Here is a 115,048-nt window from a genome sequence, read left to right as displayed (position 1 = left end):
CTGGTCCGGGTCAAGGTCGTCGAGGTGGTCTGGCAGCTGGTCCAGGGGGATGTGCACGGCGTTTGGAATGTGTCCTGCTTCCCATTCGTAGTCCTCGCGCACGTCCAGGATCCGGGCGCCGCCGCCAATCGTGTCCACAGAAACGTTTTCCATCTCGCTCACACTTCCTCACAGTCTCTGTACCGGGTCTGACAAGGCACGCTGCGGGGGCGTCCGTGCCGTTTGTCCCAGCCTATAGTGGGATGCACCGCCAGAGAACAAAGCCGCCCGCGCACCGGAGGTAACAATGCCCAATGGTCCAGCCACCCCGCCCCGGCCCACACCGCATTCAGGGGAGGGCATCGGTTCCCTCAGCGCCCTGGGCTTGCGTGACGCCCTGGCACGCGGCGAGGTTTCTGCCCGGGAGGCCACGGAGTATTTCCTGGGGCGCATCGAGGCGCTGAATCCGGAACTTGGATCCTTCATTGCCGTTACGGCCGATGCGGCACTCGCCGAAGCACGCCAGGCCGACGAAGCGCAGGCCGCCGGAAAACCGCCGCGGATACTGCACGGCATGCCACTGGCGCACAAGGACCTCACCGACGTCGCCGGCGTCCCCACAACCATGGGCAGCGCCGCCGTTCCGCAGGTTCCCGCCGGGGCGGATGGCCCCCTGCCGGCCGTACTGCGGGCTGCCGGAGCCATCAGCCTGGGCAAAACCCAGGTTCCGGAGTTCGGCCTCAGCAGTTACAGCGAGAACCTCGTTGCCCCACCGGCACGGAATCCCCTGGACCCCTCGCTTAGCCCTGGGGGCTCTTCGGGCGGCAGTGCAGCCGCCGTCGCCGCGGGCATGCTGCCTTTCGCTCCGGGTACCGACGGCGGTGGCTCAGTGCGCATTCCGGCCGCCGCCACCGGGTTGGTCGGCCTCAAGCCGAACCGCGGCAGGGTGCCCTCCGGCGGCGGCCAGCGGGACCTGGGCCAGTTTGTGGTTGCCGGGCCACTGGCACGAACGGCCGCAGACGCTGCCCTGCTGCTCGATGCGATGGTTGCCGAGCCGAACTATCACGCCACCAGCGCCCCGCCCGCGTCCGGCTCCTTCCTGGAAGCTGCACTGCGGGCCGAGGGCAGGTTCCGGATAGGCGTCAGCACCCGTTCCCCCTTTGAATCGCGCCTGGACATTGGACTGGACCCTGAGGCAGCACTGGCACTGGAAGCCGGGATCGTGGCGCTTACCGGGGCTGGACATGACGTGACGGAAGCCGACGTCCGCTACGACGAGCGCTACCCGGACGCCTTCGAACTGGTGTGGACCGCACCGCTGGCCAACATCCCGCTGCCGCCGGAGGGCGAGCAGTTCCTTACCCCGCTGACAGCTGCCATGCGCCGCCGCTCACTCCAGCGCTCCGCTGCGGACCTGGCCGGGGCCGTAGAGGTGCTGCGCGCCTTCGAAGAGGAGACCATTTCCCGGTTCTCGGCCTGGGACATGATCCTCACCCCTACGGTGGCCATGACTCCGCGGCCCATCGGCTGGTACTGGACCGGGGACGCCGCGGAAGACTATGCCCTGCAGTGCCGCTACTCTCCGTTCACGTCAATGGTGAACGTCTGCGGACTCCCCGCCGTCACCATTCCGGCCCATGTGACCGCCGAGGGCCTGTCGATGGGCGTGCAGCTCATCGGACGCCCGGGGGCGGAGGCGGACCTGCTGGCGGTGGCAGCCCAGCTGGGTCCATAGCATTCAGAGCCTTAATCGGGAGCCTTTTTGTCCAGCATGTGGACAGAAGTGCCGTTTTGACGGTGATAATCAGCACATACACTTGCATGGAAGCCGGTAGAACACCCCGATTTTCGCTTTCGACGTCGAATCCGTCACAGCGGCGCTTTGGGACTATTGAACGATGAGTCCAAGCCCCACCACAACCAGCCCCGCGCCTGGCGCGCGGAAGGCATTTTTCGGCCATCCCCGGATGCTCGCGAATCTCTTCAGCGTTGAGCTCTGGGAACGCTTCTCCTTCTACGGCATGCAGGGCATCCTGCTCTACTACATGTACTACTCCGTCACTGACGGCGGACTCGGCATGTCCGAGGGAGTGGCGGCAGGCCTCGTTGGCGCCTACGGCGGCGGCGTATACCTCTCCTCCATCGTCGGCGCCTGGGTGGCGGACCGCATCCTGGGATCCGAACGGACCCTCTTCTACTCGGCCATCCTCGTGATGGTCGGCCACATCTCCCTGTCCCTGGTTCCCGGTTACGCCGGCCTGGCAATCGGACTGGTGCTCATCGCCGTTGGCTCCGGCGGCCTGAAGGCCAACGCCACCGCCCTGGTGGGAAGCCTGTACGACGAAAAGGACGAACGCCGCGACGCCGGCTTCTCCATCTTCTACATGGGCATCAACATCGGCGGCCTGATGGGCCCCATCCTCACCGGCCTGCTCTGGGATTCCTTCGGCTTCCACTTCGGCTTCGGCCTCGCCGCTGCCGGCATGGCCATCGGCCTGGCCCAGTACGCAGCCACCCGCAAGTACCTTCCGGAGTCCGCACACCTGGTAGCCAATCCGCTTCCCAGGAGCCACTTCGTCCGTGTTGGCGCGATCGCCGCAGCGGTAATCGCCGTCGTCCTGGCGGCAGTTGCCTTCGGCCTGATCAACAGCGAAAACCTGGTGGGCCTGATGGCCATTCTCGCGCTGGGAGCGGCGATCGCGTACTTCGTGGTCATCCTGTCCAGCAAGCGGGTAAGCCAGGTTGAACGCCGCCGCGTATTCTCCTTCATGCCGCTGTTCGTTGCCAGCACCGCCTTCTGGGCCCTGTTCCAGCAGCAGTTCACCGTTGTTGCGCTCTACGCAGACACTTCCCTGAACCGGGAGATCTTCGGCTGGGAAATGCCGCCGAGCTTCGTCCAGTCCATCAATCCGATCTTCATCATCATCTTCGCCGCCGTCTTCGCGAGCATGTGGACCAAGATGGGCTCCCGCCAGCCGGGCACTCCGCTGAAGTTTGGAATCGGCCTGGCCGTGATGGGCCTGGCGTTCCTCGCCTTCATCCCGTTCTCCGGCGGCGGACCTGCCAGTACGCCGCTGCTGGCCCTGGCCGGCATCCTGCTGCTGTTCACCTTCGCTGAGCTGTCGCTGTCCCCGACTGGCCTCTCCGCCGCGACCAAGCTGGCACCGTCCGCGTTCCCAACGCAGATGGTTGCGCTGTTCTACCTGTCGGTATCCCTGGGCAGCACGCTCTCCGGCTGGCTGGCGCAGTTCTACAGCCAGGACACCGAAGTCAGCTACTTCTCCTTCCTGGGCATCACCGCAATCGTGCTGGGCGTCGCCCTGGCAGCCGCGGCACCCGCCATCAAGAAACTCATGGGCGGCGTGCGGTAACCCGTTCCTTTAGATCGCCTAACAAAAAGTGCCCGTTTGGATTGCAAACGGGCACTTATTGCGTATGCGCCGCCTGCTGAACTCTTTCGATCCGCTTGGACACTCTGAGGATTTTGGTCCCGTACGGTCGATTATTTGTCCGCTCATGCCAAGCTCTGGCATGCATCTGTCTCCACGTCGCGCGTCGCATTAGACAATGTAAGCGCCCTCACAGTTAGTATCATTCAATCAGCCGGTGCTGAACCGCACCCGTTTGCCGGGCTCCGATCAACGACGTCGGGCCGGGGACCGGATGCCAGCGTCCGGCACAACGACACCCTGCCCGGCCGGCGCCGTCCGCCGCCGGGCAGCGCACTGAAAGGGCAACGATGAAGCGTTCAAAGACAGGGGCACTGGGGGCCCTGCTGCTGGGTGCATCCCTCGCGGCGACCGGCTGCGGCTCGGATTCCGCTGCAAGCGGCGATTCGGACATGGTGAGGATCGGCATCACGCAGATCGTGGAGCACGATGCCCTGACCTCCGCCAAGGAAGGATTCAAGCGGGCGCTGGCCGAGAACGGCTACACCGAAGGCGAGAACATCTCCTACGACGAGCAGAATGCGGCCGGCGAGCAGGCCACAGCCACGTCGATCGCTTCCAAGTTCGCCTCTGACGACCTGGACCTGGTGCTGGCAATCGCCACTCCGACGGCGCAGGCTGCAGCGCAGGCAATCACCGACATCCCCATCCTCATCACCGCGGTCACCGAACCGGAAGAAGCCGGCCTGGTTGATTCATGGGACGCCCCCGGCGCCAACCTGACCGGCACCAGCGACCTGAACCCGGTCGCGGACCAGCTGGCACTGATCAAGGAACTGGCTCCGGACGCCAAGACCGTCGGCATCGTCTACAGCTCCGGCGAGGTCAACTCCGAGGTGCAGATCGAACTCGCGCAGGAAGCCGCAAAGGACCTCGGAGTCGAGCTGAAGCTGGCTGCCGTGAGCAACACCGCCGAGGTGCAGCAGGCCGCCGAGTCCCTCGACGTCGACGCCTTCTACATCCCCACCGACAACAACGTCGTGGCCGCCCTGGACTCCGTCGTCCAGATCGCCGAGACCAAGAAGATCCCGCTGGTCACCGGCGACGCAGGTGCCGTGAAGTCCGGCGGCATCGCCACCCTGGGCATCGACTACGAACTGCTCGGCTACCAGACCGGCCTGATGGCGATCAAGATCCTCGAAGAGGACGCGGATCCGGCCACCATGCCGATCGAAACCCTCTCCGAGACCCAGCTGGTCATCAACAAGACCGCCGCAGCAAACATGGGCATCGAAATCCCCGAGTCCCTGCTCGAAAAGGCCGACGAGGTCATCGAGTAACACCTGCTGCCGACCGTCCCACCCCGCTGTAAGGAAAAGAAATTCCATGATCACTGCTGTTGAACTGGGGCTTATCTACGCCGTCATGGCCCTGGGCGTTTACCTCACCTTCCGGATCCTGGACTTTCCGGACCTTACCGTGGACGGAAGCTTCACCACCGGCGCAGCCGTGGCGGCCATCTCCATCATCAACGGGGTTCCACCCCTGGCCGCCACGGCCGCCGCATTCGGCGCCGGACTTGTCGCAGGCTGCGTCACCGGCCTGCTGCACACGAAGGGCAAGATCAACGGGCTGCTGGCGGGCATCCTGACCATGATCGCGCTCTACTCCATCAACCTGCGGATCATGGGCACCTCCAACCTGTCCCTGCTCCGCGAAGACACGCTCATCACCCCGCTGCGGGAGAACGGGCTGCTGGGCGGCGCCGTCGCCATCGCCCTGTTTGCCCTGCTGGCCGTAGGCGTGAAGCTGTTCCTGGACTGGTTCCTGCACACCGACCTGGGCCTGGCCATGCAGGCCACCGGCGATAACCAGGAGATGGTCTCCAGCTTCGGTGTCAGCACCGACCGCATGAAGATCCTGGGCCTGGCCCTCTCCAACGGATTCGTGGCCCTCTGCGGCGCCGTGGTGGCCCAGTACCAGGGCTTCGCGGACATCGGCATGGGCATCGGCCTGATCCTGGTGGGCCTCGCTTCCGTCATCATCGGCCAGGCGATCTTCGGTTCCCGCCTGATCGTCGTTTCCACGCTGGCTGTGATCCTGGGCGCCGTGGTCTACCGGATCGTCATCGCCCTGGCCCTGGACCTCGGCTTCGAGCCCAACGACATGAAGCTCATTTCCGCGGTGCTGGTGGTCCTGGCCCTGATTCTGCCCCAGTGGAGCCTCTTCCGCAGGCTGCCGACCTTCAGCAGCCTGCGCAAGTCCAACGTCACCACGGCCAGCTAGCGAGGAAAGCACAACCATGCTGAAAATCGACAACGTACAGAAGACCTTCTTCGCCGGCACCGTCAATGAACGCGTTGCCCTGGCGAAAATCGACCTGGAGCTGGCGGCCGGGGAATTCATCACCGTAATCGGCTCCAACGGCGCCGGTAAATCCACGCTGCTGAACATGGTCTCCGGCAAGCTGCGCCCGGACACCGGATCGGTGCTCATCGACGGCAAGGACGTCACCAGGCTGGCCGACTACCAGCGGGCCCGCTTCATTGGCCGGGTCTTCCAGGACCCGATGGCAGGTTCCGCGCCGCAGCTAAGCATCGAACAGAACATGTCCATCGCCTACGAACGCGGCAAGCGCCGCAGCCTGGGCTGGGGGGTGTCCGCCAAGAAGCGGGAGCTGTTCCGTGAGGAGCTCAAGTCGCTGGAACTCGGGCTGGAGAACCGGCTCAAGGCGAAGGTGGGCCTGCTCTCCGGCGGCCAGCGCCAGGCGCTGTCCCTGCTCATGGCAACGTTCAGCGAGCCGAAGATCCTGCTGCTGGACGAGCACACCGCGGCTCTGGACCCGCAGCGTGCCGCCCTGGTCTCCCGCCTGACCGGTGAGATCGTGGCCCGCCACCACCTCACCACGCTGATGGTCACGCACAATATGCAGCAGGCACTGGACCTGGGCACCCGGCTGATCATGATGCACGAGGGGCGGATCATCCTGGATCTGGACAGCACGCAGAAGGCGTCCATGACCGTCCCGGACCTGCTGCATGAGTTCGAGAAGATCAAGGGCGGCCTGGACGACCGCACGCTGCTCCAGTAGCCCCGTCTGAACCGTTCGCGCTCCGCAATTCCCGTCGAGATGGCAGAAACTGCTCGTTAGAGGCTTCTAACGAGCAGTTTCTGCCATCTCGTTGGGGTGCGGGAGACGCGGCGACGGCGGCACGAAAGTAAGGCGCCTGCCGGAACAACCGAATCTTTGGCATGCTTGGGTCTATGTCTAACCGTGCCGGCACACCTGCCCAACCATCCGACCTCGTTGACCTGACGGAACTGCTCGACGCTTATTACGACGTCGCTCCGGACCTCGCTGATCCCGGCCAGCGCGTTGCGTTCGGCACCTCGGGCCACCGCGGCAGCTCCCTAAAGGGATCCTTCAACGAACCGCACATCGCCGCCATTACCCAGGCAATCGTTGAGTACCGCACCGGTGCCGGCATCACGGGCCCGCTGTTCATGGGCAAGGACACCCACGCCCTCTCGGAGCCGGCGCAGAACACCGCGCTGGAGGTCCTGGCCGGCAACGGCGTGAACGTCCTGATCGATGCGCGGACCGGTTTCACGCCCACCCCGGCCCTGAGCCACGCGATCCTGACCCACAACGCCACCCGCACGGACCAGGCGGACGGCATTGTCATCACCCCGTCCCACAACCCGCCGGCCGACGGCGGGTTCAAGTACAACCCGCCCTCCGGCGGACCCGCCGATTCAGGAACCACGTCCTGGATCGCCAACCGCGCCAACGAACTCCTTGAGAACGGCCTCCGCGGCGTGCAGCGCGTGCCGCTGGGCGAGGCCCGGCTGGCAGAGTCGGTGGGTGCCTACGACTTCCTGCAGCATTATGTGGGCGACCTCGGCTCGGTGCTGAACATGGATGCCATCAAGGGTTCCGGCCTGCACATCGGCGCGGATCCCATGGGCGGCGCGTCCGTTGACTACTGGGGCGCCATCGGCGAGCAGTACGGCCTCAACCTGACCGTGGTGAATCCCGGCGTGGATCCACAGTTCGGCTTCATGACCCTGGACTGGGACGAGAAGATCCGCATGGACTGCTCCTCCCCCGACGCGATGGCATCCCTTATCGCCCAGGCGGGCCGGTATGACATCGCAACGGGGAACGACGCCGATGCCGACCGGCACGGAATCATCACCCCGGACGCCGGGCTCATGAACCCCAACCACTACCTCGCCGCCGCGGTGGAGTACCTCTACGCCAACCGCTCCGGCTGGCGCAGCGACGCCATGGTGGGCAAGACCCTGGTCTCCTCCTCCATGATCGACCGGGTTACCGACAGCCTGAACCGCCGGCTGATGGAAGTCCCGGTGGGCTTCAAGTGGTTCGTTCCGGGCCTGCTCTCCGGCGAAGTTGCCTTCGGCGGCGAGGAATCCGCAGGTGCCTCCTTCCTCCGGCTGGACGGCTCGGTCTGGACCACGGACAAGGACGGAATCCTGCTGGCCCTGCTGGCCTCGGAGATCACCGCCACCACGTCCAAGACACCGTCGCAGCACTACCGTGAACTGACCAGCCGGTTCGGGGACCCGGTCTACGCACGGGTTGATGCCCCGGCCACCCGCGAACAGAAGGCAGCGCTGTCCAAGCTGTCGCCGTCGGACGTCACTGCCACCACACTGGCAGGCGAGGAGATCACCGCACGGCTGACCGAGGCGCCCGGCAACGGCGCCGCAGTCGGCGGGCTGAAGGTCACCACGGAGAACGCCTGGTTCGCGGCCCGGCCCTCCGGCACTGAGGACGTGTACAAGATCTACGCCGAGTCCTTCAAGGGCGTTGAGCACCTCAGCGAGGTCCAGGCTGAGGCCAAGGCCATCGTGGACTCCGTGATCGCCTAGCTCCCCCCATCGAGATCACAGAAACTGCCCGTATGAGCGTTTATACGGGCAGTTTCTGTCATCTCGATTAGTCAGAGCAGGCGGCGCAGGACGCTGGCCTTGAACCCGTTGTACGGCGGGTACGCCACGCGCAGGGTGTCCAGCAGCGTTCCCTTCGAGAAGACCGGGCGGGCCTGGCTGAACGTGTCAAAGGAGTGCTTGCCGTGGTACGCGCCCATCCCGCTGGCGCCGGCACCGCCGAAGGGCAGCTCCGGGACCGCCAGCTGCACGATCGCTGCGTTGTGGTTCACGGACCCGGCCCGCACGCCCTGCTCGAACCGGCGCTGCTGCGCTGCCGAGGACGTGAACAGGTAGGACGCCAGCGGGACAGGGCGGGCGTTGATGATTTCCATCGCCTCGTCCAGGTCCCGCACGGTAACCACCGGAAGGACCGGCCCGAAGATCTCCTCCTGCATCACGGGAGCGTCCAGGGCCACGTCAGCCAGCACGGTCGGTTCAATGTAGAGGTCTTCCCGGCTGCTGCGGCCCCCGGAAACCACGGTCCCGTCCGCCAGGTAGCCCAGGATCCGGTCAAAGTGGCCTTCGTTGATGATCCGTCCGTAGCTGGCGCTGCGGGACGGGTCCTTGCCCACCAGCTCACGGAGCGCCCTGGTGAGGGCCTGAAGCAGCATGGGAGCGGCGTCTTCCGTAACCAGGACATAGTCCGGCGCAACGCACGTCTGCCCGGCGTTGATCAGCTTGCCGTAGGCCAGTCGCCGGGCGACGGCGGTCAGGTTTCCGTCCAGCACGACGGCGGGCGACTTGCCTCCCAGCTCCAGCGTCACCGGTGTCAGGTGCTCGGCGGCAGCGCGCATGACAATCTTGCCGACCCGTTCCCCGCCGGTATAGAAGATGTGGTCGAAGTGTTCGGCGAGCAGCGCCTTGGATATCTCCTGGGCGCCCTCGATGACCGCCACGGCCTCCGGGTCCAGGTACTCCGGCAGGATTCGGGCCACCGCAGCGGAGGTGGCCGGGGCAAGCTCGCTGGGCTTGAGCACCGCGGCGTTGCCGGCGGCGAGCGCTCCGATGAGCGGGGCGAGGAGCAGCTGCACGGGGTAGTTCCACGGCGCGATGATCAGCACCACTCCCAGCGGCTGCGGTTCAACCTTGGCCGACGCCGGCTGCAGGCCCAGCGGCACCGGCACCTTGGTGGTGCGCGTCCAGTCCGTCAGGTGCTTCAGCGCGTGGGCTGCTTCGGCCCGGGTGATGGAGATTTCGGTGAGGTAGGCCTCGAGGGGGTTCTTCCCCAGGTCTTCGCGCAGCGCCGCGGCGAATTCATGTTCCCGTTCGGAGAGCATCCGCATCAGGGATTTCAGCTGCTCTTTCCGCCATGCGAGCGGCCGGGTACGGCCGCTCGCGTAAACCTTGCGGACCGCAGCAACCCGCGCTGGCACACTTGCTGCCGGGGAAGGTACCGGACTGCCGGCGCTCATGCCCGGTTCCCGGTGCCGGCCGCCGAAGAGGCTGCCGCCCCCGGGTCCGCGGGCGGCCGGCCGGTGAAGTGGTCCATCGACTGGTAGACCTTGAAGACCCTGCCTGCCACCACGTCCCACGCCGGCTGGGGCAGGAGTCCGCGCAGGGCGCTGCCCAGCGGGACGGTCCACGGCAGCTGGACCCGGGCCTTGCCGGCAAGAAGTGCCTTCCAGGCCCTGTCCACCACGTATTCAGGTTCCATCAGCGGAGTCATCAGCGGGCCGCGGGCCCCTTCGAACATGCCGGTCTTGATGTAGCTCGGAATCAGGGTGGTGACCTGGATGTGGCCCTGCCCGGCTTCCTCAAGTTCCAGGCGCAGCGAATCGCTCCAGCCAATCACCGCCCACTTGGACGCGGTGTACACGCTCATCTTAGGCACCGACAGGGTTCCGGACGCGGAGGCGACGTTCAGGATGCGGGCGGGGGTGCGCCGGTCGATCATGCCCGGCAGGAACGCGCGGGTGATGTGCATGGGTGCCAGCGTGTTCACGTCCATCACGGCGTCGATGTCCGTTCCGGTGTGCTCCCAGAAGTACTTGCCTCGAACAATGCCGGCGTTGTTGATCAGCACGTCCGGCGCACCGGTTTCCGCCAGCACCGCTTCGGCTTTTTCTGCCACCTGGGCTGTTGACGAGACGTCCAGGGTGTACGGCAGGACGTCAGCGGATCCGAGACCGCGCAGCCGCTGTGCCGCGTCCTGAAGGGCCTCGGCGTTGCGGTCCCAGAGCACCACCGCCCCGGCTCCTTCACGCACCGCTCGCTCCGCGTACAGAAGGCCCATCCCCATGGCCGCTCCGGTGATGAGTACTGTCCGTCCAGAAACTGAAATTCCCACGTTTGATCCGTCCGTCACAGGCCGCCCTCGGCCATTCTGCTTCCCCGGTAAACTTGTTGGTGCGTGCAACATAGCGTGGCACAGAAGCCCCGCCGGTAACATTCTCCACGAATCAATCCCCCTTTGTCCTTTCGGAAGGCACACGCATGAGCAGGTTCGGCACGGACTGGAAACTCCACGGAAACGGCAAGACTGTTACTCCCGGCTCATTCGTCGCTCCGGATGAAAGACTCAGCTGGCCGCGCACCATCGGCATTGGTGCCCAGCATGTGGTGGCCATGTTCGGCGCGACCTTCCTGGTTCCGCTGCTCACCGGCTTCCCGCCGGCCACCACCCTGTTCTTCTCCGGCATCGGAACCATCCTGTTCCTGATCATTACTGCCGGGAAGGTCCCCAGCTACCTCGGTTCATCCTTCGCCTTCATCGCCCCGATCGCGGCCGCAGTCAACCAGCACGGCCCCGGCGGAGCGCTGGGCGGCATCATCATGGCCGGCGCCACCCTGTTCCTGATCGGCCTTGCTGCCCAGCTGGCCGGCACCCGCTGGATCCAGGTCCTGATGCCGCCCACCGTCACCGGTGCGATCGTGGCGCTGATCGGCCTGAACCTGGCACCCACCACGCGCACAAACTACGAAGCCGGTCCCGTCACCGCTACGGTCACGGTTGTGGTGATCCTGCTGACCACGGTGCTGTTCAAGGGCCTGATCGGCCGTCTTGCCATCCTGGTTGGCGTCCTGGCCGGTTACGCCGCCGCCATGATCCAGGGCGAGGTGGACTTCTCCGCCATCAATGACGCAGCCTGGTTCGGCCTGCCTGAGTTCACGGCTCCCACGTTCCACTTCAACGTCATTGGCCTGTTCGTCCCCGTAGTACTGGTGCTTGTTGCGGAGAACATCGGCCATGTGAAATCCGTGGCGGCCATGACCGGACGTGACCTTGATCCGTACACCGGCCGGGCGCTGATGGCCGACGGCGTTGCCACCATGCTGGCCGGTGCCGGCGGCGGTTCCGGCACCACCACCTACGCGGAGAACATCGGAGTGATGGCGGCTTCCCGGGTCTACTCCACGGCCGCCTACTGGGTAGCCGGCATCACTGCGGTACTGCTGAGCCTGTTCCCGAAGTTCGGTGCCCTCATCGCCACCATCCCGCAGGGCGTGCTGGGCGGTGCCGGCGTGGTGCTCTACGGCATGATCGGCATCCTCGGTGTCCGGATCTGGGTGGACAACCGCGTGAACTTCTCCAACCCGATCAACCTCTCGGTGGCCGGTGTCGCCCTGGTGATCGGCATTGCGAACTACACCTGGAACGTTGGCGGCCTGACCTTCGAGGGAATTGCCCTGGGCACCGCGGCAACCCTGGTGATTTACCACGGCATGATGGCCATCGCCCGCTGGCGCGGCACCATGCCGGATGAGCCCCAGAAAGACGTCGGCGCCACGCCGTCAAGCCTGGGCTAGGAATCCTAGGCCCCTTCCAGGGCCGCCTGCGTGGCGCGGGCAACATAGAACTCTGCCCGCGCCATGGCGTCCTCCGGGCTCTGCGCGAGGTCAAGCAGGCTGACTGCCGCTTCGACGCCGTACTCGGCCAGGACCTTCGGGCTCAGCGTGATCGCTCCGGCCACGAGCACCACCGGGATTCCCCTCTCTGCAGCCATCCGCGCCACCTCCAGCGGTGCCTTGCCGTACCGGGACTGTTCATCGATGGAGCCCTCCCCGGAGAGCACAAGGTCAGCCCGCGCCAGGGCCGGGGCCAGGCCCACCAGCCCGGCAATGAGTTCGAAGCCCGGTTCAATCCGGGCATCCGTGAAGGCCAGGAAGGCGGACGGGAACCCGCCGGCCGCCCCGGCGCCGGGAACATCGACGTCGACGCCGGTTGCGTCCTTCAGCAGCCGCGCCCAGTTCGCCAGTGCTTCATCCAGCAGCAGCCGGGCGGAGGAATCGGCTCCCTTCTGCCCGCCGAAGACGTGGGCGGCACCGTTGTGGCCGGTCAGCGGATTGGTGACGTCCGCGGCGATCCGAATTACCGTGTCCTTGATCCGCGGGTCCAGCCCGGAAGCGTCGACGGCGGCGGCCACCGCAAGTCCCGCGCCTCCCGGCGGAACCGGGTTCCCGGCCGCGTCGAGGATCCGCAGGCCCAGGGCGCACAGGGCTCCGGAACCGCCGTCGGTCATCGCCGAACCGCCGATTCCGAGGATGATCTCCTGTGCCCCGGCGTCCAGCGCCGCGGTGATCAGCTGACCGCTGCCAAAGCTCGACGCCGCCAGGGACGTCTGCACGGACGGTTCCACGAGCATTAGCCCGGAAGATCGTGCCGTCTCCAGAACCGCCGTCGTGCCGTCCAGTGCCCAGACCGCGGTCACTTCGCGGCCAAGCGGCCCGCGGATCCGAGCCGTGCGTTCCTCGGCTCCGGAGGCGAGTGCGGCTTCGAGGGTGCCTTCGCCGCCGTCGGCGACCGGCAGCCGGGTGACATCTGCGTCCGGATAGACGGAAAGCACCGCCTGCGCCATGGCGGCAGCGGCTTCCTCGGCGGTGAGGCTGCCTTTGAACTTGTCCGGGGCTATGAGCACGCGCATGGACTACATCCTGCCAGCGAATCGCGGCTGCGGCACGTACAACCGGAGCGGCCTAAGCCGGCCCGGGCCCCTGAGGCCAGGCACCGCGCCCGGCCAGCACGGCGGAGAGCAGGTCCGCCCGGTCCGAGACGAGTCCGTCCACTCCCATGTCCAGCAGCCCTTCCATTCGCGGACGGGTATTCACGGTCCAGACGTGGACCTGGATGCCGGCACGGCGGCAGCGCCGCAGGAACGCGGGGCGCACCACGGGAATTCCGCGGTAGCTGACCGGCACCTGCACACAGTCGAAACGGCCCAGCCGGGCGACGAGGCCGCCGAGTCCCAGCGGCGAAAGCAGCAGCAGTGCGGCGTTGGCGGCTGATCCGGCGGAGGTCGCGGCAGGCTTGGAGAGCCGGCGCAGGCAGTCCAGCCGCCGGCGGTCAGAGAAGGAGGTCACCAGCACCCTCTCATGTGCCCGGTGCTTTTCGATCAGGGCGGCCAGCGCGGCGGCACCGGCGGCGTCCTTGATGTCGATGTTCAGCCGAACGTCCGGCCAGCGGAGCAGGACTTCTTCCAGCGTGGGGATGGGCTCAGTGCCCCCCACGCGGACGCTGCGGAGTTCACGCAGGCTTCGGGCGCTGATCGGACCGGCGGCATCGGTGACCCGGTCCAGGGTTTCATCATGGAACGCCATGAGCACACCGTCGCTGGTGGTGCGGACATCAGTCTCCAGATAGCCGAACCCCAGGTCCACTGCAGCCTGGAAAGCTGTCAGGGTGTTTTCAAGCCCGTCGGGACTGAACCCCCGGTGGGAGAGTCCCAGCGGAACCCCGCGGGACAGCGGCGCGGACGGCGGGACGAAGTACGGCGGGGGTGCGTTCACAAGGGTACTTTATCGCCCGTCAGCACACCGTCTTGCGCGGGTGTCCGGTCCGCGGACGGAGTCCCGGAACTAGACTGTGGCTCCACCCGGGGGCGAACCCTTCCCACCGCGCCGGCAAGCCATGGAGGTGGCCGCATGCAGCACAGCTCTGCCCGGCAGACAGCGGGCCGCTGGCTCCGCTGGCCCGCGGACGGGCTGCGGGGGAGCCTGGCCAGGTCCCCGGTGACACTGGTGTTCCTGGCGCTGTTCTGGTTCTTGGGCATCCTCACCTCCTCCATCCTGAACGGGCCGGATGATCTCCTGCTGCCCTGGGTGAGCGTGTCCGTGAATACTCTGCCGGATTACTGGCCGGCGCTGCTGCTGTCCGCCCTGTGGGCCAACGGACTGGCCGGCTACATCAGCGGAACCCTGCTCACGCTGGCCGTGGGGCTGCCTGCCGAACGCCTCCTGGGCAGCCGGCGCTTTCTCGCGGCGGCGGCGGGGACGCAGGTCATCGGTGCCCTGGCGGGCATCGCTTTTGCCGCTTCCCTGCGGGGGGTTTTGGAGAACTGGGGCCGGGAGCTCAGCACGGATTCATTCCTGGGTCCGGTGGCTCTGGTCTGCGGAACCGCCGCAGCGGCCTCGGCCGGCATGAGCACGCTCTGGCGCCGCCGGGTGCGGCTGGCCCTGTACGCCCTGCTGGTGGTCCTCGCCCTGTACTCGGGTGCGCTGCGTGACGTCATGGCCCTGGCCGCCGCGGTCACCGGAGGGATCTGGGGGCCATACCTGTTCGGACGGCGCCCGCATTGGCCGCGCAGGCTGGTTTCCAGCCGGCGCGAGGCCCGGGTGCTGGTCGGACTGCTGGTGGTGGCTACCGCCGTCGGGCCGGTGATCGCCGCCCTGAACGTGCGCGCCGTCGGGCCCCTGGCCGTCCTTGCATACCTGTTCACCAACGCGGAAACCCTGGACCCGGTGGCCTTGGCCAACATCTGCGCAGATCCGGGCATGCACGCTGAATGCCGCACCGCCCGCCTGGAGCAGAGTGCCGGGCTGGCCGGGTTCTTCCTTGCCGTCCTGCCCCAGGTGCTGCTGATCGTCTTCGCCGACGGGCTGCGGCGCGGGCGCCGGTTCGCGTGGATCAGCGCCCTCATCCTGCAGGGCCTGATGACACTGGCCGCAGCCGTCCGCACTGGGTTTTTCCTCGCAGGTCACACCGGCGGGGTCTACGGCGTCGGCGGGCCCGTACAGCCCCTGGCGCTGGTCCTTCCCATGCTGTTGCCGCTGCTGGTCTTCGTGCTGCTGGCCGCCTCCGGGAGGCTCTTCTCCGTCTCCGCGGCACCGGGCACCTACCGCCGGTTGTTCCTCACCTGCGCCACAGCCGGCGTGATCCTGGGAGCGGTGTGGGTGGGCGGCGGGCTGTTGCTGCGCAACGGTTTCACACCGCAGGCAGACATGGAGTCACTGCTGGAAGACCTGCCGCTGCGCTTCCTGCCGGTTTCCGAAATCATCTCCCGGCCTCCGGAGCTGCTGCCGCAGTCGCTTCCGGCCATCATGCTCTATGAGGGTGTTGGCGTAGTGTTCTGGATCCTTGCCTGCGTGCTGCTGTTGCGGTCCTTCCTTGAGCCGGCCTACAGCCGCTTCGCCCTGGACGAAGAACATGCCCGGACCCTGCTGATGTCCAGCGGCGGCAGCACGATGGCCTGGATGACGCTGTGGAGCGGCAACTCGTACTGGTTTTCCCCCACCGGCAATTCCTATGTGGCGTACCGAATCGGCTCCGGCGTCGCCCTGACCGTGGGTGACCCGGTGGGACCCGCTGCCGAACTGCGGCAATCGGTGGAGGGATTCGCGGCCTACTGTGCCGACACCGGAGTGACCGCGTGCTTCTATTCAGTGAACGAGGCGACCCGGGAGGCAGCCGCCGGCCTGGGGCACACGGACCTGCAGGTGGCGGAGGAAACGCTGCTGCCTCTCGGGTCCCTGGCCTTTCGGGGCAAGCGTTTCCAGGACGTAAGGACTGCCTTCAACCGGGCCGGCAAGGCCGGGATCCGTGCCGAGTGGACCACCTACCGCACGGCGCCGCTGTCCGTCCTGGACCAGATCAATGCAATTTCCGAGGAATGGGTTGCCGAGAAGCAGATGCCGGAGATGGGCTTCACGCTGGGCGGGATCGAGGAGATTGACGACGACGGCGTGCGGCTGCTGCTCGCGGTGGACCGGGACCGCACGGTGCACGGGGTGACCTCCTGGCTGCCGATCTACCGGGATGGCGAGGTTATCGGCTGGACGCTTGATTTCATGCGCCGGCGGGCTCGGGGTTTTCCGGCCGCCATGGACTTCCTCATCGCCTCCGCCGCGCTGTCCCTGCAGGATGAAGGCTTTCACCTGCTCAGCCTGTCCGGCGCGCCGCTGGCCCGGAACGAGGCTTCGTCGACCGCAGCATCGGAAGCCGAAATCACTGCCGGCGGAGGCAGCGCCCCGCGGCGGGCTGCCGATACGCCGCCTGCGCTGGAGTGGCTGATGGACCGCCTGGGGGCAACCCTGGAACCGGTCTACGGTTTCCGCTCCCTGCTGGCCTACAAGGCCAAGTTCCAGCCGGAGTACGTTCCGCTGTACATGACCTACTCGGATTCAGCGTCTCTGCCGGCAATTGCGAATGCCCTGGCGAGGGCCTATGTGCCCCACGTTTCGGTGGGACAGACCTTCACGTTGGCCCGTCGAATCGTGGGCAATCAGCGATGAACTTGGCGCTGACCTCGGGACCGGCACCTGTGCTTCTGCTGAGCCTTGGCGCGGCCGGGCTGTGCTGGCTGTGCTGGGGGCCAAGGAGGTATCTCACCGGGGTTGTCCCGTTCGCCGTGATGGGCGCGCTGGCCGGGACCGTCCTGCTGTTCGTGGCCGCGGAATTGCTGCTGTCCTGGTGGGACGCATCCTTCCCGCGCTATCTCTACTTGTATTCCGCTGGCGGCATATTGGCTGTGCTGCTGATTGTTCCGCGCTGGCGGCTCTCCCGGGGCGCCTTGGCGCGCATCCTCACGGTCCTGTCCGCCGCTGCGGTGCTGCTGGGCGCGGCGTCGGCGGCCAATGTGGCCTATGGCCAGTACCCCACAGTCGAATCCCTGGTGGTTCGCCCGGGTGAGTCCGGCGGCGAGGTTCCCATCCGCAAACCGGTTCCCGGACAGGACGCCACGCCGAGCACGGAAGCGAACTGGAGAGCGCCGTCGACCATGCCGGCGGAAGGCAGGGTGTATGAGGTCCAGATCCCCGGGTCCGTCTCCGGCTATGCCGCAGGAACCGGGCTGGTGTATCTCCCGCCGGCTTATCTCGGCACGCCCTCCGCCCAGAACCTGCCGGTGCTGATCGCGCTGCATGGACAGCCCGGCGCCCCCGCTGACTGGTTTGCCGGCGGCCAGCTGCAGCAGGTGATGGACGACTTCGCGGCGCAGCACCACGGGCTTGCCCCCCCTCGTCGTTATTCCGGACCTCTCCGGCGGTGCGAATTCAAACTGGTCCCTCTGCCTCGATTCGAAACAGGGAAGCGGAGCGACGTACCTTGCCGTGGACGTCCCCGGCTGGATCAAGGACAACCTTGCTGCCGGACTCTGCGGACCGCAGCAGTGGGCGGTAGCCGGGTACTCCTACGGCGGGACCTGCGCCCTGCAGCTCGCGGTGAACTTCCCGGACACCTTTCCCACTTTTATCGACATCGCCGGGGAGAACGAACCGACCATCCCCGGCGGCATCCAGTCCCTGGTGAATACCTACTTCGGCGGGGATGCGTCCGCTTTCGCGGCTCAGAATGCCCTGGATATCCTCCAGCATCGTTCCTTCCCCAACATGGCGGGAATCGTGGTGATCGGCAAGGACGACGGCGTCTACAACGGTGAGGGCCGGCAGGTGTACGACGCCGCGAAGGCCGCGGGCATGGACGTCCATCTGCAGGAGCTGCCGGGAGGACACTCCTGGCAGGTATGGAAAGAGGGGCTCTCGGACAACCTGGACTGGCTCGGCCACCGGCTTGGCATACTTGGACAATGAGCGACGCCCCTACCGACCGACTGACGCGTCAGCTCTCCCGGCTTTCCCGGGTGCTTGGCACGCACGGAGTGCTCCTGCTGACCCTTGCCGCCGGGCTGGTTCCCGCCCTGCTCCTGGCCCTGCTGGCAGGAGGCGTCTATGAGGCAGTGGCGGAAGAGGACGGCGTCGCCGCCCTGGACCACCCGGTACTCGCCGCAGCGAAGTCACTGCGCTCCCCCGGCCTTGATACGGCACTCACCTGGTTCACCAACCTGGGCGGCACCATCGGGCTTCCGATCCTTGCGGCGGCCGCTGTGGCCCTGCTCTGCCGGTGGCAGCGCAGCTGGACTCCTCTAATCCTCACCGCCTCCGCCGCGGCAGGCTCGCTGCTGATGACGGTTACCGGCAAGACCCTAGTGGGACGGGCCCGGCCAGCGCTTTCCGACGCCGTTCCGCCGTACGAGTACTCCGATTCATTTCCCAGCGGGCATTCGCTCAACTCCATGGTGGTAGTGGGAACAATTGCCTATCTGCTGGTGATCTACCTGGATTCGAAGCGGGCCCGGACCATCACCGTGCTGGCGGCGGGAGCGTTCATCGTGGTCATAGGCCTGAGCCGGGTATACCTGGGCCACCACTGGCTGACCGATGTGCTGGTGGCCTGGATCCTGGGGCTGGCCTGGCTGTCCATCCTCATAACGGTTCACCGGCTGCTGCGCGCACGCCGGATCCGGGACCTTTCGGCGGCCTAGGGCTCCAGGCCGCGCAGCAGGTCCTCGAGGACCTGCGCCACGCCGTCCTCGGCGAACGGCGGGGCCTGGCGGGACGCTGCCGCCCGGACGGCCGGATGGCCGGACGCCATGGCATAGCCCCGGCCGGCCCAGCCCAGCATGCCCAGGTCATTGGGCATGTCGCCGAACGCAACGACGTCGGCGGCGTCTATCTGCAGGGACCCGGCGTAGTCCGCCAGCGTCACGGCCTTGTCCAGGCCGGGAGCGGACATCTCCAGGAGCGGGACCGACGGCGCGGAATGGGTGGCGGAGACCAGGTGGGCTACCTCGGGCTTTACCCGGCGGAGGAACTCGTCCGGGTGGACATCTTCCACCTTGGCGAGGAACTTCACCACCCGGCTGCCCGGGCCGAGTGATTCGGTGAGCGGTGCCGGAGCAACGGCGCCGAGGAGGTCTGCTCCGGCGTCCTGCAGGAATCCGGGCTCCAGGTGGAAACCCTCAACGGTTTCGGCGGCGAAGCGCACCGCCGGGTAGAGGCTCCTAATGATGCCCGCTGCCTGGAACATGCCGTCCAGGGCCAGCGGCTTGGACCAGGTCACCCGTGCGGCCTCCAGGTCGTAGAGGATCGCCCCGTTGGAGCAGATCACCGTGCCGGTGTGGCCCAGCTGTTCCCTGACGGGCCCGAGCCAGCGGGGCGGCCGGCCGGTGACGAAGACAATCCGGATGCCGGCGTCGGCACATTTGCGGAACGCGTTAACGGTCCGGTCACTGATCCTGTTGTCCGGGCCGACTATGGTCCCGTCCAGGTCACTCGCTACCAGCCGCATGCCCCGCCCTTCCGTTGGCTACCAGCCTAGCCGGAAAGCAGGGTGGGCACGGCCGGCTAGCGGTCCGGACGTTCCGCCGTTCCAACGATCACCCCGCGCGCCAGGGTGTGCCCGCGCAGCGTCATTGACAGCACTCCGGGCCTGGCCTCCTGCGGCACATCCAGCCGCGGCACATCCAGTGCATGGACCGTGACGAAGTAGCGGTGCTTTCCGTGCCCCACCGGCGGCGCGGCACCGGTGTAGCCGGCTTCCCCCATTTCGTTGAAGAGCTGCAGCGTGCCCTTCGGCATGCCGGCGCGGGAGGCGTTCTCGGTGATGGATGTGTCTTCCACCGGTATGTTGACGGCGGCCCAGTGCCAGAACACGCCGGGGATCGGGGCGTCGGGGTCCACCATCGTGACGGCGAAGCTGCGGGTTGCTTCCGGCCAGCCGGACCAGCTGAGCTGCGGGGAAGCGTCCCGCCCTCCGGGCACGGCGCCGGTGGCGTACTGTGACGCCGCCAGCGGACCGCCGTCGTCAAAGCTGGTGCTGGTGACCTCGAAGGAGGGAACCGGGGGCAGGTCTTCGGTGGGGTCGTATGCTCCCATGGGCACTCTTCCTTTCGTCTGCCGGCCCCGGGCGGGGTCCCGGGGGCTAGATCAGTTCATTCCGCCGGGGCGGGTCTGCGCCCGGGCGGGACACGGTAATGGCCGCTGCCTTCGCCGCGTACGTGATAATCGCTTCCAGGTCGCCGACGCCGATCTTCCGCAGCTCCGGGCGGCGGGCCGCGCCGTCATAATGGCGGTCCATCAGCCCGGCTATCAGTGCGGACATAAACGAATCTCCCGCACCCACCGTGTCAGCAACGGCAACGGCGGGCGCCACAGCCTCGCAGCTGCCGGACTCGGCTACCGCCCAGGGACCGCGGGAACCGCGCGTGACCACCACGATGGCCGGCCCCATGGCAAGCCAGGCGCGGGCGGCATCCTCAATGCTCAGGTCCGGGTAGAGCCAGGCGAGGTCCTCGTCGGAGGCCTTCACGACGTCGGCCAGCCGGACAAATTTTTCGGCCTGCTCCCGGGCATAGGAAACGTCAGTGATGATGGTGGGCCGGCAGTTGGGGTCATACGTGATGGTGGCCTGCGGATGCGCCCGCTCAACGGTGGTGAGCACTTTGTGCGCGCCCGGGGAGAGCATGGTGGCGATGGAGCCTGTGTGCAGCAGTGTGGTGCCCTCGAGCAGTCGGGGAAGCTGTTCTTCGAGTCCGGACAGCGCCCATTCAAGGTCGAAGGTGTACCGGGCTCCACCGGCCGGATCCAGGGTTGCCGTGGCGACGCTGGTGGGCCGGTCATCCGCGGGAAGGGCTGCGAGGACCGAGTTGTGCTTCAGGTGCTGGGCAATCAGCACGCCGTAGGGGTCATTGCCGTAGCGCCCAATGAACTGCACCGGCCGGCCCAGCCGGGCCACCCCCACGGCCACGTTCAGCGGACTGCCGCCGGGATGGGAGCGGCGGGGTGCCGTGTCGCTGAGGACTTCGTCGATGAGGGCTTCGCCGATGACTGTGATCACGGACTCAACCTACCGAGCGCGGACCCGGCGGCGCTACCCGGAGGTCCTGGCGGCTGCGTCGTTGAGGGTCCGGAGCACCTCTGCCCAGGCCGGCGTGCCGGGGTTGATCAGGTCAAAGTGGTCTCCGGGAACCAGGCGCAGTTCAGCCGTTCCGCCGGCCGCATCCGCCGCTTTGACGTAGTTCTCCGCAAGTTCCAGCGGCACGGTGGTGTCCGTGGCGCCGTGCAGCACGAAAACGGGCACCGGCACCGGAACCGCCTGAACCGGATCAGCCTCCCGCCACCGCTCCGGATCCTGGTCCGGGGCAGTCCCCAGAAAATTCTCCGCGGCTCCGTCACTCAGTCCCAGCTCATGGGCGCGCCGCAGGTCCAGCACCCCTGACTGGCTGACGACGGCGTTCAGCACCACCCGCGGTGCCCTGCGTCCGGCGGCCCAGACCGCCAGCTGGCCGCCTGCGGAGTGGCCCAGGGCGATCACCGGACCCGGAAAGCCGGTACGTTCGGGCAGATCCGCCAGGGCATCGATGCCGGCTCCGATGTCCGCAAACGTCTCCGGCCAGCCGCCTCCGTTTCCGGCACGGCGGTACTCGAGGTTCAGGGCTGCCCAACCCCGTGCCGCCAGGTCCGCGGCGAGCGGGCGGCCCAGTTCGAGCGAGTAGTTGGCCCGCCAGTAACCGCCGTGGATGATCACCACGGTGCCGTGCGCCGGCTCCTTCCCGTGCGGAAGCGTCAGCTCGCCAAACTGCTCGGCATGACTGCCGTAGGTGAACCGCTGTGGCATGGGAGTTCCTCCGTCGGGCTGCGGGCTGCGGGCTGCGCCGGGGCGGGCCGCCGCCGTCCTAATCTGGTACTGAGCCTATCCGCCTCAACCGCCGCGTGCGGACGGGTTGTCAGCGGCGTGCCATAGGCTGGCAGAAACGGCGAAAGGACTATCGTGAGCGCGTGGGACACCCTGGATAACCGGCTACGCCCGGTGGTCCAGGCCAGCACGGACGAATACGCCCGGGTACGCCCGGCTCTGGAGGCCGTGACGGCGGAAATGGAAGCCAGCCTGCGGGCGGTCTTCGAGGACAGCACGGTCAAGCCGCTGTTCATCGCTTCACGCACCAAATCCGTGGAGTCCTTCCGGGACAAGGCATCCCGCACTCTGCCGCCGGAGAATCCGGACGAGGTACCTACCCTGCTGTTCCCGGATCCGCTGCGGAACCTGACGGACCTGGTGGGCGTCCGGGTGATCATGACCCTGCCGCACGAGGTTGATGAGGCAGCCAACCTCATCAAGCGGCAGCGGGCCGAGTTCGACTGCCGCGGAGACCGGGAAAAGGACATTGGCTCCATCGAGTCCGGAACCTACGGCTACTCCAGCCGGCACCTGATCCTGCGCACCATCCAGAATGAGACGGTACGGGAGTACCACCGGCTGCTGGAGCCGGCTCAGAAACCGAACGGCAGCTATCTCTTCGAGGTCCAGATCCGCACGGTGCTGGCCCATGCCTGGTCCGAGATTGAACATGACATCCGGTTCAAGGCCGGCGATCCGCGGGCCTGGAGCCCGTACTTTGACCGCCAGTTCACTGCCACGGCCGCCATGCTTGAAACGGTGGAGAACGAGTTCGCCGAGCTGCACGAACGCTATGAGACGGTCACGGGTTTCTGGGACGAGGAGGGTGAGGGGTCGGCGCCGCTGACGCCAAACCGGATCCGGCACGTCTGGATGACGCTGCTGCCCCACGTGAACCGCAAGGCCGGGGACGACTGGGGCTGGGCCGCGGAACTGCTGGCCGCCCACGGGCTGAAGACCACCATGGACCTCGCCGGACTCCTGCAGGCCGAGGCCATCACCGAGGTCCGGGCTGCCCTGGACCACCGCTACTCCCCGGGGCCTGACCGCCTGCTGGATGACCTGCTGCTCTGGCGGTTCGGAAAGAAGCACATCGACCTCACCGCAGAGCCGGAGGACGCTCCGTCCAAGCCGCGGCGTGAGTCCCTGGGCCGGCGCTACCGGCAGATGCAGCTGTACCGCGCGCGGGAAGCCTAAAGGTTCTGCTGCCGGTTTACGTTTTTGCTGCCGCTTGAAACCGGCAGCAAAAACGTAAACCGTACGATTAACTGCCGCGGGCGATTGCCGGGCCGACGTGCGAAGTGACCTTGCGGTGCACGGAGTTCCACCCGTGACCATCTGGGCCTTCGACGATACATTTTCCTGCAACGTGCACGTGACGGTGGCCGCGCATCCACGGCCGCTCCATCGACCGAAAGGAACGTCCATGGCGGCCAACCAGCCACTGACAGCCCGGAACACCATTCAGGAGTGGCTCGACCACCCCGTGGGCGGGCCCATCCTGCGCGGGTTCCTGACCCAGGCCGGAAGTGACGAGGCTTCCCTCGGCCCGGCACTTGGCCTCAGGCTCCAGCAGCTCGTGGACCTGAGCCAGGGACAGCTGCCCCAGGCAGCAGTTGACGGCATGGTTCTGCAGGCCAACGGCGGAGTCATGCCCGAACTGGAAGAAAGCGCCCTCCCCGCCGTTGCTGAACGGTTCACAGGAAAGACGGTCATCGTCACCGGTGCCGGATCCGGGATCGGCAAGGCCACGGCATCCCGTATTGTCCGCGAGGGCGGCCGCGTGATCGCCGTAGACATTGCCGACGCCAGAATCCAGAAACTTGCCGGGGAGCTCGGCGATGCCGCTGTTCCGGTGGCCGCCGATCTGACAGACCCGGCCGCCGTCGAGCGCATTCTTGCCGCCGCGGGCCCGCAGATCGACGGTCTGGCGAATGTGGCCGGCATCAATGACGATTTCAGCCCGCTCCACGAGGTCTCGGACGCCATGTGGCAGAAGGTTTTCGCCGTGAATGTGGACGGCCTGGTGCGTCTGACCCGCGCCGTGCTGCCTGGCATGCTGGAGGCCCGCAAGGGCACGATCGTGAACGTCACCTCCGAGGCCGGCCTGCGCGGTTCCGCCTCCGGCGTCGCCTACACGGCTTCCAAGCACGCGGTAGTGGGTATCACCAAGAGCGCCGCATTTATGTATGCCAAGGAAGGCATACGTGTAAACGCGGTGGCTCCGGGTGGTGTGGCGACCGGCATTCCCATGGGCGGCAAGCCCTCTGAGTACGGTGAAGCCCGCCTGGCTCCGGCCCGCGTCCTGATGCCGGGCCTTGCCTCCGCCGAAGACCTGGCGGCTTCCATCAGTTTCCTGCTCAGCGATGACTCCGTGAACATCAACGGCGCCATTATGCCCTCCGACGGCGGCTGGTCCGCGGGCTAGACCCCGCACCGCACAACGACGGCGGCCGGTTCCCTTTCCGATAAAGGGAACCGGCCGCCGTCGTTATTCGAGAGGGCAGTTACGGCCCGTTTCATGCCCCATAAGAGCCGTAACTGGCCTCTCGGCGGGGGGTTAGGAGCCGGAAACCGCCGCAGCCAGCTTGTTCAGCGAGCCCTCGAGCTCGTCCTTGCTGATCATCGGAAAGGAGACCTTCTTCAGGGTGTCCTTGTCCGTGACCTTGCTCCAGTCATACGTGAGGGTGACTTCGGTGGAGTCCGGACCCAGGGAGTCCAGCTCCCACATCCACTCCCAGCCTTTCGGTTCCGTGCCGGCCGGCGCGGTCTGCCAGGCCAGCAGCTGGTTGTGGCTGAAACCGGTGACGTGGTTCTCCGTCTTGTACTCACCCATCTTGGCGTTGGACATGTTCATGGTGAAGACGTCCCCCACCGCGGCGATGCGGTCTGTCTTCTCATCAGAAATCACCATGCCCGAGCCGTCCAGCTCATGGTGCCGTTCGGGGTTGGACAGCAGGTGGAAGATGTCCCCTGCCGAAGCGTCAATAATGCGGGAAACGGTAATGGTCGACTGCTCGTTGGACATAGTTCTCCTTCATGTAGACGGATACTGCCATCCCGCCGGGCGGTGGCCCGGAGGGAAACCTAGTCTTGCGTTGAGCGCTGCGCCTCTTCGAGTGTCCAGCCGCTGATGAAGGGCGGGTCCTGCCCCTCGTCGCGGGTGTACTGGCGGCAGCGTTCCCGCTCATCCTGCAGCCACTGCCGGAAGCCGGCCTGGGTGGACCCCAGCGACGGTACGCGGTCCAGCACGTCGATGGCCAGCTGGAACCGGTCGATCTGGTTCAGCATCGCCATATCGAACGGCGTGGTGGTGGTGCCTTCTTCCTTGTAGCCGCGCACGTGCAGGTTGGCGTGGTTCGTGCGGCGGTAGGTCAGCCGGTGGATGAGCCACGGATAGCCGTGGTAAGCGAAAATGACCGGCCGGTCCTTGGTGAACAGCGTGTCGAAGTCCCGGTCGGAGAGTCCGTGCGGGTGCTCCGTGGAGTCCTGGAGCCGCATCAGGTCCACGACGTTCAGCACGCGGATCCGCAGCTGCGGCAGCCGGTCCTTCAGCAGGGCGGCAGCAGCGATGGTTTCGAGCGTGGGGACGTCTCCGGCACAGCCCATAACGACGTCGGGGTCCGGCTGGGGGCCCGGACCGCCGCCTTCGCTGCCGGCGAAGTCCCAGACGCCGATACCTCGCTTGACGTGCAGCTTCGCCTCTTCCGGGTTCAGCCAGACCGGAGCCGGCTGTTTGCCTGAAACCACCACATTCACCCGGTCCCGGGTGCCCAGAACGTGCTGGGTGACCGCAAGGAGCGTGTTGGCGTCCGGCGGCAGGTACACCCGGATAACGTCGGCCTTCTTGTTCACCACGTGGTCGATGAAGCCTGGATCCTGGTGCGAGAACCCGTTGTGGTCCTGCTGCCAGACGTGGCTGGAGAGCAGATAGTTCAGGGACGCGATGGGCTGCCGCCAGGACAGGTCCCGGCTGACCTTCAGCCACTTGGCATGCTGGTTGAACATTGAATCGACAATGTGGACGAACGCTTCATAGCAGTTGAAGACGCCGTGCCGGCCGGTGAGCAGGTAGCCTTCCAGCCAGCCTTCGCAGAGGTGCTCACTGAGCACCTCCACCACACGGCCGCTGCGAGCCAGATGCTCATCCACCCTGTCGATCCGCTGCTGCCAGACCTTATCCGTGACGCCGTAGACCTCCTGCAGGCGGTTCGACGCCGTCTCATCAGGCCCGAAGATCCGGAAGTTCTCCGGGTTCCGCCGAATGATCTCCGCCAGGTACTTGCCCAGGTTCAGCATCGGGCTCACCCGTTCACTGCCCGGTTCGGCAATATCGACGGCGAACTCGGCGTAGGCCGGCAGCCGCAGGTCCTGCAGCAGCCGGCCGCCGTTGGCGTACGGGGTGGCGCTCATCCGCAGGTTTCCCGCCGGGGCGAGCGCGGCGACTTCGCTGCGCAGCCGCCCCTCGGCGTCGAACAGTTCCTGAGGCCGGTAGGAGCGCAGCCAGTCTTCGAGCTGGGCGCGGTGCCCGTCGTTCTCGTTCACTCCGGCCAGCGGAACCTGGTGCGCCCGCCAGGTTCCCTCCACGGGTTTGCCGTCCACCTCGCGCGGACCGGTCCAGCCCTTGGGTGAGCGGAGAACGATCATTGGCCAGCGCGCGGCATGGGAATTTTCATCGCCGGCTACCGGTGCGTCCGCCGGAGCGGCATGCTTTTCCCCGGTCCGGTACGGTGCCTGGATTGCGCGGATTTCGACCAGGCAGGCGCTCAGTGCCCCAGCCAAGTCCTCATGGGCGGCCATCACGGCGTCGGGATCGGTCACGGTGACAAAGTGCGGACGGTAGCCGTAGCCCTCCAGCAGCTTTGCCAGCTGGGATTCGGGCATCCGGGAGAGCACTGTGGGGTTGGCGATCTTGTAGCCGTTCAGGTGCAGGATCGGCAGCACCGCTCCGTCCACCGCCGGGTCCAGGAAGCTGTTCGAGTGCCAGGACGCGGCCAGCGGGCCCGTTTCTGCCTCGCCGTCGCCAATCACGGTGGCGGCGACCAGGTCCGGATTGTCGAACACCGCACCGTAGGCATGTGCCAGCGAGTATCCCAGTTCGCCGCCTTCGTGGATGGAGCCGGGAGTTTCCGGAGCCGCGTGGCTGGGCACGCCGCCGGGGTACGAGAACTGCTTGAAGAGGGTGTGCAGTCCGTCCTCGTCCTCGCCGACGTGGCTGTAGATTTCCGAATAGGTTCCCTCCAACCAGGCGTTCGCCACATTCGCCGGCCCTCCGTGCCCGGGGCCGGTGATGAACAGGAACTCCTGGCCGGTCTCATTGATCAGCCGGTTCAGGTGCGCGTAGATGAAGTTCAGGCCCGGAGTGGTTCCCCAGTGACCCAGCAGCCGCCCCTTCACGTCCCCCGGTTCAAGGGGCCGGCGCAGCAGCGGGTTGTTCCGCAGATAGATCTGCCCAACGGAAAGATAGTTGGCCGCACGCCACCAGGCGTCTACTGCCTGGAGCTGGCTTTCCGGCGGCAAGGCGGTGCCGGGCAGGCGTTCTTCAGGGGTTCGGGTCTCGGTCATCGCTGCGTTCCTCCCGGTTGGGGGTGGGTGGCGGTCTGGAGTTCCTAGGACGACGGCGCCGGGATTTCAGGTACGACGTCGGAGGGCCGTTTGTCCGGCCGGAGCCCGCGCCACACAGGATGGCGGAGCTTGCCGGTTCCGGTGCGTTCGGCGTAGGTAACCTCTCCGACCAGGACCGGGCGGACCCAGCGGGCGTCCGAGGCGTCAGCGCGGGGCACGTCGTCCAGCGGTGCTGTCTTGCGGGAAAGTTTCTTCAGCCGGGAACCCACCAGGGCGAGGTCCTTTTCGCTGAGGCCGGATCCGACCCGGCCGATGTACTGCAGTTCCGTCCCGTCCGGAACCGCCACGAGCAGCGAGCCGACCTTGTTGGCCCGGTTGCCCTGGCCCGGCCGCCAGCCCACAATCACCACTTCCTGGCTGAACTGGTTCTTGAGCTTGATCCAGCTCCGGGACCGGGTTCCCGCTGAGTAGTCGGCGGAGCGGCGCTTGGCCATGATCCCCTCGAGGCCCAGCTCCTTGCTGGCCTCAACGGCTTCGTCCATGTCCAGGTCCAGTGCAGGCGGAACCTGGACGTGCCCGCTGCCGTCCCCGGGTTCAACCGCCTGTTCCAGGATTTCGCGGCGCTGGTCATAGCTGAGTTCCAGCAGCGGGTTTCCGTCCAGCCAGAGCAGGTCAAAGACCATGAACTGCACCGGAGTCTTCGCAGCCGCGGCTTCCGCGTCCCTGGCCCGGGTGAGGTGCATCCGCGGCTGGAGCAGGCCGAAGTCCGGGCGTCCGGCCTTGTTCAGCGCAACGATTTCCCCGTCCAGCACGGCCCGTTCGCCATTCAGGAAGCTGCCGAGTTCCTGCAGTTCGGGATAGGCAACCGTCATGTCGTTGCCGTTGCGGCTGATCAGCCGGGTTCCTTCCGGGGTCACCTCCGCGATGGCCCGCACACCGTCCCATTTCATCTCGAAGGCCCACTCGGCGTCGTCGTTGATGTCTGCCCGGGAACCCAGAGTGGCCAGCATGGGCCTCAGCGACGGCATCCCGGACTCCTGAACGTCCTTCTTCACTGCGGCGGCATCCGGAAGGGTCAGCGGTTCAGGGCCGGCCTTCGCGGCAGCTTTGGCCACCTGCGCCGGGTCCTCCTTGGCTGCTGCCTGCTTCGACCGTTGAGCGGAATCGGCTGTCTTGGTTGTTTTGGCGCCCTGGTCCTTCATCAAGTGCAGCAGCCAGTTGTTCTTGCCGTCCTGTCCGCCGGTATGGATGAAGGCGAAGCGGCGCACTGCCGAACCGTCCCCTGCCAGGCCGCCGTCGGGCTGGCCGTGGACCGTCACGATCACTTCCTTGTCCGGGCGCCACTTCTCAGTCTCGTAGGTGCCGTGGTCCCAGATAGTCACCTCGCCGGCACCGTATTCCCCTTTGGGAATAGTTCCTTCGAAACCGCCGTAATCCAGCGGATGGTCCTCGGTCTGGACGGCCAGGTGATTCTTGTCCGGGGTGGCGGGAGGACCTTTGGGCACCGCCCAGGAAACCAGCACGCCGTCCCGTTCCAGCCGGAAGTCCCAGTGCAGCCGCCGGGCGTGGTGTTCCTGGATGACGAAGCTGTTCCCGTCCCCCTCCACGGCCTTCGGCGCCTCCTCCGGCACGGGCTCGGGAGTCTTCGCGGCGTCGCGCATGCTCCGGTACTTGTGCAGCCTGTCCGGCTCCGCTCCTGCGTCCAGCACGTCGGCGTCGGCTTCGCCCGTGTGCATACCGCCCAGCGGGTCCCCGATGTCCTCGATCCGGTCCAGCACCTGCCCGTAGTCCAGCTGTGCCAGGTCCGGATCCTCAAGTTCCTCCCACGTCCGCGGGGCAGCGACCATGGGCCGGAAGCGTCCCCGGAGCGAGTAGGGGCAAATGGTGGTCTTGTTGGCGTTGTTCTGGCTCCAGTCCACCAGCACCTTGCCCTTGCGCAGCGTCTTTTTCATGTCGCTGACCACCAGGTCCGGATGATCGGCTTCCAGCGCCCGGGCCAGTTCATGTGCAACGGCACTGACCTCGTCCGAGGTCTGTCCGCCGTCCAATGCAGCATAGAGATGGATGCCCTTGGAGCCGCTCGTGACCGGGCGGGCGTCCAGGCCCATGTCCGTGAGGATGCTGCGGGCCAGTCTGGCCACTTCGGCACAGTCGGCCAGTGAAGCACCTTCCCCGGGGTCCAGGTCGAGGACCAGGCGGTCCGGATTCTGCCGGACTCCGCGCGGGCCGAACTGCCACTGCGGCACGTGGATCTCCAGGGCCGCCAGCTGCGCCAGCCAGGTCAGCGTCGCCAGGTCATTGACCAGCGGATAGACGTTGGAGTGGTCCTTGTGTTCAATCGTGTACCGCTTCACCCAGCTCGGGGCGGAGTCGTCAATGTTCTTCTGGAAGAAGACCTGGCCGGGATGCTCCGGTGTTCCGACCCCGTTGACCCACCGTTTGCGCGTGGCCGGACGGTTGCGTGCGTAGGGAATGAGGGTCGGTGCGATGGCCGCGTAGTAGGACAGGACATCCGCCTTGGTGGTGCCCGTCTCCGGGTAGAGCACCTTGTCCAGCGAAGTCAGGCGCAGGCGGTGCCCGTCCACATTGACCGTTTCCCGCTGCTTCGGGTCCGTTCCCGTTGTCGCCATGCCCTCTAGTCTTACCGGGATCTCCGGGCAATTTCCAGTAGACATCAGCATGCTTACAAAATCTGGACCCGTTTTTGGGAGGGATAGTCCAAGGCCGCACGAAGCGGGTCCCGGTGTGTGTATGTTGGGGCAATGGCGGACACTCAGCGGGTCTTGGTCACCGGAGCAACGGGCTACATTGGCGGGCGCCTCGTTCCGCTGCTGCTGGCGGACGGCCGCACCGTCCGGGTACTGGTCCGGTCCCCGGAAAAGCTCAATGACGTCCCCTGGCGCGACGACGTCGAAATTGTCCAGGGAGACCTCTCCGACGCCGAGTCGGTGGCAAACGCCTTCCAGGACGTGGGCACGGTGTACTTCCTGGTCCATTCGATGGCCTCCGGAAAGGGTTTCGCAGCCCAGGAGGAGGACATCGCCAACATCGTCGCCGAGGCAGCGGAGAAAACCGGCGTTCAGCGCATCGTCTACCTGGGCGGGCTGCACCCGAACGAGGGCGAGCTTTCCCCGCACATGGCCTCACGCACCGCCGTCGGCGAGATCCTGCTCAAGGGCGCCGTTCCGGCCGTGGTGTTCCAGGCCGGCGTGGTGATCGGCTCGGGGTCCGCGTCCTTCGAGATGATCCGCCACCTCACCGAAACCCTGCCGGTCATGCCCGCTCCCAGCTGGGTGCGCCGGAAAATCGAACCGATCGCGGTGCGGGACGTCCTGCATTACCTGGTGGAGGCCGCAAACCTGCCCGAGGACCTGAACCGCACCTTCGACATCGGTTCCGGCGAGGTCCTGGAGTACGCGGACATCATGAACGGGTACGCCCGGGTTGCCGGGCTGCCCCGCCGGCGCATTTACGCCCTGCCCATCCCCGCCCCCAAGCTGGCCGGGCTCTGGGTGGCGCTGGTGACCCCGATCCCGCTGGCCATGTCCCGTCCGCTCGTTGAGTCCCTGCAGCACGACGCCGTGGCCAAGGAACGGGACATTAATGACTACATTCCGGTTCCCGACGGCGGACTGACCAACTATCACGACGCCGTGACCCGCGCGCTGGGCAAAGAAGCCCGCAACGAGGTGGAGACAACCTGGGCCAGCGCCTCGAGTGCCGCGGACCAGGCGTCCGAACCGCTGCCCTCGGACCCGGACTGGGCGGGACAGACCGTATACGTGGACCGGCGCCGCCGCCGCTCCGACGTCGACCCGGCGCACGTCTGGCAGGTCATCGAGGGGATTGGCGGCAAGAACGGCTGGTATTCCCTGCCCATGGCCTGGGCCATCCGCGGTGTACTGGACAAGACGGTGGGCGGTGCAGGCCTAACCCGGGGCCGGCGGAACCCCGCCACCCTGCTGACCGGCGACGTCGTTGACTGGTGGCGCGTCGAGTTCCTGGAGCGCGGTACGCTGCTTCGGCTCCGGGCGGAGATGCGGGTTCCGGGCAAAGCCTGGCTGGAGCTGCGGGTGGACCCCGACGGCGAGGGCAGCGTCTACAGCCAGCGGGCGATCTACTTCCCGCGCGGATTGCTGGGACGGCTGTACTGGTGGTTGATCTATCCGTTCCACGGGCTGATCTTCCCCTCCATGGCCAAGAACATCACGCGGCAGGCCGCGCGGATGGCGGAGCAGGACGCCGCCTAGCGCCACACCGAGGGCTGCTGTGTCAAGGGTTAGGACAGTTTTTGGGCCTGTCGTGAGCTAAGTGGCGGGTGGGAGCACCACCGGGCTAGATTCATTGCTGGCCCCACCCGTTGAAGCGAAAGCGAATCGTTGTCCGCGCCTGCCACCCCGCCTGCCCCCCGTGCCCGGGTTCCCGCCCGTCCGCGGCACCGGCCGGCCGGAAGGTTCCGCTATGACATCGAAGGCCTGCGCGCTCTGGCCGTCCTCGCCGTGCTGGCCCACCACCTGCTGGCCTGGCCTGCCGGCGGCTACGCCGGAGTGGACGTCTTCTTCGTTATTTCCGGGTTCCTGATCACCACCATCCTGCTGCGGGAGATCACATCCCCGCAGAAGCTCTCCCTGCCGGAGTTCTACCGGCGCCGCGTGCGCCGGCTGGTTCCGGCCGCGGCTGCGGTCCTGGCCGCGACCTCCGCGGCGGCGTTCCTCGTTTTTGGTCCCGGGCGTGCCGCGGCCATCTTGGAAGACGCCGTCTGGTCCTTCCTTTTCGTGGGCAACTGGCGCTTCGCTGCCTCCGGCACCGACTACCTCCATGCCGGAATCGCCGTCTCACCGCTGCAGCACTTCTGGTCCCTTGGTGTGGAAGAGCAGTTCTACCTGGTCTGGCCCTGGGTCCTGATGGCCGGGATCGCCGTTACCGCGGCACTGCGCCTCACCGACCGCGGAACGCGGGTGCTGCTCCTGCTCTTTCTCGGTGCACTGTGCGCGGCCAGCTTCGCGTTCGCTGTCTGGGAGACGGCAAACCGTCCCACCACCGCATACTTCTCCACGTTCTCCCGTGCCTGGGAACTAGGGACGGGAGCGATGCTCGCAGTCGCGTCGCCCTGGCTGTCCCGCCTCCCGGCCCTGGGCCGCGCTGCCGCGGCATGGGCCGGACTGACGGGCCTGGCAGCATCCATCCTCCTGCTTTCCGCTGACAGTGCGTTTCCCGGACCCGCCGCCGCCCTCCCCGTGCTCTCCACGCTGCTCGTCCTGGCCGCCGGGACAGGTGCCCGCGGACCGGGGCACAACCGCATTCTGTGGCCGCTGACGAATCCGGCCAGCCGTTACATTGGCCGGATTTCCTATTCCCTGTATCTCTGGCACTTCCCCCTGGTGGTGTTCGCGGCTGCACTCGCTCCAGAGACACCACCGGCCCTGGCGCTGGCCCTGACAGTCTGCCTGGCAGTGCTTTCCTTCCACAGGATCGAAGATCCGGTCCGCCGCTCGCGCTGGCTGCAGCCGCGCTACGCCGCCAGGGAACGCGGCCGGCGCTACCGCCGGCCGGCACTGGAGCCGCGTCCGGCCCGCTTGGCCGCGACGGCTGCTGCCGGAGGCCTGCTGTCCGCAGTCCTGATCGCCGTCACCCTGGATGCCACGCTCCGGCCGTCCGACACGCCGGCAGCAGCCAACCCGCCGTCGGCCGCCGTTCCGTCACCGGACTCCGCCTCCCGGCCGGACCCGCTGGCAGCCCACACCACAGCCCTCCGAAAGGCGCTGGACAGCACGCAGTGGCCCGCCCTGTCGCCGGATCCCGCAACCTTCACGGAAGGCGGCCGAAGCGCAAAGCCAACTGAGTGGATCGTGGACGGCTGCCTGGGCGGAAACGAGGCCCGGGAGGAAGATCCGGTGGCCAACACCGGACACTGCATCTACGGCGAAGCGGATGCACCGCAGGATCTGGTCCTGTACGGCGATTCAGTTGCCATGGCCTACCTGCCGGCCCTCCGCGCCGTACTGGACCCGGCGGAATGGCGGATCCATGTCTACACCGCCGCGGGCTGCGCACCTGCGGACGTGCCGCAGAACAGGATCGGCGGCGCTCCCTATCCGGAATGTCCCGCGTTCCGGGATTGGGCCGTCGAGCGGATCGGGCAGCTGGATCCGGACGTACTGCTCATGGCCTCCTTCCGTTATGACCCGGCGCTGGCCAGCGGTGCCACCGCTGTTGCGGCCGACGCCGAATGGCGGGAGGGCACCACCCGGATCCACGCGAAGCTGGCCGGCAGTGCGGACCGGACGGTAGTGCTCTCCGCTCCACCGGAGGCGAAGGACCCGGCGCAGTGCGCCACGCGCTTCAGCACCCCGGCTGATTGTGAAACCCGGCTCGCCGAGAACCACGGCTTTCGGCTGGACCTTGAATCCGGTGCCGCGGCACAGGGGAATCCGGACGTGGAGTGGGTCGACACCACACGGTGGTTCTGCGTGCAGGAACGGTGCCCGGCGTTCGTGGGAAATGCACCGCTCTATGCGGATGCGTACCATCTCAGCGCTGCCGGGTCCCTGGCCCTGGCCCCGCTGCTGGCCGGCGTGCTGGAGAGCGCAGCCTGACGAAACAGCCCGACGGGCGGCCTGACGTAGGATGACATTCAGCTAAGAGAGACGTAGGGGACTGAGACAGTGCAGGAAAAGAGCAGCCGCAAGCGGTGGATTGCCCTCGCCGCGGTGGCAGGGATACTGGTGATCGGCGGCGCTGCGGGCGTCGCAGCCGCCACGGGCGTGTTCGATGCCCGAACACCTTCCGGACAGCAGTCACAGCCTTCAGCCTCCCCTTCCCCGTCGAAACCGGCAGAGCCGGCTGTCCCCGTGGCCTTCACTGCCGAACCGGCAGACAGCTCGGCGGAAGTGAACCCCGTCTCCGTGCCGGTCCTTAAAGTCCAGCACGGCACGATTGAATCCGTGAGCCTGGCTCCCAAGGACGGCGGCGAAGATGTTGCCGGGGACTTCGCTGCCGGCCAAACCGAGTGGTCGGCCACCGAACCGCTGCAGTTCAACACCGAGTACACCTTCGCTTTCACCCTCGCGGACGCCAACGGCGAGACCACGCGGGAATCCCAGACCTTCCACACCGTGACGCCTGCCAACGAGGCCAACGCCTTCATGGCGCCGCTGGACAAGTCAGTGGTCGGCGTCGGGCACCCCATCGAGATCAACTTCAGCGAGCCGGTACTGAACAAGGAGGCCGTGGAGACCGCCATTACGGTCACCAGCAGCAGCGCGCAGACCGGTGCGTTCTACTGGATCTCGGACACCAAGGCCCGCTACCGTCCGGAGACGTTCTGGGAACCGAACAGCACCGTCACCGTGGACATGAAGCTTTTCGGCGTTGACTTCGGCAACTCGATGATCGGCAACTTCAACGAGACGCGCACCTTCCAGGTCCACAATTCGCGCGTCGCCGTCGTGGACAACGTCACCAAGACCATGCAGGTCTTCATCGACGGACAGCTCACCCGCACCTTCCCCGTGACGCTCGGAGATTCGGCCTGGCCTTCCCCCAGCGGATACCAGGTAGTGATGTCCCAGCACGAGAAGCTGCCCTTCCGTGCCGAAAGCATTGGCCTCAAGCCCGGGGACCCGGACTACTACGAACCGTTTGACGCCTCATGGGCCAGCCGGCTGACCAACAGCGGCGTGTTTGTGCACGAGGCGCTGCCCGGAGCCATGGGCGCACTGGGCGTCATCAACGTATCCCACGGCTGCGTCGGCATGTCCGGCGAAGGCGCCAAGTACTTTTACGACACATTCGAGCCCGGGGACCTGGTGCAGGTCCTCAACACCGGTGTGGGCCCCGCGGCCATGTGGGACGGCTACGGGGACTGGAACGTGCCCTGGGCCGAGTACTCTTCCCAGCCCAAGGGCTAGATTTGCTCCACGGGACTAGCCGCGGCGCCGGCCGAACACGAAATAGCTGATCGGGCCGACGAAGTTCACCGCGCAGGCGGCGCTCCAGGCCAGCTTCGATCCGCGGATGTCACTGCCAGGACGGCGCCAGATGTCCACCAGCGCCGCTCCGGCAAGCAGGAACTGGATGGCGGAGAGGACACCGAGGCCCTTCTTCTGGCCTGCAGTCAAGTCGTTCAGGGTCTTTTTCCTGCTCATGAAAAGCTCCTTCGGTGTCTGGACGGAGAGATTTTTAGCGGCCGATACGCAGCCGGAAGGCCTGCAGCTGCTCAATGAACACCTGCACGGCGGCGGTCAGTATGCCCAGCATAATCAGGTTGGGCGCCGCCCAGCGCAGCTTCTGCGTCCACGGCTCCACAGGGTAACCGCTCCAGTTGGGCGGCACCGATGTGACCTCGGCCGGGAAGATGTTGTCGGCGAACAGGCAGAAGACTCCCATCGCCACGAGCCCGGCGGCCAGGACCCAGGCGGCAATCCGGTACTTCCGCTGATGCCGCTCCAGCTGTGGGCTGGTGACCTGCGGGGCCTTGGGCTGTGCGGGCGGAAGCGCGTCGGAGATCTCTACGATTGCCGGGGGCTCCTCGGTACTGCGGGAGAGGCGCAGCTCTCCGCCGCCGCGCTGATAGGCCGGGTCGTACCGCGGATCAATCTCGTCTTGCCTGCTGGTCATGGCCGTTCCCCTCCGGACAAGTTGGGCGGCCCCCGTTGGCCGCACCCGTGGTGCAGCAACTGTAGCGGACCCGGGCCGCCGGGGCCCGGGTCCGCTGCGGGACTCTTTTTACGCTTCGGCCGGAACCTCGCGTGTTTCCGGCTTCGTGTCCCGGGCCAGGAAGGAAAGCAGCGCGTCATTCACTTCCTGCGCGTGGGTCCAGAGCAGCCCGTGCGGAGCCCCTTCGATCTCCACATACTGAGCGGACGGCAGAGCCTTCGCGAAACGCCGGCCCGTGGCGTCGATGGGCAGGATGTTGTCAGCTGTTCCGTGCACGATCAGCGCAGGGACATCGATCTTGGGAATGTCGGCCCGGAAGTCGGTGAGCCAGGTCGGCTGGGCAGCCAGCGACGCGATGGGGCTCGCGGAAGACGCCAGGTTCCAGCCAGCGTTGACCACTTCCTGGCTGAGCCGGTCAGTGCCCAGGAAATCGTCCGAATTGTAGAAGTTCTTGAAGAACTCGGTGAAGAAGGCATACCGGTCGGCCGTCGCGGACTCCAGCAGCCCGTCGAAGACTTCCTGGGGCACGCCTTCGGGATTGTCTTCAGCCTTGAGCAGGTATGGCTCCAGCGAGCCGAGGAAAACTGCCTTGTCCACACGGTCGGATCCGTAGGTCGAAAGGTAGCGGGCCACTTCGCCGGTGCCCATGGAGAAGCCCGCCAGCACTGCCGCGTGAAGGTCCAGCGTGTTCATCACAGCGTTCAGGTCCGCGGCGAACGTGTCATAGTCATAGCCCTCGGCGGGCTTGTCGGACCGGCCGAACCCGCGCCGGTCATAGGTAATGACCCGATATCCGGCCTGAAGCAGTGCTGCCGTCTGCTTCTCCCAGGACGCGCCGTCCAAAGGGTAGCCGTGGATGAGCACCACCGGCTGCCCCTTGCCGTGGTCTTCGTAGTAGAGCTCGATTGGACTGCTGTTCTCCGTGCTGACGCTAATACGCCCCATGGCGATGCTCCTCTCAATAAGCAGTGAGAATGATCATTCTCGAGTGTCCCACTCTAGGGGAACGATCATTCTCAAAGCAAGTAGAATTAATCCATGGACCTTGGTGAGGAACGTGCACACGTGATCGAAGTGGCCGACCGGCTCTTCTACGAGCGCGGCATCCAAGCGGTCGGCATGGCCGAACTGCGGCGTGAAGTAGACCTGCCGCTGAAGAAGCTCTACTCCCTGTTCCCGTCCAAGCAGGCAATAGTATTCGCCGTACTGGACCGGCGCCACCGAATCTGGACGGCCGGCCTCCAGGAACGGATCGACGCCGCGGCGGACCCCAGGGCCAGGCTGTTGGCCGTCTACGACTACCTCTGGGACTGGTTCGCCGAGGATTCATTCCGCGGCTGCGCCTTCATCAACGCCTTTGGGGAGCTGGGCAGCCAGTCGCCGGACATCGCCGAGCGGACCCGGGCCCATAAAGAATCATTCCAACGGGTGCTTGCCGACCTCGTGGCCGCCGCCGGCGGGCAACCGGACCTGGCGCCGCAGCTGGCACTGCTCGCCGAGGGTGCCCAGACGACGGCGGCCATCTCCGGTTCGGCGGAACCGGCCCGGCAGGCGCGCCGGGCCGCGGAGATCCTGGTCGACGCGCAGGTCCGCGCCCGTCCGGGACGGGGCTAGGGCGCCGGCAGATCCTGTTGCACCAGGCGAGTGCACTGGCGGGTCACATGGAACCGGCAACCAGGCTGAGGGCCAGGAGCACCATAAAGACTGCGATGGCTGCGTCGAGGATCTGCCAGGCCCGCGACCGCGCAAAGAGCGGCGCCAGCAGGCGGGCACCAAGCCCGAGCGCAGTGAACCACAGGGTGCTGGCGGCGACGGCGCCAGCGGCGAAGACCCACCGTCCGTCCGGACCGTGGGTGGCGGCCAGTGACCCCAGCAGCACCACCGTGTCCAGGTAGACGTGCGGGTTCAGCCAGGTCAGGCTGAGGCACGTCAGCACGGCGGCGGCAAGCGGCCCGCCGGCTCGACCGGCGGCCTCCAGCCCCGAGGGATTGAGGGCGCGCCGCAGTGAGAGAACAGCATAGGCCAGCAGAAACGCAGCTCCCGCCCAGCGAATGATGTCCAGCACCAGCGGGGCGGCCTGGGTGAGCCTTCCGATGCCTGCGGTTCCGGCCAGGATGAGGACGGCGTCGCTGAGCACGCACACGGTAATCACCGCCGGCAGGTGCTCGCGCCGCAGCCCCTGCCTCAGGACGAAGGCATTCTGCGCGCCGATGGCGACGATCAGGGCCAGCCCGCTGCCGAATCCGGCCAGCGCAGGGGCCATGCTCAAAGTGTTCATGAGACCACGCTAGGGCGAACATTCGGAGAAGACTAGCTAATGTTTATGGGCCATCTTTAGAATCTCTTAACATGGAATTCAACGCCGACCAACTGCGCGCCCTGGGCGCTGTCCTTGACCACGGAAGCTTCGACGCCGCCGCTGCGGCCCTCCACCTGACCACGTCTGCCGTCAGCCAGCGGATCAAAGCGCTGGAGACGCGGACCGGCTGCGTGCTGCTCAGGCGCACGCGCCCCATCACCGCCACCGAGCCGGGTGCGGTACTGCTGCGGCTGGCACGGCAGATCAGCGCACTGGAGCACGACGCCGTCGAGCGCCTGGGCCTGGACACCCAGCCGGGGCGCACGGCGGTGCAGCTGGTCATAAACGCGGACTCGCTTTCCACCTGGGTGCTTCCGGCGCTTGCAGAGGTAGAGGGAATTAGCTTCGAGTTCACCTTGGAGGACCAGGATTATTCGGCCGAGGGGCTGCGGAACGGAACCGCCATGGGTGCCGTAACGTCCAGTCCGGAACCGGTGCAGGGCTGTTCCGTCACCGGACTGGGAACCATGCGCTACCGGCCAGCCGCCAGCCCGCGATTCCGCAGCCGGTGGTTCGCCGGCGGCTTCGACACTGTCCAGGCTGCATCCGCCCCTATGGTGGTCTTCAACCGCAGGGATGCGCTCCAATTCCGTTTCCTTGAGTCAACTTTTGGCCCGGGGCTCCAGCCGCCCCGCCACTACGTTCCTGCATCCTGGGACTTCCTGCAGGCAGTGCGCCTTGGATACGGCTGGGGAATGCTTCCGGACCTGCAGTCGGAGGAACTGCTCGCAGACGGCTCAGCCGTGCTTCTGGATCCTGACGCACATCTGGACGTCCCGTTGTACTGGCAGCAGTGGCGCGTGGAACTACCGGCGCTCTCGCGGGTGGCGGGTGCGCTCTCCGCTGCCGCCGGAAAGGGACTTCTCTACTGAGGCCGCCCAAGCGCGGAATGGGCGTCCAGACGGTGGTACGTGCGGTCGTGGTAGACCAGCGGCGCCGACGCGGGGCCGGTGCGGATCTCCAAAACCTCCGCGGCGATCAGGGTTGAACTGCCGGCCTGGGTGCGGGAGAGGACGCGGCACAGCAGGGCCCGCGGCACTCCGCCCAGCAGCGGTTCTCCGCCGGGAAGCGTGCTCCATTCCAGATCCGGACCGAACCGCTCCGTACCCCGGGTGGCGAAGAGGGCGGCAAGTTCAGCGTTTTCCGCGCCAAGCAGGTGGACCACGATGGTGTCTGCTGTGGCGATCACTCCCGCCGAACCCTCGGTGGAAGCGAGGGAGAACGCCAGGATCGGCGGCACGGCGGAGACCGAACTCACGGAGGACGCCGTCAGGCCCACGGGCCCTTCGGTACCGGCGGCCGTGATGATCGCCACGCCCGCCGGGTGCCCGCGGAACGCGTCCTTGAATTCATCCACCACCGGAGAAGTCACTGCCGTTGAAGTCATACCTCCACGGTAAAACCTCAACATTAGTTCAGGTCAAATCAGGTATCGGGCTCCAGCAATCGGGCGCCCGGGAAATTCCGCCCCGAAGCATCATCCGGATTGATGAAACTGCATTCCGCCAAAGAGAGGCAGCCGCAGCCGATACATCCGCCCAGGCGGTCCCGGAGGGCTTCCAGCTGGCCAATCCGGTTGTCCAGTTCGGCCCGCCATGCGGCGCTGAGCCTGCGCCAGTCCTCCTGCCCGGGGATCCCGTCCTCTGGCAGCTCAGCGAAGACGGCGGCTATGTGGGAGAGCGGAATACCGGCTCGCTGGGCGGCACGGATCACAGCGACGCGGCGCAGGACAGAGCGGTCAAAACGCCGCTGGTTGCCGCCGGTACGCCGGCTGCGGATCAGACCCTGCCGTTCATAGAAATGCAGGGCGGATACCGCCACACCGCTGCGCTGGGCAACCTGCCCTACGGTGAGCTCTTCCAGGGCCCGCGATGGACCGTTCATGTGGATACTGCCGCCTCTTCCCTCGGGCCGGCCGGGATTCAGCCGCTTGCGGTGTCCATTAAACCAAGCGGCGGGACAGCGTGCCCGAACCTGAACAGGTTCTGCGGATCCCACTCTGCCTTGGCGCCGCGCAGCAGCTCATAGGCTTCGGGCTCCCACGCCCGCGCCCGGTCCAGTTCATCACCGGCGGGGCCATGGAAGTTGATCAGGCTGCCAGCCGCGTAGGGTTCGAACGCCACGGCAAGCCGCACTAGTGCTGCCTCGACCTGATCGGGCGCAGGAAGCCCGGGCACGCCCAGCACGAAGAGGTGGAATCCTGCGCGTCTTCCGGAAACAGTGTCCGGGAAGGGCGGCTCCGAGGACAGGGCGCCGCCAAGCACACGCAGTTCCAGCATGACGAGCGGGGTGTCGGAACCGGGCCCAACCTGGCGCAGCAGCTCTGCGGCTGCGGCGTCGTCCAGCTCCGTGAGCAGCATGCCGCGTTCCATGGCTGGAGACGGGTCCGCGGGATCACTGTGCACAGCGTCTACACCGAGGTAGTCCATGGGCCCGGCCGTATCACTGACGGCTGGAAGCAGCCGGAAGGGAACAAGCAGCCTGTCTCCCTCCGCTTCGTCACCGAACAAGCCGAAGCGCAGGATTACCGGGGCCGTTCCACGCAGTTCCGGCGGCAGGAAGGGCAGATCCGGCAGGTGCATGAAAGCCAGGGATGCGGACGCCTCATTCGGGAGCCCGGGAGCCCATAGCCGGAATGCATCCAGGACCTGCCCCGCCTGGTCCTCGGGAAAGACCAGCTGGCCGCCGTAGAAGTCGCTCAGCGGCACCGCGGCCATGGTCATCCTCGTAATGATTCCGAAGTTCCCTTTTCCACCGCGCACGGCGGTGAAGAGTTCCGGTTCCGTTTCCGGGTCTGCGATGCGCAGGGTTCCATCCGGGGTGACAACGTCGAAGCTGCGGACATGGTCAGACGCGAATCCAAGGGTGCGTCCCATCAGCGGCAGGCCGCCGCCGACCGTGTAGCCGACCACCCCCACGCGGGCGCTGGAGCCGTGGGCGGCAGTCAGCCCCTGCGGCACCAGTTCCTGCAGCACCGCGTCCCAGCGCACTCCCGCACCGACGGTGAAGGCACCGGCCTCCAGGTCCAGGTCCAGGTCCTGCAGGCGCGAGGTGTTGATGAGCAGGCCTTCATCCATCGGCGCCGACGCACTGTGGCCCGTGGCCTGCACCCCGAGCGGAATACCGCGCGCGGCAGCCCAGGCCACCGCGGCCTGCACATCGCCGTCATCCAGAGCGCCCAGGACTGCATCGGGTTGATGGATCTGGGCCAGGTTGAATGCCGCGGTGTCCTCCGCGTACCCCGTCTCCCCCGGCAGCGACACGACGCCGCGCACGGCCCTCCGCAGCGACTCCAGGTCAGCTTCCTCAATCATGGCAATCTCCCGATAGAACGAATTGGAAACCGGCCCCGGCACCGGCGAATTGCTCCCAAGGGTAGGACGGCGGAAGGACCGGTCCAAGGGGGACGGCAAAAGACGGCAGCAGCGGCCGGGCAACAGGTGCGCCGATGCGGCTCTGGAGATTCACAGTCTGCTTGGTGTTCACTGGGTACATGAGAGCCATCTGGAAAGGTGCCATCGCGTTTGGGCTGGTCAACGTGCCGGTCAAGGTGTACTCCGCCACCGAGGACCATGACGTGAGCCTGCATCAGGTGCATGAAAAGGACGGCGGCCGGATCCGGTACCAGCGCCGCTGTGAAATTTGCGGCGAGGTCGTTGAGTACAAGAACATCGCCAAGGCCTACGACGACGGCGAGCAGACCGTAGTACTCACGGACGAGGACCTGGCTTCCCTGCCGGTGGAGAAAAGCCGGGAAATTGAAGTTGTGGAGTTCGTCCCCAGCGACCAGGTGGATCCAATCCTATTTGACCGCACCTACTATCTGGAGCCGGATTCAAAGTCCACCAAGTCCTATGTGCTGCTGCGGCGCACCCTGGAGGACACGGACAGGACAGCAATCGTGCAGTTCTCGCTGCGGCAGAAGAGCCGGCTCGGGGCCCTTCGGGTGCGCGGCGACGTACTTACGCTGCAGACGCTGCTCTGGGAGGATGAGGTTCGCGAAGCTGCCTTCCCCTCCCTGGAAGAGTCGGTGCGCATTTCCGCGAAGGAGCTTGAAATGTCATCGGCGCTGGTTGATTCCTTCAGCTCGGATTTCAACCCGTCCGAGTTCACTGACGAGTACCAGGAACAGCTCCGCACGCTCATTGAAGCCAAGCTGGAGAAGGGTGAAGCCCTGGATACCCAGGAGACCTTCGGCGAAGAGGCCGAGGATGAGGGTGGAAAGGTCCTGGACCTGATGGAGGCGCTGCGGCGCAGCGTGGAGAAGAACCGGGGCAGCAAGTCCGCTTCCAGCAAGGCCAAGGGCAGCGGGAAAACCGCGGGCGGCGGCAAGGACGATGAAGACGATGAAAAGGACAAAGACGAACCAGCCAGGAAGCCGGCGGCAAAGTCCTCCGGCCGAAAATCCAGGAAAGGCGCGTAGATCATGGGGATTTCAAGTTACTTCCGCGACCGCAGGGGCCGGCAGACCGTCTTCCTCCCGCCAAACCTCCCCATACTGGCCTGGGCCGGTTTGGGAACGGCATCGGCGATGGCACTGACGCCGCGGTACCGGCAGGCGCTCCACCGGGCCAGTCAGGCCGCCATGATGTGGTGGGCAGCAGGGGAAACGTTCCGGGGCCGCAGCCCGTTCCGCCGGACAATCGGCGCAGCCACACTGGTGCGCGCCCTCACCCGCTAGCGTTCCGGACGGTTACTGCCGGCACCCTTCCACTTCCCCTGCCGGCCGCACCCGGGCCGCATCGGGATTCACACCTGCGTCTATACGGGCACGCCGCTGGCGCAGCAGATCCCAGCATTGGTCAAGCCGTTCACTGATGTTCCGCAGCTGCTCGGCATGGGTCTCGGCGCTTTCCCCGGGACCTGCGCTGCGGAGCGACTGTTCCTGTTCGACCAGGCGTTCGATTTGTGCATGGATTTGCTCAGAGTCCATTCCCCCACGCTAGAGCGCCTCCGGCGCCGGCACCACAGTGCAGTGCTAGTTCAGCAGTCCGCGGAGGTACCCGGAGAACCCTGCGGGCGCGCGTCCGGTCATGCGCCCGGAAGTAAGGGCACGAATCCAGTCGGTGGCGATCCAGGGGGCTCCGCCCGCCTTGATCCGTCTGGCCAGGTCCACGTCCTCACCGGTGGTGCCGGGCCTGAATCCGCCTGCTGCGCGGTATGCCTCGGCCGAGAAGCCCAGGTTGGCGCCGTGGATGTGTGGATGTCCCTCCGCGAGGATGTGCCGCGCCCGCCAGAGGGCCAGGTGGTCCGCGTCCAGGTCCCTGGCGTCCGGAACCACGGTTCCCAGCACCATGGCGTACCCGGCTGAAGCCAGTCCCGCCTGCGTCTGCAGCCAGCAGGCGGGAACCGCCGTATCCGCGTCAGTGCAGGCGATCCACTCGACTCCCAGCTCCAGTGCCGCGGCCGCGCCTTTCGCGCGGGCCGCGCCTACGTTCCCGGCGGTGGTTTCCAGCAGGTGCAGTTCGAGTCCCTGTTCCAGGGCGGCCCCGGCTGCCGCGGCGGCAGAGCCGTCGGCACATGAGTCCAGAACCACCACCAGGCTCACCCGGGCCTGCGGTTCGAGTGCCAGGCAGGCAGCACCCACTGAGGCCAGGCAGCGCGGAAGCAGCTCCTCTTCGTCCCTGGCAGGAATCACGACGCCGATGTGCGCAGGCGTCAAAGCAGTCCCTCCCGGCGCGCCACCGATTCGGCGGGTGGATGCACCAGGACGTCGATGCGGAAGTCCTCTTCCACGTGGGCGGAGAGTCTCTCCAGTCCGCTGGAGTGAAGAAAGGCGTCATGGACACCGTCTCCGGTAAGCGGCCAGCCCTCATTGGGATGCCGCCAGTGGCACAGCAGCAGGGCTCCGCCGCGGGCGAGTGAACCCGCGGCACGCTCAACGGTGTCCGCGAGCTGGGCGGGCGTGAGGAAGTAACCGATTTCAGAGATCACCACCAGGTCGAAGGTGCCGCCTGGCCAGTTCTCCGGGATGCTGCCTTCCAGCAGCTCGACGCCGGATTCAGGCTCCAGGCGCTGCTCCGCCAGCCTCAGTGCACGGGCACTGATATCCATAGCCGTCACAGTGTCTGCGCGCCGGGCAAGCTCTTCGGTCAGCACGCCAATGGAACAGCCGGGCTCGAAAACCCTGCCGAAGTGTTCCCGGGGCAGCATGGCAAGGGTCAGCGCCCGTTTCCGGGACTCGTAGAAGCTTGCCTGAAAATTCCACGGATCCGCCGAACGTTCGTAAAGCTCTTCGAAGACTCCGCGGGCGCTGCGCGGAACGGTCAGGAGAAAAGCTTCAAAGGGACGTTCAAAATGGGCCAGGACTTCCGGGCTGAGGAGGACCTCGTCTCCGGGCTGGTCGGAGAGCGGCTCCACCTGGCTGCTGTGCGCAGCCATGGCCGTCCGCTTCGCCCGCGCCGCCTCATCGTCCAGCCCGTAGACATGCAGTGCGGGAGGAATGTCTTCCGGAGTTCCCCAGTGCCAGAGCCAGATGGGGTACTCCAGCAGCGGTATCCGCGCGGAGCGCGCGAACTCGGCCGCCGCCTCGCCGGCGGAATCGTGATCGGTGTGTCCGTCACCGCGCCACGGCGCGGTGATCCACAGCGTTCCGGTCCCGGCGTCGGCGGTCTCCCGCAGGGCCTGGGCCAACGCCTCACGGCACCCGGCCAGGCCGCCGTCAGGCAGCCCCAGCAGCCGGACGCGTGCCCCGGGGGCGAGGGCCGTAACGGCGGCGCGAAGCTCCTGCTCCCGGATTTCCGCCAACTGCCCGGGCGTATGCGTGCCGGAGTCCGGATGGGATCCCTCCCCCGCTGTCGCGACGATGACGTCTACGCTGGTTCCCGCTGCTGCGAGGGCCGCGATCAGCCCTCCGGCACCCAGGGTTTCGTCATCGGGGTGGGCGGCAAGGACCAAGAGCCGGTCCGGCGGGCCGGGAAGAAGGACCGAGAGATCCGGGGCATGTCCCAGGGCCTCAAGCCAGAGTGCCTCATCCTGGCTCGCATCCCGGTGGGTGAAGCTCACCACGGCTCTTCTTCCCGTGCCAGCAGGAGGCTTCCCAGTGACGCGTGGTCACGCCCGGCGTGATGCTGGCGAACGTACACCTGCAGGTCTGCGATCCTGCGGGCGTACTCCTCCTCGGCGGTGAGCGGACCCGGCCCGAGCCCGTGGGCGGCTGCGGCTAGGACCCGTTCGACGGCGTCGGCAACGACGCCGCGCACACGCTGGGCGAGCACTGCGCCGTCCTGTCCCGCAGCCCGCCCGGCGTCGACGTCTGCGGCTGCACCGGCCAGCGTCCTCGCGGCCGCCTGCAGCGAGAGGTCCGCGGCTCCGATAAGCGCCTGGGCGATCTGGTCCGGCGTCCTCTGCCTGCTTGCCCTGAACAGCCTGCGGGCAACGGCCACGGCCCCTCCGTACCAGACAGCCGCTACGCCTATCCCGCCCCAGGCGAAACCGTCCCGTTCCAGGTACCAGTTATCTCCTCCAACCGGAACCGCCGGTACGCGGCCGAAGTCAACCGCCCTGCTGTCCACCGCTGCGAGGCCGCGGCTGACCCAGTGCCCTTCCGCCACCTCAATACCGGCATCGCGCAGGTCCACGGTGAAGGCACGCCTGTTGCCCTTGCTGGTGTGGGCGGTGACCACGGCGTAGTCGAGCTGGTCCGCAAGCGAACACCAGGGCTTGCGGCCGGAAAGCTGCCAGGCGCCGTCGTACTCCGTCGCCTGCAGCGCCATGCCGGGGCCCTCCGCGGCGTACACGCCCCAGGTTCCGGCGTCGAAGTCAGTTGCCGATCCGTTTTCCGGCAGACTCGATGCCTGGGCCAGGATCGCCTGGGCATCGAGGTGAGGCTCCACCACCCGGGCCGCCGTAAGATCAGCGGCTCCCAGTGTGGCCAGCAACTCCCACAGCGCCAGCGTCTTGCCGGATCCGGGCAGCTCTGCGGCGTCTGCGGCCGGCTTCAGGATCAGCAGGGACGTGACTGCAGAGCCATTCGTGTCCGCGGTGAGGGCCATCAGTTCGGACAGGGTCTTCGTGTGCGCGGCGTCCGCAGCCTCAGCTCCCAGCAGAACCGGGCGCCTCACGTGTGCCCTCCGGCGCGGCTGGGGGCATGCTCCACCGCGGTAAGCATGGGGTCATGGAACGACACTGGCCTGCCTCCGTCCAAAATAAGGGTGCTTCTAAATTACCTCGCACATGCCCTGGACGGGGAATAATCGGTAACAAGGTTTCAGGCGCGGTGCAAGGCACGGCCGTCAATTCGGCCGCGCCTTTACCGTCCCGTGCTGCTAGTTGGGAATGCTGCCCTCACCGGGTGATCCGGTGCTCCGGCTCACCCCGCGGGAACGCTCGGAGCCAAGAACGAACCCGAGGATGATCATGACGGCTGCCAGTCCCAGATGCAGCCAGTTGTCCGCCCAGTTGAACGGGACGAAGTTCGCGTCCGAGTTCAGCGGGATGATCAGTCCGTAGATAAACAGGAGCAGGTACAGGACACCAGCACCAATGAGGTAGGTGCGGGAGGACGAGTTGCTCCGTGCCATCCACAGGCCCGCAAAACCGAGCAGCATGTGGACGACGTTATGGAGGATTGACACTTGGAAGAGGCCCAGCAGGACAGCCTCTGAGCCGTATCCGGCGAAATAGAGTGCGCCGTAGTTCGTGGTGATTCCGGGGATGAAGCCGAGAACCCCAATGACCAGGAAAATGACGCCGAAAACCGTGGCGGCAATCTGGGCACTGGTTCTGTGAGCGGAAAGCCCTCGGCTGCTGCTTGCATAAGACATGGCCAACTCCTAATCTCCAGGGGAGAATCATGGACTCCGGCCAGACGGAGGCCCTAAAACCTACGGTTAAAACTGTGGCACAGTCACCCCCTCATGGGAAGCATGCTTACTAACCCGGCGTCCGTGGTCCCGCTGATCCGGGTACCCCCTTGACTCCGGGCCGCCGGCCAGATGGGCTGGAGGCCACCCCGAGGAAGGAAGCACATGGAATCACTCTGGCTCGATACCTCTCCCGCCATTGAAACGGACCAGTTTGTGCCCGGCGAAACCTACGACACCGTTGTGGTGGGGGCTGGCCTGACAGGCCTGGCCACTGCCGTTCTGCTGGCGCGCGGCGGGCAGCGCGTCGCAGTCCTGGAAGCACGCCGCGCGGGAGCCGTGACAACCGGCAACACTACTGCCAAGATCAGCCTGCTGCAGGGAACGGTGCTCTCCCAGATCGCCAGGCACCACAACGTATCCACGGTCTCCGCCTACGTCGCCGCCAACCGCCGGGCGCAGGAGTGGCTGCTCGCCTTCTGCGCCGGCGCCGGCGTGGACTGCGAAACCCGCGACGCCTGGACCTATGCCGTAACGTCCGACGGCGCCGCGGCCCTCGCCAAGGAGCGGGACGCTTGCCGGGCCGCGGGTCTTCCCGTTGAAAGCACCACCGAGACGGAGCTGCCTTTCCGCGTCGAGACGGCCCTGAAACTGCCGGGCCAGGCCCAGTTCCATCCGCTTCAGGCGCTGGCCGCCCTCACCGCCGAACTTCGGTCACTTTCGGGGAGCCTCATCCAGGGCATCAGAGTGAGGGAAGTCCACCACACGGACGGCGACAGGGTGCGGGTGGTGACAGAACCGGGGGACCTGGAAGCGGGACAGGCAGTGCTGTCCACCGGCATCCCGATCCTGGACCGCGGCGGTTACTTCGCCGTCGTCAAGCCCCAGCGTTCCTATGCCAGCGCCTTTCCCGTTAGCGGCGATGTCCCCCAAGGGATGTACCTTTCGGCTGATTCACCGTCCCGGTCACTGCGGACGGCGACGGTCAATGGGAACAAGTACCTGCTGGCCGGAGGCAACGGGCATCCGGTCGGGCGGTCCGCCCACACCAGGGACCGGGTAACCGGCCTGCACGAATGGACCCGGCAGCATTTCGCCGTCGACGAAGCCCGCTACGACTGGTCTGCCCAGGACTATTCCCCGGCTTCGGCACTGCCCTACGTAGGCGAACTGCCCCTCCTCGGCCGGAACATCTACGCCGCCACCGGCTTCAATAAGTGGGGCATGACCAACGGCGTCGCCGCCGCACAGTCCCTGGCCGCCCGGATCCTCGGGGCGGCGGATCCGAACGCGGAACTGTACAAGGCCAAAGTCAGCGTCCCGGATGCAGTGTCCACGGTGAAGGACAACGCGGAGGTTGGCCTGCAGATGATCAGCGGCTGGGCCGGCGGCCTGTCCCGGACTGCGGGAGGGGAGCCCCCGGAGGGACTGGGTGTGGTGGTGCGCGAGGGCGGTTCTCCAGTTGCTGTCTGCACGGTCAACGGAGTGACTACCCGCCGGTCAGCCATCTGCCCGCATCTGCATGGCGTCCTGGCCTGGAACGACGCCGAGGCTTCCTGGGACTGCCCGCTGCACGGCTCCCGCTTCTCGGCAGAGGGTGAACTTCTCGAAGGACCGGCGGTGCGGGGGCTCGACCCGGCGTAGCCGCACGCAAAAGCCCGGCGTCATCCCCATGGGGAAGACGCCGGGCTTTTTGGCCGTTTCAGGCGGAACCGCGGGCTATGCGCCTGCGGCTCGGGGCCCGCCTGACTCGGGATCATCGAGCGATGGGTCGGCCGTTGGGGCGGCCTTCAATCCCGCGCCGGTGTCTGCTGTTGGGGCAGCGTCCACGTTGCCGCGCCAGGATCCCGTCTCGGAACCCTGGGACTCAATGAAATCCTTGAACCGCTTCAGGTCGCCCTTGATGCGGTGATCGTCTGCGCCAACCACGGCGCCGACCTTTTCAGCGAACGTTTCCGGATCCCAGTCCAGCTGTACGCTGACCCGGGTTTCGGTGGCGCTGAGCCGGTGGAAGGTCACCACGCCGGCCTGGGACTTACCGTCCGTGCTCTTCCAGGCCACCCGCTCGTCGGGGTGCTGCTCGGTAATCTTGGTGTCGAAGGTCCGCTCTACGCCGCCGATTTTGGTGACCCAGCGGGACTCAGTGTCAGAAATCTGGGTGACGGACTCGACACCCTTCATGAAGTGGGGGAACGACTCAAACTGTGTCCACTGGTTGTAGGCCGTGGTCACGGGTACTGCAACGTCAATTGACTCTTCTACGGTGCTCATACTGTCCCTTCGGTCGCGGATTGCGCTGTTCCTCGCGGAACGAACCTCCGATAGTAAGGGGCCTTAGCTCCCCTCTGGTCTCACCGTAGCGAAGTGGACATCAGAGCACAAGCTGAAGGTAAGCTTACTTATATCCGGGCTTCCGCCGGACGCTTCCGGCAGGACTTCACGGTCATGGATTCGTCGATACAGGAGGAACAATGAAGGCATCACAGCAGCTGACCACCAACCTGCAGGCCGTACTGGTAGACCTGATTGAACTTCACCTGCAGGGAAAGCAGGCGCACTGGAACGTAGTGGGCAAGAACTTCCGCGACCTCCACCTCCAGCTGGACGAGATCATCGACGACGCACGTTTGTTCGCGGATGAGCTGGCCGAGCGGATGCGTGCCCTGCAGGCGGTTCCGGACGGCCGCAGCACCGCGGTTGCCGAAGGCACATCCCTTCCGCCGTTCCCGGCAGGACTCGTGGACACCAAGGACACCGTCACCCTGGTGGTTGCCCTCCTCCGCGGCACGGTGCAGACAATGCGGGACGTCCACGACCAGGTGGACGAAGAGGATCCCACGACGGCTGACATCCTCCACGGGTTCATCGGCAAGCTGGAGCAGTATGCCTGGATGGTGGACGCTGAGAACCTGGCCCCGACGGCAACCGTGGTCAGCCCGGAGGGTGCAGACAAGGCGCCCACCACCTAGGACGCGGAGTCCCGGCGCCGGCGCAGGTTGGCATCCTCCACCTCCAGGAGGAGGTCAGCCGCCCGCGCCCGGGCAGCCGCCGGGTCCCCCTGCGCCACGGCCGCCGCTATGGCCTCGTGTCCGTCCAGTGCCTCCGGCCTGGGACCGTCTTCAGGCATGAGGTTCTGCCGGCTCCGCCCTGAGAGCACCTCCGAGACCACGCCGTTCAGCGATGCAAACATTTCATTTCCACTCGCCTGCAGCAGCAGCGTGTGGAATTCAATGTCCGCTGCCAGGAAGGCTTCCGGATCGGCGGCATGCTCCCGCATCCTGAGGGCAAGCTGCAGAAGGCGCTGCCGCTGATCCGGGGAAGCCCTGCGCGCAGCTCCCGCGGCCGCAAGCGGCTCGATGGCAATCCGGAGTTCGGTGAGCGATTCGAACTGCTCGTTCCGGCCCGGGCCGGAAAGCCGCCAGCGGATGATCCGCGGATCGTAGACGTTCCAGCGGGATGGTTCCTGGACGACTATGCCGATTCGCCGCTTTGAGTACACCAGGTTCAGGGCTTCCAGGATCTGCATGCAGTCACGGATGACTGTGCGCGAGACGCCGAAACTCTCCTGCAGGCCCGTGAGGGTCAGCCGCGTGCCCGGCGCCAGGGTACCGCCGGCGATATCCCGGCCCAGTGCCTCTGTGATCCGGTTATTCAGAACTTCCGCGGCAGGACGCACCTGCTCCATAACTTCTTTGTCCTGCAAGGCACGTCCTTCACGCTGCATCTGGGGCGGGACCCGACAGGACCAGAGTAGTGCCGGAACCGGCCGGCGGCCACTCTATGGTGATACCTTTATAGTTCCTGAATCCCCAGACAACGTCGTCCCGAGGAGCTGTAAGTGAACCATGTGCCCCGACACCTAGTGATCATGGGCGCGGCCGGATCGGGCAAGACCACTGTCTCCACTACTCTTTCCGAACACCTGGGCTGGATCGCGGCCGAAGCCGATGAGTTCCACGCACCGGCCAGCATCGCGGCGATGACTGCTGGCGTTCCCCTCCGCGACGAAGACCGGTGGCCCTGGCTCGAGTCCATCCAGGCGTGGATGAGCACACAGGCGAGGAACGGGCGTTCAACAGTCATCGCCTGCTCAGCTCTCAAGCGGAGTTACCGCGATGTGCTGTCGCAGGCGGAAGGCCGGGTGCAGTTCGTCCACCTGGACGGCGCTCCGGAAGTGCTTAGTAACAGGATGGCCTCCCGGCGGGGCCACTGGATGCCGGTGTCACTGCTGCCGTCCCAGCTGTCCGCACTGGAGCCCCTGGACGCTGACGAAGACGGACTGACGGTTGATTTCCTCTGCACGCCGGGCACCATTTCCGCACAGATCCTCGAAGGGCTGATTGTCCCGGATTCCTAGCCTGGTTGCCGCCCCGGTCCGGGCAATGTCAGAGGCGGCTGGGAGTATTGGGGTACGCCGGGTAACCGGCTGATGTGGAACCGATGTGAACTGCCCGGAAGGAACGCAAGACACCATGATGGGTGGCCATCACGCCGCGAGCGGCGCAGCGGCATGGGTAGCCGTAGCCTCAACTGCCCCCTACGCCATTGGCCTCTATCCGGTCAGTCCGCTCGGCGTCGTCAGCGGTGCACTGCTGACTGCCGGTGCCGCACTGCTCCCGGACCTGGACCACCACAGCGGCACCATCGCCAATTCACTGCCTCCCCTGACGCGGATCCTGGCCCGGATCACTGAACAAATCAGCGGCGGTCACCGGCGCGGCACGCATTCCATGCTGGGACTTGCCGTATTCGTAGCCCTTGCCGGCGCCCTGGGCGGGCTCACCGCAGAAGTGGAAGGGTTCGGCACCGTGGAGGTTGGGGCTGGACTCCTGTCCATCCTGCTGATGGGATTTGCCCTGAAGGCACTGAAGATCGCCGGCGGTGCCGGGCGCAGCTGGCTGCTGGCCATCCTGCTTTCCGTCTTCATCGCCCTCTTTGCTCCGGAAAACAACGGCTGGCTGCCCCTCGCCGTTGGGCTTGGTGTAGCCGTGCACATTGCGGGCGACCTGCTGACCCATCAGGGCGTCATGATCCTGTGGCCGCTGCGCATCAAGCGGCCCCGGAGGATCGCATCAATGCCGCTGGTTTCCAAGGTCTGGAAAACCAGCGGCTGCCTCTCCGTGCCGATCATCGGCCGGGCGGGTTCCTGGCGGGAGTGGGCCATCATGGTGCCCGTTTCCGTCTATGCGGTCTACGGCGTCATCGAAGCAGCGTTCAATGCCCTGCGCGGCTGGCTGGCCTAGCCCGGCTTCGCAGGGGATCAGCCCCTGCCCTTGCCGGGCTTGCGGCGGGGTGTCCCGCCAGCACCGGGCTTCCCGTGACCGGGCCGGCCTAAGCCCTTCCCCCCTGATGCCTTGGTTCCGGCGGCGTTCGGCGGGGATTTCCTTGCCTTCTTCCCTGTCTTCTTTCCTGCAGGCTCCTGCTGCGAAGAAGGCTGCCGCGAGCTGTTGGCGGTCCGTCCGCGGACAATGCCGATGAACTCATCCACATCCGGATCCTCCGTGTCCTGCAGCCAGGCAACAGCTATCCGTGACCCGGCAACACCGTGGACGGGCCGCGTCAGGACATCCCGGCGGGAATGGATCCGGGCAACGGACATCGGAAGTATCAGCAGCCCGGCACCGGAGGCCGCAACTTCCAGTGCCATGGCCGTTGAACCAAGCTCATCGGCGTCCAGGATGTTCTCACCGGCGAGGTCTGCCACATCCGCCTCGTCAAACGCAGCCAGCGGGTGGTCCTTGGGAGCAGCAACCACGGGCTGCTCACGGTAGAGAGGTATCGCATGCAGGTCGGAGGGCCGTTCGAAGCCTTCCTCGGGGATCCGGAGGAACACCAGGTCTGAATCCCGCCGGCGAAGCGCAGCGAGTATCCGGTCCTCCTCGATCTGCGCCGCGACCAGTGCCCGGCCCCGCCGTTCATTCCAGCGCGAGATCCACTTTCCCGGCGTGACACCCGGAACATAGGCGATTCTCAGCGGTGAAGGGACCGTACCGTGCGTACGCGGGAACTCTAGGGACACCTGTTCACCCTAGCCCAACACTTCTCCCGCAGCCCTGCGGATACCCTTTAACCATGACCCCCCAAAAATCTTCCCAGTCCATGAAGCCTGCGACGGCTGCCAAGAAGCTGGGCATCTACCTTCCGGCTGCTCCCCAGGAATTCCAGGACAACACCGTGACCCGGGCACAGCTGGACGAGATGCAGTCCACGCCGCCTGAGTGGCTCGCGGAGCTGCGCCGCAACGGCCCCCATCCGAGGCCCGTTGTCGCCCAGAAACTGAACATCTCGATCGGCGGACTCACGCGCGGCGGAATCACCGACCCGCTGACCACCGGGCAGATCAACGAGCTGCTTGCTTCACCGCCTGAGTGGCTGGTTGCCGAAAGGGCCAGCTTCGCCGCCGTCCGCGCCGAGAACCAGCGCCTCAAGGAGGAAGCGGACAAGAAGCCGCGCGGCTAATGCCGCAACCGGCCTGCGCCGCGCACGAACAACGCCTTTCTGCCGCACTGCGGCGGGAAGGCGTTGTTTGTTTCACCGCCCTTGAACCGGGCACAAAAAAATCACCCCGGCCAACTGACCGGGGTGATTTCTTGTTTGTGCGCGAGGGGGGATTTGAACCCCCACGCCCTTTCGGACACTGGCACCTGAAGCCAGCGCGTCTGCCGTTCCGCCACTCGCGCAAAGTGATTTCCCGTGTCCTCGGATACCAAGTGCCTCACAGCTGTCTGTGAGGTTGGCATCCCGATTTCCCGGGAACAGCAGAATCAAGCATACCGGCAATTTACCGAAACACCTAAACGGCCCTCCTGCGTCCGTCGGACGGCCCTGATTCAAGACTGGAAAGCCCGTGTTACCGGGACGGGAATCCCCTGGAGGCTGTCCTCCGCCGGCGGGCCTGGCAGCTGCAGTACTCGGGAAACTCGGCAGGGACTGGTCACGGGACACCACTGGGGCGTTAAGGCAATTGCAGGTGGTCCCCAGTAGTATCGGAATGGACATACCCTTCCCTGCCCGCGCAACGCCCGTTGTCCGTGCAGGAGAAGGCAGTGCAGGAACGGCCAGGGAAGTTCCACTTAAAGGGAAGGAGCCGGAGATGGGCATACTCGACAACGTCGAGCGCGGCATTGAACGAATGGTCCGCGGCGCTTTTTCAAGCGGATCCTCCGGCCGCGTGGAGCCCCTTGAACTGGCCATAGCCCTGCGCCGCGAACTCGACGAGAAGTCCATGACCCTGGGCCAGGGGCGGACCCTGGCTCCAAATGTCTTTACTGCGCGCCTCTCCGACGAAGATTTTGCCCGCGCCCAGGAATGGGGCGCACCGCTGGCCGAGGAACTGTGCGACGTCGTCATAAAGCACGCTCGCAGCCAGTCCTACACGCTCCAGGGTGCCGTACGCGTCTCCTTCACCCGCGATTCCGCGCTCAAGCCCGGTTCCCTGGCCATCGATTCCGCTACTGAGAAGACCCGGGCGGCCGCCGCCCGTGCCCCCCAGCCTCCCGCTCCGCGCCAGAGCCCCGCCCGCATGCAGCCAGTGCTGGACATCGACGGCCAGCGGTACTCACTCAATGCGTCCTCCGTAGTCCTTGGCAGGTCCTCGGAAGCAGACATCCTTGTTGATGACACCGGCGTTTCCCGCCGCCACCTGGAAATCCGGACCGACGGCGGCACGGTCCGCGCCGTCGACCTCGGCTCCACCAACGGCAGCTACGTCAACGGCCAGAAAGTCCAGGGGGAAACCATCCTTACCGACGGCTCGACCATTGCCATGGGCAGGACCCGTATTGTCTTCCGCCTGCTCCCGGTCCGACCCGGAGGACGCTGATGGACGGCTCACTGACCCTCACCCTGCTCCGCTACGGGTTCCTGATCCTGCTCTGGATCATGGTCCTGGGTGTTGTCGGCGCCATCCGGCGCGACCTGGTGCTCGGCGCCCGGAACCGGACCGGTGCGCCCACCGCCCGCCAGATTCGAAAAAACCCCTCCCTGGAGCGTGAGGCGGTGCCGCCGGCCAAGGTACAGGCCCGCGAAATGGTGGTCACTGAGGGACCGCTGCGCGGAACCACCCTGGAACTGGCTTCCAGCCCGATCCTGCTCGGCCGTGCGCAGGAAGCCACCCTGGTCCTTGAGGATGACTATGCTTCCGGACGCCATGCCCGGCTATTCCCACAGGGCAGCCGCTGGTTCATTGAAGACCTAGGTTCCACCAACGGGACTTTCCTTGGAGGGTCCCAGCTCACCCGTGCCCAGCCCGTTGACCCCGGAGTACCGATCCGCATCGGTAAAACAGTCATTGAATTGAGGCCCTAGCAGTGGCCCTGGTCCTTCGGTACGCTGCCCGTTCCGACGTAGGCATGGTTCGTTTCAAGAATGACGACTCTGCCTACGTTGGGCGCTACCTCGCCGTAGTCGCAGACGGCATGGGCGGCCACGCGGGCGGCAACGTGGCATCGGCGTCCACGGTGCTGGACCTCGTCCATCTGGACCGCCCTGACCTGGAGGACCAGGCAGTCACCGTACTCGCGGACGAGATCCAGGCCGCGAACTCGCTGCTCTCGGAACTGGTGACTACCTCCCCTGAGCTCTCGGGAATGGGCACCACTGTCACTGCCATGCTGCTGCAGGGAGACCGAGCAGCCCTGGCACACATCGGAGATTCGCGGGCCTACCGCCTCAAGGACGGCGTCTTCGAACAGATCAGCATTGACCACACCTTTGTGCAGCGGCTGATCGATGAAGGCCGGCTGAGGCCGGAAGAAGCCGAGACACATCCGCACAAGAACGTGCTGATGCGCGTCCTGGGAGACGTTGATGCCAGCCCCGAGCTGGATCTGGCAACCTTCGAGGTCGAACCGGGCGAAAAGTGGCTGCTGTGCTCCGACGGACTCAACGCGGTGCTGCGGGACAGCGACATCGAAGCCGTCCTCCGTGATTCGACGGACCTGTCCACCGCGGTGGACACCCTGGTCGAACTCACACTGGCCGGGGGCTCTCCGGACAACGTGACGGTGGCGGTCATTGAAGTGGTCGAAGAAGCGGACGCTCCGGCGCCGGCGCGTGAACCCGCCCCTGTTCCTTCCGGCACGGCGGAAGCACCGGCCGCCGCCTCTGAACGTCCAGCGGCATCTACGGACGCTGCGCAGGCCGGCACGGACGAAGCATCGGATGAAGAAGAGCGCGAGGCCGACAGCCCCGTCCGGGCCGAAGTCATCCGGCGCGATCTTGCCTCCCGTCCGCACCTGCTGGTGGGTGCCGCGTCACTGGCCACCGAAACAGGCCAGATTCCCATCGTCACCAAGCGTTCCGCCGAACGGCGCGCCGCCCGTCTGCTCATGCACAAGGCCGACGACGACGCCGCCACCCCCGAGACCCAGACTCCCGAGCCGCCGCGGAAGCGCCGGCGGTGGATCCTCATCGTGGTGCTGGCCGTGATTGCAGCCCTGCTCGCCTCGGTGCTGTGGGTGGGGTACGCCTGGACGCAGACCCGCTATTACGTGGGCACGGCGGACAACCGCGTGGCCATCTACAACGGCGTCTCCCAAACGCTGGGTCCGATCAAGCTTTCCCAGGTCACGGAGACAACCAACATTCCCGTTGACAGCCTTCCCGAATACTGGCGCAGCAGGGTCAATGACACGGTTCCGGCCAAGGACCTCGTGCACGCGGAACAGATCGTGGACCAGCTCCGCGGGACGGCGAAGGCCATCCTGTGTCCTCAGCCGGACCAGCCCTCGCCCGAACCCTCCCCAACAGTGCTGGCCGATGCCCTTGGCAGCAGCGACGGGCCGGACGGGCTACCTGCCATCGATTCATGTGGAGGGCAGCAGTGATGTCAGATATCACCGCCCCGGCGAAGCCGCGCCGGAACATCGAGGCAGTCCTGCTGATACTGGCACTCGGCGTCGGCGTCGGCGCCAACATGCTGGTGGGCATCGACGAAGACCGCGCCTTTGATTCCGATTTCTGGGTGCAGGGCGGAACCCTCGTGGCCCTTGTGCTCGCCTTCCACGTCGTGCTGCGCTTCCGTGCAAAATATGCCGATCCGGTAATACTTCCGATTGTCACGGCCCTGAACGGCATCGGCCTCGCCATGATCCACCGGCTGGACATCGCCAACGGCGACGACGCAGCGGACCGCCAGCTGCTGTGGAGCACGGTTGCCGTAGCCGCCGCAATCGCCGTCATGTTCTTCATCAAGGACCACCGGATCCTGCGCCGCTACACCTACATCTCCCTCATTGTCAGCGCCGTGCTGCTCCTGCTTCCGCTGATGCCCGGCCTCGGCCAGGAAATCAACGGAGCACGGATCTGGATCAACGTCGGCTTCGGCACCTTCCAGCCCGGCGAAATCGCCAAGATCACGCTGGCAATATTCTTCGCCGGATATCTGTCGGCGAACCGGGACCTGATCCTGCTCGCCGGACGCAAAGTGGGGCCCCTGCAGCTGCCCCGGTTCAAGGACATGGGCCCCATGATGGCCGCCTGGGCCGTGAGTATCGGCGTTCTCGTCTTCCAGCGGGACCTGGGGTCTTCCATCCTGTTCTTCGGCCTCTTCATGGCCATGATCTACGTGGCTACCAGCCGGGTGAGCTGGGTGCTGATCGGCCTGGCTCTGATCGGCGCCGGCGGCTTCGTTGCCGTCCAGCTCTTCAGCCATGTTGCGCTGCGCATCGACAGCTGGCTGAACGCGTTCAACCCGGAGGTCATCGCACGCGTACCCGGCGGCAGCTTCCAGGTGGTGAACGGCCTCTTCGGCCTTGCCAGCGGCGGAATGACCGGCACGGGCCTCGGCCAGGGCCGGCCAGACCTCGTTACCTACGCCAACTCGGACATGATCATCGCCGCCCTCGGTGAAGAACTTGGACTGATCGGAATCTTCGCCATCGTCCTGATGTATGTGCTGCTGGTTTCCCGCGGCTTCCGCGCCGCACTGGGCACCAGGGACGGATTCGGCAAGCTCCTGGCCTGCGGGCTGTCCTTCACCATCGCCCTGCAGTGCTTCGTGGTCATTGGCGGCGTCACCCGCCTCATCCCGCTGACCGGACTCACCACACCGTTCATGTCGGCGGGCGGTTCCTCGCTGCTTGCCAACTGGATCATCGTCGCCGTGCTGCTTCTGATCTCCGATGCGGCGCGGCGTCCCGCCGCCACCGGGCTGCCCCTGGACATGGAGCCGGCCCTGGTGGCGCCGGGTGCGGAGAGAAGCAAACCATACGGCAGGGGAAGGAACGAGGTGGCAGGCGCATGAACCAGGCAATCCGCAACTCCTGGATAGTCGCGCTGGCCATGTTCCTGGCCATCCTGTGCTCGCTGACTTACGTCCAGTTCTTTGCCGCGAACGAGCTCAACGCCAATCCAATCAACAACCGGCAGCTCTACAAGGAGTTTGGTCAGAACCGCGGTTCAATCCTGGTTGACGGGGCCCCGATCGCCGAATCCGTCCCGTCCAATGACCAGTTCAATTACCAGCGCGTCTATAACAATCCGGAGCTGTATTCGGCCCTGACCGGCTACTTCTCCCTGGTTCACGGCAGTTCACAGCTGGAACAGGCACTGAGCGATGAGCTCTCCGGCAACAGCGACCTGCAGTTCTACGACCGGCTGGTCCAGGTCTTCTCCGGCGCGCAGGCACAGGGCGCCTCCGTGGAGCTGACTATTGATCCGCAGCTCCAGCAAATGGCCTATGACCTCATTCCCGAGGGCCAGCGCGGGTCAATCGTGATGATGGACCCAAAGACGGGCGACATCCTGGCCATGGTTTCCAAGCCTTCCTATGACACGAATCTTTTGGCCGGCCACGATACCCAGGCCGTGGAAGCCAACATGGACCAGCTCCTCTCGGTTCCGGGCCTGTCCCCCTACCTGAACCAGGCAACCCAGTCGCTGCTCGCCCCGGGGTCGACGTTCAAGCTCGTTGACGCGGCGGCTGCCCTTGAAACCGGAAAGTTCAACGCCGAGTCGGTGATTCCGAATCCGCCGGCCCTGCCGCTGCCGGGAAGCACGGTGTCCCTGCCTAACTACACCAACGGTGCCTGCGCCAGCCGCAGCGAAGCGGACATCCAGTTCGCCCTGGAGCAGTCCTGCAACACGGTCTTCGCCCAGATTGCGTGGGAAGTCGGCCAGGACGCGCTGGCGGAACAGGCGGAGAAGTTCGGTTTCGGGGAAACCTTCAGCATTCCCACGCCGGTGACTGCCAGCAGCTTCCCCGAGACGGAGGACCAGGCGGAACTGGCCCTGTCGTCCATCGGCCAGGGCAGCGTAACGGCCACGCCCCTGCAGGTGGCCATGATTTCAGCGGCCATCGCCAACAACGGCGTGCAGATGACACCGAACCTCATCAAGACGGTCCGTGCACCGGACCTTTCGGTGCTGGATGAACCCGAACCCCAGGTGCTCAACGAATCGATCAGTCCCGGGACGGCTGCACAGCTGACCGACTGGATGGTCAGCGTAGTAGACAACGGCACCGCCTCCGCAGCCAGGATCCCCGGGGTCAGGGTTGCGGGCAAGACCGGCACGGCTGAAGTCCAGGACCGCGGCGACAACGCCTGGTTTACCGGTTTCGCCCCGGCAGACGACCCGGAGGTGGTTATTTCAATCGTGATGGAAAACGTTGACCTGGCCACCGGATCCCAATTGACCACCCCAAGCGCGCAAAAACTCCTAGAGGCGGTGTTGAATAAGTGAGGCCTACATCGGGTATCACCTTAGGCGGCAGGTTCCAGCTGACCGATCGTATAGCCATCGGCGGCATGGGCGAGGTCTGGAAGGCCCGGGACCTCGTCCTGGGCCGGATCGTCGCCATCAAGATCCTCAAGGAGGAATACACCGGAGACCCGGGATTCCTGAACCGCTTCCGGGCCGAAGCGCGCCACACCGCTCTCCTCAGCCATGAGGGCATCGCGAACGTCTTCGACTACGGCGAAGAAGAAGGTTCCGCGTACCTGGTGATGGAACTGGTGCCGGGCCAGCCGCTCTCCACCATCATCGAGCGCGAAAAAGTCCTGTCCCCTGACCGGACGCTCTCCATCATCGGCCAGACCGCCACCGCCCTGGCCGTGGCACACCGGCAGGGACTCGTACACCGCGACGTCAAGCCCGGAAACCTCCTCATCATGCCGGACGGCCGGGTCAAGATCACCGACTTCGGCATTGCCCGCCTGGCTGACCAGGTGCCGCTCACCGCCACGGGACAGGTCATGGGCACGGCCCAGTACCTCGCCCCCGAGCAGGCCACCGGCCAGCAGGCCACCGGATCCAGCGACATCTACGCGCTGGGCGTCATCGGCTACGAGCTGCTGGCCGGAACGCGGCCGTTCTCGGGTGAATCCCAGATCGCCATCGCGCTGGCCCAGGTCAACGACACCCCGCCGCCTCTGCCTGAGTCGATTCCCGCCCCGGTGAGGGCGCTCATCATGTCCATGCTGGCCAAGGACCCTGCGGACCGTCCCGCGGACGCAGAAGCCCTCGCCCGCGCAGTGGCCGCCATCCGCCGCGGCGACATTGCCGCCGCCGAGCAGGCTGTGCCGGGAATGCTGCTCTTCGGCCCCGGCGGAACTGCGGCGACCAGCGCTGTCACCGCACCGGTCCCGATGCCCGGAGACACCTCCGCCACGCGCGTGGTCGACACCGCCCCGTCCACCTCCGCGCTTCCCGTGGCCTCAGCTGCGGAACAGACCGGTTCACTCGCCGCTTCCCGGGACTGGAATGAAGATGACGGCGACGGCGATGGCTATGACGGTTACGACGAAGAGCAGCCCAAGCGCAAAAAGTGGCTCATCCCGCTGATCGTCATCCTCACCCTCGTGCTCGCCGGCATCATCGCCCTGGTGTTAATGAACCTGAACTCCGAGCCGGCAGGCAACACTGATCCGACGACGTCGCCGTCCACCTCCGCGTCCAACAGCCCCACGCGCAGCAGCGCCTCGCCGACATCGAGTTCCCCCACCCCGACGCAGTCCTCGGCGAGCCCCACCCCGAGTGCGACGGTGGAAGAAATCACCATCAATGCCTCCCAGTACCAGGGCCGCAACGTCAACGAGGTTTCCCAGGAGCTTAGTGCCCTGGGACTGGCTGTCAGCCGGAATCCCGTGCCCTCCGACCAGCCCGAGGGTACGGTCCTTGACGTCAATCCGGTGGGTACACTGTCCCGCGGAGACGCCGTAGCCATCACCTACTCCTCCGGTCCCGAACAGGTGACCGTTCCCGGCGGCCTGCTGAACCAGCCGGAGTCCGCCGTAAGCCAGCAGGTCGTCAACGCCGGACTGGTCCCCGACGTGGTGCGGCAGCCCTCGGCCGACGTACCGGACGGCCGGGTTATCAGCGTCAATCCCCAGCAGGGCGCCACCGTGGCCAAGGGAAGTACCGTGACCATCGTTGTCTCCACTGGCCCAGTACCTGACCCCGGCGCCAGCGGAACAAGCACTGACGGGCCCTAACCATCATGAGTGCTGACAAAGGACACCCAACGCTGAACACCCAGCGGATCCTTGACGGCCGTTACGAGGTCGGCGAACTGATTGGCCGCGGCGGAATGGCGGATGTGTACCTTGGACGTGATTCGCGTCTGGGACGAGCCGTGGCCATCAAGGTACTCCGCCCGGATCTGGCGCGTGATCCGCTGTTCCAGTCACGGTTCCGCCGGGAAGCACAGGCCGTTGCCGGCCTGAACCACTCCTCGATCGTCTCTGTCTATGACACTGGTGACCAAGCGTCCGCCAGCGGCTCACCGGATGACGTCCGGCTGCCCTTCATCGTCATGGAGTTCATATCCGGACGGACCCTGCGGGACCTGATCAAAGCGGGAGACATCAGCACGGATGACGCCGTGGACTATACGCTGGGCGTGCTTGCGGCGCTGGAATACAGCCACCGTTCAGGCATAGTCCACCGGGACATCAAGCCGGCGAACGTCATGGTAACCCAGGACGGGCACGTCAAGGTGATGGATTTTGGCATTGCCAGGGCCGTGGCAGATTCCGCTGCGACTATGACCCAGACCCAGGCCGTCATTGGAACCGCGCAGTATCTCTCCCCGGAACAGGCCCGCGGCGAGACCGTCGATGCACGCAGCGACCTTTATTCTGCTGCGTGCCTGTTGTTCGAAATGCTTGCCGGCAGGCCTCCGTTCGTCGGGGACAGCCCGGTTTCGGTTGCCTACCAGCACGTGCGCGAAGCTCCGCCCAAGGCCGCCAGCTTCAATCCCGAGGTCACCGGCGCGCTTGAATCCGTGCTGGAGCGCGCTCTGGCCAAGGACCGGAACGAACGGTACCAGAGTGCCCACGATTTCAGGGACGCCCTCCTCGCGGCACGAAACGGAACGCCGGACGACCATCGGACCGCTGCCACGCAGGCGGTTCCCCAATCCCCGGTTTCCTCTGCCCCGATTCCGGACGAGGAACCGCGCACCCGTGCAATGGCCCGTGTGCTTGAGGGCGGGCCACTGACGAGCATGTCAGCCGATGACCTTGAAGACGCTGCTGAACCGCCCGCCGAGGACACCCGAAACCGGCATGGAGAGCGGCGCGGGCGGCGCAGGGCCTGGATCATCACTTTGTTTGCAGCAATCGGACTGCTCCTGGCTGCCGGCGGGATTTACGCCTACAACCTCGCAAACCAGCCGCCTCCGCCGCCCGCCACCGCGAGCATCCCGGAGGTGGAGGACATGACGCAGACGGAAGCCATCAATGCGCTGCTCGAAAAGGGCTTCCGTGCCCCGGCGACCGAGTCCCAGTACAGCGACACCGTTGAATCCGGCAGGGCCATTGGTACACAACCCGAGGCAGGCAGCACCGTCGCACTGGACAGCGACATCACGCTGTACATCTCTCAGGGACCCTCTGCCGTCCAGATACCCGATACCCTGCCCGGGATGAGCGAAGCCCAGGCACGGGACACGCTGCGGATACTCGGCCTGCAGGGAGGGAACACCACGGCGGTTAACAGTGCCACCGTCCCCGAAGGCAGGGTGATCGAAACAGTCCCGGGCGTCGGCACATCGGTACAGACGGGCAGCACCGTAGACCTGGTCCTCTCCAGCGGCAAGGTCTCGGTTCCCAACGTCGTGGACATGTCGCTGGAAGAAGCCGAGGCTTTCCTCGCTGATCCCGCCTACGGCTTGGGAACAGAGGTTGAGGAAGTCGAAAACAGCGTGGTGGAACCGGGGACAGTCACCAGCCAGAGCGCGCAGCCCGGAAGCGACGTGCCGCAGGGAAGCACGATCAAGCTGACCGTTGCAAAGGCCCCTTCACCATCTCCCTCGGCTTCGCCGGAGCCCTCTGAGTCGCCGTCGGGGCCGTCCAGCCGCAGGGGCGGGGGCTAGCGCCGAGGGGAACCGGCCCTACGGCCTGGAGCTGATGAGGGGACTCAGAGTGGCCGCATGAGCGGCTGCTCCGGGCAGGCCTATGCCTTCCAGCCAGTTCCCCAGCATTTGGTAACCGCCTTCGGTAAGAACCGACTCAGGGTGGAACTGGACGCCTGAGAGCGGAGCGGTACGGTGCCGCAGGCCCATGATGATCCCGCTGTGAGTCCGGGCAGTCACTTCCAGTTCCTCAGGCACAGTGTCCGCTACCGCCGCCAGTGAGTGGTAGCGCGTCGCGGTCAGCGGGCTGGGCAAGCCGGCGAAAACGTCCGTTGCCGAGTGCTGGACCTCGGAAGTTTTTCCGTGCATGAGTTCCGGTGCATGGGTGACAGTGCCGCCGAATGCCTCCGCCAGGGCCTGATGGCCCAGGCAGATGCCCAGCATTGGTTTTTCGTAGTCCCGGCACCAGCGGATCAGGTCGATGCACACACCGGCCTCAGCCGGTGCGCCTGGTCCTGGGGAGACCAGAACGCCGTCGCGGGCGGACGCGAGTTCCTTGGCTTCTTCCAAACTCACGTCATCGTTGCGAATGACGGTTGTCTGGGCGCCGAGTTCCTGGAGGTAGCCGACCAGAGTGTAAACGAAGCTGTCGTAGTTGTCGACTACAAGGATGCTGGTGCTCATTGTGTTTCAGAACCGCCAATCGTTGAATCCGTGAGGGGCGCCAGGAAGCTGAATTCCGAGAACCATGGGAAAACCCAGACCATCAGAACCAGCACTGCCGAAGCTGCCAGTACCAGTGCCGTGAGAATTCGGACCCAGAGCGGCCCCGGGAGATGCCTGAACATCCAAGCGTACATTTTATCCCTTTCCCTCAGCGCCCGGTTACGAGTGCAGCTATTTCTGCGGGCGGCCCGGCCGAGGCAGGCTGCCACGACTCGAATACCGCATAGGAAATGAACCGTTCCTCCGACCCGAACCGGGGATTGCACGTGGTCAGTGTCAGGATTCTTTCTTCAGGGACCACCCCGGGCTGCGTTGGCACGGGAGCCAGCACGTCCACCCTATCCGGCAGCACAATCTGGCTGTTGCGGAATATATACGTGTAGAAGCCCTCTGCCGTCTGGACGTAGATCCGGTCCCCGGGCATCAGGGTATCCACTGCATCCAGCACCTGCCCGTGGGTCTGTCTGTGTCCCGCCAAGGCGAAGTTGCCCACCTCGCCGGGCATGGCCGTCTCCGGATAGTGCCCCAGCCCCAGGCTGTCCAGGACCTCCGGCCCAACACCCTGGGTCACAGGTCTCGCGTGCTCGGCTCCGAACCGCGGAATGTAGATGGCCGCGAAGGTTATCCCGTCGGATTCGGGAACCGGCAGCAAAGCAGGGTCCCCGTAGCTGTCCGGAGCGGCTCCTGCCGGAACCTCCGGAACAGGACCGAACCCTGCATATAGCTCTTCCATGGCGGCTTCCTGCTTGCGGTCGGCGTCGATGTTGGTCCACCAGAGTTCCCACACCACAAACAGCACCAGGATCAGCCCCAGTGTAATGAGCAGTTCTCCGGCTACCTGGACAGCGAAGAAACCCGCACTCCGCTTTCGTGCACCTGAGCTCGGCTGCCGTTTGCCGGCCATACGCTCCCGCGTGCCCGCCGGAGTTTGGGGCGGCCGGGATCCGTCTCCGCCTTCCCTGACAGTCCTGTCCACCTGGTCCTCTCCTGGGCCTGCTGAGAGTCCGGGCACGTGCCCGACTCCCATTCGCTACGATTGGAAAGGAGGGCTTCTCGCAAAACCACCCGCTCACCGCAGTTATCCGTCAGGATATAGCTGCAGTCCCGGGCAGGCGAACATCCGGGGCCCTGAGACCATATCCATGCCGGCATCGATTGAGCCGGTTCCGCTAGGAGGATCCGTGCCCGAGTCAAAGTCCCGCAAGAAGGCGGCAGCAGCGCCAGCAACCGCACCCGTAAACGGAAAGGCTGCGCCCAAGCCAAACCCCGTCTGGTACAAACCCGTGATGTTTGGCTTGATGCTCATTGGGCTGATCTGGATCATCGTTTTCTACATCTCCGAGGGCGTCTACCCCGTGCCGGCTCTGGGAGCCGGCAATATCCTCGTCGGCTTCGGCGTGGCCATCGTGGGCTTCCTGATGACCACCCGCTGGCGGTAGCCGCACACTCACGCAGTTGAGGGAACTCCCTGGATGGCATCCGGGGAGTTCTTTTTTGCCTTTCGACGGATCCTCGGAGTTGCCAGGAGGTTTTTAACAGGGATACCCACAGGCGCTCCGGTTCTCCACACATAGTTATCCACAGGCGGGGATAACTATGTGTGTGACTTCTTCCTCACTTCGGCCCCAGGGGCTCCTCCCATGTCATCGTTGTCCACAGCGAGTCGTGGAAAAACTGGGGACAAGCTATGGCTTGTCCGCTCACACTTATACCCAGCTTGTGCGCATAGTTATCCACAGCTGTGGGTATCCCTGTGGCTACCCGACGATAGTTCCTTGCAACAACTGGGATGCGAGTTATCCACAGCTGTGGAATTACATGTGTGTAACTAGGGAACGACACTGGATAACTTTCCACAGAAGTTACCCACGGGCTGTGCACAACTCTCCACAATGCCTGTGGATAACGTCTCCGGCGGATGCCTTGGCTTACCCGTTCGGCTGCTCGGCCAGATCACAGTCCATGAGTTACACAGCTGTAAGTTATTAACAATGTGGGTATCTCTGTGGATAAACGCGCGTCGGGGTGTGGAAGGAAGCTTCGCGATTCATCAAGTGCCGCATCACACCAGGCACCGCCAGCCGTCGGGTACCAAAAAGGGCCCCGCTGCGTCCGCTGCGGGGCCCTTCAGGTAAGTTCCGGGAACTAGAAGCTTGGTGTCCAGAAGAAGCCAAGAGCCACCAGGACCAGTGCGATGGCCGCCAGCCCGCCGAACTGGATGAGGGCACGACGCGGGCCCTTCGGTGCGTAAGCGAGCACTGCGCCGCAGGCAGCCCCGGTCAGCAGCCCGCCCAGGTGGGCCTGCCAGGAGATGCTGGGATACAGGAAGCCCAGTACTAGGTTGATGCCGATGAGGACCAGCAGGGCTTTGACGTCGCCGCCGCGCTGCCTCTGGATTACGAAGAGGGCTCCGAACAGGCCGAAGATGGCTCCGGATGCGCCTACCACTGCCTGGAAGGCGGGGGCGAGGATCAGTACGCCGATGGAACCGCCCAGCGCGGAAACCAGATAGAGGAGGATGAAGCGCATTCTGCCCAGGAGCGGTTCCAGTGACCTGCCCAGGAGCCACAGGGCGTAAAGGTTGAAGGCGATGTGGAAAATGAAGCCGGGGGAGTGGAGGAAGGCGGCCGTCAGCATCCGCCAGGGTTCTACCTGTGCGTAGACCGGGGCGAACCACAGCAGCTCCGTGAATCCGGGGACCAGCCACTGTAGGGCGTAGGCAACACCGCACAGCGCCATGAGGGTGATGGTCACTACCGGTTTTCCCGCGCGGACCGCACCGCCGTATTGCGTACGGTAGGCGGGTGCCTGCCGCTGGCTTTCCTGGTAGCAGTCCACGCACTGGATCCCCACCGGAGCCGTGTGCTGGCATTCGGGGCAGGCAGCCCTGCCGCAGCGCTGGCACCTGATGTAGCTGACCCGGTCGGGGTGTCGTGGGCAGACAGGCACTTCGTGTGCCGGGGTTCCGGCGGGTACTCCGTAGGACATGGTGTTTGTGCTCCGGGAAATTCTAGAGAGGTATGCCCCGGCCGGCGTGGCCGGCCGGGGCATCGGCGAAGCGGCTAGAGCTGCTCGACGGTGATGCTGTTGATGACAATGTCTTCGTTGGGCTTGTCCCGCATGTCGGTGGGGACGGCGTTCAGCGAGTCGACGACGGCCTTGGACTCGTCGTCGGCAACTTCACCGAAGATGGTGTGCTTGCCCTGGAGCCAGGTGGTGGGCACGGAGGTAATGAAGAACTGCGAGCCGTTGGTGCCGCGTCCCATCTGGATACCGGCGTTGGCCATGGCCAGCTTGTACGGCTCGGTGAAGTCCAGGTCGGGGCTGATCTCGTCATCGAACTGGTAACCCGGTCCGCCCGTGCCGCGGCCCAGGGGATCGCCGCCCTGGATCATGAAGTCCTTGATGATGCGGTGGAAGATCGTTCCGTCATAGAGCGGACGGCTGGTCTTCTCACCGGTGGCCGGATCGGTCCATTCGATTTCCCCGGTTGCGAGGCCAACGAAGTTGCGGACAGTCTTCGGGGCGTGGTTTCCGAAGAGATTGATCCGGATATCGCCCTTGGACGTGTGGACGGTTGCTTTTGCGGTAGGAATAGCAGTCATGAGCCTCATTCTTCCACGGCGGCCTTACAGGCGGCTGGAAATCGCCCTGTTCAGCGCACAGTGAAAAAACCGTGCCCCGGAGCCCTCTGATAGCACAGAACCGGCATTGCACGTAGGCTAAGGCTGAACCGTCACTATCCTGGGAGGTAGTTTTGAACAAGAAGGACCGCATTGCCCGTGACTTCGAAGCGAATGTCACTGCAGGCGTGGAAACGGCGCGTGACTGGGCAACCCCCAAAGTAGAGGCCGCCGTCGGATGGGCAGTTCCCCGCATCGAAAAGGGAATCGAGACTGCTTCTCCGAAGATCCAGGACGGACTCAAGCGCGCAGCAGATGAGATCGCGCAGGGCGTGGCTGTCGTTACGCCGCGGCTCCAGGACGGTCTGCAGAAGGTTGGCCCCAGGATCAGCCAGGTTGTGGACGACGCCGCTCCGAAGATCCAGACGACGCTGGACAAGGCCTCTCCTGCCCTGACCCATGCCAAGGACAAGGTTGTGGACAGCTACATTCCCACCCTCTCCTCCCGCATCGGTGACGCAGCGGATTCAGTTTCCCGCCAGCTCGGAACCGCCACGGTTCCGGTCCAGGCCGCCGTCGCCAAGGCAACCGGAAACAAGAAAGCACTGAAGAAGGCCCACAAGGCCGCTGCCAAGGCAGCCAAGGAGGCCCGCAAGGGCAAGAACGGCGGCAAGGGCTGGCTCATCTTCGGCATCATCGCCTCCGCAGTTGTAGCGGGCGTAGCGGCCTGGCGCGCCTCCCGTCCGGTCGAGGATCCCTGGAAGACTCCGGCTCCGGCCCAGCCTTCCGTCCCAGTCCCCGCCCCGGCTCCGGCCGCCAAGCCGGCTGCCGAAGCAAAGCCCGCCGCCGAAGCAAAGCCGGCAACAGAGTCCAAGCCGGCCAAGGCAGCGGAAACCTCCGCGGAGCAGGCCAAGGACACAGCTGCCACGGCCGCGCAGAAGGCTAAGGAAGCGGCACAGAACGTGAAGGAAGCTGCCGCTTCCAGCACCGGGAAGGCCACGGACAAGGCCGGCGAAGCGGTGAAGAAGGCGCAGGAGGCAGCAGCAACGAAGTCCGGCGGCGCCCACACTGATACCAAGGCTGAGAAGCCGCAGAAGTAACACTGTTCCCCGGCGAACTGCCGGGTCAGAGGTGGAAGGGACCGGGTGCCTCGCGGCACCCGGTCCCTTTGGCGTTAAATCAGCGTTCCACGTCTCCGCCCAGCGCCGGCGGGGCTGGCGGCAGCGGTCCTTCTGTCGACGACGGCGGCAGCGTTTCCTTCTTCTTCGCCTGCCCCAGCAGAACGACGGCGAGGCCCACCAGGATTACCGCGAGCCCTGCGTAGGTGCCGCCGGGCAGTTCCTCCCCGAGGAAAATCGCGGCAAGAATCGCCGCCCCTGGTATTTCCAGCAGAATGATCATGGAGACCACCAGCGGGCTGATCACGGCCAGCAGGTGGTTGAAGACGGTGTGCCCCAGGAGCTGGGCCATGACGGTTACTCCGAGGATCCCCGCCCACGCGGCCGGGGAAAAGCCGATGACGGGCTGCTGGAAGGCCGCGCACAGCACGGCCAGGATGAGGGCACACGAGCCGTAGCACAGGGTGGTGTACGTACCGGTGGACATGGTTCGCCGGGCTTTACCTCCGGCGATCGTGTACAGGCCCGCCAAGGCGCCGCCCGCCACGGCCAGGGCGTCTCCGAGGAGCGCTTTGGGGGAGAGCCCCAGATCGAATCCGGTGATCACCAGGACGCCGGCGAAGGCGACGACCAGTCCTGCCAGCGTCTTTGGCGCAACGCGGCGTCCCCGGAGAATATCGAACAGTGCAATCCAGCCGGCCTGCAGGCAAACCAGAGCCGTCGCTACGGCAACCGAGGTCAGCTGCAGGGCGGTGATGAAACAGGCGAAGTGCAGGGCCAGGGCGAGGGAAGCCAGTGCCGTCCAGCGTATTTCAACGCGCCTGAGGTTCCGGAACTGGTCCTTGCCGCGAAGTCCGGCGGGAACCCCCATGATGATGGCGCCCAAAGCGTTGCGCCAGAAGGCAATCGCGAGGGCCGGTGCCGCTGTTGCTGCCATGATGGGCCCGGACGCAGAGACGCCCAGCACGCCGATAACGGCAAGGAAAAAGGTCATTTCCTGAGGTTATTGCCTCTGTGAGTTGGAGGGCTGTAGCTGCGCCGCACAGCCGCCTTGTGTCGGCCCGGCGCGCCGCGGCCTGCCGATGCCGGAAGGGAGCGCAGGCGTGAGCGGACTTAAAGCAGAAAGTCCCGGCTTGTTAGCCGGGACTTTCTTTCGGTGGAGGCACGGGGACTCGAACCCCGAACCCCCTGCTTGCAAAGCAGGTGCGCTACCAATTGCGCCATGCCCCCCGAATTTGGAACTTCACCAGTATATCCCACCTGGAACAGTGGTCAAAACCGGTCATTCCTTTGCGAAGCTACTCAACCTTGTCAGTCGAGGCCTTCCAGACGGATTTCTCCGCAGCAGTTTCCTGCCATTTCCGAAAGGCGAAGACTCCCGCTGCCGTTGCCGCTGCAAGTGCAATCAGCTTCTTCACAGTGTCTCCCTGCCGTAGTGGCCGACTGTTTTCACAGTCTTCCGTGGGCGTACCAGGACTTGAACCTGGGACCTCTTCGTTATCAGCGAAGCGCTCTAACCGCCTGAGCTATACGCCCCGATACCTCACCGGGCCGAGATAAGACTCTACCGTACCCTCGACCACTTCAACAAATCCGCGGTTTTCTTCCGGTGCGGACAGCTTGTCCGCACCGGAAGAAAGGCGGAAATCAGTCGTCGGTGAGGGTGACGCCGATGCCGCCCACCAGGGTGGAGGCAATGTTGTACAGCACGGCCGAGAGCATCGACAGCGCCGTCAGGAGCAGGACATTGACGACGGCGATGATCGTCGCGAAGGACACCACCTGTCCCAGCGAGGCGAACTCACGGAGGTCGAAGCCGCCGGATTCGGACCCGGCGATTTCGCCCAGGAGACGGTTCACCTGGTCGAAGATGCCGGTGAGGTCCAGGACCGTCCACAGGACGATCGCTGCCACTACCGTGACCACTCCAAGGGCAACAGAGAGCAGGAAGGACATTTTCAGGACCGACCACGGGTCGATCTTGCTCACCAGCAGGCGGGCCTTGCGGGCCTTCGCCTTGGGTGCCGGCTTGACCAGGGGCTGCCGGTTACCGCCTGGCGCGCTCTGACCCGTCCCAGGCCGCTGGGCAGGCCGGGCCGGGGTCTTCACCCTCGGACCGCCGCCAGACCTGGCGTTAGAGTTGGTCGAGCTCACTCGGTACCTCCATCTTCAGCAGACTGCGCGTCGGGCCCAGCCGTTTTGTCTGTAGACAACGGTACTTCATCCGCAGACACCTCCACAGACTCGCCGTCGGCAGCTGCCTCGTCCTCGTCCGCTTCCACGCCGAGGTCACGCTCGGAGTTGCGGGCCACCGCAATGATGCGGTCGTTCTTGTCCGGCTTGGCGAAGATGACTCCCATGGTGTCGCGGCCCTTGGCGGGAACCCCTGAGACCGCGGAGCGGACAACCTTGCCGCCCTGCATGACCACCAGGACTTCGTCCTCCTCCTGGACAATCATTGCGCCCACCAGGTGGCCGCGGTCCTCGTTGTACTTGCCAACCTTGATGCCCAGTCCGCCTCGTCCCTGGACCCGGTATTCATCCACGCTGGTGCGCTTGGCATAACCGCCCCCGGTCACGATGAAGACATATGAGTCTTCGGTGATTACGTCGGCTGCGAGCAGCTCGTCGTCTTCGCGGAACTTCATGCCCGTGACGCCTGAGGTGGCCCGTCCCATCGGACGCAGGGCTTCGTCAGTCGCGGTGAAACGCAGCGACTGGCCCTTGCGGGACACAAGCATCAGGTCGTCGGTTTCGGAGACCAGCTGGGCTGAAACAACCTCGTCGCCTTCGCGCAGGTTGATCGCGATGACACCTGCCGAGCGGTTGGTGTCGTAGTCGGAGAGCTGGGTCTTCTTGACCAGGCCGCGCTTCGTGGCGAGCACCAGATACGGAGCAGCCTCGTAGTCGGGCAGGTCAAGGACCTGGGCAATATGTTCTCCGGGCTGGAATGCCAGCAGGTTCGCCACGTGCTGGCCCTTGGCGTCGCGCCCGCCTTCGGCCAGCTCATACGCCTTGGCACGGTAGACCCGGCCCAGATTGGTGAAGAAGAGCAGCCAGTGGTGCGTGGTCGTGACGAAGAAGTGCTCGACGACGTCGTCTCCGCGCAGCTGCGCTCCGCGGATACCCTTGCCGCCGCGGTGCTGCGCCCGGTAATTGTCGCTGCGGGTGCGCTTGACGTATCCGCCGCGGGTGATGGTGACGACCATTTCCTCTTCGGGAATCAGGTCTTCCATGCTCATGTCGCCGTCGTAGCCCATCAGCACCTTGGTGCGGCGCTCATCGCCGTGCTTGTCCACGATTTCGGCCAGCTCGTCGCTGACGATGCCGCGCTGGCGTTCCTCGGAAGCCAGGATGGCGTTGTATTCGGCGATTTCAACTTCCAGCTTTGCGTGCTGGTCCTGGATCTTCTGCCGTTCCAGGGCTGCCAGACGGCGCAGCTGCATGTCCAGAATGGCCTGCGACTGCAGTTCGTCGATGTCCAGCAGCTGCATCAGGCCGGTGCGGGCTTCATCTACGGTGCTGGACCGGCGGATCAGGGCAATGACCTCATCCAGTGCGTCCAGTGCCTTCAGCAGGCCGCGCAGGATGTGCGCGACTTCCTCCGCCTTGCGCAGCCGATAGCGGGTACGCCGGACAATAACCTCGAGCTGGTGGGTCACCCAGTGGCGGATGAACGCGTCCAGGCTCAGGGTACGGGGTACGCCGTCCACGATCGCCAGCATGTTGGCACCGAAGTTGTCCTGCAGCTGGGTGTGCTTGTAGAGGTTGTTCAGCACAACCTTCGCCACGGCGTCGCGCTTGAGCACGATCACCAGGCGCTGGCCGGTACGGCCGGAAGTCTCATCGCGCATGTCCGCGATGCCGGTGATCTTGCCGTCCTTGACCAGTTCGGCGATCTTGATGGCCAGGTTGTCCGGGTTGGCCATGTAAGGCAGCTCGGTGACCACCAGGCAGGTGCGTCCCTGGATTTCCTCCACATTGACCACGGCGCGCATCGTGATGGAGCCGCGGCCTGTGCGGTAGGCATCCTCGGTGCCCTTGTGCCCCAGGATGGTGGCACCGGTGGGGAAGTCAGGGCCCTTTACCCGCTTGATGAGTTCCTCGAGCAGCTCCTCGTTGGAAGCCTCCGGGTGCTGCAGGTACCACTGCACGCCGTCGGCTACCTCGCGCAGGTTGTGCGGTGGAATGTTGGTGGCCATGCCGACGGCGATGCCGGAGGATCCGTTGACCAGCAGGTTGGGGAACCGGGCCGGCAGGATGGTCGGTTCCTGGTTCCGGCCGTCGTAATTGTCCATGAAATCGACGGTTTCCTCGTCGATGTCACGGACCATCTCCATGGCCAGGGGAGCCATCTTGGTTTCGGTGTAACGCGGTGCGGCAGCGCCGTCGTTGCCCGGAGAACCGAAGTTGCCCTGCCCAAGGGCCAGCGGTGCGCGCATGACCCAGTCCTGGATCAGGCGGACCAGCGCATCATAGATCGCCGAGTCGCCGTGAGGATGGTACTGGCCCATCACCTCGCCGACCACGCGGGCGCACTTGTTGAAGGAGCGGTCGGGCCGGTAGCCGCCGTCGTACATCGCGTAGATGACGCGGCGGTGCACCGGCTTCAGGCCGTCCCGCACATCCGGCAGGGCGCGTCCGACGATGACCGCCATCGCGTAGTCCAGGTAGGAGCGCTGCATTTCAGTCTGCAGGTCGATCTGCTCCACGCGGTCGGAGAGCACGTTCCCGCTGACGGGTTCGAGTTCACCGCCGGGGACCTCCGGGGTCTCATCACTCATTGGTTGTGTTCCGTTCTAAGGTCTTGAAAAGTCCGGGTAGCTGCGGCACTAGATGTCCAGGAACCGGACATCCTTGGCGTTCTGCTGGATGAAGTTGCGGCGGGACTCGACGTCCTCTCCCATGAGCACCGAGAAAACCTGGTCCGCGGATGCGGCGTCGTCCATGGTGACCTGCAGCAGCGTGCGGTGGTCGGGGTCCATGGTGGTATCCCAGAGCTCGGTGTAGTCCATTTCACCCAGGCCCTTGTAGCGCTGGATGCCATTGTCCTTCGGCAGGCGCTGGTTGTTGGCCAGGCCGCGGGCCACGACTTCGTCGCGCTCCCGGTCGCTGTAGACGTAGTCGTGTGGGTGGTTGGACCACTTGATTCGGTACAGCGGGGGCTGCGCCAGGTAGACGTAGCCCTGCTCGATCAGCGGACGCATGTAACGGAAGAGCAGCGTCAGCAGCAGCGTGGTGATGTGCTGGCCGTCCACGTCGGCATCAGCCATCAGCACAATCTTGTGGTACCGGGCCTTCTCCACGTCGAAGTCCTCGCCTATCCCGGCGCCGAAGGCCGTGATCATGGACTGGACTTCCGCATTGGACAGCGCCCGGTCCAGGCGTGCACGCTCCACATTCAGGATCTTGCCGCGCAGCGGCAGGATGGCCTGCGTTTCGGGGTTCCGGCCGCGCACGGCCGAGCCGCCTGCCGAGTCACCCTCCACGATGTAGATTTCGGACCGTGACGGGTCCTTGGAGGAACAGTCCTTGAGCTTGCCGGGCATGCCGCCGGACTCCAGCAGTCCCTTGCGGCGCGTTGATTCACGCGCCTTTCGGGCAGCGAGGCGCGCCTGGGAGGCCTGGATGGACTTGCGGATGACGTCGCGGGCCGGCCCGGGATTGCGTTCCAGCCAGTCCCCGAGCTGGTCGGTCACCACCCGCTGGACGAAGCCCTTGACCTCGGAGTTGCCGAGTTTGGTCTTGGTCTGGCCTTCGAACTGCGGTTCGGCGATCTTCACGGAGATGACGGCGGTGAGGCCTTCACGGATGTCATCGCCCGTGAGGTTGTCGTCCTTCTCCTTGATGATGTTCTTTTCACGCGCATACCGGTTGATCAGCGAGGTCATGGCAGCACGGAAACCCTCTTCGTGCGTGCCGCCCTCGTGGGTGTTGATCGTGTTCGCGTAGGTGTGGACGCTCTCCGAGTACGCGGTGGTCCACTGCAGGGCCATTTCAACGGCCATCTTCTTGTCATTGTCTTCGGTTTCGAAGGCAATGATGTCGTCGTGGATGACCTCCACCTTTTTGGAGCTGTTCAGGTGGTGGACGTAGTCCAGCAGGCCGTTGGCGTACATGTAGTCGACCATCCGGTGCTTGGGAGCATCCTCGGCGTCGGTGGCGTCGTCGGCGATTTCCTCTGCCGTCTCGTCAGGTGCACGCTCGTCCGTCAGGACGATGCGCAGGCCCTTGTTCAGGAACGCCATCTGCTGGAAGCGGGCGCGGAGGGTCTCGAAATCGAACTCGGTGGACTCGAAGATCTCTGGATCCGGGTAGAACGTCTGGGTGGTTCCGGTTTCTTCCGTTTCCTCACCCTTGCGGAGGCTGCCCACCGGGTGTCCGCCGTTCTCGAAGGACTGGTGCCAGACGAAGCCCTGGCGCTTAACCTCGGTTTCGACGCGGGCTGAGAGTGCGTTGACCACAGAGATGCCGACGCCGTGCAGGCCGCCGGAGACGGCGTAGCCGCCTCCGCCGAATTTTCCGCCTGCGTGCAGGATGGTCATGACAACCTGCACGGTGGGCATGTTTTCCGTCGGGTGCATGTCCACGGGAATGCCGCGGCCGTTGTCGGATACCCGGACACCGCCGTCGGCCTGGAGAGTCACATCGATGCGGTCGCAGTATCCGGCGAGTGCTTCATCAACCGAGTTGTCCACCACTTCGTACACCAGGTGGTGCAGCCCGCGGGGACCGGTGGAACCGATGTACATGCCCGGGCGCTTGCGCACAGCTTCCAGGCCCTCAAGGACGGTGATCTCATTGGCGCCGTATTCGTGCGGCGCCAGGGCCTCGCTGTCTTCCTGGGGGACGGGCTCCGTGTTGTCCAGCTCGTTGTCCAGCTCGTTGCCAAGCTCATTGTCGTTAGCCACAGGTGCTGTCGACTCCTCTTGTGTCGGTCAGAATTTGGCACCCCGTCCTGCAGCGGACAGGGCACCTCTATTACCAATTCTACCGTGCTAAGGGGGCCTTTGCTGGCCAAAACACCCCTCCAGCGGCCACTAAAGCGGGTTATGAGCGGTTTTCAAGGAGTTCCACGGCTCCGGATACGTCCAAAGGGGTTTGCAGCCCGCAAAGCCGCACGGAAGGCGTGTGAACGCGAGCACAAAAAGGGCGTTTTTTCAACAACTTTTTTCGCCCCTGCACCACCGGCAACTACCCGTAGGTGTCCCGGGGGCCGCGGCCCTTAACGCTGCGCAGGCCCTTGCGCCAGTTCGGTGCAGCCGGACCAATCACTTCGATACGGGTGACGACGCCGCTGCCCAGTTCGGCATCGAAGCGTTCGATCAGCGCAGAGCGGAGCAGCCGCAGCTGCGTCGCCCAGGCCGTGGAGTCGCACCGGACCTGGACGGTGGTGTCGGAAAAAGACTCGGGTTTGCAGTGGGCACTCACATCCGGACCAACCAATTCTTCCCAGCGCGAGATGACGGATCCCACTGCCACCGGCGAATTCCACCCGCGTTCGTTGACGAAGCGGGTGAAGACCTTGCCCAGGCCCTGGGGATCACGCCCGGTGTACTCCCCCGGAATGAACGGGGTGGATTTGCGTGCCGGCTTCCGCCTGGCGGCGGGAACCCGCTGGTTTCCGCGGGCCTGCGCTGCCTGCCGCATCCGGTTCAGCTGTTCCTGGGCGGCATCCGGCAGGTCGTTTTCAACCGGTTCCGAACCGTCCCGGCCGTCGGGTTCATTCTGCGGCTGCACGGATTCCTCCGGGTATGACGGGGATCTGGTCTCCCGCCAGGGCATCGGGGATGTCCTCGGCAACTGCAGCAGTGACGAGTACCTGTTCCGCTCCCGCCACAATCGACGCAAGCCGCCCGCGCCGTCCGGCGTCGAGCTCGGCAAAGACGTCGTCCAGGACCAGGATGGGGCCGGATCCGGGCGTCGGGTCGTCGGCACGGAGCAGGTAATACGATGCCAGGCGCATCGCCAGCGCAAGCGACCAGGTCTCGCCGTGGGACGCGTACCCCTTTGCCGGAGCCTGTCCCAGCGCTAGCTCGACGTCGTCGCGGTGCGGCCCCACCAGCGATACCCCACGGTCAATCTCTCGTTTGCGGTTCGCGGCAAACGCCTGCAGGAACCGCTCGCGCAGCTCTTCGGAGCTCAGCGCCAGCAGCTCTGCAGGATCGGCGCCGGAGGATGCAGCGCCGCCATCGTCGTCCACTTCGCCGAGCAGCGTTGAGCGGTACGTCCCCCGGGCTTCCTTCGAACCGTCGGTGAGATCCTGGTAGGCACCCTGCAGGTGCGGGCTGAGCAGGTCGAGGGCCTTGAGGCGGGCGGAAACCAGCTGCGCACCGGCCTCCGCCATGTGGTGGTCCCAGACTTCGAGCGTGGCTTCGTGGGCGGGAGTGAACCGGCCGCTGATCCGCGCAGATTTCAGCAGTGCGTTGCGCTGTTTGAGGACCCGCTCGTAGTCCGCGCGGGTTGCGGCGTGCCGGGGAACAAGGGAAACGATCAGGTCATCGAGGAAGCGGCGGCGGGCCGAGGGATCTCCTTTGACCAGCGCAAGGTCTTCCGGGGCGAACAGCACGGTGCGGCAGATACCAAGGATGTCCCTGGCACGGACCGGATTGGCCCTGTTGATGCGTGCCCGGTTGGCCCGGCCCGGGTTGATCTCGACTTCGAGCGCCGTTGCCTGGGATCCGCGCACGACCCGTGCCCGGACAAGTGCCTGCTCGGCATCAAACGCAACCAGCGGTGCATCGGAACTCACGCGGTGGGACGACAGGGAGGCAAGGTAACCGATCGATTCGACGATGTTCGTCTTGCCCGTGCCGTTGGGTCCCACGAAGACACTGACGCCGGGGTTCAGGCTGAGGTCCAGCTGCCTGTAGCTCCGAAAACCGGTCAGGGAAAGGTAATCAACGTACACGCTGCTCCACCTTCGCCTTCCATTCCCTGCGTCTGCCATTCGGACGCCTCCGGCCGTCCTCATCCAGACTACAACCGCTTACTCCGGGGCCGGAAAGGAGGGCACCGGGTTCCGGCCCATGCCGAATACCAGGATGCGGGAGGCGGGCGGAAGCCTTACTGGTTGGGCAGCCGGACCGGCATCAGCAGGTACCGGTAGTCTTCCTGGTCGTCTCCGGTTAGTTCTTCCTGGGCGGAGATCACGGCAGGTTTCGGCGGGGTGGTGAAGGAGAAACGCACGTACTTGCTCGGGAAGGCGCCAAGGCCCTCGCTGAGGTAATGCGGGTTGAACGCGACCGTGATGTCCTCGCCGACGAGGGATGCTTCGAGCGCCTCAGAGGCCTGGGCATCTTCGCCCGTGCCGGCGTCAAGGGTTACCTGTCCGTCTGTGAAGGCGAGGCGGACGGGAGTGTTCCGCTCCGCGACGAGCGAGACGCGGCGGACGGCTTCGACCAGGGCGTGTGTTTCCACGGTGGCATGGATCGGCGTGTTTTCCGGGAACAGCGACCGGATCTTGGGGTAGTCCCCGTCCACCAGCAGGGACGTTGTCCGCCGTCCCCCGCTTTCGAAACCGATGAGTTCGCTGTCTCCGGACAGGGCGATGTTCAGGTCCCCGCCGCTGCCGAGTGTCTTTGCCACTTCGTTCAGGGTTTTGGCTTTCACGAGGGCAGACGTCGAGATCCCCGGGCTGGCCGGCTTCCACGGGAGCTCGCGCAGGGCGAGCCGGTAGCGGTCGGTGGCCAGGAACGTAATGAGATCGTCTTCGATTTCCATCCGAACGCCGGTGAGGATCGGCAGGGTGTCATCACGGCTGGCGGCGATGATCACCTGGGAAACTGCCTGTGCGAACGCGTCACCGTCGACGACGCCACTGACATCCGGAAGTGCCGGTAGCTCCGGATACTCCGAGACGGGCATGGTTGCCAGATTGAAGCGGCTGTTGCGGCAGGTCAGCGTCACCTTGGATCCGTCGGTTTCCACGTCCACCGGCGCGGAGGGCAGGCTGCGGCAGATCTCCGCCAGGAGCCTGCCGGAGACAAGGATGGTTCCTTCTTCAGAGATGTCCGCCGGAATCTGCAGCCTCGCGGAGATTTCGTAGTCGAAGCTGGCAATGCTGAGGGAGCCGGACTCGGCTTTGATCAGCAGCCCGGAAAGGACCGGAACCGGCGGGCGGGGGGAGAGGGACCGCGCTGTCCACGTAACCGCCTCGGCCAGGACATCCCGCTCAACTCTGAACTTCACTGCAGGGTGCCGCCTTTCACAACGTACTTGTCAGTACTACTGAATCTTCATGAACACGTGAGGGAGCAGATTGTGCGGCAGTGCCGCCCGGGCTGTCTGCCCGGGAATCACAACAGTACTCTGTGCCAGCTTACCGCCAGCACGGTTTTCCCCGCACGAAGCAGCGGCAGGGAGAAGGCTTTGTGCGTGTGCCCAACAGTATCGGACACCACCACCAGCCTCGGAGAAGACTCCGGTCGAGAAGATCGGATGTTTGGCGCGGAAGGTCAGATGTTATTTGGTGGAACCCAATTTCTTAAGATTCGTAGTGTTAATAACTCCTGTGGATACTGTGGACAACCAGCTCGATCGGCTGGGATCTGCGTTTTAAGCCTGTTGATAACTTGTGGATGGTCAGCCTACGCGCTGAGGGCTGTTGTTGGGAACTTTTTTGTCGTTCCGCGTATCCACAGGGAAGTCCGCTTAGTTCCGGGTTGTCCACCGGGTTATCCACATCCTTGTCCACATCTGTTAATTTTGAGCCCCTTCGGGGCCCTTACATCTCTTCATCGGCGCGGATTTTCTAGGCTTCGCGCTGCTGCTGCTTAATGCGGTTCGTCAGTTCCGTGACCTGGTTGTAGATGGCCCGGCGCTCGGCCATGAGTTCGCGGATCTTCCGGTCGGCGTGGATGACGGTGGTGTGGTCCCGGCCACCAAGCTCCTGGCCGATCTTCGGCAGGGACATGTCCGTCAGTTCCCGGCAGAGATACATGGCGATCTGCCGTGCCGTCACCAGTGTCCGGGTCCGAGACTTGCTGCACAGCTCTTCCAGGCTGATCTGGAAGTACGCTGCCGTCTGCCCAAGGATTGATGCCGCCGTGATTTCCTGGGCGCCGTCGTCGGTAATGAGGTCCTTGAGGACAATCTCGGCCAGGCCAACGTCAACCTGCTGCCGGTTCAGGCTGGCAAAAGCGGTCACCCGGATCAGGGCCCCTTCGAGTTCGCGGATGTTCGTCGAAATCTTCGAGGCGATGTATTCGAGGACATCGTCCGGGGCACTGAGTGAATCCCCAATGGCCTTCTTGCGCAGGATCGCAATGCGGGTTTCAAGCTCCGGAGGCTGGACATCCGTGAGGAGGCCCCATTCGAAACGCGACCGCATGCGTTCTTCGAAGCCGGAGAGCTGCTTGGGCGGCAGGTCGGAGGTGATTACAACCTGTTTGTTGTGATTGTGCAGGGCATTGAAAGTATGGAAGAACTCCTCCTGGGTTGCATCCTTGTTGGCGAGGAACTGGATGTCGTCGATGAGGAGGATGTCCACGTTGCGGTAGAGCTGCTTGAAACTCGCACCCTCGTCGTAGCGGATGGAGTTGATGAAGTCGTTGGTGAATTCCTCGGAGTTCACGTAGCGCACGCGGATGCCTGTGTAGAGGTGACGGGCGTAGTGTCCGATCGCGTGCAGCAGGTGGGTCTTGCCCAGTCCCGAGTCACCGTAGATAAAGAGCGGGTTGTAGGCCTTCGCAGGGGCCTCGGCCACCGCAACTGCGGCGGCGTGGGCGAAACGGTTGGAAGACCCGATGACGAACGTCTCAAAAACGTACTTGGGGTTCAGCCGGCCGAATTCCTGTGATGTGCTCGGCGGCGTGGGTGACGGTGCGCTCTCGCCTGACGGCACGGGCGAGGGTGAAGCCTCTTCGGGTTCGGGCTCCGGTTCCGCCTGTACTACCGGTGTCAGATCGGCGTCGATGACGAATGCGCACTGTATATCGGCCTGGAAGACGGTCTTGAGGACTTCGTCGAGGATGTTCTTCAGTTGTGTCTGGAGGACTTCGCGCGTCAGTTCATTGGGAACGGCCACCAGCAAGGTGGTTCCAATCAGGCCCTGCGCCTGGGCCAGGACCACGAATCCGCGTTGCCGGGGCGAAACCCTGTCATCGGACTCCAACGTCCGGATGACCTTGCGCCATGAGCTGCCGACATCGTTGATTTCGTCCGTACCCACAAAAACCTTTCGTGACGCCCAACGGGGCGGTCTAAGAAACCGGGATCCAGGCCTGGATTCCGGAGGACTCATCCACAGAGTTATGCACAGCGGTGGATAAAAGCCCCGCGCCAAGCCTAGATCAAGTTTTCCCCAGCCGGTAGCTGGATTCCTGCGCTCCCACGCGACGTGGGACGTCTCTCACAATGCCACGCCGCGGCGGAGCGCAAAGCACTTGTCCACAGGTGTTGATAGTTTCAGGCCCACAGGCCGTGGACCCCCGGTTTGACTGGATTGGGGGTCTCACCTAACGTTGAGTAGTCCTTTGTGTCTGCTATCTGCACTCATTCATGCCCATCAGGGTTCTGGGAATCAGGGTCCAGGTCCGGGTTGAGCGTAGTCAGTCACATGAAAACTTAGCGCCGCTTGCGCTTTCCCCTTGATGCAGCAGGCGCAGCGCATACTGTCTTGGAGTAACCACCGTGAGCAAGCGGACTTTTCAGCCGAATAACCGCCGTCGTGCCAAGAAGCACGGCTTCCGCCTTCGCATGCGTACCCGTGCCGGCCGTGCCATCCTTTCCGCACGCCGTTCCAAGGGCCGCACCGAACTGTCGGCATAAAACAGCCTTAGGTTTGCCGATGCTGCAGCAGCAGCTCAGTCCCAGCCCCTTGGCGTCCTAATGCTGGCCGCGAGGAACCGGGTCCGGGTGTCGGCGGATTTTTCCCATACTGTACGTTCCGGTGCCCGAAGCGGGCGCCGGAACGTAGTCTTATATGCAGTGCCAAACCCGGCCGCGCCTACGCGCGTCGGGTTCATTGTGTCGAAGGCAGTCGGGAACGCCGTGACACGCAACCTCGTTAAGAGAAGACTGAGAGAAGCAGCAGCGCAGAGCCTGGCAGAAAACCCCACCGGGTTGGACATCGTCGTCAGAGCGCTGCCGCCGGCGGCATCGGCATCGTGGGCGCAGTTGAGCGCCGACTACGCGGGTGCCCTCTGCGCATGTTTGAACAAGCTTTCCCGGCAAGATCGACACAGATGAGGGAGGGGCAGAACATGGGCCGCACCGGAAGTGATCCGGCGAAGGCCTCTGTGAGTGCTGCCTTTTTCCGCTCTGTTCCCCTCTTTCTCTGGCACCTGCCGCGGAATCTTCTCATCGGTTTCCTCATCGCCTACCGCAAGGTAGTCTCCCCGCTGTACGGGCCAGTGTGCCGCTTCTTCCCTTCCTGTTCGGCTTACGCCCTTGAGGCCATAACCGTTCACGGCGCGGTCAAGGGGACTTGGCTGGCTGCCCGGAGGCTCGTACGCTGCCACCCCTGGAACGACGGCGGCGTGGACCATGTGCCCGCCGGCGGCCGGACTTGGCCCCAGGAGTCAGCCCCCAAGATTATTGTGCTGAATCATCCCGTGATTCCGGCAGACGAAGACAGCCGCTCGGCGGCTTGAGGAGTGTAAATGGGTTTCTTCGACACGATCATGTTTCCATTCAAGTGGGTGGTGTCATGGATCATGTGGATCTTCCACGAGGGCTTTGTCTTCCTCGGGATGGACGCCGCCTCCGGCTGGACCTGGACCCTTTCCATCATTGGCCTGGTTATCGTTATCCGGGCCGCCCTGATCCCGGTCTTCGTCAAGCAGATCAAAGCCCAGCGCGGGATGCAGTCACTGCAGCCTGACCTGCGCAAGCTGCAGCAGAAGTACAAGGGCAAGACCGACCAGCTCTCGCGCCAGGCAATGACGCAGGAACAGATGGCGCTCTACAAGAAGCACGGCACCAACCCCTTCGCGGCCTGCCTGCCCATGCTGATCCAGATGCCGTTCTTCTTCGCCTTGTTCCAGGTGCTGAACGGTGTTTCCAACGCCAGCTCCGGCGGTGAGGGAATCGGTGCACTGAGCCACGACGCCGTCGTACAGTTCGACGAAGCGACCATCCTGGGCGCGCCGCTCTCCTCATCGCTGCTGCACGGGTTCGGCACGGAGGGCCACACCTCCGTCATCGTGCTCTCGATCATCATGATCATTGCCATGACGGCCTCGCAGTTCATCACGCAGAAGCAGATCATGTCCAAGAACATGTCTGAGGAGGCGCTGCAGAGCCCGTTCATGCGACAGCAGAAGATGATGCTGTACGTACTGCCGCTGGTATTCGGCGTGGGCGGCATCAACTTCCCCATCGGTGTGCTGATCTACTGGACCACCACTAACCTGTGGACCATGGCCCAGCAGTTCTTCGTGATCCGCCGTATGCCCACCCCCGGTTCTCCTGCAGCCAAGGCCCTCGCCGAACGCCGCGCAGCAAAAGGCCTGCCCATGGTGCCGCTGCTGGGTGAGAAGAAGGCTGAGCCCACCGAAGAAGTACCCGTCCCCGCCAAGGGCCAGCGCCAGCAGCCCCAGCGCAAGAACAGGAAGAAAAGATGAGTACTGAGCACATCGACGAGACCGTGGAAGAACTGGCTGCCGGCAACGGTGCTGCAAGCCGTCTGGAGGAAGAGGGCGACGTAGCGGCCGACTACCTCGAGGAACTGCTGGACATAGCTGATATCGATGGTGATATCGACATCGAAGTCCGCAGCGGACGAACCTACATCTCGGTTGTCTCCGAGGAGGGTGATGACTCCGGTCTCCAGTCCCTCATAGGCCGCGACGGCGAGGTCCTGGAGGCCCTGCAGGAGTTGACCCGCCTCTCGGTGCTGACGGCCACTGACAACCGTTCGCGCCTCGTGCTGGACATCTCCGGGTACCGCAAGGAGCGCAGCGAGGAACTGCACCGCATTGCCGAAGACGCTGTCTCCCGCGCCAAGACCTCGGGCAAGGATATTGCCCTGGCACCGATGAGTGCATACGAGCGCAAGATAGTGCACGACGCCGTTGCCGAGCTTGGACTCGTCAGCGAGTCAGAGGGCGAAGGCGCAGGCCGGCACATCGTGGTTTCCCTCTCCGACGCATAGCGCTGCCGGTTCCGGCATACGCGGGTACTTCTCTAAGACAAGGATTGCTTTCGTGGTTGAGATAACGCCTGCCGAACATTCGGCGGCGGTTAAAGTTTTTGGTGACCGCCTGCCCCTGGCCGAGCGTTACGTTGAGCACCTGGCAACCTCCGGGATGGAACGGGGCCTCCTGGGTCCGCGCGAGGTTCCACGGTTATGGAGCCGCCACGTGTTGAACTGTGCCGTTGTTGCGGAGCTGATTCCGCCGGCCAGCAGTGTTGCTGATGTAGGATCCGGCGCCGGGCTGCCTGGTCTGTGCCTGGCGATTGCCCGCCCGGACCTTTCGATGACGCTCATTGAACCACTTGAACGCCGCGTGACGTGGCTCAATGAGGTAATTGCGGACCTGGGCCTGGAGAACGTCACTGTGATCCGGGGACGCGCTGAGCAGGCTGTAGGCAAGGTGGATGTGGACGTTGTCACCGCCCGGGCTGTCTCGGCGCTGTCCGGCCTGTCCGGCCTGACGATTCCGCTGCTGGGCGGGTCCGGCGTTGTCCTTGCGATCAAGGGACGAAGCGCAGCCGAGGAGATTGAGAAGGCGGCGAAGCAGATCCGCAAGCTTGGCGGGAAGGAAACCACGGTAGTTACCGCCGGGGAAGACGTCCTTGAGGAGCACACCACAGTCGTGCGGATTGTGGTTTAGTTCAGTACGGCGTTCATCCGCTGTGCACACACCCGGACCGATCCCTGTATTTGGCGGGGCAGCCGATAGGCTAGTGGCAGTAATGCCTTACGTCGTGAAAGTGAGCATGTCCCGGTGAGTGTGCGCGATTCTGCCGCAAAACGAATTCCCCCCTTTGCTGCGTTGGGCTCTGCCTTCTCATCGACTTTTTCGAGGCAGCAACCTCAGAAGGTTGAGGCGCCGGTGATCGACTTGCCTGTTTCACGTGAAACAGGACATGCTGTTGCAACACAGTCTGCCGGCGCATCCGATGTGCCTGATTCCGATACCAGCGAAGGTGGTGAAGCCGGCCAGGCGGTCCTCCCGTCCGGGTCGGTAGACGTTATGGATCTGATGGACGAGAGCACACCATTGGCCCGGGAACTGGCCAGTGAGACCCGCCGCCGCGAGAAGCTGGTTGGACGTGTACTGCCGCGTCCGGCGGAAACCCGGATCATGACGGTGAGCAACCAGAAGGGCGGCGTCGGCAAGACGACCACAACGGTCAATATCGCTGCCGCTCTGGCCACCGCCGGGCTCAACGTAATGGTCATTGACATCGACCCGCAGGGAAATGCCTCAACGGCCCTCGGTATCGACCACCGGGCCGATGTAGAGAGCATCTACGACGTCCTGATCGACGATCTGCCGCTGGCCAACGTCGTGGCACAGTGCCCGGACATCAAGAACCTGATCTGTGCCCCCGCGACGATCCACCTTGCCGGTGCCGAGATTGAGCTGGTCTCCCTGGTGGCGCGCGAGCAGCGCCTTCGGAGGGCGATCGACGTGTATGCAGCGGAGCGCAAGGCCGCCGGCGAGGAACGGCTTGACTACATTTTCATCGACTGCCCGCCCAGCCTCGGCCTGCTGACGGTCAACGCATTCGTGGCAGCCAGGGAAGTCCTGATTCCCATCCAGTGTGAGTACTATGCACTCGAAGGACTCAGCCAGCTTCTCAAGAACATTGAGATGATCCAGAAACACCTCAATGCGGACCTGGTTGTGTCGACGATTCTCCTCACCATGTACGACGGCCGCACCAACCTCGCGGCGCAGGTTGCAGCGGAGGTTCGGGAGCACTTCCCGCAGCAGGTCCTCTCCGCCGTTGTTCCGCGTTCAGTGCGCATTTCCGAGGCTCCCAGCTACCAGCAGACGGTCATGACCTATGACCCCTCATCCACGGGCGCCTTGTCTTATCTGGAAGCCGCCGCTGAGATCTCCCAGCGCTCCGTCTAGACACTCCCTCAGCGTTGCAGGGCACCAGCTGCCTCAAACCGTAGAATACATTCACAATCAATCCATGCCGCTTGCTGTGTGCATAAGGGAAGGACTTATCCATGACCGAAAAGCGTCGTGGTTTGGGCCGGGGTCTGGGTGCGTTGATCCCCAGCACTGCTGAGCCTGCTGAATCAACCGAAGCTGGCCAGCCTGCACGAGCCGGCAGGCCAGTCGACCTGTTCTTTGCCTCGGTGACTGATGAGACAGGACCCGAGCGCAGCACCGCAGCTCGCCGCGGGGCGGGAATCAACAAGGAAGCGTTGCGGGCACCGACCAAGAAGAAGCCTGCCACGCGTTCCACTCCTGCTCGCTCATTAAAATCCAGTGACAAGTCAGAGTCAGGAACCGCAGCGTCCGGTGGATCCGCAGCATCGGCTTCTGGAACGGCCGATAAGCCCGCTTCCGGTGCAACTACGCGCAGAGCCGGATCCAAGGCCGCGGAGAAGGCGTCTGAGACTGTAGATGACGGCCCCAGGCAGTCCTCGGGCGTAGCCGCGTCGAAGGAGACCAGTGGCTCTACTGCCACGACGGAAGCAGATGCTGTTTCACGTGAAACCTTGATGGACGTACCCGGAGCACGGTTCGCCGAGCTGCCCATCGACTCCATTCACCCGAACCGTAAGCAGCCCCGCAGTGTCTTCGATGAAGACGATATGTCCGAATTGGTCCACTCAATTCGGGAGATTGGTGTTCTGCAGCCAATCGTGGTCCGTCCCTCGGCCGAGGGCGATGATGAGCACCCCTACGAGCTGGTCATGGGCGAGCGGCGTTGGCGGGCAAGCCGAGAGGCCGGGCTCACGGCGGTTCCGGCGATTATCCGGTCGACCCAGGACGTCGATCTCCTTCGGGATGCGTTGTTGGAGAACCTCCATCGCAGCCAGTTGAATCCGCTCGAAGAGGCAGCTGCCTATCAGCAGCTGCTAGACGACTTCGAGTGCTCACACGAGGAACTTGCAGATCGTATCGGACGGTCTCGTCCGCAGATTTCCAATACTCTGCGGTTGATGAAGCTGCCACCGCTTGTACAGCGACGCCTCGCTGCGGGAGTTCTGTCCGCAGGTCACGCCCGAGCGCTTCTAGGCCTTAACGATCCAGCTGAGATGGAGAAGCTGGCACAAAAGATCGTTGCTGAGGGCATGTCTGTCCGTGCTACAGAAGAGGTCGTATCACTGTCCGACGGCATCCGTCGACCTGCGAAAGAGGCCAAGCCCAAAGTAGGCGCCCGGCATGAACGCCTCGACTACCTGGCTAATTCGTTGTCCGATCGTTTGGATACGAGCGTCAAGATCACTTTGGGTGCCCGCAAGGGGAAAGTCAGCATTGAGTTTGCCAGTGTGGATGATTTGAATCGGATCATGTCCGTATTGAACCCTGTTGAGGGCGCGACTTCCTAGGACCCGAATAGCGCCGCTATGAGAAGGAGGGCTGTTTCCCGTGAAAAGCCCTCCTTCTTACTTGATTTCAGACCAATCACTGCGATGGGGTGACAGTATCGGCTTCCTGCCGCTTCTACCGACTGGTATGGGCCTAATAGATACGCCCCATCCCACGTTTCACGTGAAACGTCCAGGACAAGTTCTCGTGGCGCTGCGAAATTCGTTAAGGCGCTCATATATACATGGAACGCCGGTGGTGGCAATTGATATAGGCCAGGACAGTTATAATCCGTGCACAAGATTTCGACTACTCTTCATCGGCGGACGCAGGTCATAAGCAAGGGCAAGGTAGCCGTTTCACGTGAAACAGCTACTGCCCAAGCTACTGACCTATGGCTATCACTATCAGCGTCGTGACAGAATCCTGGCCTTTGCCTCCGCAAAACCTGACGACCGATAGAGGTCATCGGCTTACTCGACGGATTCAGTGTTCGTCCTGAACCCGCCGCTCCTCACTGGGATAGCGATTCGCTTTGCAACCTTGTGAGTGTTTGCAGCCATTACTACTACTTAAAGGTTCAGGATCATACTTTCTACTTACCAAAGCGTTCTGGCTAATGTGCCCATGTTGCTCAGCAGCGCTCAATATGCTGGAACAGCTCAGCGTTCATTGGGCGGCGGACGTGGGTGCGCCCCCGGGGTCCACGATGCTCTGCTCCTGCTCAGTTGAAGAACTAGAGGCACTTTGAACTCCATCTAATGGAAGCGTTTCACGTGGAACACCGTGAGGCTGTCACTGGATGTGCGGGCAACTGTACGAGCTCGTCAGTTCAGAACGAAGGGGACGGTCCCTAGTATGACATGAGGCCACAGGCAATCGGTCCTGTGCCGGACCCGCTGAAACTTGTCAATAAGGCATACCTAGCGTGCATGGCGTTCGAATGTATTTGCAGTGCGTTGCATTGCATTGCATACGCGCGGCAAGGTTGCCCGCATGTGTCGCTCAGCCTGCCTACATGAGGTGGCGCTCCGGCTGTTTCACGTGAAACCGGGCCGCACAACTTCACGGGTAATGCCCGAACTCCGATTTTGTCGCCGCCGCTTACCCGTGTAGTAAGAGTGGAGCTTCAGCATCGCATACTTCTGTCTGGGCTGTTCCAGGGAGCGGAATATAGGCCAGACCGTCATCTCAGTGCGCCCAATATGTGGTGTCGAAACGGAACTGGCAGTGCAGCTGCAGATACCTGCCATCCACCACTACGTGCTTCCCACCGCGTGACATGAGATGACGTGCTGCAAAGTCAGTGGTGAATGCGGGCAGGCGTCGAAAGGCTGCTGTAGTCAGCTTCGGTGCGGGTACGGTTCGATGACCGAATCCAATAGCCGGTGACCATTGGGCAACGACTGATGACGGCAGCGCCGGACGACAAGGACGCGCGCGACGTTGAGGCGGTAGGGCCCAGTTCCCAGTCGTGTTACGGGGGGATCCAGGTGAAGCGGGGAAGCGGCAGGACCGTGAGGGGAAGCGATACGAGTATTCAACATAGGGGCGGTGCCAGAAGTATGGGAATGGGCCGATTAGTGGGGTAGCCGTCCAGCCCTGAGGTCCGAAGCCGCAGGACGAGACCCGGATGCCGGCGCCTCAGCGCCGTCTTGCGGGGATACTTATCGCCCTGTTTCACGTGAAACTACGACGCTCCCTGGTATGGCAAGGTCTTTCGGCAGGGGGCAGACTTTGCCCTCGACTCGGACTACACACCTGGCCGCAGAGGTCACCCAGATGCACCAACCATGCATATATAAGTTGAACAGGTAGCGGTGATTTGGCGCGGGCCCAGCTGCGGCGGGTGTGGTCCAATGGCTGCGGCAGAGGCTGTCTGGGTCGTCATACCGCCAGCGGTAAATGGTGGCATTTCATGGAGCTGCATATTCAGCCAGCCCTGCGGACGACCATTTGCAATTGAGTATCTCGCGATATGCCACTCAATGTGCACGGATCACCCATACCCGAGCAGTGTCGGGCTGCACGACGGGCGCTACCCGATAGCTGGCTAACAAGCGGGCCGTGGACGTTTCACGTGGAACTGGCAGGCCCGGACCGCTTCCTCACCGGGCTAGGGATGTCTTCACCACGCGGTGATGGACGCAGTCCGACCGTCGAGAATGGGTATGAGACCACGCATAGGCGGTAGAGGGTTGGCGTGGACTAGAGACAGCTCACGAGGGAACCGCTACCAGTCGGGTCACAACGCCGTGAATGATTGCAGTGCGTGAGTGAGATCGGACGCGCCCGATATTAAGGGTCCAGGGATGATGCGTGAGTCTTGGGTGGGCTAGGCACGGAGGTCGCGAGACACCTGAACATTCCGACCCCGCAATACCCCTCCGGGGATGTTAAACGAAGGTCGGCTGCTATCGGCGTACATTCTCCCGTTCAGCGTCCGCACATCATCGCGGCTCGACGTACGGCGGCCATATCCCCCACGGGACCCCACACCAATGGAACCTGACGCGCCAGGGATACCAGGCCAAACGTCATCCAGTCCGTTGCACACCGCCGTCGATGCAAGCGCCGGAATGACGTCTGGAAGCACTAAGGAACCACAGCTCCCCGCCCGCAACCGACCATTCGGATACTTCACTTCATCCTTTCGGTACGGACGCGGAGATCAGGTTCCAGGCTGTACTACACGAACGAGCACACAGAGACAGCTGGCTTTGTACCCGGCACAGGGCCCTCTCCAGGAGGCCAAGCTCCCGAGATATGCCGTCTGGGCTTACTGACCACGCGGTGGCGCTGCCATCCCATCTGCGAGCCACCCGTTTCACGTGAAACACGGGCATATGCCGACGAACATTCACGTGTCCGCTGGTCAGTGCCGAGCGGCAGATCCCTTCGCGGCGTCAACCTCGAGTACACGGTGGCGAAGGCACCGCCCCGCTTAGGTCGACGCTATTCCGCTGGTGGACCCCTCGGTCGCCCCTGACCATCCAGGGGTCGTCCAGAGAACGCAGTGAATCGACACTGCCGACGGAGCGCCTGCCGGACCCGAGGACCTCGGGAGCACCGTCCATACGAACTCCGTCAATGAAGTCGGCTGCGATAACCTGCATCAATGTCACCGGCGGAAACGTCCACAACCCGATCTCCTGCTGGCTCTTTGGCGTCGGCAACTGTCGCATACACACTGTCTCTGAAGTGAAGCGACCCGAAGGTATGGTGTCCGTCCGGGGGAGGCCTCTGAGTCACCATCAAGACGTCATTCACGCCTGAAGGGGCACAGCAGCCCCGGCCGATCATGCTCGTCGCACTCGATTAGTCGGCCGAAACGGACCGGCGAAGCACCGTCGTTCCCCGGCTTATTCCCGGCTCGTTCCCTTGCAGACACAACTGGCTCGAAGCTGCGCGTCCCGGGTCTTCGGCCAGCAAGGTCTAGAACCACTGCGGTCCCGCGGTAAACGCCAGCCCCTCATGGATCAGGTTGAGCCACGTCTTCCGCGAATCCCGGATACCTCGATCCCCAGCGGAGCCCAATGGCACGAGCCCCCAAGAGAAATGCCGCGCAGTCCAGGTTCTGGTCTGCGCGGCATTCACGGGGTGACTACAGGCCCGCAACCCGGCGGCGGTCCTCCATCGGGTTGAACCGGCTGACGTCATCAAGTGCGAGTGTGCCGGTGGGCTGGTCTTCTTCCTCCAGGAGGTACAGCCGCTGGATGGCAATCACAATCGAGTCAGCCACTGTCTGCCGGAATACAGGATCGGCAAGGCGGTGTGCATCATGGAAGTTGCTGAGATAGCCGAGATCTATGCCGACGGAGGGGATGCCCGGCCGTTTGAGGGTATCCCACGAGCGGGCGTGGACCCCAAGGCTCGACATGTCGGTACGAGCGGCAAGCTCTTTGATCATAAGGATCGCTGCGCGCTGGCCAATGGGGGACCGGGGCTCACCGGTCACCGGGAGGCCCCAGTAATAGGCGGCAATGCCCGAAGCCGCCGGCTGGTCCAACCAGTCGCAGTGGATGTTCACGTTCAGGCTTGGTGTGGGGCCCTGCATACCCTCAGTGTCGGCAGCAGCATCGAACTCCACTATCTCGGCCCCGAACTCCCGCAGGATGCGCTCAACCCGTACCCGGACATCCGTGGCCACGAGCAGCTCCGTGAGCGGCTCTCCGGTCAGCCGCTCGGCGACGTGCGCGGAGGACGTGGTGGATTTCCCGGTGTTCAGGGTGATGATGCGTCCGCGCAGTGCCGCCGTTGAACGGTCCAGGCGCTCGTAATCACGCAGCGCGTACGCCTGGCTGGGTGAAATCGCGCGGTTGACGCGTGACATGGCAGTCATCGTGTCACCGTCGCACACACCAGTACCGGGGACGCCCAGGTTTTCCTGCAGTTCGGCCACGGCATATCTCGTCCGCACCCCAAACTCGCCGTCGATGTGCCCGTAGTAAAAGCCGAGATGGGAGAGATGGCGCTGCAGTTCGGCGACGTCGTCACCGCGCACCGCAGGCTGGTCTTCCGTGAAGGAGAGCACCCGGTCCCCAAAGCGGAACTGCGCCTCGGCCAGGGCCCGCTGGGTATCGGGGCCCGCTACGCCGTCGACGATCAGCCCCCGACTCTGCTGGAAGGCGCGCACGGCTGCGTCTACGTGGTCATCGAAGACCGCAGGATCGTTGACCGAGTCCGGAGCGAGGTAGGACATGGAAAAGCCGGCACGCAGCAGCGCTTCACGAAGCGCCACCACGCGCCGGCTGGAGTCCAGCCTCCGCAGACTCTCGTCCGTCGGATGCATTGTGGGGACCTACTTCAGGTAGGCCGCGAATTCCTGCTCAAGGACCTGCTTCGGCTTCGCGCCGATGGACGTGGCCGCAACCTCACCGCCCTTGAAGACGTAAACCGCCGGGATGGAGGTGATGCCGTACTTTGCGGCGATGGCGGGGTTGTCATCAACGTTGACCTTCACGACGTCAACCTTGTCCGAGTACTCGGCGGCGATGTCATCCAGGATGGGGGAGAGCATGCGGCACGGTCCGCACCACTCGGCCCAGAAATCAACGATGACCGGCTTGTCGGCTGCCAGCACGTCCGTGCTGAATGAGGAATCCGTTACGTCTTTGGCATTGCTCATGGTTCTTGCTCCTTGTGGATCTCTAGACGGAAGCGTTTTCGGAAACGGTTTCCGACGCCGGGGTGGGAACGGTGGCTGCGGTCGCCGCGGAGGCTACGTCTGCGAGGTAGTGCTCGACGTCGAGCGCGGCTACGCAGCCGGAACCGGCGGCCGTGATGGCCTGGCGGTAGGTCGGGTCGATGACGTCGCCAGCGGCGAAGACACCCGGAAGGGACGTCTTGGAGGTGCGCCCCTGGACGGCGATGGTGCCGGCCTCAGTCAGCTCCAGCTGCTCCCGGACCAGGTCCACGCGCGGGTCGTTGCCGATCGCCACGAAGATGCCGGTCACATCGAGCTCGGACTCTGCCCCGTCAACCGTGCTGCGCAGGCGCAGGCCTGTGACCTTGTCTTCGCCGTGGATGCCAACAACTTCGGAATCCCAGACAAAGCGGATCTTCTCGTTTGCCAGCGCACGGTCCTGCATGATCTTGGAGGCACGCAGCGTGTTGCGGCGGTGAACGATGGTGACCGAGGCAGCGAACTTTGTAAGGAAGAGCGCTTCTTCCAGTGCGGAGTCTCCGCCGCCGATGACGGCGATGTCCTGTCCCTTGAAGAAGAAACCGTCGCAGGTTGCGCACCAGCTCACGCCGCGTCCGGAAAGCCGCTTCTCGTCCTCAAGCCCCAGCTCACGGTAGGCCGAGCCGGTGGAAATGATCACCGAGCGGGCCAGGAAGGTTTCTCCGGTGCCGATGGTGACCTTCTTGATGTCGCCGGAGAGGTTTACCGAGGTGACGTCCTCGAAGAGGATCTCGGTACCGAACCGGTCGGCCTGCTTCTCGAGGCCGGCCATCAGGTCAGGACCCATGATGCCTTCCGGGAAGCCTGGGAAATTCTCTACATCGGTGGTGTTCATGAGCTCTCCGCCGGCGGTGACCGAGCTGGCGATCAGCAGAGGCTTGAGGTTTGCCCGGGCCGTGTAGATGGCGGCGGTGTAACCGGAAGGGCCGGATCCAACGATGATGACATCACGGACTTCCTGGCCGGAACCAGCGGCTTCGGGACGAGTATCTGTGCTCACGTGCTGTGAACCTCTTTCCTGGTGTTTCCTTGGCTTTGTATAGCTCCGGTAGAACGATGCTGGCGGCAAGTCTTCGAACCGCTAGCCACACCTCACAACACTGACACGGGACAGCTTATTCCTCTCGGCTTCCGCGTCACATGATGGGCTGCCGGCCCGGTACCGGGCAGCCTGAATGCGTGGATTCAGGACACGCCGATTTCGGCGATGCGCAGACCCCAGGGATACTCCGCCTGCACCCCGCTGAGCCGCGGAAGCTGCGTGAAGTTGATGATCACGTAGCTTGCCGAAGCCGGTTGGCCGTCCGCACCCTTGGGCACGGTGATGGAAGTTTCCGGCCCGGTGAAGCCGCTCTGCGCCACGGTGGTGGCCCCTTCGAGTGACGGGGAGTCATTGAGCATGACGGAGAAGTTGCCGCCGCTGCCGTTGAGCTGGGTGATGTCCACCTTCGTGATCGCCGATTCATCTTCCAGTTCCACGACGAGGGCCAGGCTTGGAGCGAGGCCGCCGAAAGTTTCCGAAGCGTAGACATAGCTGGACCAGTAGCTGGCGGGGTTGCCGTCGATGATCTGCGGCAGGGCGGCGTCGTTCACCGAATCGAGTTCCTGGTTTCCCGGGACCAGCCGGGTGATTCCCGCGGTGACTGGAGCGGGAAGCGCTGCTCCGGGTACTTCTTCCGGGCCCTCCTGCGGGGCTGCGGGCTGTTCGGTAACCGTCGGCGAGGGGTCCTCCGAGGCGAACATTTCGCCGACCCGGCCGAGGTTCGTGAAGACGAGCACCACGGCCACCAGCAGGATGACACTGAGGACGCCGCCAACCAGGAATCGCCCGGATTTGCGGTCGCCTCCGCGGGCGGGCCGGTCGTCATCGTCGTCATACTCTTCTTCGGACTCGTAATCTGCGCCCAGCGCCGTGCGCGGGAAGTTCGAAGCCTTGCGGTCTCCCGAACCTGCCGCTGCGTAGCCTTCGGCAGGGAAGTCGTCTTCCTCTTCCCAGCGGCTGGCCTTGGGCGACTCTGCAGAGGTGTCATGGGTGGGGTAGGCGGCCGTCCGCGGGCTCTGGCTGGGCGGCGGAGGTACGGCGGCACCGGTCGCGGCCGGAGCCTCCTCCGGGCCGCCGAACTCGAGGTCCTGCTCGGCTTCTGCGCCGGCGACCCCGGCTGCGCCCGACCCGGCAACCCCGGCTGCACCTGCTCCGCGTCCGAAGCGCGGAAGGTGGGGCTTGGGCAGGTTGCCGAGCAATGGCTTCCGGTCCCGCGGAGCGTGCTCTTCGACGTAACGGTCTTCCTCGACCGTCTCCGGCTCATGGGAGCGGGCCACACCGAAGATTTCCGACCCGAGCGTGTCCGTGAAGAACGGCTCCACGTAGGGCGCGTCACGTTCGATGACCAGGTCGAGAAGGTCTGCGGCATTCCCGTTCGAAGTGACCAGGTAGGTGCGTCCGTCACTGACGCCCAGATCGAGGATCTGGACCGTGGAATGACGCTCGCCAATCGCGATTTCGCGGGCGCTGGCACTGACCTGGCTGGCGTTCTGGGGTGCAGCGACGAGGATGCTCACGGCACGGTTGAGCACCTGGTCCACGCCGTCGAGGACGAGGTCATTCTCTGCTGAGGCCAGGACCTGTGCGGTGACCTTGTATCGGCCGCCCAGCACTGACCCAGCATTTACCGGCTGTGGCACGTGTTCCTCCCGTGGAAACGGCTATGACTGCAAGCTATGTTGGCACCGGCGCCGGTGGGGCGGCCGGTGCGGACCAGGGCAATATCTTCAGGGCCAAACCCATCCGGTACTGCCCACTTTGTACCCATGCTACCCGCGCGGGCGGCCGAAACCTGAGTTGGTCGTCTTAGCCCCGGCGCCTGATCTTTGCCAGCGCGGGTTTCAGCAGTTCATCCAGTTCACGGACGTTCAGCACTCTCAGCATGCCGAGGTAGGCGCTGGCCATCAGTGCGCCGCAGATGACCAGGGTGATGGTGGCACTGACCAGGGAGCGCCAGGCGAAGCCGTCCGGGCTGTAGCCGCCCAGCAGGGCCAGGGCTGCAGCTCCGATGGCCGCCGAACCGAGTGCCGCCACGGTGAGGCGCACATGAACGTCGAAAATCCGGACAGCTCCGTAGTTGCCCAGCTTCCGGCGCAGGAAGATATGGCTGAGCACGACGGCGGCGATGTTGCCTATCGAGTAGGCCACCGCGAGGCCAAAGACGATCCTGTCCGCCGGCAGGGCTGCGGCAGCCAACGCAAGAGCGATACCGAGTCCAGCGAGGATGAGCTGCATGACCATGGGGGTCTTGGCGTCTTCACTGGCGTAGAACGCACGGTTCATGAGGAACGTCGCGCTGAGGAAGGGCGCGCTCACGGCCAGCAGAACCAGGACCTGCCCCTGGATGACGGCCGTGGCGTTGGAACCGCCGCCGAACCACATGCCGATGGGACCGGCGAGGACGACCATGACCGCGGCGCTGAAGACAGTTGCCACACCGATGACCCGCAGACCCTGCGAGATGGTCTCCCGCACGCCGTCGAGGTTCTTCTCCACGAAGGCGTGGGACATGCGGTTAAAAAGGACCGTAGCCAGGGAGAGGGTGATGACTGAGTGCGGAATGATGTAGAGCATCGCGCCGGTTTCAAGGTTGAACTGGCCGGCGATCAGCCGGGGCGGGTCCATTTCCAGGAAGGACTGCCTGGCGTCGGAGGCGATGGACGCCACTTTTGTGTAGACGAGGTAGGCGCCGTTGCCCACAAGCATTGTGATGATGGTCCACTTGGCCACCCGGGCGGTTTCACCCAGTCCGACTCCGCGGATACCGAAAATGGGCCGCAGGCCCAGACCCAGCTTCTTCAGCGGAACCAGCAGGACCAAGGCCTGGAGCGCGACACCCAGTGTAGTGCTTCCGGCCAGTACCAGGGTGGCGGAGGACGTCCAGCTCTCCGGCGTGAACTGTTCGCTGGTCTGCCTGCCGATCAGGTTGATGAAAAGAACCAATCCGCTGATCGCGACCACATTGTTCACCACCGGCGCCCACATGTAGGCCCCGAACCTGCCATTGGCGTTCAGTACCTGGCCAATCACGGCGTACGCGCCGTAGAAGAGGATCTGGGGAAACAGCCAGTAGGCGAATACCGTGGCCAGCGCCAGTTCGTCGCCGGTTAGCTCCGTGACCACGGACAGGACCAGCGGGGCGGCGACGGTGACCACCAGGGCCACGGCGCCCAGGAACAGCAGGCTGAGCGTCATGATCCGTGAAACGTATTCCGCGCCGCCGTCTTCGCGTTTGCTTGCTTTGATGATCTGCGGAACCAGGACGGCGTTGAAGACGCCGCCCGCTACCAGGAGGTAGATGAAGTTCGGCAGGACGTTGGCGATGGAGAAGAGGTCGGTGACGCCGCCGGCGCCGCCAATCGCGACGGCGAGCAGGGAGGTACGGACCAGCCCGAGCACACGGGAGACCATGGTTCCCGCGGCCATGACGGCACTTGAGCGGGCGGTACTGGGAGCAGGATTCTGAACGGCCATTATGTCCTTATGCTCTCACCCGGCGGCCGTTTTCCCTGAACCTCCGTGCCTGCACCGCGCGGTGCGTCAGCGGTACTTGGGGAGGACTTCCCTGGCCAGGTCCGCAATCCGCCGTTCGTTGGGGAAGGAAAGCCTGCGTCCCAGCACAGCCAGCGGAACCCAGGCAACATCCACCGCCTCATGGTCCGGATCATTCTCGATGGTGAGCTCACCGCCGGTGGCTTCGAGCAGATAGTGGTGCACCGTCTTGTGCACACGGTGCCCGCTGACGGTGAACCAGTAGTCGATGCTGCCCAGCGGCGTGAGGATCCGGCCGTCAATCCCGGTTTCCTCGGCGATTTCCCGAACGGCTGCCTGCTCATTGTTTTCAGCATCCTCGGGATGGCCCTTGGGCAGGCACCATTCAAGGCGGCCGCCGCGGTTGAGCCTGGCGATGATCGCTACGGGCAGGTCCGGATCAGTGCATTTGACCACAATTCCGCCGGCAGAAACTTCTTCCACGGTGGGAAGCGCCGTGTGTGCCGAGTGCGCGGCTGAACTGCCCATTGACGCTGTCAATGGGGTCCGCTTGGGCGCACTCGGGACGGGATGGGCCATACCCCCACTGTAACTATCTTTGCCTGCCGATGATGACCGTTCACAGCTGGACCCCTTGCCGCCGCGCCAACCCCGGCGTGTCCGGGCCGCGGAGCGGACGCATTGTCCGCGGGGGCTGGATTATCTGGCACGCTTAAAGGACTATGGCGCACCTCAGTTCATTTCCCCTTACCGAGCTTCCCGGCGTGATCGAGCAGCTCGGGGAGCTCTTCCAGGCCGCCGGGTTCGAACTGTCCCTGGTGGGCGGGCCCGTCCGTGACCTGTTCCTGGGCCGGGTGTCCCCGGACCTGGACTTCACTACCAACGCCCTTCCGGATGACATCATCGCGGTAACCCGGCGCTGGTGCGACACCTACTGGGAGATGGGCCGCGAGTTCGGCACGATCGGAATGCGCAAGGACGGATTCCAGATTGAGATCACCACCTACCGGTCAGAGGCTTACGATCCGGAGTCACGCAAACCGGTCGTAGCGTTCGGCGACCGCCTTGAGGACGACCTGTACCGCCGGGACTTCACCATGAACGCCATGGCATTACGGCTTCCGCAGATGGAGCTGGTGGATCCCTACGGCGGTGTCCGCGACCTCCACGAAGGGATTGTGCGCACCCCCGGGACGCCGTCGTCCTCCTTCTCCGACGACCCGCTGCGGATGATGCGGGCTGCCCGCTTCGCCTCCCAGCTTGGCGTCACCGTGGCACCGGAAGTCTTCGAAGCCATGACGGACATGGCGGGCAGGATCGAGATCATTTCGGCCGAGCGCGTCCGGGATGAACTGGTGAAGCTGATCAACGGCAAGGCCCCGGCGGACGGTGTGGACCTGCTGGTGGAGAGCGGCCTGGCCGACTTTGTTCTTCCCGAAGTGGCCGCCCTGCGCCTCGAAATCGATGAACACCACCGCCACAAGGACGTGTACCAGCATTCCCTCACGGTGCTGCGGCAGGCCCGCGACCTTGAGACGGGCCCTGACGGCGCGGTTCCCGCCCCGGACTTCGTGCTCCGCTTCGCGGCGCTGATGCACGACGTCGGCAAGCCGGCTACCCGGCGCTTCGAGGGCACGGGAGCGGTCAGCTTCCTGCACCACGACGTGGTTGGAGCGAAACTCACGGCCAAGCGCATGAAGGCGCTGCGGTTCGACAATGACACCATCAAGGCTGTCTCCCGGCTGGTGGAACTGCACATGCGTTTCTACGGCTACGGCGAGGCAGGCTGGAGCGATTCCGCAGTGCGCCGCTACGTTACCGACGCCGGCCCGCTGCTGCAGCGCCTTCACCGGCTGACCCGCTCCGACGTTACTACCCGGAACCGGCGCAAGGCCGAAAGGCTGGCGTTCGCTTATGACGACCTTGAAGCGCGGATCGAGAAGCTGGCCGAACAGGAGGAGCTGGCTGCCATCCGTCCGGACCTGGACGGCAGCCGGATCATGGCCCTGCTGGGCATCCGGCCCGGGCCGGTGGTGGGCCGCGCGTACCGCTTCCTGCTCGAAGAACGCATGGAGAACGGTCCCGGTGCACCGGGGGAAGCTGAGGCGAAGCTGCTTCAGTGGTGGCAGCAGCAGCCGGAGTCCGTGCAGGCACAGGAACGTCCCGAATCAGGATCGGCAACAGAAGGGAAGTCATGAGCGCACCAAACCTGGGACCCGCGGTTCCTGACCTGACGCCGGCGGGCACCCCGCTGCCCATCCTGTGGCTGGTGCGGCACGGCGAAACCGAATGGTCCCGGCAGGGGAACTACACCGGGCTCACGGACATTCCCCTGACACCGGAGGGCGAAGCCCAGGCCGCCGCCGCCCGGGGAAAGATCGGCGACTTTGAATTCGACCGCGTCTTTTCATCCCCCCTCGTCCGTGCCCGGCGCACGGCCGAACTGCTGGGGTATCCCTCTCCCGAGGTGCTGCCGCATGCGCACGAATGGGACTACGGCCAGAACGAGGGGCGGCGGAACACTGACGTCCGGGCGGAAAACCCCGGCTACATCATCTGGAACGACGGCGTACCCGGCGGTGAGACCCTGGCCCAGGTCGCGGGACGGGCAGACCGCATCATCTCCACGGTGCAGGCCGGCTGCGGCACGCCCATGGACCAGGAACCCGACTCGGCTCCCCTTGAACGGGCGCTGCTGGTGGCCCACGGCCACTTCCTGCGGATACTTGCTGCCCGCTGGCTGGGCCTTGCGCCCGACGCCGGCCGGCACCTGGTCCTGGGAACGGCCGCTGTCTGCGTCCTGGGCTGGGACAAGCACACGCCCGCGATCCTTAAATGGAATATGTAGGAAGCTACTTTAAAAGTTTTTCTCGAAAAGGCTTGGCAACTGCGTTTACGGCGGGTTATATTTTTTGAGCCCGCAAGAATGCGGTGCAGCCAGCCCCGAGGATACGGCTTGAGTATGGTTTGCCAGTCCCGGGAAAACGGAACCATTCAACAGGAGGTGGAGTGTGGTGTTTGATTACACGGATGTGATCCGGCGGACCCTGGTCCCCGCAGTCATCTGCCTTCGGTGGTTCCCGGGCGAAACGGCCCTCCGGGCCTAAGCAGCCTTCCCGTTCAGCCCTCGGCGTTCCCGTTCAACCGGCGCTGCCGGGTCTCCTCCTGACGCATCCCAGCCCGGCTTCCGCCGAGCGGATACTTGCCGCTCCAGACCATGCTCAGTGAACGTCCCGGCGCCGCCAGGGAAATTAGTTCGCGACGGCTGCGACTTTCGCGGATGTCCAGCGGAGTATGTGCAGCGGAGTACGTTCAGCGCAGTGCCTTGTACCGGCGTGGACCGTTCGGCTGAGACTGCAGCTGTGGAAATGCACCTAAAGCATTGGGTGTAGTTTTCCGTACCCGCCGGGTTCCCTTTTTAGCGTTCTTTACGGCGTTTCCGACATTTATCATTCATGCGCTTTTGCGCGCCCTTTTCGGAGTTTTGTCATGCCATTTTACAAACTGCCCTTCGCCAAACCGTCGGCCTTCCTTCAGCCAGACACGGACGCAGCCCCCGCTCGACGGGCCGGTGCTTCTCCGGCACCGACCGAGGGCCGGCCGGCCCCGTCCCGTCATCGGGGACCGTCCCGCCATCCGGCCTCGTCTCACCGCCGGGCGGCAACCGGCCTGTTCCGGCTGTTCCGGCTGTTCCTGCGGGCCGCCGTGGTGCGGTCTGCCGCCAGTGGACGGCTGGTGGATGAACAGGAACAGCGTCAGCTGCGTCTGCTCAGGATCAGCGCACCGGCATCCTTCCACGGGCGGTGAGACTGCACACCCTTCCCCGGTCTGCCCCGGAATTCCGCGGCAGCCCGGGGTCGAGGAAACAAAGCTGGACCCGCTGGCGTTGTATGGTCGATAGGTAGGGAAACACAGGCCAGCGACGAAGGGAGTGCTGTGCCCCAGGTCAACCGGGTGGCCATGCTCTCGCTGCATACCTCGCCGCTCGAACAGCCTGGTTCCGGCGACGCGGGCGGGATGAATGTCTACGTTCGTTCCGTAGCCGTCGAAATGGCGAAAATGGGCGTGGAAGTGGACATCTTCACGCGTGCTTGCGCACCGGACCAGCCCAGCGCCGTCGAACTGGCTCCCGGGGTTACGGTGCACCATGTCACGGCCGGTCCGCGACGCAAGGTTCCCAAGGAACTCCTTCCCAAACTGTCTGCTGAACTGGCTGAGGGCGTAGCCCGCGCAGCACTTCACGGCCCCCGCTTTGATGCCCTGCACTCCCACTACTGGGTTTCGGGCATTGCCGGGCTCAGCCTTGCCCGGCACTGGGACGTTCCCCTGGTCCACACCATGCACACGATGGCACGGGTGAAGAACCTGCAGCTCCAGCCGGGCGAAACCCCCGAACCGCAGGTCCGGATCCACGGCGAACAGGAAATCGTGGACTCGGCTGCCCGCCTCATCGCGAACACCACCACGGAAGCGGACGAGCTGGCCGCGTGGTACGGCGCGGATCCGGCGTCGATCGACGTGGTTGCCCCGGGAGTGGACCTGGAAGTCTTTTCCCCGGCAGGCAGGTACGAGGCACGGACACGCCGCGGCCTGGGCCGGGATGAATTCCATGTGGTCTTCGCCGGGCGCATCCAGCGGATGAAAGGCCCGCAGGTGCTGGTTGAGTCCGCCGCCCGGCTTCGGGCCTGCCGCCCGGACATTCCGCTGCGCGTCAGCATCCTGGGCGCGCCCAGCGGTTCAGAGGTCCTCGACCTGGAAGCCGCAATCCGCGCCCACCGGCTGGAGGGCGTCGTCCGGCTGCATCCTCCCGTAGCGGCCCAAGGCCTGGCCGGATGGTTCAGGTCCGCGGACGTGGTTGCGGTGCCTTCGTTCAGCGAATCGTTCGGCCTGGTTGCGCTGGAAGCCCAGGCGTGCGGCACTCCGGTCCTGGCGGCCGACGTCGGCGGCCTGCCGAAAGCCGTCAGTTCCGGGCGCACGGGCGTCCTGGTCCAGGGGCACGACCCCTCACGCTGGGCCGTTGAACTTGAAGCGCTGTACGACCACGGTGCCTGGCGCATGGAACTTGGCCGGGGCGCGGCCGAGCACGCGCGCTCCTTCGGCTGGCGGCGGACGGCCGCCCTGACCACCCAGTCCTACCTGCACGCCTCCGAACAGTCCGCTGCCCACGCCGTCGGGAACTAAATACCGTCTCCCCGTGCGCGGGTGCGCCGCATTGACGGGCGCCCGTGCCGGTGCCAGCGTTGAGCCATGGCCAATGACCTCGAAATTTCCCGGGCTGCGACGCTGCAGCCCATCACCGACGTAGCGCGTTCAGCAGGCATACCTGAGGAGGCGCTGGAACTCTACGGGCGCTACAAGGCAAAGGTAAACACTGCCCTGGTGCCCAGACGGGACGAGCGCGGCAAGGTTGTCCTGGTAACGGCCATGAGCCCCACACCGGCGGGGGAGGGCAAGTCCACGGTGACCGTGGGGCTTGGGGATGCCCTGGCCCGTGCCGGACAAAAAACGGTGATTGCCCTCCGTGAACCGTCCCTGGGACCGGTACTGGGCATGAAGGGCGGCGCCACCGGCGGCGGCTATTCGCAGGTGATTCCAATGGAGGAGATCAACCTGCACTTCACGGGGGACTTCCACGCCATTACGAGTGCCAATAACGCCCTGGCGGCGCTGGTGGACAACCACATTTTCCAGGGGAACGAACTGGGCATCGATCCCCGGCGGATAACATTCCGCCGGGTCATGGACATGAATGACCGCTCACTGCGGCACATTGTGGTGGGTCTGGGCGGCCCGGGGCAGGGCACGGTCCGCGAGGACGGGTTCGACATCACCGTGGCCTCGGAGATCATGGCCGTGTTCTGCCTGGCGACGGACATCGAGGACCTGACGGCACGGCTGGCACGGATCACCGTCGGCTACACCTGGGACCGGACACCGGTGACCGTGGCGGACCTGCAGGTCCAGGGGGCGCTGGCACTGCTGCTCAAGGACGCCCTGAAGCCTAACCTGGTGCAGACCATTGCCGGCACTCCCGCGCTGGTCCACGGCGGCCCCTTCGCCAATATTGCGCACGGCTGCAACTCGGTGATCGCCACATCCCTGGGCCGCGACCTGGCTGACGTGGTGGTTACCGAGGCGGGCTTCGGGGCGGACCTCGGTGCCGAAAAGTACATGGACATTACCTCCCGCGTGGCGGACGTGGCTCCGGACGCCGTCGTCGTCGTGGCCACCATCCGTGCACTCAAGATGCACGGAGGAGTGCCCCGGGAGCGGCTGGATGAACCCAACCTTGCGGGACTTGAAGCAGGCACCGCGAACCTGCGCAGGCATGTGCGCAACCTTGGCAAGTTCGGCTTCCTGCCGGTAGTGGCCATCAACCGCTTCACCACCGATAGCCCGGAGGAGATCGAATGGCTCCTGCACTGGTGCTCGCAGGAGGGTGTCGATGCCGCCGTGGCGGATGTCTGGGCGCAGGGCGGCGGCGGGCCGGGCGGCGATGATCTCGCTGCCAAGGTGCTGGCGGCACTGAAGCGGAACGTGGATTTCCAGCCGCTGTATCCGCTGCAGATGGGGGTCGCGGAGAAAATCCGCACGGTGGTTCGGGAGATCTACGGAGCGGACGACGTCGAGTTTTCAGTGCCGGCGCTGCGCCGGCTGGAAGAAATCGAAGCCAACGGCTGGGAAAACGTTCCGGTCTGCATGGCGAAGACCCAGTACTCGTTCTCCGACGACGCGGCCCGGCTTGGTGCGCCCGAGGGTTTCACCATCCATGTCCGGGACCTGGTACCCAAGACCGGGGCAGGTTTCATCGTGGCAATGACCGGCGCGGTGATGACCATGCCCGGGCTGCCCAAGCAGCCCGCCGCGCTGCGCATGGCAGTGGCAGCGGACGGAACGCCGTCGGGCCTGTTCTAACGAGCGTCCAACGAGATAACAGAAAGTGCACGTCCCAGCGCTGGGACGTGCACTTTCTGTCATATCGATTTTGAAGGGGGAGGGAGCTTAGCGCTCGGCTTCGCCCCGGATGAACTGCTCCACCTTTTCGCGGGCAATGTCATCGTTGTACTGCTCCGGCGGGGACTTCATGAAGTAGCTGGAGGCCGAGAGGATCGGCCCGCCGATTCCACGGTCCAGGGCAATCTTCGCCGCGCGGACGGCATCGATGATCACGCCGGCGGAGTTGGGGGAGTCCCAGACCTCAAGCTTGTACTCCAGCGACACCGGAGCGTCGCCGAAGTTGCGGCCTTCGAGGCGGACGAACGCCCACTTGCGGTCATCCAGCCAGGCCACGAAGTCGGACGGACCGATGTGGACGTCGTTGGCGGCCATTTCGGCTGAGACGTTGGAGGTGACGGCCTGCGTCTTGGAGATCTTCTTGGATTCAAGCCGCTCGCGCTCGAGCATGTTCTTGAAGTCCATGTTCCCGCCGACGTTCAGCTGGTATGTGCGGTCCAGCGTGACGCCGCGGTCTTCGAAGAGCTTCGCCATCACGCGGTGCGTAATGGTGGCACCGATCTGGCTCTTGATGTCGTCACCCACGATCGGCACGCCGGCAGCGGTGAACTTGTCCGCCCACTCCTTGGTTCCGGCGATGAAGACGGGCAGGGCGTTGACAAAGGCCACGCCGGCGTCGATCGCGCACTGGGCGTAGAACTTCGCTGCCTGCTCGGAGCCGACCGGCAGGTAGCAGACCATGACGTCGATGTCCGCTGCCTTGAGCTCGGCGACGATGTCTACCGGATCCTCGTCGGACTCGCTGATCGTCTCGCGGTAGTACTTGCCGAGGCCGTCCAGGGTGTGGCCGCGCTGCACCGTCACGCCGGTCTGCGGAACGTCGGCAATCTTGATGGTGTTGTTTTCGCTGGCGCCGATTGCGTCGGCCAGGTCCAGACCGACCTTCTTCGCGTCGACGTCGAATGCGGCCGCGAACTGCACGTCATTGACGTGGTAGTCGCCGAACTGGACGTGCATCAGGCCTGGGACGGTTGCTGACGGGTCGGCGTCGCGGTAGTACTGGACACCCTGCACCAGCGATGCTGCGCAGTTTCCAACACCAACGATTGCCACCCGGATCGGGTTATTTGCCACGGTTCTCCTTTGAAGACATTCCTGTGCCGCCGCCCGCCGCGGACTCGCGGATGTGACGCAGCAGGCTGCGCAGGCAACTGACCCAGTCTACTTCGTCCAGCAAATACTCAAGGGAGTTGTAGCTTTCGGCTATTTCCGCTCACGACAGGGCAGCCGCCAGGGCAGCGGCACCCAGTACCGCAACGGTGCAGTTCCCGGCCCGGGAAAGGCCTCGCTGCACCGCCGGGGTCACCCTTCCCTTTAGAGTCGCTCCTGCCAGGACAAGTCCCAGCTGCCAGGCCCCGGACGCCGCGCCCGTGCCGGCGACGAAGGCTGCCGCTGCGCCGGGTGCGGCAACCAGTCCGGACAAACCGGTGGCCAGGGCAGTGAAGTAGAGCAGTGTGACCGGGTTGGCGGCGGTGAGTGCCATGAAGAGGGCAAAACGCCGCCGGCTCCGCGAGGCCGCCGCGGGGTCATGGCGTGCAGAATCACCGGGGCGGGCTCGGAGCAGTCCGCCCAGGCCGAGGGCCATGAGCGCCAGTCCGCCGGCCGCGGAGGGGGCCGGCCCCCAAGAGGCAATTACCGGCGCAGCGGCACTCCCGGCGGTCACGGCCAGGGCGCAGTACCCTGCATCCACCAGTGCTACGGCGGCGGCGGCAGGCGCGGCCCGGCGGAATCCAGCAGCCAGGCCCTCGCGCAGCAGCAGGACAGCGACGGCACCGAGAGGGGCCGCCAGGCCGAATCCAGCCGCTGCTCCCGCGGCCACCGCCAGAAAGATCTCCATGTGGCGATTCTCGCTCCGGCACCAAGTCCGTACTGCGGTTTCTCCCATCCCGGCAGCTAAAGTTCCCTTATGGACGCCACAGACAGCTCAATTGTCAGCATTCTGCAGCGCGAGGCGAGAATTTCGTTTGCCGAGCTCGGCCGCCGTGTTGGGCTGAGCACCAACGCTGCCGCTGCGCGGGTCCGGCGTCTGGAAACCGCCGGCATCATCCTCGGCTACCGTGCCGTCCTGGCCGAAGAGGAGCAGGAACCCGGTGCCGGACTCCAGGCCTTCATTGATGTGAGGTTGAAGCCCGAGGCGGATTCCCGCTCGTTCCTGGCCTGGGCCCAGGACAATCCCGCAGTCCGCGACGCCGTGCATGTGACCGGCCCCTACGACTATCTGCTCAACGTCCGGGTGCCGGGCATGCCGGCGCTCGACGCGCTGCTCCACCGGCTCAAGACCGAGTCGGGCGCCCTGCAGACGCAGACCCGGCTCGCCCTTCGCTGAGCGGTCTTGACCCGCCGGCGGTGAACGGGCCAACCGGCGAGCCTCCACCGGAACCATTTCCGTCTGCGGCGTGACCGGACCATCAACCTCAGCAACGCGGCCAGGCTGGACCCGGGTGCCGGCAGCGGACCCCGTCCTGGACGGTGCATGCCCCGGCAGCGGTGAAGTTTGGGACTATTTGGGCCGTCGCTCCTAGCCGGAGGCAGGTGCACCTGCATACTGGTAGGCATGGATTCAACTCCCCGCCGACGGCCGATGCGGATTGTGGTACCCAGCCGGAATGACCGGCTGCTGCGCCGGTTCACTGAGGTACTGGGCGGTCCTTTGGGCCGGTACACGGCGCCGGGAATTGTTTCCCCGGGATTCTTCACCATCCCGCGGGTCCTGATTCTGCTGACCACCGGTGCAGCCCTGCTGGCGCTGCTCGCGAAGACCCCCTGCCGGCTCAACGGCTGGTCCAACCAGTTCTACCAGGCCTGCTACTCCGACTGGCCCGCACTTTTTGGTGCCCGCGGGCTGGGCGCGGGGATCTATCCCTTCATCAGCCCCGGATCCGAGTTTGAGTATCCGGTGCTGCTGGGGCTGCTGGCCGGGTTCGTGGCCTGGCTGGTGCCTGCGGACGCGGAATCCCGGGGGTTGGTCTACTTCGACCTGAACGCCGTCTTTGCCACCGCAGCTTGGATAGTCACGGTGATCGCCACCATGCGGATGGCCAACCGCCGTCCCTGGGACGCAGCAATGGTTGCGGTGGCTCCGGCCATGATCCTGTCCATGTTCATCAACTGGGACATCTGGGCCGTGATGCTGGCGGCCCTGGGCATGCTGGCTTTCGCCCGCAGCAAACCGCTCCTGGCCGGCGTCCTGCTGGGCCTCGGCACGGCACTGAAGCTCTATCCGGTCCTCATCCTCGGAGCTGTCCTCGTCCTGGCCCTGCGAACCCTGAAGCTGCGGGCTGCTGCCATCACCTTTGCTGCCACGGCGCTGACCTGGCTGGCGGTCAACATTCCGTTCATGCTCCGCGACTTCCAGGGCTGGAAATTCTTCTACGAATTCTCCCGCGACCGCGGCGCGGGCAATTCAAGCGTCTGGCAGGCCTGGAACATCACGTTCCCCGAGCACGCGGTGGACGCCGCGTTCATCAGCTTCTGGGCATACTTCCTGTTTGCGCTGGCCTGCGCAGGAATCGCCCTCCTGGCCCTTGCGGCTCCGCAGCGGCCCCGCATAGCGCAGCTGGTGTTCCTGATCGTGGCGGCATTCATCCTCACCAACAAGGTCTACTCGCCCCAGTTCGTGCTGTGGCTCGTGCCGCTGCTGGCGCTGGCGAGGCCGCGCTGGCGGGATTTCCTGATCTGGCAGTTCTTCGAGGTGATGCACTGGTGGGCCATCTGGCTCTACCTCGCCTTCCTGGTTGGCGGGGGAGCCCCGGAAAACAACCTTGATCCCGGCTGGTTCGTGCTTTCTGTGGTCGGACACATGGCAGCCACCATGTACCTCATGGCCAGGGTGGCGATGGACATTTGGGACCCGCGGACCGATCCGGTGCGGCGCATGGGCATCGACGATCCGCAGGGCGGGCCGTTCAACCAGGCTCCTGACCGCTGGAGGCTCAGGCTGCCCCGCCGCCCTCGGGTACCCTTGGGAACGGACGCAGCCCCGGCGAAAGAAGCAATGTGACCCCCGCTCCCTACCGTTTCCAGCAGCTGTCCCGCGAGGACTTCGAGTCCCTGGCGGCCCGGCACCCCGGTGTTGTCATTCCGCTGGAACAGACTCCTTACTGGGCGGACTTCGAAACCCGCCTGGGCCGCGAACCCTACGGCGTGTGGGCCTATTACGACGGCGCGAAGCTCGTGGCCACCGCCAGTTACCTTCGCTCCCGCCGGCGCCTGCGTCCCTCCCTGGTGGCCGTCAACGGCCCAACCTGGTTCACCGAGCGGACCCCCGACGCCGAGGCACGCCTGGTGGCCACTGTGCAGGAGCAGTTCCGCGCCGATCCCGCCGTCGACCCGCTGTACGTCCGGATGCAGGTGGAACATGCGAGCCCGCCGGTCACCGGACCCTTGGAGCACGGCTGGTACGAACGCGAAATCGTGGTGGACCTGACCCCGGACACCGAAAAGATCTTCGCGGCCTTCCGTCCCAACGCCCGCAACCTGATCCGCAAGGCGGAGAAGCTCGGGGTGGAGGTCCGCACCGTGGAACGGGAACGGTGGGCCGAGGTCTTCCGGACCGAACTGTTCCCGATCATGCAGGAAACCGCCGCCCGCGACGGGTTCTCCAGTTTCGACTCGGCTTTCTACGAGACCCTGCTCACCGAACTGGGAGACTATCTGCGCCTGATGGTGGCCTATGTTGAAGGCAGGCCGGTTTCCTGGCTGATCACCACGGAATACCGCGGCTACGCGGTGTACTACTTCGCCGCCAGCTCCCGGGACGCCCGCAAGACCAATGCCCCGTACCTGCTGCTGTGGGAAGCATTCAAAATCCTCAAGGCCGCCGGCAACACAGCCTGCGGACTGACCGGGATCGAGAGTGAGAACTACCCGTCCCTCGCCAACGTCACCACCTTCAAGCGCAACTTTTCGAAGACCGTGGTCACTGTTCCAACCACGTATGACATTCCGCTTTCTCCGTTGCGCTACCGCGTCCTGTCAACGGCGCTTCGGCTGCGCCGGGAAGCGCCGGGGCTGCTGCGCAGCGCCCGCGCCCGCCTGAAAGACGGCAGTGCCGGGGCCGGCCGTGACTGACGTGACCGTGGTGGGAGCCGGGCCGAACGGCTTGGCTGCGGCGGTCACGATGGCCCGCGCCGGTCTGTCCGTGCGTGTCCTGGAAGCCGCGCCCACCGCAGGCGGCGGGTCGCGCACCAGCGAGCTCATCCGCCCGGGCCACCGGCACGATATCTGTTCCGCGGTGCATCCCATGGCGCTCGCGGCACCCTTTTTTCGGGACTTTGGCCTGTCAGAGCGGATCCGGCTGGAAGTGCCGGATGTTTCCTACGCGCAGCCGATGGACGGGGGGCGCGCCGCCTTGGCCTACCGCAGCCTGGACCGCACCGTCCAGGACCTCGGGGCGGACGGTAAAGCCTGGTCTGCGCTGATGCGCCCCCTGGTGCAGCACAGCGAAGCCATCACGCGTACGCTGATGGACCCGCTGCTGAAGATTCCCGGCGAGCCGCTGGCCGCTCTGCGGTTTGGCCTGGCCGCCCTGGACCAGGGAACCGGAGCTTGGAACCGCCGCTTCAGTGAAGATAGGGCTCCCGCCCTGCTGACCGGCGTCATGGCCCACCCGGTGGGACGGCTGCCGTCCCTGCCCTCAGCCGGGGGCGGGCTGCTGCTGGCACTGCTGGCCCACACAGTCGGCTGGCCCGTGCCCGTGGGCGGATCCCAGGCGATCGCAGACGCCATGGTGGAGGACCTCCGCGCGCACGGAGGGGAACTGGAGACCGGGCACAGGGTCGACTCGCTCCGCGAACTCTCCGGCTCGCGCGCTGTCATTCTCGATACCGCTCCCGCAGGACTGCTGCGGCTGGCCGCCGGAGCGCTGCCGGCACGCTATGAGCGCGCGCTGCGGCAGTTCCGCTACGGCAACGCCGCCTGCAAGGTGGACTTCATCCTCTCCGGGCCGGTGCCCTGGGCGAATCCGGCCCTCACCGAGGCAGGAACAGTCCACCTGGGGGGAACCCGTGCCGAAACCGCTGCCTCCGAAGCCGCCGTTGCCTCCGGCCGGCATCCGGAGCAGCCCTATGTGCTGCTGTCCCAGCCCAGCGCCTTCGACCCGTCCCGCGCACCCGCGGGCCGGCACATCCTGTGGACCTACTGCCACGTCCCGGCCGGCTCGGACCGGGACATGGCTGCTGCGGTGACGGCACAGATTGAACGTTTCGCGCCCGGGTTCCGGGATGTCGTCGTCGAAACGCGGACGACGACGGCGCGCGGACTCGCCGCCTACAACGAGAACTACGTGGGCGGTGACTTCGGTGCCGGCGCGGTGACCCTGGGACAGATGATCCGCCGGCCGGTGCTGTCCCCGGTTCCGTGGAAGACGCCGCTGAAAGGTGTCTTCCTGTGCTCCGCCTCCACCCCGCCCGGCCCCGGAGTACACGGAATGGGCGGCTACCACGCTGCGGGCCAGGCCCTTCGCGGGGTCTTTGGGCTGCCCCTGCCGTCCCTCGCGCCGGCGTAGCAGCCGCCTGCCGTTCGCCGCAGGGCGTGCCGCCCCGCGGCTGGGGACAATGTCAGCGGTATCTTGGAGTCGGTACCCCCGGGGAGCTTTGACCACGAAGACATTCCCGGGAGCAGTTCGCAGCGGGGGATTCTCATGACGGTTTCAACACAGCAGCCATCCCGGCATGCCCCCGGCGCACCGGTGCCCGGCTCCGCGGCCCCCGGCGCACCTGCGCCTCCCGCAACACGGCCCCGGAAACCCCGCAAGGAGCGCGGCCGCCGCCACCTGGCCGGGGCAGCCGTCCTCGCCTGCACCGGAGCAGCCGTCCTCGCCGGCGCCGCAGTGCTGGGCTACGGGTACATCAGCAGGGACGTCCTGGGTCCGAAGGCAGTCACCGAGGACTATCTGGCTGCCCTGGCGTCCGGAGACCAGTCGGCAGCCCACGCGCTGCTGCCCGCTACGGATGCACTGGTGCCTAAAGACCCGGAGATTTACGCGGCCGCCGGGGAGAAGATCACCGGCTTCGAGATCCTGGGCCAGGACATCAGGCAGGACACCGCCGTCGTCCGGGCCTTGGTGGACCAGGGTGGAGAGCGCAAAACCGTGGAATTCCGGCTCACCAAAGCCGGGTCGCGGGCGCTGGTCTTCACGGAATGGCAGCTGGGTCCATCGGCCGCGCGGTCAGTGGAGGTCGAGTTCCCGGCAGGTACAGAGCAAATCAGGATCAACGGAACGGAGTATCCGCTTCCCCCCAGTGCGGACTCAGCCGAGGTGCTGCTGCTGCCCGGTTCCTACCTTTTTGAAGGGCCGCGTGAACGCTTTCTCAGCTATGGTCCCGGGGTCGAGGTCCTCGTGGAACCGGAGATGACCGGAGGGCCGGGACCGGTCAGACTGCATCCGGCCGCAAGCGGGGAACTGGAACCCGAGGTGCAGGCCCAGGCGGATGCCTACCTGGCTGCCTGCCTGTCCCGCCAGGAAGCCGCGCCCGCAGGCTGTCCCAACGCGGCGTACGCCAGCTTCGGGCCGGCGCGGACCCGCGATGTGCAGTGGACCCTGGACCGGGCGCCGCAGTACCGCATCATTGGTACGCCCGAACTGGGAATGACGGTGTACGCCACCGGGGGCAAAGCCCGTGCCCGGTACCAGGAAGACACCACCGGCTCGGGCCGCTGGGAGAACCGCTCGGACCTGGTGAACATCAACTTTGGCGCCGAAATCGAAGCCGAGGAGGACGTCCTGGGCCTTGACTTCAGGCCGGACCCCTTGCACTGAGGTCCACCGCGTGGGGAACTTGAAGGAGGAGGTTCCCATGACGGACACACCCGAACACCTGAACAACCACCACCGGGACACGCTGAACGAGATCCTGCGCCACCCCGTCTCCCACAACATCGAGTGGAAGCGCGTGCGGTCCCTGCTCGAAACGATTGCAGACACCACCCGCGAGCACAATGGCAAGTACGAGGTCACCCTTGCAGGGCACACCGACTACCTGACCCCGCCCAGGGGCAAGGATATTGACGAACAGACGGTGGTGGACCTGCGGGAAATGCTGGAGCGCGCCGGGTACTCCCTGCAGCAGTAGCCGGCGCGGCCCCGGAACACTACTGGACTTCGAGCTCGCCCATCCGGGACCAGTCCTGGCCGTCGATCAGGGTGTTGATGATCTTCGGGGTCTCCACCAGTGCCGGGAGCATGTCCTTCATGGCCTGCTGGAAGTGGTCGCTGTTCACGTGGGCGGCAGCGGCGTCGTCCTTGAACGCCTCAACGAGGACGAATTCGTTCGGGTCTTCCAGGCTGCGGGACCAGTCGAACCAGAGGTTGCCCTCCTCCCCGCGGGTGGCGGCGGTGAAATCCGCGGTCAGCTGCGGCCAGCGCTCGGTCCACTCCGGCTTGACCTTGAACTTGACGACGATGAAGATCATCCTGTTTTCTCCTGATCTGCTGCGGATTCTTCCGAACTTAGATCCTATGCCCGGGGCTGCCCGCCGTCACGCCGGCGGCCGAGGGAGAAGATCGGCGCCGCGGTGGGAGGATGGAAGCGTGGCTCATCTCGACGTATCCGGCATTGACTACTTCCTCTCCGACGGCAGGCAGCTGCTCAGCGGCGTCAGCTTCAAGGTCGGGGAAGGACACAAGACAGCGCTGATCGGACCCAACGGCACGGGCAAGACCACCCTGCTGCGGATCATCGCCGAAGACATCAAACCGGACGAGGGAACTGTGTCCCGCTCCGGGAACATGGGCATCATGCGCCAGTTCGTAGGCCAGGTGCGGGACGGCAGCACCGTCCGCGACCTGCTCGTCTCCGCGGCCCCGCCCGCCATCGCAGCCGCTGCGCGGGCCGTCGACGAGGCTGAGGAAGCCATGATGGAGAACGACGACGAGCCCACCCAGATGCGGTACGCCCAGGCGATCGCCGACTGGGGTGACGTCGGCGGGTACGAACAGGAAACCGTCTGGGATGAAGTCACGACGGCCGCCCTCGGCATGCCGTTCGACACCGCCCAGTACCGCCAGGCAAGCACCCTCTCCGGAGGTGAACAGAAGCGCCTCGTCCTGGAGGCACTGTTCTCCGGCCCGGATGAACTGCTGCTGCTTGACGAGCCGGACAACTATCTGGACGTGCCGGGCAAGCGCTGGCTGGAGGCCAGGCTGGCGGAGTCGAAGAAGTCCGTCCTGTTTGTCTCGCACGACCGTGAGTTGCTCGCCAACGCGGCCACGCGGATCGTGACTCTGGAGCCGGGCATCAACGGCGCCTCGGCCTGGATCCACGGCGGGGGGTTCGGCAGCTACGTCCAGGCGCGCGAAGACCGAAACGCCCGCTTCGAGGAACTGCGCAGGCGTTGGGACGAGGAGCACGTGAAGCTCAAGGAACTCGTCAACATGTACAAGAACAAGGCCGCGTTCCGCTCGGACATGGCCAACCGTTACCACGCCGCGCAGACCCGCCTGGCAAAGTTCCTGGAAGCGGGCCCGCCCGAAGCCCTGCCGATCGAGCAGAACGTCAAGATGCGGCTGCGGGGCGGCCGTACCGCCAAGCGCGCAGTCGTGGCCCAGAAGCTGGAACTGACCGGGCTGATGAAGCCGTTCAGCACTGAAATCTGGTTTGGCGACCGGGTGGGCGTGCTGGGGTCCAACGGTTCGGGGAAGTCCCACTTCCTGCGCCTGCTCGCCCTGGGCGGCAGCGATCCGGATAAGGAACATGAGCCGGTTTCCGAGGTGGAGATCGCCCCGGTTCCGCATCAGGGATCGGTCAAGCTGGGAGCACGGATCCGGCCGGGGTTCTTCGCCCAGACCATGCTGCGCCCGGACCTGCTGGGCAAGACACTGCTGGACATCCTGCACCGCGGCGATGAACACCGCTCCGGACTGGGCAGGGAAGCAGCAGCCGGCGCCCTGGACCGGTACGGCCTGGCTTCCTCCGGCGAACAGAAATACGACTTGCTTTCCGGCGGCCAGCAGGCGCGCCTGCAGATCCTGCTGCTCGAACTCTCCGGCGCCACCCTGCTGCTGCTGGACGAGCCTACGGACAATCTGGACCTGCACTCGGCCGAAGCCCTGGAGAAGGCCATCGAAGCCTTCGAAGGAACGGTCCTGGCGGTGACACACGACCGCTGGTTCGCCCGCAGCTTCGACAGGTTCCTCGTCTTCGGATCCGACGGACGGGTCTACGAGTCCGAAGAGCCGGTGTGGGACGAAAAGCGGGTCCAGCGCGTCCGCTGAAGGCGCCGCCGGAGAATATTTCCCTCCGGCAGGGTCCTGGCTCCAGAATGAAGGCGTGAACACCAAAACCCTGGACCGGGCCCTCCTGGCTGTCTTTGCGATCTTTGCGCTCAACGGACTCATCTTCGCCAGCTGGGCGGCGCGGATTCCCGCCGCGGCCCAGGCCCTGGACATCGGTTCTGCCGGGGTGGGACTATTGCTGCTCTTCTCCGCGGTAGGTTCGGTGGGAGCGCTGCCCCTGGCCGGTGCCCTGGCCCAGCGGGTAGGCACCGCCAACGCCGTACGGACCGGCGGACTGCTCGCCTCCGCAGCGGCGCTGGTCATCGCGGCGGGACTGTCCGCAGGATCGATTCCCCTCACCGCGGCCGGGCTGCTGGTCTTCGGCTCCGGGATTGGACTCTGGGATGTCGCCATGAATCTGGAGGGCACGGAAGTCGAACGCGGCCTGCGCAAGACGCTGATGCCCAAATTCCACGGCGCCTTCAGCGGCGGCGCGTTCCTGGGAGCGATGAT

Annotated in this window: 101 protein-coding genes, 3 tRNA genes and 1 pseudogene (2 of these 105 only partly in view); 53 read left to right on the top strand and 52 right to left on the bottom strand. The window is 65.1% G+C overall.

The window, feature by feature from the left end; genetic code table 11:
- On the bottom strand, positions 1-153 hold the beginning of the coding sequence (locus ITX31_RS11070; RefSeq protein ID WP_228529303.1) for a rhodanese-like domain-containing protein. Its footprint begins 165 nt before the window's first position; the window shows 153 of its 318 coding nt (coding positions 1-153); it begins with the start codon at positions 151-153; its stop codon lies off the left edge, out of view.
- A 133-nt stretch (positions 154-286) separates the two neighbouring features.
- Here ITX31_RS11070 and ITX31_RS11065 point away from each other — a divergent pair, with 133 nt between their 5' ends.
- The 6 genes from ITX31_RS11065 to pgm all read left to right on the top strand — a co-directional run bounded on the left by ITX31_RS11065 (position 287) and on the right by pgm (position 8,264).
- Complete coding sequence (locus ITX31_RS11065) at positions 287-1,714, top strand: amidase (RefSeq protein WP_194783400.1); 1,428 nt, start codon at positions 287-289, stop codon at positions 1,712-1,714.
- A gap of 163 nt (positions 1,715-1,877) precedes the next feature.
- Positions 1,878-3,350, top strand: a complete 1,473-nt coding sequence (locus tag ITX31_RS11060; RefSeq protein WP_194783399.1) for a peptide MFS transporter — start codon at positions 1,878-1,880, stop codon at positions 3,348-3,350.
- A 368-nt stretch (positions 3,351-3,718) separates the two neighbouring features.
- Complete coding sequence (locus ITX31_RS11055; protein ID WP_194783398.1) at positions 3,719-4,708, top strand: ABC transporter substrate-binding protein; 990 nt, start codon at positions 3,719-3,721, stop codon at positions 4,706-4,708.
- A 46-nt stretch (positions 4,709-4,754) separates the two neighbouring features.
- Entirely contained in the window at positions 4,755-5,654 is a 900-nt protein-coding gene (locus tag ITX31_RS11050) for an ABC transporter permease (RefSeq protein ID WP_194783397.1), read from the top strand.
- A 16-nt stretch (positions 5,655-5,670) separates the two neighbouring features.
- Entirely contained in the window at positions 5,671-6,459 is a 789-nt protein-coding gene (locus ITX31_RS11045) for an ABC transporter ATP-binding protein (RefSeq protein WP_194783396.1), read from the top strand.
- A gap of 173 nt (positions 6,460-6,632) precedes the next feature.
- On the top strand, positions 6,633-8,264 hold the full coding sequence (gene pgm / locus ITX31_RS11040; RefSeq protein ID WP_194783395.1) for a phosphoglucomutase (alpha-D-glucose-1,6-bisphosphate-dependent): 1,632 nt from the start codon (positions 6,633-6,635) through the stop codon (positions 8,262-8,264).
- Positions 8,265-8,335: 71 nt separating this feature from the next.
- On the opposite strand, the gene ITX31_RS11035 is transcribed toward pgm, so the two are convergent.
- Entirely contained in the window at positions 8,336-9,736 is a 1,401-nt protein-coding gene (locus ITX31_RS11035; RefSeq protein WP_194783394.1) for an aldehyde dehydrogenase family protein, read from the bottom strand.
- A complete protein-coding gene (locus ITX31_RS11030) occupies positions 9,733-10,611 on the bottom strand; it encodes an SDR family NAD(P)-dependent oxidoreductase (protein WP_323745656.1) in 879 nt (292 codons plus the stop codon). Before ITX31_RS11030 ends, ITX31_RS11035 begins: the two co-directional genes overlap by 4 nt.
- 146 nt (positions 10,612-10,757) lie before the next feature.
- On the opposite strand from ITX31_RS11030, the gene ITX31_RS11025 reads away from it, so the two are divergent.
- Complete coding sequence (locus tag ITX31_RS11025) at positions 10,758-12,071, top strand: uracil-xanthine permease family protein (RefSeq protein ID WP_194783392.1); 1,314 nt, start codon at positions 10,758-10,760, stop codon at positions 12,069-12,071.
- A gap of 5 nt (positions 12,072-12,076) precedes the next feature.
- Here ITX31_RS11025 and ITX31_RS11020 read toward each other — a convergent pair whose 3' ends face one another.
- Both ITX31_RS11020 and ITX31_RS11015 read right to left on the bottom strand, forming a co-directional pair.
- A complete protein-coding gene (locus tag ITX31_RS11020; RefSeq protein WP_194783391.1) occupies positions 12,077-13,186 on the bottom strand; it encodes a glycerate kinase in 1,110 nt (369 codons plus the stop codon).
- 52 nt (positions 13,187-13,238) lie between these two features.
- The gene (locus ITX31_RS11015; protein ID WP_323745655.1) at positions 13,239-14,048 is read right to left on the bottom strand and encodes a glycerophosphodiester phosphodiesterase family protein; all 810 of its coding nucleotides are present in this window, start codon (positions 14,046-14,048) and stop codon (positions 13,239-13,241) included.
- A 135-nt stretch (positions 14,049-14,183) separates the two neighbouring features.
- Between ITX31_RS11015 and ITX31_RS11010 the strand changes: the two genes are divergently transcribed.
- The 3 genes from ITX31_RS11010 (at position 14,184) to ITX31_RS11000 (ending at position 18,796) form a co-directional block, all read left to right on the top strand.
- Positions 14,184-16,769, top strand: coding sequence for a bifunctional lysylphosphatidylglycerol flippase/synthetase MprF (locus ITX31_RS11010; protein ID WP_194783390.1), 2,586 nt, complete (start codon positions 14,184-14,186; stop codon positions 16,767-16,769).
- A 714-nt stretch (positions 16,770-17,483) separates the two neighbouring features.
- On the top strand, positions 17,484-18,065 hold the full coding sequence (locus tag ITX31_RS11005; RefSeq protein ID WP_194783389.1) for an alpha/beta hydrolase: 582 nt from the start codon (positions 17,484-17,486) through the stop codon (positions 18,063-18,065).
- Positions 18,062-18,796 carry a phosphatase PAP2 family protein gene (locus tag ITX31_RS11000; RefSeq protein WP_194783388.1) on the top strand — a complete coding sequence of 245 codons (735 nt, stop codon included), beginning with the start codon at positions 18,062-18,064 and terminating at the stop codon, positions 18,794-18,796. The genes ITX31_RS11005 and ITX31_RS11000 overlap by 4 nt, the downstream gene beginning before the upstream one ends.
- On the opposite strand, the gene ITX31_RS10995 is transcribed toward ITX31_RS11000, so the two are convergent.
- The 4 genes from ITX31_RS10995 to ITX31_RS10980 are packed head-to-tail and all read right to left on the bottom strand — an operon-like array spanning position 18,793 to position 21,930.
- The gene (locus ITX31_RS10995; protein WP_194783387.1) at positions 18,793-19,602 is read right to left on the bottom strand and encodes an HAD family hydrolase; all 810 of its coding nucleotides are present in this window, start codon (positions 19,600-19,602) and stop codon (positions 18,793-18,795) included. The genes ITX31_RS11000 and ITX31_RS10995 overlap by 4 nt on opposite strands.
- A 56-nt stretch (positions 19,603-19,658) precedes the next feature.
- Positions 19,659-20,189, bottom strand: coding sequence for a YbhB/YbcL family Raf kinase inhibitor-like protein (locus ITX31_RS10990; protein WP_194783386.1), 531 nt, complete (start codon positions 20,187-20,189; stop codon positions 19,659-19,661).
- A gap of 46 nt (positions 20,190-20,235) precedes the next feature.
- Entirely contained in the window at positions 20,236-21,150 is a 915-nt protein-coding gene (locus ITX31_RS10985; RefSeq protein WP_194783385.1) for a carbohydrate kinase family protein, read from the bottom strand.
- 33 nt (positions 21,151-21,183) lie between these two features.
- The gene (locus tag ITX31_RS10980) at positions 21,184-21,930 is read right to left on the bottom strand and encodes an alpha/beta hydrolase family protein (RefSeq protein WP_194783384.1); all 747 of its coding nucleotides are present in this window, start codon (positions 21,928-21,930) and stop codon (positions 21,184-21,186) included.
- A gap of 150 nt (positions 21,931-22,080) precedes the next feature.
- On the opposite strand from ITX31_RS10980, the gene ITX31_RS10975 reads away from it, so the two are divergent.
- Together ITX31_RS10975 and ITX31_RS10970 are read left to right on the top strand one after the other, a co-directional pair.
- Entirely contained in the window at positions 22,081-23,187 is a 1,107-nt protein-coding gene (locus ITX31_RS10975) for a GTP pyrophosphokinase (protein WP_194783634.1), read from the top strand.
- Between the two features lie 229 nt (positions 23,188-23,416).
- Positions 23,417-24,418 carry an SDR family NAD(P)-dependent oxidoreductase gene (locus tag ITX31_RS10970; RefSeq protein ID WP_194783383.1) on the top strand — a complete coding sequence of 334 codons (1,002 nt, stop codon included), beginning with the start codon at positions 23,417-23,419 and terminating at the stop codon, positions 24,416-24,418.
- A gap of 132 nt (positions 24,419-24,550) precedes the next feature.
- Here the strand turns inward: ITX31_RS10970 and ITX31_RS10965 are convergent, their stop codons facing one another.
- From ITX31_RS10965 to ITX31_RS10955, 3 genes are read right to left on the bottom strand one after another with little or no spacing between them, the layout of a single operon-like run.
- On the bottom strand, positions 24,551-25,018 hold the full coding sequence (locus ITX31_RS10965; RefSeq protein WP_194783382.1) for an SRPBCC family protein: 468 nt from the start codon (positions 25,016-25,018) through the stop codon (positions 24,551-24,553).
- 59 nt (positions 25,019-25,077) lie between these two features.
- The gene (locus ITX31_RS10960; protein ID WP_194783381.1) at positions 25,078-27,555 is read right to left on the bottom strand and encodes a phosphoketolase; all 2,478 of its coding nucleotides are present in this window, start codon (positions 27,553-27,555) and stop codon (positions 25,078-25,080) included.
- A 44-nt stretch (positions 27,556-27,599) separates the two neighbouring features.
- Positions 27,600-30,185, bottom strand: coding sequence for an ATP-dependent DNA ligase (locus ITX31_RS10955; protein ID WP_194783380.1), 2,586 nt, complete (start codon positions 30,183-30,185; stop codon positions 27,600-27,602).
- A gap of 132 nt (positions 30,186-30,317) precedes the next feature.
- On the opposite strand from ITX31_RS10955, the gene ITX31_RS10950 reads away from it, so the two are divergent.
- The 3 genes from ITX31_RS10950 (at position 30,318) to ITX31_RS10940 (ending at position 35,465) form a co-directional block, all read left to right on the top strand.
- On the top strand, positions 30,318-31,805 hold the full coding sequence (locus ITX31_RS10950) for an SDR family oxidoreductase (protein ID WP_194783379.1): 1,488 nt from the start codon (positions 30,318-30,320) through the stop codon (positions 31,803-31,805).
- 129 nt (positions 31,806-31,934) lie between these two features.
- Positions 31,935-34,151, top strand: coding sequence for an acyltransferase family protein (locus ITX31_RS10945; RefSeq protein ID WP_194783378.1), 2,217 nt, complete (start codon positions 31,935-31,937; stop codon positions 34,149-34,151).
- A 69-nt stretch (positions 34,152-34,220) separates the two neighbouring features.
- Positions 34,221-35,465, top strand: a complete 1,245-nt coding sequence (locus ITX31_RS10940) for a L,D-transpeptidase (protein WP_194783377.1) — start codon at positions 34,221-34,223, stop codon at positions 35,463-35,465.
- Positions 35,466-35,480: 15 nt separating this feature from the next.
- Here ITX31_RS10940 and ITX31_RS10935 read toward each other — a convergent pair whose 3' ends face one another.
- From ITX31_RS10935 to ITX31_RS10925, 3 genes are all read right to left on the bottom strand, one after another.
- Positions 35,481-35,702, bottom strand: coding sequence for a PLD nuclease N-terminal domain-containing protein (locus ITX31_RS10935; protein WP_194783376.1), 222 nt, complete (start codon positions 35,700-35,702; stop codon positions 35,481-35,483).
- A 34-nt stretch (positions 35,703-35,736) separates the two neighbouring features.
- Entirely contained in the window at positions 35,737-36,174 is a 438-nt protein-coding gene (locus ITX31_RS10930) for a hypothetical protein (RefSeq protein WP_194783375.1), read from the bottom strand.
- 108 nt (positions 36,175-36,282) lie between these two features.
- Positions 36,283-37,158: an alpha/beta fold hydrolase gene (locus tag ITX31_RS10925; RefSeq protein ID WP_194783374.1), complete on the bottom strand. Its 876-nt coding sequence runs from the start codon at positions 37,156-37,158 to the stop codon at positions 36,283-36,285.
- 93 nt (positions 37,159-37,251) lie between these two features.
- Here ITX31_RS10925 and ITX31_RS10920 point away from each other — a divergent pair, with 93 nt between their 5' ends.
- On the top strand, positions 37,252-37,827 hold the full coding sequence (locus ITX31_RS10920; protein WP_194783373.1) for a TetR/AcrR family transcriptional regulator: 576 nt from the start codon (positions 37,252-37,254) through the stop codon (positions 37,825-37,827).
- A 43-nt stretch (positions 37,828-37,870) separates the two neighbouring features.
- Here the strand turns inward: ITX31_RS10920 and ITX31_RS10915 are convergent, their stop codons facing one another.
- The gene (locus ITX31_RS10915; RefSeq protein ID WP_228529142.1) at positions 37,871-38,491 is read right to left on the bottom strand and encodes a LysE/ArgO family amino acid transporter; all 621 of its coding nucleotides are present in this window, start codon (positions 38,489-38,491) and stop codon (positions 37,871-37,873) included.
- A 71-nt stretch (positions 38,492-38,562) separates the two neighbouring features.
- On the opposite strand from ITX31_RS10915, the gene ITX31_RS10910 reads away from it, so the two are divergent.
- Complete coding sequence (locus ITX31_RS10910; RefSeq protein ID WP_194783372.1) at positions 38,563-39,444, top strand: LysR family transcriptional regulator ArgP; 882 nt, start codon at positions 38,563-38,565, stop codon at positions 39,442-39,444.
- Here ITX31_RS10910 and ITX31_RS10905 read toward each other — a convergent pair.
- From ITX31_RS10905 to ITX31_RS10895, 3 genes are read right to left on the bottom strand one after another with little or no spacing between them, the layout of a single operon-like run.
- Positions 39,438-39,959 (bottom strand): flavin reductase family protein, encoded by a 522-nt coding sequence (locus tag ITX31_RS10905; protein ID WP_194783371.1) that lies wholly within the window; start codon positions 39,957-39,959, stop codon positions 39,438-39,440. The genes ITX31_RS10910 and ITX31_RS10905 overlap by 7 nt on opposite strands.
- 38 nt (positions 39,960-39,997) lie before the next feature.
- Complete coding sequence (soxR, locus tag ITX31_RS10900; protein WP_194783370.1) at positions 39,998-40,456, bottom strand: redox-sensitive transcriptional activator SoxR; 459 nt, start codon at positions 40,454-40,456, stop codon at positions 39,998-40,000.
- 38 nt (positions 40,457-40,494) lie between these two features.
- On the bottom strand, positions 40,495-41,886 hold the full coding sequence (locus ITX31_RS10895) for an FAD-binding oxidoreductase (protein WP_194783369.1): 1,392 nt from the start codon (positions 41,884-41,886) through the stop codon (positions 40,495-40,497).
- A 179-nt stretch (positions 41,887-42,065) separates the two neighbouring features.
- Between ITX31_RS10895 and ITX31_RS10890 the strand changes: the two genes are divergently transcribed.
- Positions 42,066-42,995, top strand: a complete 930-nt coding sequence (locus ITX31_RS10890) for a Ku protein (protein ID WP_194783368.1) — start codon at positions 42,066-42,068, stop codon at positions 42,993-42,995.
- Between the two features lie 3 nt (positions 42,996-42,998).
- A complete protein-coding gene (locus ITX31_RS10885) occupies positions 42,999-43,253 on the top strand; it encodes a hypothetical protein (protein WP_194783367.1) in 255 nt (84 codons plus the stop codon).
- Between the two features lie 12 nt (positions 43,254-43,265).
- On the opposite strand, the gene ITX31_RS10880 is transcribed toward ITX31_RS10885, so the two are convergent.
- The 5 genes from ITX31_RS10880 to ITX31_RS10860 form a co-directional block, all read right to left on the bottom strand.
- Complete coding sequence (locus tag ITX31_RS10880; RefSeq protein WP_194783366.1) at positions 43,266-43,505, bottom strand: DUF2630 family protein; 240 nt, start codon at positions 43,503-43,505, stop codon at positions 43,266-43,268.
- A gap of 45 nt (positions 43,506-43,550) precedes the next feature.
- The gene (locus tag ITX31_RS10875) at positions 43,551-44,234 is read right to left on the bottom strand and encodes a glycosyltransferase (RefSeq protein WP_194783365.1); all 684 of its coding nucleotides are present in this window, start codon (positions 44,232-44,234) and stop codon (positions 43,551-43,553) included.
- Positions 44,231-45,577: a PIG-L family deacetylase gene (locus ITX31_RS10870; RefSeq protein ID WP_194783364.1), complete on the bottom strand. Its 1,347-nt coding sequence runs from the start codon at positions 45,575-45,577 to the stop codon at positions 44,231-44,233. The genes ITX31_RS10875 and ITX31_RS10870 overlap by 4 nt, the downstream gene beginning before the upstream one ends.
- Positions 45,574-46,635 (bottom strand): acyl-CoA dehydrogenase, encoded by a 1,062-nt coding sequence (locus ITX31_RS10865; RefSeq protein ID WP_194783363.1) that lies wholly within the window; start codon positions 46,633-46,635, stop codon positions 45,574-45,576. The genes ITX31_RS10870 and ITX31_RS10865 overlap by 4 nt, the downstream gene beginning before the upstream one ends.
- A 204-nt stretch (positions 46,636-46,839) precedes the next feature.
- Complete coding sequence (locus tag ITX31_RS10860; RefSeq protein ID WP_194783362.1) at positions 46,840-47,337, bottom strand: DUF4383 domain-containing protein; 498 nt, start codon at positions 47,335-47,337, stop codon at positions 46,840-46,842.
- Between the two features lie 204 nt (positions 47,338-47,541).
- Here ITX31_RS10860 and ITX31_RS10855 point away from each other — a divergent pair, with 204 nt between their 5' ends.
- A complete protein-coding gene (locus tag ITX31_RS10855; protein ID WP_194783361.1) occupies positions 47,542-49,020 on the top strand; it encodes an FAD-dependent oxidoreductase in 1,479 nt (492 codons plus the stop codon).
- A 177-nt stretch (positions 49,021-49,197) separates the two neighbouring features.
- On the opposite strand, the pseudogene ITX31_RS10850 reads toward ITX31_RS10855, so the two are convergent.
- Positions 49,198-49,647, bottom strand: a pseudogene (locus ITX31_RS10850) (SRPBCC family protein); the annotation flags it as partial.
- Between the two features lie 200 nt (positions 49,648-49,847).
- Between ITX31_RS10850 and ITX31_RS10845 the strand changes: the two are divergent.
- Entirely contained in the window at positions 49,848-50,345 is a 498-nt protein-coding gene (locus ITX31_RS10845; protein WP_194783359.1) for a Dps family protein, read from the top strand.
- Here ITX31_RS10845 and ITX31_RS10840 read toward each other — a convergent pair.
- Complete coding sequence (locus ITX31_RS10840) at positions 50,342-51,079, bottom strand: FadR/GntR family transcriptional regulator (RefSeq protein WP_323745654.1); 738 nt, start codon at positions 51,077-51,079, stop codon at positions 50,342-50,344. The genes ITX31_RS10845 and ITX31_RS10840 overlap by 4 nt on opposite strands.
- A gap of 135 nt (positions 51,080-51,214) precedes the next feature.
- On the opposite strand from ITX31_RS10840, the gene ITX31_RS10835 reads away from it, so the two are divergent.
- Positions 51,215-51,733 (top strand): gluconokinase, encoded by a 519-nt coding sequence (locus tag ITX31_RS10835; RefSeq protein ID WP_323745653.1) that lies wholly within the window; start codon positions 51,215-51,217, stop codon positions 51,731-51,733.
- A gap of 115 nt (positions 51,734-51,848) precedes the next feature.
- A complete protein-coding gene (locus ITX31_RS10830) occupies positions 51,849-52,619 on the top strand; it encodes a metal-dependent hydrolase (RefSeq protein ID WP_194783358.1) in 771 nt (256 codons plus the stop codon).
- Positions 52,620-52,636: 17 nt separating this feature from the next.
- Here the strand turns inward: ITX31_RS10830 and ITX31_RS10825 are convergent, their stop codons facing one another.
- Positions 52,637-53,395: a LysR substrate-binding domain-containing protein gene (locus ITX31_RS10825; protein ID WP_194783357.1), complete on the bottom strand. Its 759-nt coding sequence runs from the start codon at positions 53,393-53,395 to the stop codon at positions 52,637-52,639.
- A gap of 80 nt (positions 53,396-53,475) precedes the next feature.
- On the opposite strand from ITX31_RS10825, the gene ITX31_RS10820 reads away from it, so the two are divergent.
- Positions 53,476-53,835, top strand: coding sequence for a DUF5997 family protein (locus tag ITX31_RS10820; RefSeq protein WP_194783630.1), 360 nt, complete (start codon positions 53,476-53,478; stop codon positions 53,833-53,835).
- A gap of 138 nt (positions 53,836-53,973) precedes the next feature.
- Here the strand turns inward: ITX31_RS10820 and ITX31_RS10815 are convergent.
- Positions 53,974-54,056 (bottom strand) — tRNA-Leu (locus tag ITX31_RS10815).
- A 413-nt stretch (positions 54,057-54,469) separates the two neighbouring features.
- On the opposite strand from ITX31_RS10815, the gene ITX31_RS10810 reads away from it, so the two are divergent.
- The 7 genes from ITX31_RS10810 to pknB are packed head-to-tail and all read left to right on the top strand — an operon-like array spanning position 54,470 to position 63,694.
- Positions 54,470-55,198 (top strand): FhaA domain-containing protein, encoded by a 729-nt coding sequence (locus ITX31_RS10810; protein WP_194783356.1) that lies wholly within the window; start codon positions 54,470-54,472, stop codon positions 55,196-55,198.
- Positions 55,198-55,683, top strand: coding sequence for an FHA domain-containing protein (locus ITX31_RS10805; RefSeq protein WP_194783355.1), 486 nt, complete (start codon positions 55,198-55,200; stop codon positions 55,681-55,683). The genes ITX31_RS10810 and ITX31_RS10805 overlap by 1 nt, the downstream gene beginning before the upstream one ends.
- Positions 55,684-55,727: 44 nt before the next feature.
- Positions 55,728-57,203 (top strand): PP2C family protein-serine/threonine phosphatase, encoded by a 1,476-nt coding sequence (locus ITX31_RS10800; RefSeq protein ID WP_194783629.1) that lies wholly within the window; start codon positions 55,728-55,730, stop codon positions 57,201-57,203.
- Positions 57,203-58,621, top strand: coding sequence for an FtsW/RodA/SpoVE family cell cycle protein (locus ITX31_RS10795; RefSeq protein ID WP_194783354.1), 1,419 nt, complete (start codon positions 57,203-57,205; stop codon positions 58,619-58,621). Before ITX31_RS10800 ends, ITX31_RS10795 begins: the two co-directional genes overlap by 1 nt.
- Complete coding sequence (locus tag ITX31_RS10790; RefSeq protein ID WP_194783353.1) at positions 58,618-60,060, top strand: peptidoglycan D,D-transpeptidase FtsI family protein; 1,443 nt, start codon at positions 58,618-58,620, stop codon at positions 60,058-60,060. Before ITX31_RS10795 ends, ITX31_RS10790 begins: the two co-directional genes overlap by 4 nt.
- The gene (locus tag ITX31_RS10785) at positions 60,057-61,811 is read left to right on the top strand and encodes a protein kinase domain-containing protein (protein WP_194783352.1); all 1,755 of its coding nucleotides are present in this window, start codon (positions 60,057-60,059) and stop codon (positions 61,809-61,811) included. The genes ITX31_RS10790 and ITX31_RS10785 overlap by 4 nt, the downstream gene beginning before the upstream one ends.
- Positions 61,812-61,816: 5 nt before the next feature.
- Positions 61,817-63,694 carry a Stk1 family PASTA domain-containing Ser/Thr kinase gene (gene pknB / locus ITX31_RS10780; RefSeq protein WP_194783351.1) on the top strand — a complete coding sequence of 626 codons (1,878 nt, stop codon included), beginning with the start codon at positions 61,817-61,819 and terminating at the stop codon, positions 63,692-63,694.
- 18 nt (positions 63,695-63,712) lie between these two features.
- Here pknB and ITX31_RS10775 read toward each other — a convergent pair whose 3' ends face one another.
- The gene (locus ITX31_RS10775) at positions 63,713-64,357 is read right to left on the bottom strand and encodes an aminodeoxychorismate/anthranilate synthase component II (protein ID WP_194783350.1); all 645 of its coding nucleotides are present in this window, start codon (positions 64,355-64,357) and stop codon (positions 63,713-63,715) included.
- 190 nt (positions 64,358-64,547) lie between these two features.
- On the bottom strand, positions 64,548-65,303 hold the full coding sequence (locus ITX31_RS10770; protein ID WP_194783349.1) for a class E sortase: 756 nt from the start codon (positions 65,301-65,303) through the stop codon (positions 64,548-64,550).
- A 277-nt stretch (positions 65,304-65,580) separates the two neighbouring features.
- On the opposite strand from ITX31_RS10770, the gene ITX31_RS10765 reads away from it, so the two are divergent.
- Positions 65,581-65,838 carry a cell division protein CrgA gene (locus ITX31_RS10765; protein WP_323745652.1) on the top strand — a complete coding sequence of 86 codons (258 nt, stop codon included), beginning with the start codon at positions 65,581-65,583 and terminating at the stop codon, positions 65,836-65,838.
- Between the two features lie 706 nt (positions 65,839-66,544).
- Here the strand turns inward: ITX31_RS10765 and ITX31_RS10760 are convergent.
- Together ITX31_RS10760 and ITX31_RS10755 are read right to left on the bottom strand one after the other, a co-directional pair.
- Positions 66,545-67,237, bottom strand: a complete 693-nt coding sequence (locus ITX31_RS10760) for a rhomboid family intramembrane serine protease (protein ID WP_323745651.1) — start codon at positions 67,235-67,237, stop codon at positions 66,545-66,547.
- 224 nt (positions 67,238-67,461) lie between these two features.
- On the bottom strand, positions 67,462-68,004 hold the full coding sequence (locus ITX31_RS10755; protein ID WP_194783346.1) for a peptidylprolyl isomerase: 543 nt from the start codon (positions 68,002-68,004) through the stop codon (positions 67,462-67,464).
- Positions 68,005-68,156: 152 nt separating this feature from the next.
- On the opposite strand from ITX31_RS10755, the gene ITX31_RS10750 reads away from it, so the two are divergent.
- Positions 68,157-69,122: a hypothetical protein gene (locus ITX31_RS10750; RefSeq protein WP_194783345.1), complete on the top strand. Its 966-nt coding sequence runs from the start codon at positions 68,157-68,159 to the stop codon at positions 69,120-69,122.
- Between the two features lie 79 nt (positions 69,123-69,201).
- Here the strand turns inward: ITX31_RS10750 and ITX31_RS10745 are convergent, their stop codons facing one another.
- The 11 genes from ITX31_RS10745 to dnaA form a co-directional block, all read right to left on the bottom strand.
- Entirely contained in the window at positions 69,202-70,134 is a 933-nt protein-coding gene (locus ITX31_RS10745; protein WP_194783344.1) for a DMT family transporter, read from the bottom strand.
- Between the two features lie 163 nt (positions 70,135-70,297).
- Positions 70,298-70,370, bottom strand: a tRNA-Ala gene (locus tag ITX31_RS10740).
- Positions 70,371-70,438: 68 nt separating this feature from the next.
- Positions 70,439-70,558, bottom strand: a complete 120-nt coding sequence (locus ITX31_RS15865) for a DLW-39 family protein (RefSeq protein WP_323745650.1) — start codon at positions 70,556-70,558, stop codon at positions 70,439-70,441.
- A gap of 44 nt (positions 70,559-70,602) precedes the next feature.
- Positions 70,603-70,676, bottom strand: a tRNA-Ile gene (locus ITX31_RS10735).
- A 111-nt stretch (positions 70,677-70,787) separates the two neighbouring features.
- Positions 70,788-71,294, bottom strand: coding sequence for a DUF3566 domain-containing protein (locus ITX31_RS10730; RefSeq protein ID WP_091600872.1), 507 nt, complete (start codon positions 71,292-71,294; stop codon positions 70,788-70,790).
- Positions 71,291-73,924 carry a DNA gyrase subunit A gene (gene gyrA, locus ITX31_RS10725; RefSeq protein WP_194783343.1) on the bottom strand — a complete coding sequence of 878 codons (2,634 nt, stop codon included), beginning with the start codon at positions 73,922-73,924 and terminating at the stop codon, positions 71,291-71,293. Before gyrA ends, ITX31_RS10730 begins: the two co-directional genes overlap by 4 nt.
- Before the next feature lie 48 nt (positions 73,925-73,972).
- The gene (gene gyrB / locus ITX31_RS10720; RefSeq protein WP_416354808.1) at positions 73,973-76,051 is read right to left on the bottom strand and encodes a DNA topoisomerase (ATP-hydrolyzing) subunit B; all 2,079 of its coding nucleotides are present in this window, start codon (positions 76,049-76,051) and stop codon (positions 73,973-73,975) included.
- A gap of 283 nt (positions 76,052-76,334) precedes the next feature.
- A complete protein-coding gene (locus ITX31_RS10715) occupies positions 76,335-76,925 on the bottom strand; it encodes a DciA family protein (protein ID WP_194783342.1) in 591 nt (196 codons plus the stop codon).
- Complete coding sequence (recF, locus tag ITX31_RS10710) at positions 76,864-78,051, bottom strand: DNA replication/repair protein RecF (RefSeq protein ID WP_194783341.1); 1,188 nt, start codon at positions 78,049-78,051, stop codon at positions 76,864-76,866. The genes ITX31_RS10715 and recF overlap by 62 nt, the downstream gene beginning before the upstream one ends.
- Before the next feature lie 155 nt (positions 78,052-78,206).
- Positions 78,207-79,331 (bottom strand): DNA polymerase III subunit beta, encoded by a 1,125-nt coding sequence (gene dnaN, locus ITX31_RS10705; RefSeq protein ID WP_194783340.1) that lies wholly within the window; start codon positions 79,329-79,331, stop codon positions 78,207-78,209.
- Between the two features lie 562 nt (positions 79,332-79,893).
- A complete protein-coding gene (gene dnaA / locus ITX31_RS10700; protein WP_323745648.1) occupies positions 79,894-81,312 on the bottom strand; it encodes a chromosomal replication initiator protein DnaA in 1,419 nt (472 codons plus the stop codon).
- Positions 81,313-81,773: 461 nt separating this feature from the next.
- On the opposite strand from dnaA, the gene rpmH reads away from it, so the two are divergent.
- The 8 genes from rpmH to ITX31_RS10660 all read left to right on the top strand — a co-directional run bounded on the left by rpmH (position 81,774) and on the right by ITX31_RS10660 (position 87,609).
- Positions 81,774-81,911: a 50S ribosomal protein L34 gene (rpmH, locus tag ITX31_RS10695; protein WP_055854070.1), complete on the top strand. Its 138-nt coding sequence runs from the start codon at positions 81,774-81,776 to the stop codon at positions 81,909-81,911.
- A gap of 60 nt (positions 81,912-81,971) precedes the next feature.
- Positions 81,972-82,331, top strand: a complete 360-nt coding sequence (gene rnpA, locus ITX31_RS10690) for a ribonuclease P protein component (RefSeq protein ID WP_194783338.1) — start codon at positions 81,972-81,974, stop codon at positions 82,329-82,331.
- Between the two features lie 14 nt (positions 82,332-82,345).
- Complete coding sequence (yidD, locus tag ITX31_RS10685) at positions 82,346-82,735, top strand: membrane protein insertion efficiency factor YidD (protein WP_194783627.1); 390 nt, start codon at positions 82,346-82,348, stop codon at positions 82,733-82,735.
- 9 nt (positions 82,736-82,744) lie between these two features.
- Complete coding sequence (gene yidC, locus ITX31_RS10680; protein WP_194783337.1) at positions 82,745-83,707, top strand: membrane protein insertase YidC; 963 nt, start codon at positions 82,745-82,747, stop codon at positions 83,705-83,707.
- On the top strand, positions 83,704-84,237 hold the full coding sequence (locus ITX31_RS10675) for a protein jag (protein ID WP_194783336.1): 534 nt from the start codon (positions 83,704-83,706) through the stop codon (positions 84,235-84,237). The genes yidC and ITX31_RS10675 overlap by 4 nt, the downstream gene beginning before the upstream one ends.
- Before the next feature lie 52 nt (positions 84,238-84,289).
- Positions 84,290-84,919, top strand: coding sequence for a 16S rRNA (guanine(527)-N(7))-methyltransferase RsmG (gene rsmG, locus ITX31_RS10670; RefSeq protein ID WP_194783335.1), 630 nt, complete (start codon positions 84,290-84,292; stop codon positions 84,917-84,919).
- Between the two features lie 114 nt (positions 84,920-85,033).
- Positions 85,034-86,173, top strand: a complete 1,140-nt coding sequence (locus tag ITX31_RS10665; RefSeq protein WP_323745647.1) for a ParA family protein — start codon at positions 85,034-85,036, stop codon at positions 86,171-86,173.
- Positions 86,174-86,274: 101 nt separating this feature from the next.
- Complete coding sequence (locus ITX31_RS10660) at positions 86,275-87,609, top strand: ParB/RepB/Spo0J family partition protein (RefSeq protein WP_194783334.1); 1,335 nt, start codon at positions 86,275-86,277, stop codon at positions 87,607-87,609.
- Positions 87,610-91,193: 3,584 nt separating this feature from the next.
- Here ITX31_RS10660 and ITX31_RS10655 read toward each other — a convergent pair.
- The 6 genes from ITX31_RS10655 to ITX31_RS10630 form a co-directional block, all read right to left on the bottom strand.
- Positions 91,194-92,381 (bottom strand): peptidoglycan-binding protein, encoded by a 1,188-nt coding sequence (locus ITX31_RS10655; protein WP_194783333.1) that lies wholly within the window; start codon positions 92,379-92,381, stop codon positions 91,194-91,196.
- Between the two features lie 9 nt (positions 92,382-92,390).
- Positions 92,391-92,717, bottom strand: coding sequence for a thioredoxin (gene trxA, locus ITX31_RS10650; protein ID WP_055242830.1), 327 nt, complete (start codon positions 92,715-92,717; stop codon positions 92,391-92,393).
- Between the two features lie 22 nt (positions 92,718-92,739).
- Positions 92,740-93,774 carry a thioredoxin-disulfide reductase gene (trxB, locus tag ITX31_RS10645; RefSeq protein ID WP_194783332.1) on the bottom strand — a complete coding sequence of 345 codons (1,035 nt, stop codon included), beginning with the start codon at positions 93,772-93,774 and terminating at the stop codon, positions 92,740-92,742.
- Between the two features lie 185 nt (positions 93,775-93,959).
- Positions 93,960-95,429 (bottom strand): ABC transporter substrate-binding protein, encoded by a 1,470-nt coding sequence (locus ITX31_RS10640; protein ID WP_228529140.1) that lies wholly within the window; start codon positions 95,427-95,429, stop codon positions 93,960-93,962.
- A gap of 193 nt (positions 95,430-95,622) precedes the next feature.
- On the bottom strand, positions 95,623-97,290 hold the full coding sequence (murJ, locus tag ITX31_RS10635; protein ID WP_228529139.1) for a murein biosynthesis integral membrane protein MurJ: 1,668 nt from the start codon (positions 97,288-97,290) through the stop codon (positions 95,623-95,625).
- Between the two features lie 66 nt (positions 97,291-97,356).
- On the bottom strand, positions 97,357-97,836 hold the full coding sequence (locus ITX31_RS10630; protein WP_416354807.1) for an NUDIX hydrolase: 480 nt from the start codon (positions 97,834-97,836) through the stop codon (positions 97,357-97,359).
- A gap of 194 nt (positions 97,837-98,030) precedes the next feature.
- Here ITX31_RS10630 and ITX31_RS10625 point away from each other — a divergent pair, with 194 nt between their 5' ends.
- The 4 genes from ITX31_RS10625 to ITX31_RS10610 all read left to right on the top strand — a co-directional run bounded on the left by ITX31_RS10625 (position 98,031) and on the right by ITX31_RS10610 (position 104,223).
- The gene (locus ITX31_RS10625; protein ID WP_194783329.1) at positions 98,031-99,506 is read left to right on the top strand and encodes a CCA tRNA nucleotidyltransferase; all 1,476 of its coding nucleotides are present in this window, start codon (positions 98,031-98,033) and stop codon (positions 99,504-99,506) included.
- Positions 99,503-100,156 carry a histidine phosphatase family protein gene (locus ITX31_RS10620; RefSeq protein ID WP_194783328.1) on the top strand — a complete coding sequence of 218 codons (654 nt, stop codon included), beginning with the start codon at positions 99,503-99,505 and terminating at the stop codon, positions 100,154-100,156. The genes ITX31_RS10625 and ITX31_RS10620 overlap by 4 nt, the downstream gene beginning before the upstream one ends.
- 1,088 nt (positions 100,157-101,244) lie before the next feature.
- Positions 101,245-102,489 (top strand): D-inositol-3-phosphate glycosyltransferase, encoded by a 1,245-nt coding sequence (mshA, locus tag ITX31_RS10615; protein WP_194783327.1) that lies wholly within the window; start codon positions 101,245-101,247, stop codon positions 102,487-102,489.
- A 66-nt stretch (positions 102,490-102,555) separates the two neighbouring features.
- Positions 102,556-104,223, top strand: a complete 1,668-nt coding sequence (locus ITX31_RS10610) for a formate--tetrahydrofolate ligase (RefSeq protein WP_194783326.1) — start codon at positions 102,556-102,558, stop codon at positions 104,221-104,223.
- A gap of 87 nt (positions 104,224-104,310) precedes the next feature.
- Here ITX31_RS10610 and ITX31_RS10605 read toward each other — a convergent pair whose 3' ends face one another.
- Positions 104,311-105,396: an inositol-3-phosphate synthase gene (locus ITX31_RS10605; protein WP_194783325.1), complete on the bottom strand. Its 1,086-nt coding sequence runs from the start codon at positions 105,394-105,396 to the stop codon at positions 104,311-104,313.
- Positions 105,397-105,535: 139 nt separating this feature from the next.
- Positions 105,536-106,159, bottom strand: a complete 624-nt coding sequence (locus ITX31_RS10600) for a LysE family transporter (RefSeq protein WP_194783324.1) — start codon at positions 106,157-106,159, stop codon at positions 105,536-105,538.
- Positions 106,160-106,228: 69 nt separating this feature from the next.
- Between ITX31_RS10600 and ITX31_RS10595 the strand changes: the two genes are divergently transcribed.
- The 6 genes from ITX31_RS10595 to ITX31_RS10570 all read left to right on the top strand — a co-directional run bounded on the left by ITX31_RS10595 (position 106,229) and on the right by ITX31_RS10570 (position 112,394).
- On the top strand, positions 106,229-106,648 hold the full coding sequence (locus ITX31_RS10595) for an Lrp/AsnC family transcriptional regulator (protein WP_194783323.1): 420 nt from the start codon (positions 106,229-106,231) through the stop codon (positions 106,646-106,648).
- 228 nt (positions 106,649-106,876) lie between these two features.
- A complete protein-coding gene (locus tag ITX31_RS10590) occupies positions 106,877-108,322 on the top strand; it encodes a glycosyltransferase family 87 protein (protein WP_194783322.1) in 1,446 nt (481 codons plus the stop codon).
- A complete protein-coding gene (locus tag ITX31_RS10585) occupies positions 108,319-109,392 on the top strand; it encodes a lipid II:glycine glycyltransferase FemX (RefSeq protein WP_194783321.1) in 1,074 nt (357 codons plus the stop codon). Before ITX31_RS10590 ends, ITX31_RS10585 begins: the two co-directional genes overlap by 4 nt.
- Positions 109,385-110,827, top strand: coding sequence for a phytoene desaturase family protein (locus ITX31_RS10580; protein ID WP_194783320.1), 1,443 nt, complete (start codon positions 109,385-109,387; stop codon positions 110,825-110,827). The genes ITX31_RS10585 and ITX31_RS10580 overlap by 8 nt, the downstream gene beginning before the upstream one ends.
- Positions 110,828-110,962: 135 nt before the next feature.
- Complete coding sequence (locus tag ITX31_RS10575) at positions 110,963-112,081, top strand: hypothetical protein (RefSeq protein ID WP_194783319.1); 1,119 nt, start codon at positions 110,963-110,965, stop codon at positions 112,079-112,081.
- Between the two features lie 37 nt (positions 112,082-112,118).
- Positions 112,119-112,394 (top strand): hypothetical protein, encoded by a 276-nt coding sequence (locus ITX31_RS10570; protein ID WP_194783318.1) that lies wholly within the window; start codon positions 112,119-112,121, stop codon positions 112,392-112,394.
- A 19-nt stretch (positions 112,395-112,413) separates the two neighbouring features.
- Here ITX31_RS10570 and ITX31_RS10565 read toward each other — a convergent pair whose 3' ends face one another.
- Complete coding sequence (locus ITX31_RS10565; protein ID WP_194783317.1) at positions 112,414-112,734, bottom strand: putative quinol monooxygenase; 321 nt, start codon at positions 112,732-112,734, stop codon at positions 112,414-112,416.
- A 118-nt stretch (positions 112,735-112,852) separates the two neighbouring features.
- Here ITX31_RS10565 and ITX31_RS10560 point away from each other — a divergent pair, with 118 nt between their 5' ends.
- Positions 112,853-114,535, top strand: coding sequence for an ABC-F family ATP-binding cassette domain-containing protein (locus ITX31_RS10560; RefSeq protein ID WP_194783316.1), 1,683 nt, complete (start codon positions 112,853-112,855; stop codon positions 114,533-114,535).
- A gap of 55 nt (positions 114,536-114,590) precedes the next feature.
- Positions 114,591-115,048 carry the start of an MFS transporter gene (locus ITX31_RS10555; RefSeq protein WP_194783315.1) on the top strand. Its footprint extends 748 nt past the window's final position, so only the first 458 of its 1,206 coding nucleotides appear in the window; its start codon is at positions 114,591-114,593; its stop codon lies beyond the right edge, outside the window.

Origin of the sequence: Arthrobacter gandavensis (assembly GCF_015355785.1) — a bacterium.
Taxonomy (GTDB): Bacteria; Actinomycetota; Actinomycetes; order Actinomycetales; family Micrococcaceae; genus Arthrobacter_B; species Arthrobacter_B gandavensis_A.
Note: the sequence above shows the minus strand (reverse complement) of the source record. Positions and strands in the feature narration are given on the sequence as shown.

Bases quoted from the DNA above. Each gene is read 5' to 3' on its own strand.
- ITX31_RS11065 (WP_194783400.1), top strand. From the start codon at position 287: ATGCCCAATGGTCCAGCCACCCCGCCCCGGCCCACACCGCATTCAGGG.
- ITX31_RS11060 (WP_194783399.1), top strand. From the start codon at position 1,878: ATGAGTCCAAGCCCCACCACAACCAGCCCCGCGCCTGGCGCGCGGAAG.
- ITX31_RS11055 (WP_194783398.1), top strand. From the start codon at position 3,719: ATGAAGCGTTCAAAGACAGGGGCACTGGGGGCCCTGCTGCTGGGTGCA.
- ITX31_RS11050 (WP_194783397.1), top strand. From the start codon at position 4,755: ATGATCACTGCTGTTGAACTGGGGCTTATCTACGCCGTCATGGCCCTG.
- ITX31_RS11045 (WP_194783396.1), top strand. From the start codon at position 5,671: ATGCTGAAAATCGACAACGTACAGAAGACCTTCTTCGCCGGCACCGTC.
- pgm (WP_194783395.1), top strand. From the start codon at position 6,633: ATGTCTAACCGTGCCGGCACACCTGCCCAACCATCCGACCTCGTTGAC.
- ITX31_RS11035 (WP_194783394.1), bottom strand. From the start codon at position 9,736: ATGAGCGCCGGCAGTCCGGTACCTTCCCCGGCAGCAAGTGTGCCAGCG.
- ITX31_RS11025 (WP_194783392.1), top strand. From the start codon at position 10,758: ATGAGCAGGTTCGGCACGGACTGGAAACTCCACGGAAACGGCAAGACT.
- ITX31_RS11020 (WP_194783391.1), bottom strand. From the start codon at position 13,186: ATGCGCGTGCTCATAGCCCCGGACAAGTTCAAAGGCAGCCTCACCGCC.
- ITX31_RS11010 (WP_194783390.1), top strand. From the start codon at position 14,184: ATGCAGCACAGCTCTGCCCGGCAGACAGCGGGCCGCTGGCTCCGCTGG.
- ITX31_RS11000 (WP_194783388.1), top strand. From the start codon at position 18,062: ATGAGCGACGCCCCTACCGACCGACTGACGCGTCAGCTCTCCCGGCTT.
- ITX31_RS10995 (WP_194783387.1), bottom strand. From the start codon at position 19,602: ATGCGGCTGGTAGCGAGTGACCTGGACGGGACCATAGTCGGCCCGGAC.
- ITX31_RS10990 (WP_194783386.1), bottom strand. From the start codon at position 20,189: ATGGGAGCATACGACCCCACCGAAGACCTGCCCCCGGTTCCCTCCTTC.
- ITX31_RS10980 (WP_194783384.1), bottom strand. From the start codon at position 21,930: ATGCCACAGCGGTTCACCTACGGCAGTCATGCCGAGCAGTTTGGCGAG.
- ITX31_RS10970 (WP_194783383.1), top strand. From the start codon at position 23,417: ATGGCGGCCAACCAGCCACTGACAGCCCGGAACACCATTCAGGAGTGG.
- ITX31_RS10965 (WP_194783382.1), bottom strand. From the start codon at position 25,018: ATGTCCAACGAGCAGTCGACCATTACCGTTTCCCGCATTATTGACGCT.
- ITX31_RS10960 (WP_194783381.1), bottom strand. From the start codon at position 27,555: ATGACCGAGACCCGAACCCCTGAAGAACGCCTGCCCGGCACCGCCTTG.
- ITX31_RS10955 (WP_194783380.1), bottom strand. From the start codon at position 30,185: ATGGCGACAACGGGAACGGACCCGAAGCAGCGGGAAACGGTCAATGTG.
- ITX31_RS10950 (WP_194783379.1), top strand. From the start codon at position 30,318: ATGGCGGACACTCAGCGGGTCTTGGTCACCGGAGCAACGGGCTACATT.
- ITX31_RS10935 (WP_194783376.1), bottom strand. From the start codon at position 35,702: ATGAGCAGGAAAAAGACCCTGAACGACTTGACTGCAGGCCAGAAGAAG.
- ITX31_RS10930 (WP_194783375.1), bottom strand. From the start codon at position 36,174: ATGACCAGCAGGCAAGACGAGATTGATCCGCGGTACGACCCGGCCTAT.
- ITX31_RS10925 (WP_194783374.1), bottom strand. From the start codon at position 37,158: ATGGGGCGTATTAGCGTCAGCACGGAGAACAGCAGTCCAATCGAGCTC.
- ITX31_RS10920 (WP_194783373.1), top strand. From the start codon at position 37,252: ATGGACCTTGGTGAGGAACGTGCACACGTGATCGAAGTGGCCGACCGG.
- ITX31_RS10915 (WP_228529142.1), bottom strand. From the start codon at position 38,491: ATGAACACTTTGAGCATGGCCCCTGCGCTGGCCGGATTCGGCAGCGGG.
- ITX31_RS10910 (WP_194783372.1), top strand. From the start codon at position 38,563: ATGGAATTCAACGCCGACCAACTGCGCGCCCTGGGCGCTGTCCTTGAC.
- ITX31_RS10905 (WP_194783371.1), bottom strand. From the start codon at position 39,959: ATGACTTCAACGGCAGTGACTTCTCCGGTGGTGGATGAATTCAAGGAC.
- soxR (WP_194783370.1), bottom strand. From the start codon at position 40,456: ATGAACGGTCCATCGCGGGCCCTGGAAGAGCTCACCGTAGGGCAGGTT.
- ITX31_RS10895 (WP_194783369.1), bottom strand. From the start codon at position 41,886: ATGATTGAGGAAGCTGACCTGGAGTCGCTGCGGAGGGCCGTGCGCGGC.
- ITX31_RS10890 (WP_194783368.1), top strand. From the start codon at position 42,066: ATGAGAGCCATCTGGAAAGGTGCCATCGCGTTTGGGCTGGTCAACGTG.
- ITX31_RS10885 (WP_194783367.1), top strand. From the start codon at position 42,999: ATGGGGATTTCAAGTTACTTCCGCGACCGCAGGGGCCGGCAGACCGTC.
- ITX31_RS10880 (WP_194783366.1), bottom strand. From the start codon at position 43,505: ATGGACTCTGAGCAAATCCATGCACAAATCGAACGCCTGGTCGAACAG.
- ITX31_RS10860 (WP_194783362.1), bottom strand. From the start codon at position 47,337: ATGTCTTATGCAAGCAGCAGCCGAGGGCTTTCCGCTCACAGAACCAGT.
- ITX31_RS10855 (WP_194783361.1), top strand. From the start codon at position 47,542: ATGGAATCACTCTGGCTCGATACCTCTCCCGCCATTGAAACGGACCAG.
- ITX31_RS10845 (WP_194783359.1), top strand. From the start codon at position 49,848: ATGAAGGCATCACAGCAGCTGACCACCAACCTGCAGGCCGTACTGGTA.
- ITX31_RS10830 (WP_194783358.1), top strand. From the start codon at position 51,849: ATGATGGGTGGCCATCACGCCGCGAGCGGCGCAGCGGCATGGGTAGCC.
- ITX31_RS10820 (WP_194783630.1), top strand. From the start codon at position 53,476: ATGAAGCCTGCGACGGCTGCCAAGAAGCTGGGCATCTACCTTCCGGCT.
- ITX31_RS10810 (WP_194783356.1), top strand. From the start codon at position 54,470: ATGGGCATACTCGACAACGTCGAGCGCGGCATTGAACGAATGGTCCGC.
- ITX31_RS10805 (WP_194783355.1), top strand. From the start codon at position 55,198: ATGGACGGCTCACTGACCCTCACCCTGCTCCGCTACGGGTTCCTGATC.
- ITX31_RS10800 (WP_194783629.1), top strand. From the start codon at position 55,728: ATGGTTCGTTTCAAGAATGACGACTCTGCCTACGTTGGGCGCTACCTC.
- ITX31_RS10795 (WP_194783354.1), top strand. From the start codon at position 57,203: ATGTCAGATATCACCGCCCCGGCGAAGCCGCGCCGGAACATCGAGGCA.
- ITX31_RS10790 (WP_194783353.1), top strand. From the start codon at position 58,618: ATGAACCAGGCAATCCGCAACTCCTGGATAGTCGCGCTGGCCATGTTC.
- pknB (WP_194783351.1), top strand. From the start codon at position 61,817: ATGAGTGCTGACAAAGGACACCCAACGCTGAACACCCAGCGGATCCTT.
- ITX31_RS10775 (WP_194783350.1), bottom strand. From the start codon at position 64,357: ATGAGCACCAGCATCCTTGTAGTCGACAACTACGACAGCTTCGTTTAC.
- ITX31_RS10770 (WP_194783349.1), bottom strand. From the start codon at position 65,303: ATGGCCGGCAAACGGCAGCCGAGCTCAGGTGCACGAAAGCGGAGTGCG.
- ITX31_RS10755 (WP_194783346.1), bottom strand. From the start codon at position 68,004: ATGACTGCTATTCCTACCGCAAAAGCAACCGTCCACACGTCCAAGGGC.
- ITX31_RS10745 (WP_194783344.1), bottom strand. From the start codon at position 70,134: ATGACCTTTTTCCTTGCCGTTATCGGCGTGCTGGGCGTCTCTGCGTCC.
- gyrA (WP_194783343.1), bottom strand. From the start codon at position 73,924: ATGAGTGATGAGACCCCGGAGGTCCCCGGCGGTGAACTCGAACCCGTC.
- ITX31_RS10715 (WP_194783342.1), bottom strand. From the start codon at position 76,925: ATGCCCTGGCGGGAGACCAGATCCCCGTCATACCCGGAGGAATCCGTG.
- rnpA (WP_194783338.1), top strand. From the start codon at position 81,972: ATGCTGGCCGCGAGGAACCGGGTCCGGGTGTCGGCGGATTTTTCCCAT.
- yidD (WP_194783627.1), top strand. From the start codon at position 82,346: ATGGGCCGCACCGGAAGTGATCCGGCGAAGGCCTCTGTGAGTGCTGCC.
- yidC (WP_194783337.1), top strand. From the start codon at position 82,745: ATGGGTTTCTTCGACACGATCATGTTTCCATTCAAGTGGGTGGTGTCA.
- ITX31_RS10675 (WP_194783336.1), top strand. From the start codon at position 83,704: ATGAGTACTGAGCACATCGACGAGACCGTGGAAGAACTGGCTGCCGGC.
- ITX31_RS10660 (WP_194783334.1), top strand. From the start codon at position 86,275: ATGACCGAAAAGCGTCGTGGTTTGGGCCGGGGTCTGGGTGCGTTGATC.
- ITX31_RS10655 (WP_194783333.1), bottom strand. From the start codon at position 92,381: ATGCATCCGACGGACGAGAGTCTGCGGAGGCTGGACTCCAGCCGGCGC.
- trxA (WP_055242830.1), bottom strand. From the start codon at position 92,717: ATGAGCAATGCCAAAGACGTAACGGATTCCTCATTCAGCACGGACGTG.
- murJ (WP_228529139.1), bottom strand. From the start codon at position 97,290: ATGGCCGTTCAGAATCCTGCTCCCAGTACCGCCCGCTCAAGTGCCGTC.
- ITX31_RS10630 (WP_416354807.1), bottom strand. From the start codon at position 97,836: ATGGGCAGTTCAGCCGCGCACTCGGCACACACGGCGCTTCCCACCGTG.
- ITX31_RS10625 (WP_194783329.1), top strand. From the start codon at position 98,031: ATGGCGCACCTCAGTTCATTTCCCCTTACCGAGCTTCCCGGCGTGATC.
- ITX31_RS10620 (WP_194783328.1), top strand. From the start codon at position 99,503: ATGAGCGCACCAAACCTGGGACCCGCGGTTCCTGACCTGACGCCGGCG.
- ITX31_RS10610 (WP_194783326.1), top strand. From the start codon at position 102,556: ATGGCCAATGACCTCGAAATTTCCCGGGCTGCGACGCTGCAGCCCATC.
- ITX31_RS10600 (WP_194783324.1), bottom strand. From the start codon at position 106,159: ATGGAGATCTTTCTGGCGGTGGCCGCGGGAGCAGCGGCTGGATTCGGC.
- ITX31_RS10595 (WP_194783323.1), top strand. From the start codon at position 106,229: ATGGACGCCACAGACAGCTCAATTGTCAGCATTCTGCAGCGCGAGGCG.
- ITX31_RS10590 (WP_194783322.1), top strand. From the start codon at position 106,877: ATGGATTCAACTCCCCGCCGACGGCCGATGCGGATTGTGGTACCCAGC.
- ITX31_RS10575 (WP_194783319.1), top strand. From the start codon at position 110,963: ATGACGGTTTCAACACAGCAGCCATCCCGGCATGCCCCCGGCGCACCG.
- ITX31_RS10570 (WP_194783318.1), top strand. From the start codon at position 112,119: ATGACGGACACACCCGAACACCTGAACAACCACCACCGGGACACGCTG.
- ITX31_RS10565 (WP_194783317.1), bottom strand. From the start codon at position 112,734: ATGATCTTCATCGTCGTCAAGTTCAAGGTCAAGCCGGAGTGGACCGAG.